Source organism: Pseudomonas sp. P9_31 (assembly GCF_034008235.1).
GTDB lineage: Bacteria > Pseudomonadota > Gammaproteobacteria > Pseudomonadales > Pseudomonadaceae > Aquipseudomonas.
The window spans coordinates 6132850-6247214 of sequence record NZ_CP125375.1; the positions used below are offsets into that span (position 1 = coordinate 6132850).

A 114365-nucleotide genomic window follows, 5' to 3' on the forward strand; every position below is an offset into this window, starting at 1 on the left:
CCGCTCACCCCGTTGATGGGCTTGCCGGCGCCGTCCAGCGGGATCAACTCGATGCCTTCAAGGTTGCGCAACAGGCTCAGGTAAAGCATCTGGCTGATGTAGCGCTCACCGGCGAAGTGCAGACGCAGGCGACTCAGCTCCAACTCGCCCAAGTGACCATCAGCGCTCATCTCCAGACGCAGGCTCAACAGCGAACCGTCACCCTTCACCGAGTAATTCAGCGCGGCCAGATCCAGCGGCAACACCTCGGTCGGGTAGCACGTGCGGAAACGGCAGCGCACGTCATCGACCGGCACACTCTCCACCGGCGTATCACGCTCGACCCTCAACGCAGGTCCGGAACGCTTCAACGGGTCGAACTGCAAAATGCTGAACGCCGGCAGCGGCCGCATGTAGTTCGGCCACAGCAGCTGCATCAGCGAATGGCTGAGCTCCGGCAACTCGTCGTCGAGCTTCTGGCGCAGGCGACCGGTCAGGAACGCAAAGCCTTCCAGCAACCGTTCCACATCCGGATCCCGCCCGGCCTGACCGAGGAAAGGCGCCAACGCCGGGCTACGCTCGGCGAAACGACGACCTAACTGGCGAAGTGCGGTGAGTTCGCTTTGGTAGTAGTGGTTAAAGGACACGGGTTACCTGCCTGGTAGTGGAACTCATGAAAAAATTGTCCTGTAGAGCGCGACCGTCAGGCCGGCACACACGTAACCGCCGATCAGGAGATAAGGCACAAGCATGATCAAGCCGAACGCCATGTAAGCGTCCTGAGACTGCCCGGCGATCAAACAACACACGCCATAAATCACCCATGGCACGATGTAAAAAGGGATGAACTTCACCGGCGCCCACCAGACCATTCGCAGCGCTTGTTGCTCGTTTCGGCTCTTCGCGGATCGGGACATCCACAGCGAAAACCCCAAAAGCCCAGGAATGCCCCACCACAACAGGTACTCCCAATGGGTGTGGGATGAATCAAACGTCGTGTACTCGCCAATCCACAGCTGATAGGAAGAGATCGTCAGTACAGCAAGCAATGGCCACCACAAGGCGACCATGAAGAAACTCAGTTGCGCGCGGCTAAGCATGCGCATCTCGTCCGCTACATCGTTCATTGGCGAGCCTCCACCGTCAAAGACTTGGCCCGACCGACCGGTAACACCGTTGTCAGGAAAGAGCGAAACTTCACTGGGTTCTCCGCAGGCGAAAATTTCTGGCGATCAGGCGCATTCAGGCACCCACCAGTCTTCGTAGCCTTGAGTGCCGGGATACAGCAGTGTCGGGCCAAGGAACTTGGGGGCAATACCAGCAATTTCGGTCACCCGAAAATTCCATTCGGACGATTCGAGCAGCGCGCCGTCTTTGGTGTACACACGAAAAAAGTACTCGCTACTGAAAAACCCGAACACTCGCCCGATCAGGCCCAGCTTGTGATAGCCGGGCGCGTATTGGACGACATAGCACTCGCCCGACTCACTCGATTGTTGGGTCAAGGGCTGCGCCGTTACACCACCGAAAATCTTCAACCCAAGCAAAACGATGCATACGGACACGCCAGTCAGAGCCGTGATCAGTAACAACCACGGTGTTGCTCGACGGTTGTGAATGACCAACGATTCCAATCCCGCGCCCTTGCGCCAGCGGGTGTAGCCAGTGTCGATGGCGCTAGTCAGCAAGATGGCGCAAACCGTCAAGCCACCCGTAAGTGCGCAATACCCCAAACCACGGATGGGATACTGCGGCAGCATGTAAAACAGGATCGCCAGCATCATGAAAATCACCAGTCCAAACTGGATCGCCTGGCGCTGGATGAAGACCAGAATCAAATTGAGGGACACGAAAAAGTAGAAAATCAGGTACATCGCCATGCCAATGGCGACACCGCGCGAGGTCAGCCCACCGACCAGTTGTTTATAGGCAGGAACGGCATAGCCATTCATGACGATATAAACCACGCAAGCCAGCGCGTGCACGGCCAGACCGATGACACGACGGCTATTCATACACAACCCCGGCCATGGCTTTATCGGCACTCAAAATCTGGCGTTGCTGAAGATAGATAACGCCCTCGCCGGCGAAGAACATCACACTGTCGGCAGTCAACGGCTGGCTGTTTTCATCTCCTGACTTCAGCCAACCCTGATCCCATAATGACCCGTCATCATTGCGGATCTGAACGAAATAATAGGGTGGTTCTGATTTGCTGATTTCTACGAACTGGCCACCATCGGCACCACCACGCCACTTCGCATTCGGGTACTCACTCAGCACGCGAGTCTGAGCTTTAGAGAAATCCATGTAGCAAACAATCACCACGAGCGACATGCAGGCGAGCGCACCCATCGCCATGAGGAAGCGCTGTAGCCAAATCATTTCGAGGCGACCCGAGCTGGTCATGCGACCACCTCCTGCGAAGGACTCGCAGGCAACGTCTGCCGCATCAGCACGTGTTTTTCCCAACGCAGCTCAATGACCTGCGTGACCAGAATCGCCAACAACGTGACGCCGCCTTGGGCCACGGTGTAGAAAAGCGCACGCAACGGGTTGTCGGGCACCATCATGAACAAAATCCAGGCAACCATCAGCGCGAGCAAACCGAGTTTGGCCCATAGGTTCGGGAAAACTGCGACCAGTGCGTTCACCCCGAAAAAAATATAAATGAACATGTAATGAGCAATGCCGATTCCCACGCCACGCGTGGTGAACCCGCCGTTGAACGCTTTATAGGCAACGACGACTGCATCGTTCAGGAACGCGTAAGCAACGCATCCAGCAGCGTGGAAAGCGAGGCACATGGCAAAGCGGACGTAGATGTTCATGCTGGACTCAAATTCGCATAGTAGGAACCGGTGAGCTCCATCACGACGACGGTCATTAACACTACGAACGTCAGTGCACGATGGAGCAGCGACTCTCGGAATCCACGACGAAGCCCGGTCAGAATCAGCACAAGACACAGCAATGCCAGAGCGCCAAACAAATTGCTGTCGGCTACAACGGCCAGGTAGCCTTCTATTTCACCGCTCACTAGCATGTCTGTCATTTTTCCATGTGCATGTAAGGTGTATTACTGATAAATGCATTCAGCCACTGCCATTCCCGCTAGGGTATGACCATATAAAAATCAGACACTGGAATGCGTCAAATAATAGACACCTATCGCAAACATGACTGGAACAGCCATAACACAAATAAAATTCAATACCTTGTGAAGCCTTTTTTCCCTAACACTTGGTATAAGCCCGGCAACACCAACAAAAAAACAAAAAAACGCCAGCACGCCGAAATAGTCATTATCTACCATACCGGCAAAGTAACCTTCCATAGTCATCCCTTATTAAACCCCATAAAATTCCAGCGGTATAATTCAAAGTACTTAAGATAATCTTCACTAACAGAGCCTTTCGTCAGATTACGGTAAGTCCAGCCCGCCCCTGACTTAATGAAGTATCCTTTTTGCACCGGAAGCCCTACATATCCTCCACTTTGGGGATCAGCCATATCTTTCCCCTTAAGCTTCTCAAACCATGTAAAAGGCCAGATAATTGCTGCGTCTGTATTTCCCTGGCGTATATCAATTCGTGAGTCAGCCACAGCCACAGCCATCTGTATGTGATGGGCAGTATTATTCGTTATCGGACGATCAAGTGCCTGCGCAAGGATGTCGCCCGGCATCAAATCCTCCAAGGAGGCTACTGCTACAGTATTGACCCCCGTTTTTTGCATCTCACGGGCGCCGTAAGTCAGCATCACCATTTCAGCGAAACCGTACTTATTCGACCCATATCGATCATGAGCGGACGGACTATAATTTTCCATGTTTCTATAAGCCCTTACGCCAGTCACCAGTTTAACTGGAAGCCCGCGCTTACTAGAAAACTCTACTAAAACCATGATTGCAAAATCTTCGCAGGTAAATCTATAGTTACTTACCGCGCCATTTTTATCCCAATACTGCTCATTGATCAATTTTTCCGCAATCAATGGTGCTTCGTCGTGATAAGCAGTAATATCTGCATCAGTCCAAAAAGCCGTCGTTTTCCAGAACACTTTATAGGTGACTTTTTTTCCGGCCGGATCTGCCTTTGGAGTTAGTGCAACTGACCGCGCCATCAAGGTAGACAGAATTTCGGCACTCATACCGGCGCTCCGTCAATTGCGGCGTGGAAGTCAAAAGTTTCACCTTCTTTTCCTCCTACCAACTGGGTTCTACCCATTGCATCACTTTGCCCAGAGATAACTTCGCCTTTGGCAGTGGTGATTTGATAAGGAATATCCTGAAGTGGATTTCCATCCTGATCTTCCATCACAACATGCTGACAATGGGAAAACAGCATCAACGGAACCGGCGGAATAAACGGCACCGGCGAATGCGAGTTCCCGATAATCACCGTCGAAGACCCAGCCGTAACCTTATTGCCATGAGTACCAACAGAACCCACCGTTGCCGCCGACTTACCATTGATCAAAACAGTGGTCGCAAGGTCGCCAACCAACGCGCCACCGCACGCCGAGGCATCGCCTTGGCTGGCAGCTGCGAGGCCATCGAAGAACACGTCGCCTGACCCGGCGACGATCGGGTTGGTGCCGTGGCCGGGGAGCGGGCAAGCGGTGGGGTCGGTGACGCGTGCTGCGGGTTTTCCTGACATGGGGCTCTCCTTAATCGACCTTGGCTTGACGACTGTTCATTGCTCAACCACACACTGGAATTTTCCAGCCCTCGTAACCCGTCGCTGTCGGATAGATCGCATGAGCGTTTACCCATTGCGCCCGTTCATCCGTCGTGAATTCGTTCTGCCAGATCAACCATTCAGACGACTTCAACAACGTGCCGTCTTTTGCGTACACCCTGAAAAAGGCTTCACTGGTGAAAAGACGGAAGATCTTTCCGGGGATGCCCAGATCCGAATACTGCGGAATGTAGGAATTGATGTAACAAGTCCCAGGCTCGTTCCAGACTGTGGAGTACACGTGAGCGAGCCTTGAAGCCGTCACTTTCATGTAGCAGGCAGCCAACATCAGGGCAGCGGCAGTCAGGGCGATCAGCAGCAAAGTGCGGCGCACGATCATTGCCAACGTACTTGGAACCCTCAATCGCATATCCCTAGTTCACCTTCACTTGACCGCTGCCATCCAGGCGCGCAGCGAAACTGACCTGACGCTTGAAACCATCAACTTCCAGCAAGCCTTCAATGCTGAAGGACAGGCGAAGCTGATCGTGCTCACGCGGCAGGGAGATGACACGCACGTTGCTCAGGCGCGGTTCGTAGGCTTCGATGAAGCTTTCGATGGCCAGGCGGGCCTGACTCAGGGAGTCGTGCAGGCTCAGGCGCATGTCATTGAGATCGGGTAGCCCGTAATCGGACAGCGTTTGCACGCTGCCCGCACGGGTGCTGAGCATCTTGGCCAGATGGGCAGCCACGGACGCCATGGCGGAAACCTCGCGGCTCCAGCCGACGCGTTTGTCCGCGTCGCCACCCAGGCGTTCGAAAAGGCTGCCGTATCCAGTCATGAGTCGCTCCGCTTACTCTTTGTCCAGCTTGCCAACCAGCGACAGGGTGAAATCGGCACCCATGTACTTGAAGTGCGGGCGCACGTTCAGGCTGACGCGGTACCAGCCCGGCTCGCCTTCAACATCGCTGACGATGATTTGGGCTGCGCGCAGTGGACGACGGCCACGGACTTCGGCGCTCGGGTTTTCCTGGTCGGCCACGTACTGGCGGATCCACTTGTTGAGTTCCAGCTCGAGGTCGGTACGTTCTTTCCACGAACCAAGTTGCTCGCGCTGCAGCACTTTCAAGTAGTGAGCCAGGCGGTTGACGATCATCATGTACGGCAGTTGGGTGCCGAGCTTGTAGTTCAGCTCTGCGGCCTTGCCTTCAGCGCTGATGCCGAAGAACTTCGGCTTCTGCACCGAGCTTGCGGAGAAGAACGCCGCGTTGTCGGAGCCTTTGCGCATGGTCAGGGAGATGAAACCTTCCTCGGCCAGCTCGTATTCACGACGGTCGCTGACCAGTACTTCGGTCGGGATCTTGGTTTCGATTTCGCCCATGCTTTCGAAGTGGTGCAACGGCAGGTCTTCAACCGCGCCACCGCTTTGCGGGCCGATGATGTTCGGGCACCAGCGGAATTTGGCGAAGCTGTCGGTCAGCTTGGTGCCGAACGCGTAGGCGGTGTTGCCCCACAGGTAGTGTTCGTGGCTGTTGGCGACGGTTTCTTTGTACACGAACGACTTGACCGGGTTTTCTTCCGGGTCGTACGGGTTACGCAGCAGGAAACGCGGCACGGTCAGGCCAACGTAACGGGAGTCTTCCGACTGACGGAAGCTCTGCCATTTGGCGAATTGCGGGCCTTCGAAGTGATCTTTCAGATCTTTCAGGTCCGGCAGACCGGTGAAGCTTTCCAGGCCGAAGAATTTCGGGCCAGCCGCAGCAATGAACGGCGCGTGAGACATGCAGGCTACGCTGGACACGTACTGCATCAGTTTCACGTCCGGCGAGCTTGGGGACATGTAGTAGTTGGCGATGATCGCGCCAACCGGCTGACCACCGAACTGACCGTATTCAGCGGTGTAGATGTGCTTGTACAGGCCCGACTGCATCACTTCCGGCGAATCTTCGAAGTCGTCCAGCAGGTCGTCCTTGGAGACGTTGAGGATTTCAATCTTGATGTTTTCGCGGAAGTTGGTGCGGTCGACCAGCAACTGCAGGCCACGCCACGACGATTCCAGGGACTGGAAGTCCGGGTGGTGCAGGATTTCGTCCATCTGACGGCTGAGCTTGGCATCGATCTCGGCGATCATGCGGTCGACCATGGCCTTTTTGACCGGCTCGCCGTTGTTCTGCGGCTTGAGCAGCTCTTCGATGAACGCCGACACACCGCGTTTGGCGATGTCGTAGGCTTCGTCGTCCGGGGTCAGGCGGGTTTCGGCGATGATGCTGTCGAGAATGCTGTATTCGCCGTTCTCGTTGCTCTTTTGCTGTGCTGCGCTAGTGCTCATTGTGGCTTCCTTGGCTGATAGGGGCTCAGGCGTCCTGGGCTGCGGCGTTCAAGCCCAGCTCACCCAGTACGCGACCGCGGGATTCGTCGTCGGCGAGCACGCCTTCGATGGCTTTGCGGAACGCAGGCGCGTTACCCAGCGGGCCTTTGAGGGCCACCAGCGCGTCGCGCAGTTCCATCAGTTTTTTCAGCTCAGGCACTTGCTCGACCAGCGAGGCCGGGTTGAAGTCCTTCATCGAGTTGACGCGCAGTTGCACGGCCAGCTCTTCAGTGTCGCCTTCTTCCTGAAGACGGTTCGGCACGCTCAGCGTCAGGCTCAGCTCTTGCTTGGCCAGCACTTCGTCGAAGGTCATTTTGTCAATGCTGATCGGCTTGCGATCTTCGACTTTGCGTTCGTCCTTGCGGTGGGTGTAGTCACCGATTGCCAGTAGCTTCAGCGGCAGTTCAATCTCTTCCTGAGCACCGCCGGTGGCGGGTTTGAAGGTGACGTTGATGCGTTCCTTGGGGGCTACCGAGCCTTCTTTGGCCATGGCTTTTCTCCTTGCGGTTGTGGCCCTGGGGCCTATTCGAGTACCACTTCGAGATCGAGGTGGCACAGCCTGCGATAAATCTCTTCCTTGCGTTCACGCACTGCATGGTTCTGCGGTAACAACTCGCAGCAGCTATGCAGCAAATGCAGCACTTCCAGCGCAAGATCGGGCTCCCAGGCGTGCAGGCCTGAGTCCTGTAATGTTTGGTCGAGGGTCTCGAGTTGGGTCTTGGCCAGTTCGTATTTCTTGGCCATGAAGCACAGCCGCGCGAGGGCGAACTGCCAGAAGAATCGAACCCGCCCGCCGTGGGCGCTTTGCAGGCCCTGCTTGAGGATTTGCACGGCAGCCTTGAGGCCGTCCTTGCGCAGAATCGGCATGACTTCTTCCAGGGCCACTTCCCAGGCCGGCTGGGTATCGGCGACTTCGACCTTGCGCGGCGCACTGGCGCTTTGCAGGTGCGGCATGACGTGGGCGCCGATCCAGGCGCGTGTGGCCGGATCGGCGAACGGCGCGCCGTCGTGGAAACGCAATTCGATGATGCCGGGCAGGCGCTGAACCAAAAGCGCGAAGTGGATTTCCACTTCGCGCATTGCCATCTCGGCGTTCAGCCCCTGGAGGCATTCCCAGACCATTCGCTGGCCATCGAACCAGAACGGCGCCTTCGCCAGGCTCGCCTCCAGCTCTACCAGCAGATCAGCGTATTTCCCCTGGTCGTAGCGGTCCTGATAGGCCTTGAGTTTGTCCGCCGGCACGCCACGCAGAGCGGTGATCTGTTCGGCGTTGCGCTCGGGCACCGCGTCGATGGGCAACCACAGCAACGTGCGATTGAGGCGCAGGGCGCGCAGGTCGGTGGCTTTCTGTTTGAGCCACCAGGCACACAACGGACGGGCGTTTTCCTGCTGGGCGCGCAGGGCCTTGTGGGCTTCTTTCTCGTTGTCGATCGGCGCGCCGGGGGTGAGCAGCTGGGTCGCGGCCTGCTTGACCTGGGCCACCGCGGCGCCCACCACACCGGGCTCCGGCTGGTTGTCGGCGGCGCGTTGAACCATGTTTTTCAAGCGACGGGAAATCGGCAGCAGCAACGGCGCGTCGTCGCCCAAATGCTCGGTGCACGCGGCGTCGAGGCCTTCCAGATGCTCGACCAGACGGCGGAACATCGGCAGTTGCTCTTTGATCGCGACGTTTTCGTTCAGCACCTGTTCAAGACGCGGCACCAACCAGCTGATGGCAGCGGAGCGAGTGCGGGCCTTGTTCGGGTGAACCTCGGCCCAGTGGTTTTCACAGAGGTGGTGCAACAAACCGAGGCCGGCCAGCAGCCCCTGGAAGGATTCGCGCTGGTACAGCGCCCAGGTCAGCCACGCTCCGACACGTAAATCCTTGGACTGGGTACGCAGCAGGTTTTCACTGTTTTCGCGGATTTTCAGCCAGTCGATCTGACCGCTTTCGTGCATGGATTGAGCTTTGGCCAGCTCGCTTTCCAACGCCTCGTATTCGCTCGAAAAGCGAACATCCTCGCCCGCGAAATTCTCTTTGGAAACAGAGGCTTTTGCGAGTTCAAGGTAATGGGCGGAAAGTTTGCTTGAGTAGGACATCCATGGCCTTTAATTAGGATTACGGTCATACGGCTCATTGGAGTTGAAATGGAGCCGGACAGTATCAAAGAGCTGCGATGAATCTCATCCAATTGAGTTCATGCTCTTTCAAGGCGCGCATCCTAATCACAATGATGGCCATTAGCAAGCAACCAATAAAACAATAGAACTACGTCTTCGTTATTGCTGTAGGAGATCACCCTATATGCCACAGGGGATCCCCTGACGCCGGCTTTGACCTCCCCAGCTTCGACGCATCGCCCCCGAAACCATTGAGCCAGAGCGGTTCATCAACCCCACCAATCATCACAGGACATTCACGCCCTGAAGCGGAACCCAGCATGACAAAAATAAAACATGAAAAATGTAGGAGCTTTCCGAAAAGTTACAGTCATCCATGGACAAGGCGATGACTGAAAATAAGCATAAAAAGTGCCATCAAAATGATGGCACTTTTATATTTCAGCAAACTCTACATACATGGAGTTACATAGACCAGCCCATTACCGAGGGCTATTAAGAATCGTCTGCCATCCGTTGAGTCACAAAATGCCGGCTCTAGATTAAGTAGTACGAATTAAATCAAAAACACGCAGGCCATCCAGTTTCCGCGCATCCGCTTGCTCCGATCAAAGTCAGCCAGTACAGATCGTTCCCATGCTCTGCGTTCCGACTACGCAGAGCGTGGGAATGATCAAGACCTACAGAAACTCAATCAAGCATTCGGGCAAGGCACCGGTGCCCAGTCGCCCAGGTCCGGGTTCTTGCACATGCTGTTGACCTGAGTGGTGCCTGCGCTGGCGACTTGCTTGCTTTCCGCCTGTTTGGCTTGTGCGGTCTGCAAGGTTTTCTCGGTGGTGACCGCTTCTTTCGGCACGGTTGGCAGCACCGGTTTCTTCGCCGGTTTCACCGCTTTTTTGCTCTTGGTCGGCGTCACGACCGGGGTGGTTTCTGCGGACGCCACGGTGACCACGTCGGTGCGCTGCACGCCTACTTGCTGCAGGTCTTTTTCGTAGGCCTGGGTGTAGTTGTTCAGGTCTTCGCTGGCTTTACCGTTAACCGCGACGATCAGGTCGTTGGACTCTTTGAGGCCCGCGACGATCTCTGCCAGACGCTTGCGGCCCTCGGTGTCGTTGACGGTCTTGGCCTTGCGGTCGGTGACCAGTTTGGTAAACGCGTTCTGGTAGCACTGCTGCGAAGCCTTGGCGTACGCGGTGCTGCGGTCGATGTCGGCGGAACTTTTGTTGACGTCGGAGGCGTAGGACGCGATGCGCTGGTTGTCATCGGCGATCTGCTTCTGACGCTCGTTGTAATAACCGACCGCGCCGCCTGCCAGGGCACCGCCCGCTGCACCGATGGCGGCGTTGCGGCCACGGTTCTCGGAATCGGTCAGGGCGCCCAGCAGTGCACCGCCGACAGCGCCGACGGCCGCGCCGGTGACGACCGACTTGGTCATGTTCGAATCGGTGGCACGCAGGTGCTGTACCGGCTCGTAGCAGTTGGGGTAGTACTCGACCTTGGTGCTCGAGGCGACCTTGGAGGTCGGCGACGTGGCGCAACCGGTCAGTACGGTGCTGAAGCCGACGGCCATCAGCAACAAGTGACGCTTGGAAAGCGAAGCAAAAGATTTACGGGAGGAAAGCATAGTTGTGTTCTCTTTTAAGTTTGACCAGCTCAGCACGGCCCACCGCCGCCTGAGTCCCTTCCAAGCTCGCTATACAACGAACGATCAAGACCGCTGGGCGTTCGATGCGAGCAATTCCTTCAATATCGCCGCCGGATCGGCTCGTCGTTGCTGACGATAGTCACCGACATGGCGAACGAACAACGTTGCGCGCGTGACCAGGCTCTTGCCCAGTACCGGCTTGCGCTCCAACTCTTCCTTGATGCGTTGAAACTGCGCCTGGATCACGGCATCGGTGTAGCGCGTGCCGGTCGCCAGGTTGTCGATGTAGATCGCCACCGCGCCGTCCAGCGCGCTGCGGCCATTGTCGATGGCGGTAGCGAACAGCTTGGCGCTGACCTCGTCCTTGGCGTCCACGGCCTGCTGGCGACTCTTCTGCAAATTGGTCAGGCGAATGTTGTAGTTATTGACGGTCTCGGCCACCAGGGCCGCCGACTGGATCAGGTTGCCGGCGGCTTCCTCGCGCTGCTGGGCGATGAGCGAGACGTTGCGCTTGAGCTCTTCGTTGACCAGCCCCAGCTCGGCTTGCAAGCGCGGATCGACGCTGGCAGCAATGATGCTGTCCAGGCGTTTGGTCGGGTCCTGGGCGTCGTCGATCGCATCGGTCAGCGAAGCCAGCCGACCTTCTTTCTGCCATTGGGCAAACAGTTCCTTGTAGCGCGAACGTGGCGCCGACAACGCGCCAATCGCGACCCGGAACCCGGTGGTTTCGTTGTTTTGCTCGGTGCCGTCGGCGGCGAACAGCGGGTACTCGCGGCGCATCCCGGTGAACAAGGTGCCCTCGCCTTCCAGGTAATTGCCGCCCTTGACCACAAAGCCCCCGTAGGTGCCCTGGCGGCGTCCGGCGTGCACGAGCTGGAAGGACTCCTGGACCATCTCGGCGGCATTGCCGATCACGTCGAACAGGCCGATGGGGTTTGCCAGCTTGGTACCGATCGGCATCAGCCGCGCGGCCTGGCCGGTGCCGCCGGCGACCTGATTGAAGACTGCCCAGTCCGCCAGTGGCCCATCGCTTTCGCTGCCCTCCAGACGCCGGGGAAACAGGCGCCCTTCCAGGTCCTGACGGCTGACGGCCTGCCCGCCACGGGCAGCAAATTCCCATTCGACCTCGGTCGGCAAACGCACAAAACCCAGCCCGCCCTCTTCCGCCGAGGTGCCGCGACCGCTCACCGGTAGCAGGTCCTTGTGGTATTTCATCAGCCAGGCGCTGTACACCGCCGAGAAGCGTTCGGCCTCGAATCGCGACAACTTCACCTTGGGCAAACGCCCGGCCATGCCTTGCGGCGCCTCGGCTTGCAAGGCCTCGCAGGCCGGCGCCGGCTCGCCGCTGGCCAACGATTGAGCCTGGGCCATGACCTGGGCGTATTGGCGGGCGGTAACTTCGTATTTGCCGATGAAATAGAGCATCGGTTTGAGTGGTGTCTTGGTGTCTGTCTTGGGCATCAACGGCGTGATGGTCTTGCCCCAATCCTTGGGCAGATCCTTGAGGGTGAACTGGCCATTGATGAAGTCCCGGCGATAACCTGAAATGAACGACTGTTGATAACCGGCCTCGCCTTCGCTGAACGGGTAACCGAGGCTGATCTCGCGGTCGTCCAGAGCGCCCTGGGCCAGGATGTAGACGTAACGGAACACCATCTGCCCTTCGCACGGCAGCGGCAGGCTGACGTCGTCGGGCAACGGCTTGGGGTTGTCCAGTTTGTCGGTGCTTTCATCAGCCCAGACCATGCCGGCCAGGCTCAGCGCCACGGCGGCGCCCAGTAACTTATACATCTCGGATTCCTTCAAACGCCTGGATACGCGCCACTCGCCAGCCACCACAGACCGCCGCCACGGCGCTGACGCCGAGCACGGCCACCAGGGCCAACGCGTAGTGACGCGCCAGCAGATGACTGGCGTACTCGCCCGGCATCTGCGCAAATAAATGGTTCAGACCTGATTGCGCCAGACCATACAGCCCGGCACTCAACAGGGCGGCAAGGCAGGCGCTGTACAGCGCCTGCACCACCACAAACAAAAGCAACGCCGCCGTGGAAAACCCCAGCAGGCGCAACACCGACAACGCTCGACGCTTGCGCTCGACCGCCGCCAGCGCGCCGGCAAAAATCGCCGCGAACGCTCCCGCCACGGCCAATCCGGCAATGATCCAGAACACGATGGACAGGTTGCGGCTCAGTGATTGCACCTGGGCGATGGTCTGGGCCTGGGTCGAGACCAGCAGATTCTGCGCAGCGAAGTACTGACGCAGTGGCTCGACATCCTTGAGGCTGCGGGCGTAAAGACGAAACGCCGGATACACCCGTTGCTCCGTCACGCCCACCGCATCACCTGGCCAACCGAATGCCGGCACGGCGCGGCCGTCCCGGTAATCTTCAGCCGCTTCCAATAACGTCAATGAGGCGAACAATCCGTCCCGGGCGAAGGCCTCCAGCGGCAGAACGTGCAGCACCTGGACGCGAGTGCGCTGCGCCTCGCCGCGACCGGCCACCTGCCGGCCGAAACTGGCCTGCAGCCAATCACCGGCCTTGGCCCCGAGTTTTTCGGCGGCGGTCTGGCTGAGCAGCACCTGATCCAGCCCTGGGGGCACCGGCAGATTGCCGAGCAAGGGGTCGTTGGCGGCGGTGGGGATCATTTCGACGGTCACCGTCGAAGCGCCAGCGGTCAGATCCGTCGTCGCGGCAATCTGCCGGGTGCGCGGCAAAGCGAAAGCCACGTCGCTGCGCCGGCTCAATTGTTCGATAAACGCGGCACTGAATCGGCCGCCGCCCAAGGGAATGATTTCCCGGGTGGCAGGGTCGTTTTCCAGGCGCTCGGTCAAACTGCTGACCAGGCCGAATTTCAAGCCGAACAGCACCAGCAGCGGTGCGACCACCGCCACCAGCGCCAGTACCGAACAGGCCGACAGCCATGCATCGTTGCGGTAATCCTGCCAGGCCAGGGAAACCACCAGCGCATTACGCATCAGCAGCCTCCCCGAGGGTGGCGGTGACACCGCCATCGACGTCGCGATGACAACTGATGCGCCGCACCTGCAAACCGCTGGCGCGGGCCAGTGACTCGTCGTGAGTGGCGACGACGCAGCACACGCCGTGTTCGCGGGCCTGGGTCACCAGTAACTGCATCACGCGCTCCGCGTTCAGCGGATCGAGGGCGGCGGTCGGTTCATCGGCCAACAGCAGACGCGGCCCATGGGCCAGGGCCCGGGCGCAACTCACCCGTTGTCGTTGGCCGACAGACAAGTCGCCCGGCCTTTTGCCCAGTTGATCAGCGATATCCAGTGCCCCGGCCAGGCGATCCACGCTACCGTCGTCTTTCAAGCCAAGCAGTTTTCGCGACAGGTCAATGTTGCCGCGCACGTCCAGAAAATCCAGCAGGCCACCGGTTTGCAGCACGTAGCCCAAGTGCCGGCTGCGCAAGTCCGCCAAGGCACTTTGCGCATCTGCGCGCCACAGCCCGGTAATGTCTGTCCTGGTTTGGCCGGGCGCAAAATCAAACTGTCCGGCCTGATCCGGAGCCAGCACCAGCGCCAGCAAATCCAGCAACGTGCTTTTGCCACAGCCACTGGGACCGACCACCGCCAATTGTTCACCGGCACGCAGTTGCAGCCGTGGAATCACCAGGCTGTAGCGCTGGCTGCCGGCGCCTCGGCTTTTGTGCACTGCGCTCATGTTCAGCATCACGGCAGCGTCGACAATGGAACGCGGTACAAGGCATCACCCGGTTCGGCGTCGCCGAAACGCACCCAGTTAGCCAGGTCGTTGTGGAAGGTTTCGTAGAGGCGGATCTTCGAGTCCAGCTCGTCGATAAAGTCTTCCTGCTCGGCCACGCTCAGGGAAAGCCACAAGTCCTGAGTCATGTTCAGCGACTTGCTGCGATAGGGCAGCCCTTCCAGGTACTCACCCAGAACCCCGCCATCGGCCAGATTGCCGCCCTTGCGCAAGGCCGAAGGGTCGCGGCTCATGTAGGCACTGGCGCTGGCGATTTCCTGGAAGAAATTCTTCGGCGAGGTCTGGGTCTTGCGGGCGGCATCGACGATCAGTTTCAGCGATTGCTGCAAGTCGTTGAGCTGCAACTTGGTCAACATCACGCACACCTGGAACGCCGGCAGTGTCGGGTTGGTCAGGTCGCGGTCGGCGGTCCAGGCGCTGACCAGTTGCGGCGCCTGGCTGGCGGCTTTACGCCCCAGGAAGTCCATGTGCATCGCGTAGCCGACAGCCGCCGACTTGTCGGTCAGGCTCGGCGCGGCGCTCAGCAGCGGCACGGTTTGCGGCTTGTCGCTGCGCACCTGATGCACCAGGTCGGCAAACACCGAACCGATCTCATCCACCCGCTCACCGAACTTGCGCACATCGGCGCCCGGCACCGGAATGTACAGGTCGCCGATCTGCGGGTTGGCGTCGGCGGTCAGGGTGCGGTACTGGCTTTGCGCACCGTCATGGGTTTTCTTGCCGGCATCGCTAAGCAAGTGCAAGGCGTAGATCTTGATCTGCTTGCCCAGCGCGGCCTGGCGCACTTCGGCCTCGTTCATTTGCGTGGCGGCATAGGGGTCGTTCTTGCGCAAGGCACCGGCATCGGTGACCAACAGAATCAGGCGCCCGCCATAGCCGGACCAGTCCATGCCCTCGACCGCTTCCATCACGCCGGCAAACGCATCTTCGTTGAACGAATGGCTCGAGACCGTGGACGCCTTGACCTGCCGCGCCAGGTCCATGAAGCGCTGCGGGTCGCGGCCCTGTTCCAGGGTGATCAAGGTTTTGGCGACGTATTCCAGGCCCGGGGTTTTCTGGATGCTGCTGCGAAACCCCACCAGGCCAAAGCTGACACTGTCCAGCTCGCCCCGCTCGGCGATGCGGGTTTGCAGTTGGTGTACGACGTCGCGGACCTGATCGATGTAGGGCTGCATGGACACGGTGGTGTCAACGACCAACACCACGGCGGTGCGGAACGCGTCGGCGTTAGCAGTAGTGATTGGTGTGTTGTTGGCAGCGGCCTTCGGAGCATTACCGGGGTCGATGGACGCCACATTCAGCAACTGCACCGGCTGGCCGTTTTCGTCGAAACTCTCGCGCGAATCGAAGATCGGCAACAGGTAAAACTGATTCTGCGGCACCGCACTGGCGGCCGGTTCCAGGGCCAGCACCCGCTGGTTGTCTTCGCGATTCTGCTGGGCCTTGAGCAACAGGTTTTTGGCGGCCGACGGATCGGCCAGCAGCTTCTCCACTTCGCCGGGCTGACGCAGGAACATCACCGGCGCACGGCCGGAGCGTTCGGTGAACTTGAGCACCAGGCTTTGCTTCCAGTCGCTGACTTGTGCGGCCGGCAACCAGCCGTCACTGCGCCCGTCGGTGGCGACGCCAACACGCAGCCACGGGTTGCCATCAACCTCTTTGCGCTCATAGACGTAAAGCACGGAAAACGCCGGCAAGGCCTTGCCAGGTGTGGCCCCCGGGTCGCTGGCGAATTTCGCCCCCGGCTTGCTGAGTACCCGCTGGAACAAGGTTTTTTTGCCGGCCATCAACAGCGGACGCTGACCGCCATCGACCTCCGTCGCCACCGGGGGATTGACGGGTGGCGCCACGGCCGGCGGCGGACTGACCGGCGGCGCTGAAACCACCGGCACCTTGGCGTCGGTTTCGACGTCACCGGACAGCCACCAATAACCCGCGCCGCCCAAGGCCAGAACCACGGCCACCGCGACGGCGGCGAGTGCGAACACCGGCCCCTTGCGCTGCTCCGATACCGTGGACGGCGGCGTCGGCTGCACAGTCGGCGGAACAAGCTTGGGTCGAGGTTGTGGCTGCGCGGGGCCGGTCGGTATATCGATGGACACCGGCGTCAGCCCCGCCAGGTCATTGCTCACCGCAATCGGCAATACCGGTATTGGCAATGGCCGAATCGTGGTCGCTTCAACCGATTCCCGAGGCAGATTATCCAGCGCCTGCAACAGCGCCGCTGCATTCGGGAAACGGTCGGCCGGATCCTTGGCCAGCAGCTTGCGCAGCACCTCTTGATAGCGGCCGTGGTGCACCGGCAGCTCCGGCAACGGTTCGGTCAAATGCGCCAGGGCCGTGGAGAGCGCGTCGTTGCCGGTATACGGCAGTTTGCCGACGAGGATTTCGTAGAGCACCACGCCCAAGGCATAAAGATCGGCCCGGCCGTCAATATCCTGGCCACGCGCCTGTTCCGGGCTCATGTAGCTGGGGGTACCGACGGCGAAACCGGCCTGGGTGAACTGGGTGCGGTCGTCCATGGACTTGGCGATACCGAAGTCCGAGAGCACCGCCGTGCCATCGGCACGGAACAGAATGTTCGCCGGTTTGACGTCGCGATGAACCAGCCCCAGCCCATGGGCATAGCCCAGGGCCGAAGCGATCTGGCGGATGTAGATCAGGCCCTGTTCTGGCGTCAGGCCGGCGGCGATGCGCTCCTTGAGCGTGCCGTTGGGCAGGTATTCCATGGCCATGTAATACAGCTCACCGACATGGCCGATGTCATGGATGGTGACCGTATGCGGGTGCGACAGGCGCGCCAGGGTTTTGCCTTCGCGCAGGAAGCGCTCGCAGAAACTCGGGTCGGCCGCCAGCGCGGCGGCCATGACCTTCAGCGCCACCTTGCGCTCCAGCGAGCGCTGGGTCGCCAGGTAAACGCTGGCCATGGCGCCTTCGCCGATCTCGCCGTCGATGTCGTAGCCGGGGATCAGAATGTTCAGGGTGGAATTCATGACGGCACCTTCACGACGATGACGGTGATGTTGTCCGGAGCGCCGCGCATCAGGCCCAGAGACACCAGGCTGCTGGCGATTTCCCCGGGCTCGTCGTGGCTCAGCACCTCGCGGATCTCATGATCTTCAACCGTTTTGTTCAGCCCGTCGCTGCACAACAGGTAACTGTCGCCGGGCCTCAATAGCAGCTCGACCATCGCCAGCTCCAGTTGTGCCTCGACCCCGATGGCGCGGGTGACAATATTGGCCCGTGGATGCACCCGGGCTTCAGCTTCGCTGAGCAGGCCGCTGTCCTGCAGATCCTGAACGTAACTGTGGTCCCGCGAGATGCGTTTGAGCCGGCCGTCACGCAGGCGATACAAGCGACTGTCACCCGCCCACAGGCATACCCCGCGCAAGTCACGCGCCGCCATCACCACCACAGTGCTGCCCATCATGGTCACGCCGCGGTTGGCGGTCTCTTCACGCACGGCGGCGTTGACCCGCAGCAGGTCGGTTTTCAGCGCGGCGGCGTATTCATCCAGCGAGCGGCCCACGGCAATGCTACGCAGACTGTCGACGATCAGACTGCTGACGTAATCGCCCGCCGCGTGCCCGCCCATGCCATCGGCGACCACCCACAGGCCGTTTTCCGGCCGGTCCAGGCAAGCATCTTCGTTAACCTGGCGGACCATACCGACATGGCTCTTGCTTGCAGATTTGAACGTCTTTCCAACGCTTGAACACATCTACACAACACCTTCTTGGCCGAGCAAAAATTGCGCAAAATCAGCGGCGGCCGGCAGGCCCTGGCACCGCAATAAAGCGGGAGCGATACGCTCCGAACCCTGGCCCCACCACAGGCTTGCGCCTTCGCAGGCCAGTTCGGCTAGCGCGGTCATTCGCGCCTTCGGGTTAGTGGCATCAAAGCAATGCAGGCCGGCAAAACGGCTGCTTGGCGCGCGACGCAGATACGCCGGGCTGCCCAGCGCTTCCAGTCCTGCACCGAAAGCTTCGAAGCTCGCCTCCACGCTCAACGTGCTCAACATCAATTGCTCAACCTGCTCAAACCAGGCATCCGAGCCGCCCACCACCGATGCCGGATCAGCGTCGTGATCCAGCAGCACCGCGACGGTCAGCGGAAAATACCGGCCAACCCGATCGATGCTCGGCATCACCACCCCAACGGCGGCCTGCGGCCCACATACACCGGGCCCGACCATAAAGCGCCACAGCGGACTGACCAGATAGGCATCCAGCCAACGGTCCCCGAGGCTCTGGCTGGCAAGCAGGCCCGCCGCCAGCCACGAATCCCAGGGGCCGATGAAACTCTGCGGCAAGCCACGGCTGACAAAGTCCCCGCGACTGGCCAGTTTTCCATAGAAGCCCGGCGTGCTCATAAACGCTCCGGCAGGCTGAAACCGCTGAGCACACGGCTCTTGAACGGGTTGAAGGCGCTGTTGGCCCGCAACTCATAAGAGACGCTGGCGCCGTCGACCCGCAGCCGCAGGTTGAAGCGATCCGGCGAGTTGCCGGCGGTCAGGTCCGATTGCTCCAGCAGGCGGAACCAGGCCCAGGGCCCGTCCAGGGTGATGCCCGAACGACCGCTGGCTGAAGGCGGCATGATCGAGATCCGCACCACGCCGATGCTGCCGGGGTTGGGCCATTGCATGGAGGTGGGGCGGCTCGGGCCGTGGTCGTAGCTCAATTGCTGGCCATCGAGGTCGAGCAAAAACTGGGTGATGGTGGCGTCCATCGCCACTGGCTTGAGTTCGAAGCGCACCATCGGCTGGGTGCCGCCGGAACGGAAAAACGCATCCCGGATGGTCGCTGCCCGCTGGAAGGTTTGCAGTACGCCAGGGGCAATGCCGAGCTTCTGTGCGGCGCCCGGTTGCCAGCGCCAGGCCTGAGTGGAGGTATCCACGTACGGCTGCAGGTATTTGCGGAAGTAGTTGTCCATCACCCCGCCCACGCCGAAGAACTGGCCGAAGTCGTCCAGGGTTGCGTCTCGCGCACTGCCCGGCGACATCGGATAACGCCCGGCCAGGGACTGGCGATAGATGTTCACCACTTCGCTGGTCCAGGCCGCGTTCAGTTGATTGCGTACCCCGCCCATCATGCTGTTAGTCGTGGAGTTGACCACCGACTTGACCAGCCCCTGCACCAGCGGCGGCTGACGTTCGGCGTTGAGGCTGACCCGTGTCGCGGCCGCTGCGGCCTGGTTCTTGGCTTCGCCGAGCAAGGCCTCGCCGCTGGCGCCGACCATGGCGCTGACCTGCACATACAGGGCATTCATGTCGGCCAGCAGGCCGTCGATGACCGCCGGCTCGCCTTCGTTTTTGCTGACGATGCTGTTGAGTTCGGCAAAATGCGCGGTGACTGGATCGTCACTGGCATCCGGTGTGTTTTGCGTCGCCTGCTCCTGGCCGAGCAAGGTGCCCAAGCGCTCCTTGAGCTTGTCGACCCCACCCTCGACCGGCGCGCCCTTGGCGGCCAGCAGGCGCTCTTCCTGTTGCAGATCGGTTTCCTTCGCCACGGCCACCAGCAGTTTTTTCAACGGCGAGGTCGGGCCGGAAATCACCCGCAGCACATCGGCGGCCTGGGCCACGCTGGTGATCGGCACGAAGTCGATATCAGCCAGCAAGGCGTCCCACTGGCGCTGGTAATCCTGGAAATACAGGCGGCGCACGTCGGCGGCCAGGCTGACGACGTTCTGTTGTTCTGCCTGGTCGCGACCGAGCACCCACTGCTCCTCGGCCAGGGTGCCGGTCTGGTTCAGGCTGGTCAGCAAAAACCCTTGGCGGTAACCCTTGGCCGTGAAGAAGCCGCTCAAGGGTTCGCCCAGGGGCTTGCCGCTCTTGCGGCTGAACACCAGCGCGGCATCACGCCCGGCCGCTTCGTTGATACGAAAGTCCGGGATGCCGTCCGGCAGTTTCTGCCGCTTGACCCGGTCATAGACACGCTGGGCCACCGGCAGTTGCTGCAACTGCCGACGCAGGTCGTCGATCAGGCGCGGGTCCAGACGTGCGGTGGGCGGATGGCGTTCGAACAGTGCCAGCAAGTGCTCCTCCAGGGCCAGACGCTGCTCGGCCGGCAAGTCGCGCGGCAGGCTGCGATCCCAGTCCAGGGCGATCCACGCCTTGATGAAGTCGGCATCGTAATGCTCGCTGTCGGCGAGCATCAGGTAGGCCTTCAAGCCTTCGTAAAGGAAGTCCGAATTGCCGCCGCCGTGCAGTTGCTCTTCGATGCGCGTGAGCAAGCGTGGCGCGAAGACCGCGATCAACAGCTTGCGATAGACGCTGCCAGACTCGGCTTCAAGCATGTTGCCCTGATACAGGCCCAGGCCTTCGGCCCAGCTCGGCGCGTCGTTGGCCAAGTGCTTGACCGCGTTGAGCAAGGGCAACACCGCGAGCACGTCCCGTTGTGCCGGGCTGAGGTTCTGCACGGCCTGGCCCAGGGGCGCGACTTTCTGATCGACTTGCGCGATATACGCCTGGTTGGCGCGGTAGCTGACCCACCACAAGGTCCCGACCACCAGCACCAGGGCCACGGTCGAGGCCAGCACGCCCCGGGCGATCCACTTGCGCCGACGTTCGACTTTCGGGTTGACCCCCACCAGCCCACGCTCGGCAAAGGCCACGGCGCTGAAGAGTTTTTCGATGAAGTAACTGCGCCCGGTGCCGTTCTGGCGCGCCAGGTGCTGGCGGTCCAGGTTCATGCTCTGGGCCATGGAGCCAATCAGCCGGTCAATCGGGCTGCCTTCCTGGGTGCCGCTGGTGAAATACACCCCGCGCAACAGCACCCGCTCTTCAAAGGCGTTGGGTTTGAATACGCCCTCAAGGAAGCTTTGCAGGCAATCTTTCAACGCGCCGAACTGTTGAGGGAAGCCGTAGATCAGATCGCGCCGCGCCGGGTCGCGTTCCTGTTGCAAACGCTCCACCAAACGATCGTTGAGGCGCTGTTCCAGGCCGGCGAATTCGCTTTGCAGATGGGCCAGCGGGCTGTCATTGTTTTTACCGTCGTCCAGGGCAAAGGTCATACCCCAGACCTGAGCCCGCTCTTCCTTGCTCAGGGTATCGAAATACTCCATGAACCCTGGCACCAGATCGAGTTTGGTCAACATCAGGTAGATCGGAAAGCGCACGCCGAGTTGCGTGTACAGCTCCTGGATACGCAGGCGGATCGCGGCGGCATGGGCAGCGCGCTCGGCGTCACTGCTCAGAAGCAGGTCGGAGAGGCTGATGGCGATGAACGCGCCGTCGATCGGACGCCGGGCCCGCTGTTTTTTCAACAGGCCGAGAAAACCCAGCCACGCGGCTTTATCGACTGTCGCATGGCTGTCCTGGGTGGTGTAGCGCCCGGCGGTGTCGAGCAGCACGGCCTGATCGGTAAACCACCAATCGCAATTGCGCGTGCCACCGACACCGCGTACCGCCCCGGCGCCCAATTGCGCCGCCAATGGAAAGTGCAGCCCGGAATTGACCAGCGCCGTGGTCTTGCCCGAACCCGGTGGGCCGATGATCACGTACCACGGGAGTTCGTAGAGATTGCGGCGCTCGTCCCCGCCCAGCTTGGCTTTCTTCAACAGTGCCAAGGCTTCGTCCATGCGCTGGCGCAGGGTTTCGAGTTCCTCAAAGGTGGCGACGCTGGTCGGGTCCGGCGGGGTTTGCGCCGCCAGGCTGCGCATCACTTCGGCGGCCTGACGGCGCGCCTGGATGATGCGAAACAGCCGATAGGCGATCCACACCGCGAACACCAGAATGATCAGCGTCCAGCGCCGGCCTTCGGGCACCAGGAATTCGAGCAGCGGCCCGACAAACCAGATGATCAGGCTCAGGGCGATCAGCCCCAGCAACGGAATGACCCAGCGGATGATAAAACTGAAAAACGCCTTCACTCGACCCCCTCCGCCAACACTGTGATTTCGACCCGACGATTACGCGCGCGGCCCTCTGTTGTAGCGTTCGAGGCCAACGGTTCGGTGTCGCTGCGGCCTTCGGCGCTGAAGCGCTCGGGCTGGCCGGTTTTGGCCGAGAGGATTTGCAGCACCGAAGTGGCACGCGCCTCGGACAAGGCCCAGTTCGATGGAAACCGCAGGGTGGCAATCGGGCGATTGTCGCTGTGGCCGGTCACCCGGACCTGACCCTTGACCTTGCGAATGGCATCGGCGATGCGCAGCATCAACGGCTGGAAATTGTCGACGATGCTGGCGCTGCCCGAAGCGAACAGCTCATCGCCACGGATGGTCACCACTGAACGGTCAACGGCATCTTCCACGGCCACCCGGCCGGCCTTGATTTCATCGGCGAGGAAGCCCGCCAGGCGGGGACGTTCGATCAGTTTCGGTTGCACCACCGGACGGTCGATGGCCTGCACCGGGATCTCACCCAGCGCATGGATATTTTTAAACACCGGCTCGGCATCGGCGGCCAGTTTCAAGCGCAGGCCGAACAGCAGTGCCAACAGCAACGCCACGCCGATGGCCACGGCGATCCATGGCGGCATGAATTGCGCCAGCCGGTCGCGGGCCACGGTGACGCCGCGCCAATGGGGCGACAGTTCACGCTCATATTCGCCACGGGCGCTGCGGATGACCGCACTGGTGCGTTCACGCAAGGCTTCCAGTTGGCTGCGACCGTCGTTGATGACCCGATAACGCCCTTCGAAACCCAGGCACATGCATAGGTACAACAGCTCCAGCAGATACAAACGTTCGCGGGGGCTTTGCAGGCAATGTTCCAAGAGCAGGAACACCTTCTCGCCGCCCCAGGATTCGTTGTGCACGGTGATCAGCAGGCTCTGTTTGCCCCAGTCGCTGGCGCCACCCCACGGCGTACTCAACACCGCTTCATCCAGGGCGGTGCACAAGGCGTAACGGGCCAGCAACACATCGTTGCGCACCACACCGGCAGCCTCGGCGCGCTCCTCGAACTGGCGCAGGTAGGCCAGTAATTGCGCCCGCAGGCTCGCCGGCGCCGGGTGGGCAATGGTGTTGCGCAAGCGGGTCAGCAAAGCCAGCAACGGGCCAGCGGCGCTCTCCAGAGGGTTGAGACCTTCGGCTTTGCCGATCAAAAGCGGCGCGGCCGGCATCGAAAGCGGCGCGGCCTGGGCGCGACCGGCATCCGGGCGGGCCGGGTCGGCGCCACGACCACCGGGTGTCGGCATGAATTGGGTACGATCGTCGTTGCTCATTGCGGTTTATCCTCGGATCGCCCAGAAAGCCAGGTTCAGCCCCGGGAATTGCCCCGCGATGTAGAACGCAAAACCGCCGGAGTTGGCCAGTTGCTGCCAATGCTCGCTGCCCCGGTCCAGTTCGTAATAGGTGGAGCCGGCGTGATACGGGATTTGCCGTGGCGCCACCGGCAGCGGCAGCAGGCCGATGCCCGGTAATTGCAGGTTGACCAGGTTGCGGATGTGCTCCACCGAGCCGACCTTGCTCTGTTGGCCAAAGTGGCTGCGCAGGGTTTCGGCGGGCACGTCGGCGCGCACCACCAGGATGAAGCTGGCGCTGTCGAGCAGGGCCTTGTCGGCCAGCATCGCCACATGGACGCCGTAGGCTTTTTCGACGATCGGAATCGGCGTGGCCTTGCTGTCGATCAGCATCGACAGCGCCTCTCGCAGGGCTTGCATCACCGGCGCGAAACTCAGCGCCAAGTCATCGTGCTGGTACTGCGGGTATTCCTGGGGGCGCCGACCGGACGCGGTAAAGGTCGAGAACTCCCCGGCCAGGCTCACCAGCTCGCTGTAGAACCGCTCGGGGTGCAACGGGCTCAACTGGCTCAAGTGCTGGATCAGCGGCTGGGCACGGTTGACCAGTTGCAACAGCATGAAATCGGCAATTTCCGAGGCACCGCCAGCACCGGACGCCACCACCCGCCCGGCGAGGGCTTCGCCGCGTTGATGAAGCAGGCCCAGCAATTCGCTGCGAAACGCGGCCAGGGGGTTGGAGGCGACCACATCCAGCAACGGCGGGATATAGGTGTCGTCGAGTACCAAGGCGCGGTCGGCGCGTTTCTCCTTGATTCGTACCAGGCCGATGGCGGCGTAGTCGCTGATGCCATCCTGGGCTACCAACAATCGCAGCGCCCTCGACCCCACGGCCACCGGGGCCTGGTTTTCGAACGGTGCGTTGTCGTCCCGTACTTCGCGCACCTGGCTCACGTAGCGCGCAGCGCCCAGGGCTTCGCCTTCGTCGACCGTATCACGCGCACCGGCGCGTTTGAGCGGCAAGGCCAGGTACACCAAGCCATCGCGCAGGTTGTCATCGACATTCAGCGGGCTCGGTGCCAGGTCATCCTGGGGAATGTTGAATGGCGTGCCGTCCGGCAACAGGCCCCGCGCCGAGATGATCGCCAGTTTGCCCTGGGCCAGCAGGCCCTGGTCGATCAGCAATTCGGAGAAACCCCAGGCGCCGGCCGACAACGGGCGGCTCCGGGCGTCGATGAGGTTCTCCAGGTAACGGTCATGCTGCTGGAAGTGCTGCGTTCCAATGAACATGCCTTCCGACCAGACCACACGATTGTTCCAGGACATGGGGAGCTCCGATTGCTTATTGGGCAGGGCTGGATGGGGAAACCACGACGGCGCTGCGCACGGCGCGCACGTCGAGGCTGATCTGGTATTCGGTGTATTGGCGCGGCGGGACATTCATTACCGTGCGCCACAACGACTGATCCAGCTCGCGATACCCCACTAGCACGCCGATATGGCGGGTGGCCGGGTCGAGGTCGCGCTGCAGGCTCAACTGCTGGCCGGGCTGGATCAGCACTTCGTCCTGGTCGATCAGATCTGCGCCGAGCGTCGCCTGGGCCCGTTCGGCCAATGCGAAATAATCGGAACGGCCGAAGGTGGCAGCATTTTTCAATTCGAAAATGCGCACTCGAACCGGAGCTGGCTGGCCAGTGGCGCCGGGGTTGAGCCCGGCAATGGCGTGAAAGTGCAACTCGACCGCGGCAGTGTCGGCCTCGGCCTCGGCCTCAACGGCCTCGGGTTTGGCCGTGTCCTTGGCACATGCGCTCAGCAGAAGCGCGGTGGCTACTGCGAGTAAAAACCTGGGAATCATCCTGCGTCCTCAATGACGTTTCAGCTATCCGTTGTTCCGTTCTTTGCTATGCATGACGTTATGCGACGGCGACGCTCAGTGGCGGCGCTGCCTTGTGCTGTGCTCTTCGTAGGCGCGGCTGAATTCCCGACCGAACAGGTCCTGGAAATCCTCTTGGGCCTCGCGGGAAATATTGCTGTAGAGCTCGGTGAACTGGTGCCAGTACTGGGCCTGTCGCGAGCCAGTGAAAATGCCCGACAGACCACCGGGCTTGCCCATGCGCTCTTCCAGTTGCGCCGGCTCGAAGCGCGTCAGCAGGTGTTTGATCGCAGCTTCTACACCGGCCATCACCGCCAATTGGTGGGCACGCAAGTCGTCGAAGCTGTCGCGCACAGCCTGGTCCGGCGCCATGAACGCCTGATTGCTGTGGCGCAACAACAACAGCAATGCTTCATCGACGTTGGGAGCGAATTTCAGCGGGTTGTTTTCCACCGGTTGAATCATTGTCTGTTGTATGCGGAACTCGCCCTTGAGGCTGCTGCGGGCGCGCAAGACATCGATCAAGCCTTCGACCATCAGCCGATAACTGCGCCCGATGCTTTCCATTTGCGCCTCGGCCTGAGCCTTGTCCAGGCGCACTTGATCCAGCCCCGCGCCGCGCAGGAAGGCTTGCAACAGGTCGGGTTGAGCATTGTCGGCCGGGCCGACCGGGCGTTCGACGATGGCCACGGGTGGTTCGCGCAGTGGCACTGGCTCGATCGGTACGCTGATTTGCGGTACGGGCGGCGGCGTAACCTCTGCAACAGGCAAGGGGACGATAGCCACCGGCGCAGGCTTGTCGCTGAACAGGTCCCAATCTTCCGGAATCACCGGGGCCGACACCAGCGGTGCAGGTCCGGCCACGGGTGTTGGGTGGGGGATAGGGGTCGGCGGGCGGAAGTCGTGCTGCTCGGCCGGGACATGGTCGGGCTGGGTAGCCGGCGGGACGCTGGTCGGTGTCAGAAAGTCGAACAGGTCCGGCATCGTGTCCATGGCCGATACGCCCTGAAAATGTGCAGGTGGTGTCACGGGCAACGATGGCGGCGTATTCACGACGGCGCCCTGACGCCCCATCAGGGCCTCGAAGCTGCTGGACGAATCGGCGAAAGGGTTGTTGTCGGTCGCCGGCAGACTGAAACTGATTCGTGCCTGGATTTCATAATCACCAATACGGATTACTTCGCCATCTTGCAACGGCTCGCTGTTTCCTTTGCGCAGACGAATGCCGGCCTTGACCAATTCCACACCGTTAGTGCTGTTATCGGTTAAGTAATACCGGCCATCTTTATATTGAATAACGCAATGTTTGCCGGAAACCAGACGCTCAGGGTCGGGCAATACCCAGTCATTATCAGAGTTGCGGCCTATCGCCATCACACCCTGATCCATGGATTTTTCAGGGCATTGGCCAGGGGTAATTTTGTGATAACTAGTGATAGTCAAACACAGCGACATCTTGCCTCCTTGCTGAACACTTTGCGCGCGGGCGAATCGGGATTCACTCCCGCCAGACTCGGTCCGACAACCTTGCAAACAACCTCGAAAACCGCTTTTTGCCAGCATGATTGCTGATCTTAACCGGCTAGCGTGACAAAGAACCTGCATCAGTGCCCGCCTCGACCAAGCGGTCGCGCGGGTTGTTAAGCACCTCACATCTGTCACACAAGGGAAATAGCTTACCTTGACAAGCCATAAGTACTACACCAAAAATGCATAACTTCTTGAATATAAATGATGGCACTTTAAGATCATCGCGCATCAAAAGAGCCATTACGCGCAAGGAAACATGTGAAGTTCCACCTGGAACTAACGTGTGAAATGCCCGACTTTGTCAGCGGGCGATAGGGAGATCAAATTCAGTGGAAGTGCCTTTGCTGCTCGCCGCCGTTTCCGCGACTTCGCCTTGCGGTGAAGATCTGGAATATGACGCGGATTTTTTGCGCCTGGAACGCGATTCCCTGGGCCAGCCCGAGCGCAGCATGGGCGATTCGATATTGCCTGCCTCCCCCCCTGAATGGCGCAGCATCCAGCAGCAAAGCCTGGATTTGTTGCAACGCAGCAAAGACCTGCGCATCACCCATTTCCTTTTGCAAAGTTCCCTTGCCCTCGAAGGCGTCACCGGCCTGGCCCGTGTCCTGACGCTGATCAGCGAACTGCTCAAGCAATACTGGGCCGACCTGCATCCGCGCCTGGATGCCGAAGACGACAACGACCCCACCGTGCGCATCAATGCCCTCGCCGGCCTGACGTCCGATGCCACCATTCGCCTGCTGCGTGAAAGCATCCTGGCCCGTTCGCGAACCTTTGGCTCTGTCAGCCTGCGCGCCGCCGCCAATGCCAGCGGCCTGCAAAGCTTCCCTGACGAAAGCCTCGGCGCCGAGCAGCTCGCCGGGGCGTTCCTCGACAGCGATCCCGAACAATTGGAAGTCACCCGCGCAGCTTTGCACGAGGCCCGCAGCGTCGCCGAGGCCATCGAGCAACAGATCAGCGAGCAAGTCGGTTCCGCCCAGGGCGTTGACCTTGGCCCGTTGAAGCAACCGCTAAAAATGGCCTTGCAGATTCTCGGCCAGTTCGCCCCGCAGAGCGGCGACAACCCCCTTCCCGACTCCGTCAGCGACGACAGTGCCGCGCCAGTTGAATACCAGCCCACCGCACCGAGCGCACCGCGCAGCACTGGCGAAATCAACAACCGTGACGACGTACTGCGCAGCCTGGACCGGATTCTTGCGTATTACACCCGACATGAGCCCTCCAGCCCACTGCCGGTGCTGTTGAACCGGGCGAAGAATCTGGTGCATGCCGACTTTGCGGCCATCGTGCGCAACCTGATTCCCGACGGCATGAGCCAATTTGAAAACCTGCGCGGACCAGACAGCGAATAAAAGCGAACGGATCACGCAGTCACGTCATCGGCACCGCCGATGACGCCAACACCGTCGCTTGAGCGACCAGGAGCAGCAACGTGGCGAAGCAAAGTTCTCAGAAATTCATCGCGCGCAACCGCGCGCCTCGAGTGCAGATCGAGTACGACGTCGAGCTCTACGGCGCCGAGAAGAAGGTCCAGTTGCCCTTCGTCATGGGCGTCATGGCGGACCTCGCCGGCAAGCCCGCCGAGCCTCTGGCGCCTGTGGCCGATCGCAAGTTCCTCGAAGTGGATGTCGACAACTTCGACTCGCGCCTCAAGGCCATGCAGCCACGCGTGGCGTTCCATGTGCCCAACGAGTTGACCGGCGAAGGCAACCTGAGCCTGGACATCACCTTTGAAAGCATGGACGACTTCAGCCCGGCCGCCGTGGCGCGCAAGGTCGATTCGCTGAACAAGCTGCTCGAAGCGCGGACCCAACTGGCCAACCTGCTGACCTACATGGACGGCAAGACCGGTGCCGAAGAAATCATCATGAAGGCCATCAAGGATCCGGCGCTGCTCCAGGCACTTGCCAGTGCGCCGAAGCCAGCCGAGCCTCAGGCTTAATCAGGACGAATGATCATGACCGATTCAGTACGTGCAGACGCTCAAACACTGGGCACCACCGAAGAAGCCAGCGAGTTCGCCTCCCTGCTGCTGCAAGAATTCAAACCCAAGACCGACCGCGCCCGCGAAGCCGTCGAGACCGCCGTGCGCACCCTGGCCGAACAGGCCCTGGCGCAGACCGACCTGGTGTCCAACGACGCCATCAAGTCGATTGAGTCAATCATCGCCGCCATCGACGCCAAGCTCACTGCCCAGGTCAATCAGGTCATCCACCACCCCGATTTCCAGCAACTGGAAAGCGCCTGGCGTGGCCTGCATTACCTGGTCAACAACACCGAGAGCGATGAGCAGCTGAAGATTCGCGTGCTCAACATCTCCAAGACCGACCTGCACAAGACCCTGAAGAAATTCAAGGGCACCGCGTGGGACCAAAGCCCGATCTTCAAGAAGATGTACGAAGAAGAATACGGCCAGTTCGGCGGCGAACCTTACGGTTGCCTGGTGGGCGATTACTACTTCGACCAGTCGCCGCCGGATGTCGAGTTGCTGGGCGAGTTGTCGAAAGTCTGCGCCGCCATGCACTCGCCGTTCATCGCAGCCGCATCGCCGACCGTGATGGGCATGGGCTCTTGGCAGGAACTGTCGAACCCGCGCGATCTGACCAAGATCTTCACCACCCCGGAATACGCCGGCTGGCGCTCGCTGCGCGAATCGGAAGACTCGCGCTACATCGGCTTGACCATGCCGCGCTTCCTCGCGCGTCTGCCGTATGGCGCCAAGACCGATCCGGTGGAAGCCTTCGCCTTCGAAGAAAACACCGATGGCGCCGACAGTTCCAAGTACACGTGGGCCAACGCCGCTTACGCGATGGCGGTGAACATCAACCGCTCGTTCAAGCACTTCGGCTGGTGCTCGCGCATTCGTGGCGTGGAGTCTGGCGGTGAAGTGGAAAACCTGCCGGCGCACACCTTCCCGACTGACGATGGCGGCGTGGACATGAAGTGCCCGACCGAAATCGCCATTTCGGATCGCCGTGAAGCGGAACTGGCGAAGAACGGTTTCATGCCGTTGCTGCACAAGAAAAACACCGACTTCGCCGCGTTCATCGGCGCCCAGTCGTTGCAGAAACCGGCCGAATACGACGACCCGGACGCCACCGCCAACGCCAACCTGGCCGCGCGCCTGCCGTACCTGTTCGCCACCTGCCGTTTCGCCCATTACTTGAAGTGCATCGTGCGCGACAAGATCGGCTCCTTCAAAGAGAAGGACGAAATGCAGCGTTGGTTGCAGGACTGGATCCTCAACTACGTCGACGGTGACCCGGCGCACTCCACCGAAACCACCAAGGCCCAGCACCCATTGGCGGCGGCCGAGGTGATCGTCGAGGACGTGGAAGGCAACCCGGGGTACTACAACTCCAGGTTCTACCTGCGCCCGCACTATCAGCTCGAAGGTCTGACCGTGTCGTTGCGCCTGGTATCCAAGCTGCCTTCGGCCAAAGGCGCGTAAAAACCTGCTGAAACGGTACGCGGTAAAAATGTGGGAGCGAGCCTGCTCGCGATAGCGGTGGATCAGTCACTACCAGTGTTGCCTGACACTCCGCCATCGCGAGCAGGCTCGCTCCCACAGGGGTCTTCATTAGGTTGGAGATCACCTTGAACCCGTTCAGCAGAACAGATTTCGCAAGGTCGGCGTTAACCAAACAATGTGGTAGAGACCACACAGGGAGAAAACATGGCTGTTGATATTTTCATCAAGATCGGCGACATCAAGGGCGAGTCCATGGACAAGGCCCACAAGGACGAAATCGACGTCTTGAACTGGAGCTGGGGCATGTCTCAGTCCGGCAACATGCACGTGGGCAGCGGTGGTGGTGCAGGCAAGGTGAACATCCAGGACCTGTCGCTGACCAAGTACGTCGACAAGGCCACACCGAACCTGATGATGCACTGCGCCAGCGGCAAGCACATCGATAAGGTCAAGCTGACCGTGCGCAAGGCCGGCGGCGAAAGCCAGGTCGAGTACATGATCATCAACCTGGAAGAAGTGCTGGTCACTTCCCTGAGCACCGGCGGCTCGGGTAGCGATGATCGCCTGACCGAAAGCCTCACCCTGAACTTCGCCAAGGCGCTGGTGGACTACCAGCCGCAAAAAGCCGATGGCACCAAGGAAGGCGGGCCGGTCAAGTTCGGCTGGAACATCCGCCAGAACGTCAAGGTGTAATCGAAGATGCCCCCGGCGTTATACGCCGGGGGTGTTTTGGTGCTTGCTCGAATCCAATCCTTTCCCACCCGGTGTCTGAGTCATGGCCAAGCCTTCGTTTATCAATTTGTGGAAAGCCTATTCCGATCTCCTGATTAAGTACCCTGACGCAAAGCCCTGTGAGGGCCCTTGGGCAAACCAGTGTGCTATTCGCATGAGCATGACGCTCAATGCAGAGCTGACCATCAAGGTCAACAAATCCACCTATACCGAACCCAAATGTGCACATGAGCATGCCAGGGGTGCCGAGTCGCTGGCGAACTGGTTGTGGAAGCATCATCTGGGGCGGCCACTGATTCTCGGTGGAAGTGCCGAAGAACGCCGCAAGTTGCAAGACAAGACCGGGCTCATCTTTTTCAAGGATTGTTTCCAGCAGTCAGGGGAGTCTGCTGACAATCGCACCGGCGATCATATCGACCTATGGAATCGTGGCTTGACCATTGGCCGCTACAACGACCCTGCCTACCGATCAAAAGCCATCTGGTTCTGGGAGCTGACATGATCAGATCCAGCCGAAACCTGGCGGCCCTGTGCTGCGTGCTGTCGAGCCTGTGGGCGTGCGCCGGCCAACAGGCTGCCCCTGCTTCCGAGGATCAGGTTGTCACCCTGGGCGAGCAACGACTGACGCTGGGGAACGATCAGCAGCAATGCGTGTTGCGTAAACCGGATCAGAGCGTGCTGCCACTCGAGATGCCATGGCCGTGCCAGTTTGCGGTCGACCGGCAGGGCAAACCTCACGTCGAATCCTTCAACAACGTACCGATCGTGATCGTGCTGCATATGAGCGTTGATCCTGCGAACAGTCGCGAATGCCGGTCCGAGTACCGCGCCGTACGCCAGGTCAAAGGCCAGCTCGAACCTTCGGTGGTCGCGCGCAGTGCCAGTTGCCTGCGAGGCGCAGGCGATCAGAAAGATTACACAGCTCTTTTCCTTTGGTAACCGACCTCACATGCGATCGTCCACGACTCTGCGCATCGCTCAAGACAGATTGGGCTTTGAAGGTTGAAATGATTAAACGAATCCTGTTGATACTGCTGTCGGGCGGCCTGCCGAACCTCAATGCCTGGGCCGAACAGCAACCATCTGCTGCACCCGGCAAGCAGGTAGTTGTCGCCGGACAAACACTGACCCTGGAAAGCCACGATCAGCAATGCGCCTTGCGCAAACAGGACCAAAGCCTCTTGAAACTGGACATGCCGTGGCCTTGTTTTCTGAGTGTCGACCGAAAAGGTCAACCACGGGTCGAAACCTTCAACAACGCCCAAATCATTATCGTGGAGTACTCCACGCCCGAGCCCCCTCCGAGCCGTGATTGTGACGCTCGGTATCAGGCTATCCGCCAAATCAAAGGCCAGCCCATGGAAGTGTCGAAGGTTGCCCATAGTGCTGGCTGCATGACCGGCGTCATGGACCAGAAAAATTTCGTGGCGCATTTCTCGTGGTAACCGAAATCGCCACCCGCGATCGCCTGCAACCGTCCCTGCTGGACCGGTTGACCGACGACGACCCGAGCAACGTCAAGGAAAGCGCCGACAAGCGCGTGCTATCCCTGAGCCAGCTCAAAGCCTCCGTACTGCGTGACCTGGCGTGGTTGCTCAACACCACTTCATTGCTCAGCGCCGATGCGACGTTGCACACCCCGGCCGGCACGTCGGTGGTTAACTTCGGGCTGCCAGCCCTGGCCGGCAACAGTGCGTCGAACGTCGATATCGCAGCGCTTGAAGCGCTGATCCACCAGGCCATCGCCACGTTCGAACCGCGGATTCTGCGTAACACCCTGCGCGTGCGGGCCCGGGCGTCCGCCGAGATGAACCACAACGCCCTGAGCTTCGAGATCGAAGGCGATCTCTGGGCCCAGCCGGTGCCACTGCGCCTGATGCTGCAAACCGACCTGGACCTGGAATCCGGCCATGTGCGAGTGGTCAACGCCGACCAGCGGAGGCGCTCATGAACCCGCGCCTGCTGGAACTGTACAACCAGGAATTGCACCACGTGCGCGAAAGCGCGGCGGAGTTCGCCCAGGAATATCCGAAAATCGCCAGTCGGCTGACGTTGTCCGGCATGGACTGCGCCGACCCGTACGTCGAGCGCTTGCTGGAAGGGTTCGCCTACCTGACGGCGCGGGTACAGCTCAAGCTCGACGCCGAATACCCGACTTTCACCCACAACCTGCTGGAAATCGCTTACCCCCATTACCTGGCGCCGACACCGTCAATGACCGTGGTGCAATTGCAGGCCGACCCCGATGAAGGCTCGCTGAGCAGCGGCTTCCCGCTGCCGCGGGACACGGTCCTGCGCGCCGCCCTGGGCCGCGAAACCCAAACCTGCTGCGAGTACCGCACCGCCCACGCGGTGATGTTATGGCCATTGCAAGTCAGCCAGGCCGAGTACTTCGGCAACCCGTCCGCCATGCTCGGGCGCTTGGCCGCCAGTGAACCCAAGGCCAAGGCCGGCCTGCGCCTGACCCTGCGCACGGGCGCCGAACTGCCATTCAGCAGTCTGGCTCTGGACAACCTGCCGTTGTACCTCAGTGGCGCAGACGAGCAGCCCTTCCGCCTCTATGAACAGCTGCTGGGCAATGTCTGCGCCGTGTTCGCCCGTCAGCCCGGCGGCGCTTGGGTGGAACGCCTGCCGCAGGACGCACTGCGTTCCCAGGGATTCGACGATACCGACGCCGCGCTGCCCGTGGTCCCGCGGGCCTTCCAGGGCTATCGCCTGTTGCAGGAATACTTCGCCCTGCCCCACCGTTTTCTGTTTGTCGACTTCACCCAGTTGAGCCGGGCGGTCAAACGCTGCGACGGCCAGGAACTGGAATTGATCGTGCTGTTCGACCGTCACGATCCGAGCCTGGAAGGCATCGGAGCCGCGCAGTTCCTGCCGTTCTGCACCCCGGCCATCAACTTGTTTCCCAAGCGCCTGGACCGCATCCACTTGTCGGAACGGGTCAATGAACACCATGTGATCGCCGACCGCACCCGGCCGATGGATTTCGAGATTCATTCCCTGACCGCCCTCACCGGCCACGGCACCGGGTCGGAGCAGCCTTTTTTGCCGTTCTATGCGGTACGCGATCCGTCTCGTTACGGCCGCGATCAGGCCTGGTACACGGTGCGGCGCGAACCCCGCATGCTGTCCAGCGGCCAGCGGCGTAACGGCCCGCGCTCGACTTACATCGGCAGCGAAACCTTCGTCAGCCTGGTGGACAGCCAGCAGGCGCCTTATCGCCACGACCTGCGCCAACTGGGCGTAACGGCGTTGTGCACCAACCGCGACCTGCCGCTGTTCATGAGCGTGGGCAATAGCAAGACCGACTTCACCCTGGCCGACAGCGCACCTGTAGCGGCGGTGCGCTGCGTGGCAGGCCCGAGCCGCCCACGCGCCAGCCATGCCCACGACGCCAAAGCCTGGCGGTTGATCAGCCAGCTTTCGCTGAATTACTTGTCCCTCAGCGAGCAAGGCCAGGGCGCCGCCGCCCTGCGCGAATTGCTGCGTCTGTACGGCGACAGCAACGATGCGGCGTTGCAATTGCAGATCGAAGGCCTGCGCGAAGTCAGCAGCAAGGCCTGCACCCGACGCTTGCCGATGCCGGGCCCGATCGTGTTTGGTCGTGGCCTGGAGATCACCCTGGAATTCGATGAAAACGCGTTTCGCGGCACTGGAGTCTTCTTGCTCGGTGCAGTGTTCGAGCGCTTCCTGGCACGCTACGTGTCGATCAACAGTTTTACCGAGACGGTGATCCGTACCACCGAACGCGGCGAGATCATGCGATGGAAAGCCAAGCCCGGACGCCGTCCGACCCTGTGAGTACCCTGGACGCGATGCACCAGGAGCCCTGGGAATATGACTTCTTCCAGGCGTTGCGCCGCATCGAGTGCGAATCGCCTGAACTGCCGCGCCTGGGCCATTCGTTGCGCCTGGCCGATGATCCGTTGCGCCTTGGGCAACAGGCCGATTGCACCTTCGCCCCGGCGACCCTGGCTTCGGTACAGCCGGGCGTCGACGGTTCGCCGGCGCGCCTGGAGCAGTTCTTTTTCGGCCTCGGCGGCCCCAACGGTCCATTGCCGCTGCACATCACCGAATATGTGCGCGAACGCCAGCGCAACAACGCCGACAGCACCAGTAAACGCTTCCTGGATGTGTTCCATCACCGCCTGCTGAGCCTGTTTTACCGGGCCTGGGCCGAAGCGCGGCCGACGGTCAGCCATGATCGCCCGGACGATGACTACTGGTCGGCACGCCTGGCTGCACTGAGCGGTCGGGGCATGCCGAGCCTGCTCAAACAAGGGCTGATCCCCGACACGGCGAAGCTGCATTACAGCGGTCATCTGTCGGCACAAACCCGCTACCCGGACGGCTTGAAGGCCATTCTCAGCGAGTACTTCGGCCTGCCGGTGGAGATCGAAGAGTACGTCGGCCAATGGCTGGAGCTGCCGGAGCGCAGCCGCGTGGGCGCCAGCGCCCATCAATTGGGCGTGGATTTTTGCCTGGGCCGTTACGTCTGGGATCGCCAGCACAAATTCCGCATTCGCCTGGGGCCACTCAAGCTGGATGACTACATGGGCATGCTGCCCGGTAGCCAACCCTTCAATGAACTGGTGGCCTGGGTGGCCGAATACCTGGGCCATGAACTGGACTGGGATCTGAACCTGGTTCTGAAACAGCCCGAAGTACCGGCACTGCAACTCAATCGCCGCTTCCGTCTGGGGTTCAATACCTGGCTGGGCCGGCCCGAAAAAGATGCCAAGGATTTAATCCTGGCCCGGCACTACGCCGAGCAGGCCAACACCTCACAGATCTCAAGGAGCCATGAGCATGGGTGAAATCAGTCGCGCCGCGTTGTTCGGCAAACTCAACAGCGTCGCCTACAAAGCCATCGAAGCCGCCACCGTGTTCTGCAAGTTGCGCGGTAACCCTTACGTGGAACTGGTCCACTGGTTTCATCAGTTGCTGCAACTGCAGGACTCGGACCTGCACCGCATCATCCGTCAGTTCAATATCGAGCCGGCGCGCCTGGCCCGGGACCTGACCGAAGCCCTGGACCGTTTGCCACGGGGCTCGACTTCAATCACTGACTTGTCTTCCCATGTGGAAGAAGCCGTGGAACGTGGCTGGGTCTATGGCAGCCTGATGTTCGGCGAAAGCCAGGTGCGTACCGGTTACCTGGTGTTGGGCATCCTCAAGACACCGAGCCTGCGCCATGGGCTACTGGGGCTATCGGCAGAGTTTGACAAGATCAAGGTCGAGGCCCTGAGCGAGCGTTTTGACGAATACGTCGGTGACTCGCCGGAAAATGCGCTCAGCGCCAGCGATGGTTTCAATGCAGGCAGCGTGCCCGGTGAAGCCAGCGGTGCCATGGCCCCAAGCGCCATGGGCAAGCAGGAAGCGCTCAAGCGTTTTACCGTCGACCTCACCGAGCAGGCCCGCAGCGGCAAGCTAGATCCGATTGTCGGGCGTGACGAAGAAATCCGCCAACTGGTGGACATCCTCATGCGCCGTCGGCAGAACAACCCGATTCTGACCGGTGAAGCCGGCGTCGGTAAAACCGCCGTGGTCGAAGGTTTTGCCCTGCGCATCGTCGCCGGTGACGTGCCGCCGGCGCTCAAGGACGTGGAACTGCGCAGCCTCGACGTCGGCCTGTTGCAGGCCGGCGCGAGCATGAAAGGTGAATTCGAACAGCGCCTGCGCCAGGTCATCGAAGACGTCCAGGCCTCGCCAAAACCGATCATCCTGTTTATCGACGAAGCCCACACGCTGGTAGGTGCCGGTGGCGCCGCCGGCACCGGGGACGCGGCCAACCTGCTCAAACCGGCCCTGGCCCGGGGCACCCTGCGCACCGTGGCCGCCACGACCTGGGCCGAGTACAAGAAGCATATCGAGAAAGACCCGGCCCTGACCCGCCGCTTCCAGGTGGTGCAAGTCGCCGAACCGTCCGAAGACAAGGCGCTGCTGATGATGCGCGGCGTGGCCTCGACCATGGAGAAACACCACCAGGTGCAGATCCTCGACGAAGCCCTGGAAGCCTCGGTCAAGCTGTCCCATCGCTACATCCCGGCGCGCCAGTTGCCGGACAAATCCGTGAGCCTGCTGGATACCGCCTGCGCCCGCGTCGCCATCAGCCTGCACGCCGTGCCGGCGGAAGTGGACGACAGCCGTCGTCGCATCGAGGCGCTGGAAACCGAACTGCAAATCATCGCCCGCGAGCATGCCATCGGCATCGTCATCGGCGCCCGCCAGAGCAACAGCGAAAACCTGCTGGCCGCCGAGCGCGAACGCCTGGCCGAACTCGAAAGCCGCTGGGCTGAAGAGAAAACCCTGGTGGACGAACTGCTCGCCACCCGCGCCACCCTGCGCGAAAGCGTCGGTGTGGTAGACAGCGACGTTGGCAGTGAAGACAGCCACGCCCTGCGCGAGAAACTGGTGGACCTGCAACAGCGTCTCAGTGCGCTACAAGGGGAAACCCCGCTGATTCTGCCGACGGTCGATTACCAGGCCGTGGCCTCGGTGGTCGCCGACTGGACCGGCATTCCGGTAGGCCGCATGGCCCGTAACGAACTGGAAACCGTGCTCAACCTCGACCAGCACCTGAAGAAACGCATCATCGGCCAGGACCATGCCTTGCAGATGATCGCCAAACGCATCCAGACCTCCCGCGCGGGCCTCGACAACCCGAGCAAGCCGATTGGCGTGTTCATGCTCGCGGGCACCTCCGGCGTGGGCAAGACCGAAACGGCCCTGGCCCTGGCCGAAGCCATGTACGGCGGTGAGCAGAACGTCATCACCATCAACATGAGCGAATTCCAGGAAGCTCACACCGTGTCCACCCTCAAGGGCGCGCCACCGGGCTACATCGGCTATGGCGAAGGCGGCGTGCTGACCGAAGCCGTGCGGCGCAAACCCTACAGCGTCGTACTGCTGGACGAGGTGGAAAAAGCCCACCCGGACGTGCACGAGATCTTCTTCCAGGTCTTCGACAAAGGCGTGATGGAGGACGGCGAAGGCCGGGTGATCGACTTCAAGAACACCTTGATCCTGCTGACCACCAACGCTGGCACCGAGTTGATTGCCCGTGTCTGCAAAGACCCGCAAAACGTGCCCGAGCCCGAAGAGATCGCCAAGGCCCTGCGCCAGCCGCTGCTGGAGATTTTCCCGCCGGCATTGCTGGGCCGCTTGGTGACCATTCCGTACTACCCGCTCAGCGACGAGATGCTCAAGGCCATTACCCGTCTGCAACTCAACCGCATCAAGAAGCGCGTGCAGAACACCCATAAAGTGGCGTTCGATTACGACGACGCGGTGATCGACCTGATCGTCTCCCGCTGCACCGAAACCGAAAGCGGTGGGCGGATGATCGACACCATCCTGACCAACAGCCTGCTACCGGACATGAGCCGCGAGTTCCTCACCCGCATGCTCGAAGGCAAAGCGCTGGCAGGCGTGCGGATCAGCGCCCGGGATAACGAATTGCACTACGACTTCAGCGACGCAGCATGACCTGACCAGAACACGGTCAATGTGGGGCTTGCTCGCGAAGGCGTTGTGTCAGCCAACATCAATGTCGCTGACAGATTGCATTCGCGAGCAAGCCCGCTCCCACACTTGATCCGGTTCCGGCAGGTGAAAAATGGCGCGTGCCCATCATCAGATGGCGGTGCCGCGGTTGGTACCCGGCTGGACAATCAACAGTTCGTCCAGTTCACGCTTCCTGCAACGCATAACAAACGGCAGTGCAGCATCCGGGTCACGCTTAAAAAGATCAAAGGTCGCGCGATCAACTCCATAGTATTCCTCGTAGTCGACCATGCCGTTGCTGACCGGTATAGATACGTAAAATCGGCCCGAGTCTTGCTCGAAGCCCACGGAGAACATGTGTTCACGACTTACCAAAACATCTTGAAATTTCACGGTCATCTCTAAAACGCTAATACCGTTCAACTGAGGTCGTTTAGTGAACTGCTTCCGACATCGATTACATCCAGCGATCCATAACTCATCAGATATTGGCAGGCACGTAGTCCGGCCCTCCAAGCTTGTCCCTGATGTCCAGGGCGGTACGCATCAACGGCTCCCATAAACCGTTCTCGCTGTTCCAACTGCCACCAGCCCAACGTGTATCCAGGATAAGCGCTGCCTTATTGATCTCAAGCTGCCTTCGAAGGGCTAAGGCCACGGACTCCATTTCGATTTCGAACAGCTCGGCATAGAGCCCCTCGGGCTCCTCGCGCTTTTGGTTCAGGCAATATCGGTAATACCAAACCCAGCTCGCTGCGGCATAGATCGCCCGATTACGATCGGGGTAGGTCGCGAGAAGCTTGAGAAAAGCCGCCACGAAGCGTGCAGGGAAGTTGGCGTCGCGGGTCTGCAGCCAGTAACGCAACACCAGCAAATCGAAGGCCGCGACGATATTCTGCGGTTCATCGTAGTCGTTTTTGGCTTCTTGAAAGTAGAACGGCTCGCCTACGAGGAATTTATCCAATTCGTCATAGGCCAGGGCAAGCAGCAATACATTGTCTAGATTGGTACTCATTGAAAACTCTCCCCTTGTTGCCATGGCTCAAGCGTCCGCAAGAAGGTATTGGCCGGGCTGCGTCCACGAGACTCTCAAATACTTACCGCTCAGCAAACCCATGTCCCGAAAGTATTCAAAGACTTCAGACGGACACCATTCCTTACCCGCCGAAAAGGCCACTCCCAGTAAACGTAGAGCATCCAATACCTTGGCCTTCTGCGTGCCGTCCGGGACATCCAAAAAATAAACATCATTCTCTGCTGTCTTCGAAAACCCGATTGCACGCAAAGCGGAGTCCAGCGTGCGATCAATAATTCGAACGCGAATTGAGTCAGCGTCTGCTTTTTCCACGTACGCCCTTAGCGCTTCACCAGGCTCAAAAATATTGATGCTCTGGTCCTGCCAGGTATCGGGGATTTCAAGATCAGCTTCTTGAATGCGGTAAGAGGTCACAGTAATCGCCTTCCATGGACGTGAGGTGACGCGCGGAGGAGCAGATATTCAGGTAATGCCTGGCAACAATCAAGAACCTGGTTCCTCTCCCCCAAGTAACGAACTACATTATGCCTTCAGCGTAACCGCCCCAGGCGATCACGCTCCTCTGTACGAGCTGCCGAAGGTTGCGATCTCTTGATCTTTAAAGTCAAAAGGCTGCAATCTTGCGCAGCGTCAAAAGGATTGCGGCAGCGATAAGGACAACCATGTTATTCAACCAAGCCTCACGCCTGGCAAAGATCACCAGCCCTCTGGGACCTGAGGTGCTGTTGCTCAAGGATATGGGCGGCGGCGAAGAGTTGGGGCGGCTGTTCAACTATGAGCTGCAGCTGCACTCGCTGGACAATGCCATCGACCTCAACCAGTTGCTCGGCAAACCCATGTGCCTGAGCCTGCAACTGGACGACGGTGGCGAGCGCCATTTCCATGGCATCGTTGCCCGTTGCAGCCAGAACGTCGACCAGGGCCAGTTCGCCAGCTACCAGGCTACGCTGCGGCCGTGGCTATGGCTGCTGAGCCGCACCTCCGATTGCCGGATTTTCCAGAACCTGACCATCCCGCAGATCATCAAGCAGGTGTTCCGCGACCTGGGCTTTTCCGATTTCGAAGATGCCCTGAGCCGGCCCTATCGCGAGTGGGAATACTGCGTGCAGTATCGCGAAACCAGTTTCGATTTCGTCAGCCGCCTGATGGAGCAGGAAGGGATCTACTACTTCTTCCGCCATGAACAGGGTCGTCATGTGCTGGTGCTGGCCGATGCCTACGGCGCCCACACCAGCGCGCCCGGCTACGCTTCGGTGCCGTATTACCCCAAGAATGAACAGCAGCGCGAACGCGATCACATCCACGATTGGCACCTGGCCCAGGAAGTCCAGCCGGGCTCGCTGGAACTCAACGACTATGACTTCCAGCGCCCCAGCGCGCGAATTGACGTGCGCTCGGCCATGCCCCGTCCGCACACCGCCGGCGATTATCCGCTGTACGACTATCCCGGCACTTATGTGCAAAGCGCAGACGGCGAACATTACGCCCGCACCCGTATCGAAGCCTTGCAGACCCTGCACGAACAGGTCGAGCTCTCAGGCAACGCCCGGGGCTTGGGCTCGGGTCATTTGTTCAGCCTCACCGGCTTCAGCCGCCAGGACCAGAACCGCGAGTATCTGATCGTCGGCACCCGCTACTCCATTTCCCAGGAAAGCGGGGAAACCGGCATTGGCGCCGCCTCGGCGCAGTTCGAAAGCAGCCTGACCTGCATCGACGCACAACAAAGCTATCGCCCACTGCCCAATACCCTCCGCCCCATCGTCAAAGGCCCGCAGACGGCATTGGTGGTTGGCCCCAAGGGCGAGGAAATCTGGACCGACCAGTTCGGCCGGGTGAAGGTGCATTTCTATTGGGACCGCCACGACCAGTCCAACGAAAACAGTTCGTGCTGGATTCGCGTGTCGCAATCCTGGGCCGGTAAAAACTGGGGCTCGATGCAGATCCCACGCATTGGCCAGGAAGTGATTGTCAGCTTCCTCGAAGGCGACCCGGACCGACCGATCATCACCGGTCGCGTCTACAACGCCGAACAGACCGTGCCCTACGACTTGCCGGAAAACGCCACCCAGAGTGGCATGAAAAGCCGTTCGAGCAAGGGCGGCTCACCGGCGAACTTCAACGAAATCCGTATGGAAGACAAAAAAGGCGCCGAGCAGCTGTACATCCATGCCGAGCGCAATCAGGACATCGTGGTGGAAGTGGATGAAAGCCACTCCGTGGGCCACGACCGTAACAAGAGCATCGGGCATAACGAGACGGTGACCATCGGCAACAACCGCCTGCGTATCGTCAAACAGGAAGACATTCTGTCGGTGGGCCAGCGCAAGACCGACAGCATCAGCCAGAGCTACGTCATTGAAGTGGGTGAGAACCTGCGGCTGGTCTGTGGTGAAAGCATCCTGGAGCTCAATGCCAGCGGCCAGATCAACCTGACCGGCGTGCAAATCAGCTTCTATGCCAGCGGCGATGCCGAGATCAACACCGGCGGCGTGCTGCACCTGAACAACGGCGGCGGCCCTGGCGCCACGCCTGACGGCCAGGGCGTCAAGGCCAGCATCGACGCCAATATCAATGCCGCATTCCCCAAGCCCAAGGGCTAACCACGAGATTCAAGTGCCATGACTTACCGCATCAATGAGTTCCAGTTCCAGCTGCCGGCAGGCGAGCTGCAAGACGCGACGATCAACATCCTCAAGTTCCCTGAACTGGGCACTTCGCTGATTGTCAGCCGCAGCTTGCTGGCCGAGGGCGAAACTCTGCAAAGCAACTTCGACGACCAGCTCAAGCGCCTGGAAAAACAAGTGCAAGACTTGCGTTTTCAACCGGGCGTCGCCGTGCGCCTGGGCGCCAGCCAGGAAGTCGAAGGCATCGAATTGCGCAGCCAGTTCAACAAGGGCAACGACAAAGTCTTCCAGTATCAGTTGGCGCTGGTATTGCCCGGCACCCGCAAAATGCTCGCCCTGAGCTACGTGAAGGCCGAAAAACTCGGCGATGCCGAAGCCGCGCATTGGGCGACCATCAAGAATTCACTGTTGTTCGACGTTCCGGCCTGATGAGCACCTTGCATGTCTGACGCGCTCTGGGCCGCCCGGCTGGGCGATGCACTCAACCACACCTCGATGATGGCCGACATTCTTGGCGGCGTGCTGGAGGTGGCAGCGAATATCGCGATTACTGCGCTGGCGACGGCTGCCGTGGTGGCGGCCACGGGCATCACCGTCGCCACCGGCGGGCTCGGGTGTTTCCTGCTTGGCGCGGTGGTGGGCACGATCGTCGGCCTTGCCATGAGCAAGACCGGCGCCGACAAGGGTTTAAGCAACCTGTGCGAGAGTTTCAGCAACGCGCTGTTTCCACCCACGGTGCAGGCGAACATTCTCACCGGTTCCACCAACACCCTGATCAACAGCATTCCCGCCGCCCGCGCCGCCGGGGCGATTCCGTCCCATGTCGCGCCGGCCGGCACTGAGCTGGAGGCACCCGAGCCCGAAGCCGAGCCCAGCTATCTGGACATGGCCGAGAGCTTCTTCTCCCAGATGTGGCGCCCCACCGTCGCCACCCCGGCACCCGGCGCCGTACCCAAGCCGCTGGACCTGCTCGTCTGCATGAAGCATCCGCCGATGCCGCCGCAGTTCATGGCCGAGGGCTCGGACAAAGTCACCATCAACGGCCAGCCCGCCGTGCGCAGCGGCGACCGCAGCACCTGCGATGCCAAGGTAGTGGGTTCCGGGCTGATCTCATCAAACGTGACCATCGGTGGCGGTTCGGTGGTGGTGCGCGAGATCCGCAGCGGCAAAACCCCGGGCGTGGGGCTGGCGGTCACCGCGCTGCTGATGCTCAAGGGCGGCAAGGGCAAATTCTTCAGCAAATTGCCGTGCATGCTGATCGGTGGCGCGACGTCGATGGCCGTCAGCAGCGCGATGGGCGCCATGGCCAACGCCGCCATGGGCTCCTCGAACCCGGTGCATGCCGCCACCGGGGCCAAGGTGCTGGGGGGCGATGAAGAGCTGGATTTCGTGTTGCCCGGGGTCTTGCCGATCGATTGGCAACGCGTCTACAACAGCCGCGACGAGCGTCGTGATGGGTTGTTCGGGGCGGGTTGGAGTGTGTCCTACGAGGTGCAGGTTGAAATCCTGCCTCACCCGGAGGGCGGCGAAACGTTGGTCTACACCGATGAACAGGGCCGGCGCATCGACATGGGTTCGATCCCCCTGGGCGGCGCGGTGTTCAGCGCGGGTGAAGGGCTGAGCGTTCGACGGCACGTTAATGGGCAGTTACTGATTGAAAGCGATGACGGCATCTACCGTTTGTTCAATCCAACGCCGGGCAATGCAGCGTTGCTGCGTCTTGATCAATTGGGTGATCGCAACGACAACCGCATTTATCTCGACTATGACGACGCCGGACGCCTTGTAAAACTGCGCGACACCTTTGACTTGGTTCAGGTGGAATTGACCTACCTTCAGACACGGGTCAGTCAGGTGGAACGGGTCTACCCGGACCAGCATCGCGAAGTGCTCGTCAGCTATGGCTATGACACGGTGGGCAATCTAACCGAAGTGCGCGACGCCACCGGCCAGGTGCAACGGCGCTTCACCTACGATGCCGGGCGGCGAATGGTCGAGCATCAGCTGCCCACGGGGCTGCGGTGTTTCTATGAATGGGCGTTGATCGAAGACCGTGAATGGCGCGTGGTCCGACACTGGACCGACGAAGGCGACGCCTACCAGTTCGACTATGACCTCGTCGCCGGTGTCACGCGCATCACCGATGGCTTGCAGCGCGTCAGTACGCGGCGCTGGAACAGCCAGCACCAGATCACCGGGTACACCGACAACCTCGGCCAGACCTGGCAGTTCGAGTGGAACGACGAGCGCCAATTGCTCAGCGCCACCGATCCGCAGGGCGGGCGCTACGAATACAGCTACGACGACGCCGGTAACCTGATTGGCGAAACCGACCCGCTGGGCCGCAGTGACTCGACCTTGTGGCTGCAGCTCTGGGCCCTGCCGCTGGTGGACACCGACGCAGCGGGCAACAGTTGGCAATATCGCTACGATCAGCGCGGCAACTGCATCGCCGAAACCGATCCGCTGGGCCACGTCACCCGCTACCGCTACGACACCCACGGCCAGGTCGTCGAGATCATCGACGCCACCGACAAAAGCAAAAGACTGCGCTGGAACCCGTTCGGCCAACTGGCTGAGCACATCGATTGCTCGGGTTATCCGACGCGGTTCAGCTACGACAACCGCGGCTATCTGCAAACCATCACCGATGCCCTCGGTGAGCGTACCCAGTTCAGCTACGACGCCCAAGGGCGGTTGCTCAGCAGCCAATTGCCGGACGGGCGCACTGAGCAATATCAGCGCGACGTCAGCGGCCAGTTGACCGGTTATACCGACCCGGCCGGGCACACCACGCTCTATCAACACAACCGGCGCGGCCAGGTGCGTCAGCGCACCGACGCCCAGGGCCGGCAGGTGCAGTTCGGGTATGACAGCTACGGGCGGCTGCAAGCGCTGACCAACGAGAACGGCGAAAGCTACCGGTTTGCCTGGGATGCTGGCGATCGGTTGACCGAGCAACAAGACCTGGATGGCAGCGCCAAGCGCTACGACTACGACCGCCTCGACAACGTCGCGGCGGTGACGGCGATGCCTGCGCCGTACGGCACGGGCCTGGCGCTCATTCCCGAAACACCGCCGGCACCCATCGTCCATCGCCTGGAACGCGACGCCGTGGGCCGGCTGATCGCCAAAGTCACCGACGATGGCCGCACCGAATACAGCTACGACCCGCTGGACCAACTCACCGCCGTCACCTTCACCGACCTGCAAGGCAACGCCCAGACCCTGAGCTTCGCCTACGATGCCACCGGCCAGTTGCTCGCCGAAAACAGCGCCGCCGGCAACCTGCAACACCACTACGACGAACTCGGCAACCTGATCCAGACCCAACTGCCCGATGGCCGCTGGGTCAACCGCCTGTACTACGGCAGCGGCCACCTGCACCAGATCAACCTCGACGGCCAGGTCATCAGCGACTTCGAACGCGACCGCCTGCACCGCGAAGTGCTGCGCACCCAAGGCCAGATCAGCACCCGCAGCGAATACGACCGCAGCGGGCGCCTGCGCTCACGCCAACGCCGACACACCAGCCAGCCCTCGCTGATGCCGGCCGCCGTGCAGAAACACTTCGAGTACGACCCCGCCGACAACCTGATCGGCAAACTCGACCAGCAACCCGCCGCGCAACACCGCCAACTGCTGCACTACGACGCCACCGGCCGCATCATCGCCAGCCAGGACAGCCTGCACGGCCAGCGCGAAACCTTCGCCTACGACGCCGCCGCCAACCTGTTGGACGGCCCGGCCCCCGGCGCCGGATTGGTGGTGCACAACAAGCTGCTGACCTACCAGGACAAGCGCTACCGCTACGACGCCTTCGGCCGGATGATCGAAAAACGCAGCGCCAAGCGCGGCGTGCAACACTTCGCCTACGACGCCGAAAGCCGCTTGATCGAGGTGCGCAACGACAACGGCAGCGTGGTCAACATGGCCTACGACCCACTGGGCCGACGCATCGAAAAAACCGAGCACGACGGCAATGGTTACCCGCTGGGGGAAACCCGCTTCACTTGGGATGGCCTGCGCCTGTTGCAGGAACACCGCCACCAGCAAACCAGCCTGTACCTCTATGAAGACGACGGCTACGAACCCCTGGCCCGCGTCGACGGCAGCGGCCCACTGCAAAAGATCCGCTACTACCACAACGACCTCAACGGCCTGCCGGAACAGCTCACCGAAGCGGACGGCCACAACGTCTGGCAAGCAACGTATCGGGTGTGGGGCAACACGCTAGAGGAGGTGCGCGAGCCGTACTACATTGAAGAGCAGAACCTGAGGTTTCAGGGGCAGTACCTGGACCGGGAGACGGGGCTGCACTTCAATACGTTCAGGTTTTATGATCCGGATGTGGGGCGGTTTACTACGCCGGATCCGATTGGTCTTGCTGGCGGCTTCAATACCTATCAATACGCTCCGAATCCCATCTCCTGGATTGACCCATGGGGGCTCGCGCCTGAACTGTATTATCTGCTGGCGACACAGGACGGTTTCTATGACGAAATGGAGTGGGGCAAGCGTAATCCTGTTGGGAAGGTCTTTCTGAAAGAAGGGGAAGTCTGGAAAGTAGGTGAGACGATTCATCCTAAAAGGCGTTATACCTTCAAATGGCTGAAATCGAAAAACCTTGAGTACAAGAAGGTCATGGCCGCGCCTACCAAGGTCAATATGCAGCTTTGGGAAAAGCTGAAGATAGGCAAATACCTTAAACGTCGAGGTAAGTTACCCCCGGGTAACAAATGTAGACACTAGGAGAAAAAAACATGTTGATCGGTATCACAACAGATTCGCCAGGCTGGAGCAAGGTCAGTGAAATCAGCAAAGAGCTACGGGACCTTGGCACCTTGTTAAAAGAAAAATATCCTTCTCTTGATTGGGAGTTGGTGGTCTGCCTGCGATGCCTGCCGAAGGACTTGCAGAGAAAAACATTTTGCCGTTATTACGCCAAAGACAAAATGTTCGGTCTGGACATTGCCATGGACGAGGAAGATTTCGTTCCATTAAAAAAAGACAAGGCCGCTCAACGCAAATTAATCGGTGCCGCCTTTATCACTTTTTTTGTAGAGAGCATTAAAAAATACGAAAAAAAACTTCCCAATCTTGAACCCGTTTCCGCAGAGCTTATTGCGGATGTGCAGCAATGGTGCGCCGAAAAAGAATGGACCGCCTGAAACTCCACGTTGCTATTACGACCACCTGGGATTTTATAACTCATGAAAACAGGCAATCGACCGAGTCGGCGCGCCTGTTTTTTCCGTCTATTTATATCGCTTGAACCGGCAGTTTATTCAGCATCTTCCGTATCGGCTTCTACGTTCTTTATCAGTCTCTTGAGCATTCAGTTCATATGCAAGTAGCGCTGCTCAATGACCTCCATGCGAGACTTGTCAGTCGGCGCTTCGGAGGACGCCGGCTTGATATACGCGTCGTGTTCAAGACCGTAAGGTTTAGCGTTAACCTTCATCTGGGCTTCTACAGCGTCCAGGGCCAGAACGAGACCTTCGCCTACGACGGCGCCAACCTGCTCTACAGCCCGCCACCCGGCGCCGGGCTGGTGGTGCGCAACAAACTGCTGACCTATCAGGACAAGCGTTACCGCTATGACACGTTTGGTCGGATGATCGAAAAGCGCAGCGCTAAACGGGGCCTGCAACGCTTCGGTTACGACGCCGAAAGTCGGTTAGTTGAAGTGCGCAGTGAAAACGGCAGCGTGCTCAAGATGACCTACGACCCATTGGGCCGACGCATCGCCAAGACCGAACACGACAGCAAGGGTTATCCACTGGGAGAAACCCGTTTCACCTGGGACGGCCTGCGCCTGGCAGGCGACTTATCGGGTGTGGGGCAACACGCTGGAAGAGGTGCGCGAACCGTATTACATTGAAGAGCAGAACCTGAGGTTTCAGGGGCAGTACCTGGACCGGGAAACCGGGCTGCATTTCAATACGTTCAGGTTTTATGATCCGGACGTGGGGCGGTTTACTACACCGGATCCGATTGGGTTGGTGGGGGGATTTAATCTCTATGTTTACGCACCTAACCCCTTTACTTGGATAGACCCGTTGGGGCTAGCCTGTGGTCCAGCTACCAGGCAGAACTCAAAAGGGAGATGGATCGATGCCAAGGGCAAATTTGCGAATAAACCTAATGTCTCCAAACTTCCGTCGCTGAAAGGAAAATCCGTGCCGCAGGTGGAGAAAATCCTCCGACAAAACGGCTACACCAGAACAAATCCTGCAAACACAAGGAACCAGCGCTGGGTACACTCTGATGGTTCAGAAGTCCAGATTCATGCCTATGGGAATACGAACCCCACACCATTCAAAGGATCGAACAATGCTCACAGTCACAAATCATTGGGTAAACATGGGAACCCAGGCACCGCTGAATTAGCTAATGACGGAAAAACAGCCGTCAGTACTCATTCCGCGGAAGCGCACATCGGAATGAAAAACCCGCCAGATTACCCAACGGTATCGGGCAGACCTCACGGAAGCTAGGAGCTAACAATAATGTCAGCGGAATTCATATTGTCTTTTAAGGATTCGAACTGGTACCCGATTAATCTCAAAGAGATAGTGCGAAAAATCACAAGCCTTAGAACTTTTTCTAAGGGCTTTCAGGAAAAGGAATTCCGATTGATAGGCACCGAGCCCAGGAGCCCAGGAGATTGGGACTATGACGTACGTCTTTTTCTAGAAAATGAACGTATTTTTTTGGAGATTAGTGCTCACCCATCCAGCATAGAAAATGATCTGTCTGCTTTTTTCGAGTGGATCAGATCCCATACTGAAATTACTATTGATGATGAGGATGGAGTGCCATCAAACTGGTAGTAGATCAGGAGAAATAGTAGGTAAAAACCAACATGGACATATTCAAACTCTTTTCATACAAGCTGGAAAATCTCCTGAACATCCGTCCATGCCCGAAAGAGCTGGGCGCTGTTTTTTACCAAGAAGACGAGCCTTCACTGCTGTCTGTCGCTGCCAGAAAACACAACGGTTCGACCTTCTACATAAGCCGCTGGCATGATTTGTTTTCCATAAGCGCCTTCGAAAAAGCCATGTCAAAAAACGGTTTCACGGAGTCGGACTGCTATGCCCTTCTCTTGGTCCTGTCCCGCTTTGGCTATCTGCTTGAAATCGACAACCGTCAACGAACAAACAAAGATTATTTTATTTTCTTCTACCTGATTCAACTAATCAGCTTGAAGAACAGTCCTCTCGACGCGGATGCACAGCTCAGGAACTACATGCTCAGGTTCCTGCTTTTCGAATTGAGTATCGACGACGAAGCGTATCGACGGTTCAGCATCAAGGATAATCAGCTGATAATGGCTACCGACTCTCTGGGGCCTATAGTTTTTTTGGATGTTATCGACTTTGTTTACAAAGCGATCAAGTTTGATAGTAGAAAAGAACATGAATTGTTAAGCACGTTGAAAAACTATCAAACAAGCATCGTCACATTATTGACCGAACCCGACGACACAAATTACCGTTTCAGGCTTAATGACCGTCACAGCGAACTCATGTATCCCGATGTATTTTTGCACGCATACGCTAAAAACAAGAAACCGATATTTAATGCTTTGATCGATACGGTCAACCCCCTTCAATCAACGGAAAACCTGTTTGTCTCCAATATTATTTTAATGAATTACTCCTTTCACATTCTGAAAAGCAAGCCTCGCGAAATTCTAAAACTGAAAAAATACGTCAATGATGAGATGCTGTTCAGAAAACTGCTGGAGGCAATAATCACTCGTCGAATGGCAATCAGTAAATCAATATTCGAAAAGATATCCATCGACCAGGATCTATCCTTGATAAAAGACAATCCAACCTCGTTCTACAATATTTTGTATAGTCTATAGGCGTCCTCACAGACAGCCCCCCAAACCGTGCAGTGAAGCTCATTTGCAGCGAATGAATGCGAGCGATAAGAACTGAAGATGGAACAACTGGAAGACGAATACCCCGGCGATGCCGATTGGCAGGTCGTGGATCTGTATAACCAAGTCTATTTCGATGACGACGCCCGCACGCTGGCGAAAGCCTTGGATGGCAACCTCGATATGGCGGTCGCCCTCAACGGTAAAAGAGGTCTTGAGGAAGGGTTGTGGTGGATCGAACAGCAAGTGCCCGCCCTGGATAACATACGGCCAGCCGATTGCCTCAAGGATCCGAAGCTGATCAAACGCCTGAGGACTGCGCTAATGCGCATGCCGTAACGACAAGGATAGAAGTGCAATGGAAGGCATCGAATTGCGCCACAAGCGCAACGATTACGCAGCCGTCAGACGCTTACGTCGGATGAGCATCCCGCATGTCTGACGCGCTCTGGGCCGCCCGACTGGGCGACGCACTCAACCATACCTCGATGATGGCCGACATTCTTGGCGGCGTGCTGGAGGTGGCGGCCAACAAGATTCCCAACACCAAAGTCAAACCTGGGCGCCGCTCATGATTGGAGATTTCGATGCTTGAAAACAAATTCTCAGATTACGAAAAGGCCATTACCCCAGCGAATCTGGACCAGCTGGAGTCCGTCATCGGCAAGAAGCTACCGGCTCCCTTTCGAAACCATTACCTCAAGTACAACGGCGGCATGCCGGAACGAGCTTATTGGGTCAGCGAAGACTTTTTCGACCCCATCGAAGTCGCCTCTTTCAGGCCGATTACCTATGGTGAACCCACGCTGCTGTCCACCTATCAGTTGATGCTGAAGAAACAAGTTCTTCCTGCACATCTCCTTCCTTTCGCAGACGACCTGGGCGGCAATTTCTTTTGCTTGAACCTTGATTCGGGAGCCATCAGTTATTTCACGACTGACACGTTTGATAGTGACCTTAGCCCGGAAGAGAACCAGGCTGAATCCGAGAAGCCTATTTGCTCGAACTTCCTCCGTTTCGTTCAAGGACTGATCGATGAGGATGATGTGGACGAGGAATAAATGAGCGAACGCCACAGGGCTTGCTTCGAAACGCAAATCCTGTGGCGAGGGAGCTTGCTCCCGCTGGGCGGCGAAGCCGCCCCAAAACAGGCTGACGCATTCTCCAGATAAACCGCATCAGCCGGCTTACGACGGCTGCGCCCCCGAGTGGGAGCAAGCTCCCTCCCACGAATCGCCTACACCTCAAAAGCAGGCATGTAACCCGCCTTCACCGACCTGCAAGGCAACGCCCAGACCCTGAGCTTCGCCTACGACGCCCTCGGCCAGTTGCTCGAAGAACACAGCACGGCCGGCAACCTGCATCACCACTACGACGAACTCGGCAACCTGATCCAGACCCAACTGCCCGACGGGCGCTGGCTCAATCGCCTGTACTACGGCAGCGGCCACCTGCACCAGATCAACCTCGACGGCCAGGTCATCAGCGATTTCGAACGTGACCGCCTGCACCGCGAAGTGCTGCGCACCCAGGGCCAGATCAGCACTCGCAGCGAATACGACCGCAGCGGGCGTTTACGCTCACGCCAACGCCGACACACCAGCCAGCCCTCGCTAATGCCGGCCGCCGTGCAGAAACATTTCGAGTACGACCCCGCCGACAACCTGATCGGCAAACTCGACCAGCAACCGGCCGCACAACACCGCCAACTGCTGCACTACGACGCCACCGGCCGCATCATCGCCAGCCAGGACAGCCTGCACGGCCAGCGCGAAACCTTCGCCTATGACGCCGCTGCCAACCTGCTGGACAGCCCCCAACCCGGCGCCGGGCTGGTGGTGCACAACAAACTGCTGACCTACCAGGACAAGCGTTACCGCTACGACGCCTTTGGCCGGCTGATCGAAAAACGCAGCGCTAAACGGGGCTTGCAACGCTTTGCCTACGACGCCGAAAGCCGGTTGATTGAAGTGCGCAACGAAAACGGCAGCGTGGTCAGGATGACCTACGACCCGCTGGGCCGACGCATTGAAAAAACCGAGCACGACACCCGCGGCTACCCGCTGGGCGAAACCCGCTTCACCTGGGACGGCCTGCGCCTGTTGCAGGAACATCGCCATCAGCAGACCAGCCTCTACCTCTACGAAGACGAAGGCTACGAACCCCTGGCCCGCGTCGACGGCACCGGCCCGCTGCAAAAAATCCGTTACTACCACAACGACCTCAACGGTCTGCCGGAACAGCTCACCGAAGCGGACGGCCACAACGTCTGGCAGGCGACTTATCGGGTGTGGGGCAACACGCTAGAAGAGGTGCGCGAGCCGTACTACATTGAAGAGCAGAACCTGCGGTTTCAGGGGCAGTACCTGGATCGGGAAACGGGGCTGCATTTCAATACGTTCAGGTTTTATGATCCGGATGTGGGGCGGTTTACGACGCCGGATCCGATTGGGTTGGCGGGAGGTTTTAACCTTTATCAATATGCACCAAACCCGGTTGGTTGGGTTGATCCATGGGGATGGGCTGGGGACCCCGCAAAAGCGACTCACATCACCTATGTTGGGGTTAAGGAGGGCAAACCCTATGTGGGTTATGCCAGCAAACCTGGGCTAGGGCATTCCGCGAGGGATGTTCTGGATTACCGTTACCCCAATAAAGGTATTTTCGACGTAGCCCCGACAGCTGTATTTAAAGGGGATGGCCAAGCGGGGAAAGATATCGCTCGTGGCCTGGAGCAGCGGATCTATGAAGACAAATTCAAAGAGGGGCCGGTCGCGAACAAACAAAGGCCCGTCGGCCCAAAAAACAAACGACGGGATGTTTACCTGGCGGCCGCCGACAAACACAGGGGTGCACAACCTCAAAAACCAAATAGAAAAGTAAAAGGTCCTGGAAAATGTTAAAAAAAATCACCTGGCAAGATGGAACAATTCTTAGCTTAAAATTAAGAGACGATCTTTATACACTCGTCCAGATGCGTGAGGACTACTATCTTGAGTTTTTTGATATTAAAAACTCCCGTGACGAGTGGAGTGATATCGATCTCGGAAAAACTGACATCTTATTTTTTAATTTTACAGCGACAAAAGCTTTAAAAACCTTAGCCATCAGCGCCCCCCCTTTGGAAAAGGTTGCCGCAGACAACCGCCGCCCACAAAGGATCTTGCTGAGAGCCATTATCGGTGGCAACTACGGTGCAGACCTGATCGAATTAACAGACTCACTTGAGGATTTTGATGCGACTGTTCTAAAAAGTAATCTCACCCTAGAAAACGATTTAGAAACGATATACAGATATGAACTCTCCGGAATTATTGGCGACCCGGAAAAACTGCGAAACAGGTTAATTAATTATTTTGACAATGGCGTCAACTGGGATGAGGCTAAAGCATTCCTTTTCAAGGGTATCTCTCCCCCGCCCGCGAAAAAGAGCAAGCCATGAAGAAACCAGCACTGATGAAATATAAACAAAATAACCTGACACTTGAAGGCGACGAACTCACCCTTGCCCAAATAAAGCCAGCGCTGAATAACCTCATCCAAAATTTGATAGCCCTGCCTGATACGTCAGATCAAAACAGCATCCTTGAAGTATTTAAAAACTCCATTCTTTCAATCAACGATTCCGAGCTAGAGATTGAAACTGTTGAGCGTGAGTCCTTACTAGATGCTATCTATTCCATAGGCGAAATCGTAGGTCTTGACCCTCAGACAGAATTCGCTGAAGAGTGGAGAGGTGATTGGTAGCTCGTTGCTGCCAAATCGGGCGCTTGACAACGTCGAGCCACGAAACCACTAAACTGTGGCGGTTTACGATAAAGGGGGACACCCCATTAGACGCTGTTCAGCAAACTGCTGGAAGCAATAGTCACCTGTCGAAAACGATAATTCAGTTGCCGGAAAAGGCAAAAAAATGGGCACCCGATTCAATCGGCGTGCCCATTCTTTTCAATACCGCTTTCCCCTCAGTGTTCAAGGTACTTGCAGCAATTATGGATTAACGCTGTCCTTCAACGACTTGCCCAGCTTGAAGGCCACGGTGTTGCTGGCCTTGATTTTGAGTGGCTCACCAGTTTGCGGTTTTTTGCCGGTACGGGCACCGCGATGGCGTTGCAGGAAGGTACCGAAGCCCACCAGCGTGACGCTGTCTTTGCGGTGCAGAGCGCCGGTGATTTCTTCGAGAACGGCGTTGAGAACGCGGTTGGCCTGCTGATCGAAAAACGCACGACACCAACGGCTACCCTCTCGGTGAAACCCGCTTCACCTGGGACGGCCTGCGCCTGTTGCAGGAACATCGCCATCAGCAGACCAGCCTCTACCTCTACGAAGACGAAGGTTACGAACCCCTGGGCCGCTGCAAAAAATCCGCTATTACCACAACGACCTCAACGGCCTGCCCGAGCAACTCACCGAGGCCGACGGCCACAACGTCTGGCAGGCGACTTATCGGGTGTGGGGCAACACGTTAGAAGAGGTGCGCGAGCCGTACTACATTGAAGAGCAGAACCTGAGGTTTCAGGGGCAGTACCTGGACCGGGAGACGGGGCTGCACTGTTTTATGATCCGGATGTGGGGCGGTTTACGACGCCGGATCCGATTGGGTTAGTGGGGGGATTCAACCTCTATCAATACGCACCGAATCCTGTCGGCTGGCTCGATCCGCTCGGCTGGGCAACTCGCCCGAACAACGGGCGATACAAGATCTTTTCCGACCACAGCATCAGCCCCAACAATCGCTATGCCAGTGACGCGGTGCAATTCAGGCAGGCCAATAAGCAGTTCATCAAGCAACTCAAATCCGATCCGTCCTACAGCAAAACCATGCACGCGCGATATCCAGGGTTGGCCGACTGGATTAAAAACGGCGAGATGGGGAGCAGTCCATCAAAAATGCTGACCTGGCACCACCATGAAAAAGTCAATCGGCTGGTGTTGGTGGACTACAAGGATCACCGAAAAAACCACAGCCTTTATCATCCGACCGGCAAGGGTGGCCGAGATATATGGGGCGGTGGCCCTGCGGGCAGAAACGGGCAACTCAACGGCAAGACAGGAGCAAAACGATGCTGATCAACGAACTGAACACCGAACAGAGCATGACAGTCGAACAACTGGTCGAAAGTCTGCTCAACAAGATCAAGGCCGAGCACGGCAGCGATCAATGCGACGAGCGTTTTTGCGTGTATGCGCGCAAGTTTGTGTCGCAGCTTCGCCCCGAGCTGGAAGTCTTCATCGACCGTTATCCTTCTGAAGGCAGCAATGGTGAAGATCTCTACCCCGATTTCGTGCTGAAAAATAAATTACAGCTGATCTACTACGGCGAACACTTTGTGAGCGTTCTGGAACTGGCTGCGGAACAGCGCCCGCAGATAGATGTGAAGGATGCGATCAAGGGCTTGAACTACTACAACGAGAACGATGACTTCCTCGACTTCTAAGAGCCTGGCAGAGGGCGAAGCACTGTCTGGCGCTCAAGCATTGAGGCTCAGCAAGCCTCAATGCCGGATACGTAGGCCCTTGCAAACTTGCCGTCGGACTCCGGCGCCTATGGCTCCTTGGGGTCGATGATGCCGCCGTCAAATTGCTTGATGGCCTACCGCAATCTGCCGGACTGGTGGTACACAACAAACTGCTGACCTATCAGGACAAGCGCTACCGCTATGACGCGTTTGGCCGGATGATCGAAAAACGCAGCGCCAAGCGCGGCGTGCAACACTTCGCCTACGACGCCGAAAGCCGCTTGATTGAAGTGCGCAATGACAACGGCAGCGTGGTCAAAATGGCCTACGACCCGCTGGGCCGGCGCATCGAAAAAACCGTACACGACACCAACGGCTACCCCCTCGGCGAAACCCGCTTCACGTGGGACGGCCTGCGCCTGTTGCAGGAGCATCGCCATCAACAGACCAGCCTCTACCTCTACGAAGACGAAGGTTACGAACCCCTTGCCCGCGTCGACGGCACCGGCCCGCTGCAAAAAATCCGCTACTACCACAACGACCTCAACGGCCTGCCGGAACAACTCACCGAAGTGGACGGCCACAACGTCTGGCAGGCGAGTTATCGGGTGTGGGGCAACACGTTAGAAGAGGTGCGCGAGCCGTACTACATCGAAGAGCAGAACCTGAGGTTTCAGGGGCAGTACTTGGACCGGGAGACGGGGCTGCATTTCAATACGTTCAGGTTTTATGATCCGGATGTGGGGCGGTTTACTACGCCGGATCCGATTGGGTTGGTGGGGGGATTCAACCTCTATCAATACGCACCGAATCCGACTGTATGGGTTGATCCATGGGGATTGTTTAACTGGAACTATAAGAATATGCCCGGAATCGCCGGATTCCAGAAACATCATATTATCCCGCAATCGTTAGTTGAGCACCCAGCCCTGAAAAAGGCGGGATTTGACATACACAAAACTTCAAATATTATTTATCTGCCTAGTGAAGAAGGTAAACATAAATACCGTACAATTCATAAAGGATCACATCCCGGTTACAATAGATCAGTGCGCGCACAGCTGAATGAAATATCGATTGCGGGCAAGGCTGGAAAATGGTCGAAAACCCAATATGCTAAGGCGGTAAAAGAAGTAATCCGCTCTCAGAGAGCGGGGTTACGTAATGGACGAACCAAGCTAAACAAAAACTCAACTCAAGCAGGCCGTTGCGGGAGATAGTATGTACCTACTCGACATCACTGAAAATTACTCAGAGGCATATTGGTTCAAATATGAGCAGACTATTTCGCCAGATCACTTACTATTTATCAGCGGAGAAAAACAACCCACCCCCACCACCACCCCTACTTTCAAGAACAATAAAAAAATAAGCAAGACGCGCCTGCTATCATTTGATCTTTTTCAAAGCGATACTCTGGAATTCGTCAGTAGTAAAATGGCGCATGTTCTGCGGAGTTATGAGAACGATGTTCAGATATTTCCGGCTGACGTTTATCTTAAAGAAGAAAAGCTTAACGACTTCTTCGTATTCAACGTCGTACAGACGCTATCATGCATCGACATGAACTACTCCGAATACAAGCCTATGTTCAGCTTCATGCCAGATGGCCCTATTGCATTTTCTACTATAAAAAGTCTTCCTTCCACCGCACTCTCCGGCCATGACATAGTTAGAGCTAAAGAAAGCCCCCAAAGACTGTTTGTCTCGGAACGTTTCAAACAGCATTGTGAGGCTGCACAACTTAAAGGCCTGCGATTCACAGACTGTTCCAAGCCCATTCAGGTCTGAGGGCAGTGACCGAAAAAAATGAGAGCCCAACTCGAACTATCGTGCACACCATATAGTAATCTCTCACCTCGAAATATGTAGATGTGCGCTGGTTGAGAAGATGTATGGACAGACTTGGCATTGACATAAATCAGAAAAAAAATGGTATATGACTGCCTCTAAACCAGTCCCGCTTACCAAATACAACAGCAACAGCTCATGCCGGGGAGGCGTACATGGCAATGCGTATAAACAACACGTATGGGAAACCCTGAAAGGGGCGAACACAAAATCTGGAATCGAGTCGGATTTAAATAAACTCAACTTTGAGCTCAACGGTGGAAAGGTTTTCCCATTAGCAAACAACGACCTCAACGGCCTGCCGAAACAGCACACCAAAGCCGACGGCCACAACGTCTGGCAGGCGACTTATCGGGTGTGGGGCAACACGTTAGAAGAGGTGCGCGAGCCGTACTACATTGAGCAGCAGAATCTGAGGTTTCAGGGGCAGTACTTGGACCGGGAGACGGGGCTGCATTTCAATACGTTCAGGTTTTATGATCCGGATGTGGGGCGGTTTACTACGCCGGATCCGATTGGGTTGGCCGGGGGAATAAATTTTTATCAGTAATCGCCAAACCCCATCGGATGGACCGATCCGTTGGGCTGGGAAACATGCAGACTGTCTAAAGCAGATAAAAAAGCAATGGGGACAAACCCACTGCTGACGTCATGACGAGCCCGCATCGCCATCATACTGTGCGCAAAAAAGGAACCCAAGAATTGGACAGACAGCAATCGTCGATATGTGGCCCATGTACAGGGTGTCCTGAAGAGATTTGGTATCGGCTTGAATGACAGCCCTCATAACTTCGTATGGGCACCCAATGGCAGTGGGAATCACACAATCGCTAGCGCCCGCAAAGTGTCACGAACACTTGCAGAGGCCCGAAAAGGCGGAAAAAGCAAAGTGATTGAGGCACTGAATGCGATGGGCGAGAAAATGAGAAATGGTGAGTTTTTAGATGACTAGCCTGGAAAAAACATACAGAACAAATGCCCCTCTTGTCCGAGAACTTTATGCTCATATAGAGACGGGGAATGTTGAGTTTTTACGTGCCCAGCTAGACGCTCATCCAGAGCTGCTGGTCCCCCCTCGTTATGATCTTTTGAGCTATCCAGGACTTCTGCATCATGCCGCAGAGAGAAACCAGGTTGCAGTGTGTACATTGCTAGTTGATTTGGGCATTGACCTCGACCAACCCACTGCTGGCTCAGGCAATACTACGGCGCTTGCACTGGCAGCAAAAAATGGACATTTAGAAACAGTGCGCTGGCTTCTGGAGGCAGGAGCTGATGTTAATGGCTCTCCTCTCTCGGTTGCATCTCCGCTGATAACCGCCGTCACTTTCGGGCAAAAAGAAACAGTCGAGTTTCTGCTCAAGTACCATCCGGACGTCAATAGGTTACATGCCAAGCTCAATCGAACGGCCCTCGATTTAGCTCAGAGCTGGAGCTTCCCTGAAATTTTCAACTGCTTGAAAGCACAAGGCGCTATCTCGGCCGTTGAAAAGGCGCCTGATGAAGCAACTCTGCCTGGAGCAGGGATTATCGATTTTGTGTGTAGGACCGCTGGCTGGGTATTACCTAAAGAACTAATCCCTCAATCCGGATCATTGGAAGTAAATCTCAGAGTCAGCTGCATCGCGAACAAAAACGACTTTAAACTCTTGTTTACAGTCGGTCTTTTTGTTGAAAAACCACGCACAGAACTTTTTATCTGTCTTCCCGGAAGCTGGCGCCTACCCAAAAAAGGCTTTGCCATCGATAGCCCCTGGATGTTCCCTCAGGCGGTACTGACTGTGTTGTCTGAAAACACCCTCAAAGACTCGCCGTTAACCGAGGGTCAGGTGATTTTACGAACGGATAAAGCCTTTAGTCAGTTGGGCTGGCCAGCAGATATTGAGGCGCTCATTGTCGTAGATAAAATTTGGAACACTACCGGCGATGCAGAAATTGAAGATCATGAGGATTCGGTAAAACTCTACGTTCTGACTCCTCTAAAACTGACAAAAAAGGGCCCCCCTGAAGGCGATGCCTTAGCCTCGCTCTTGGAGAAAAAATGTAAGGCAAGCTGGAAGAGCGTCGCTCTGACTTCACCTCTGCAAAATTGACGACACTCTCAACAGGATCTGAAGACAGCGCCAAGCGCTACGCCTATGACCTGTTGGATAACGTCTCGGCGGTCACGGCTGTTCCGGCGCCTTATGGCAGCGGCCTGGCCGTCGTCCCCGAGACGCCCCTGGCACCGGGAAGTTGCCCCCCAACCAAACCGACTCCAAAGTCTTCGACATGACTAAGCCGGCCAACACCTCACAACATCTGGGAGGGGGTACGATAAAACCTTCAGCCGGCACGCAGGGTACATTCAAGGTTGATACCAAAGGAAAGCCGGGGGTGCCGCTGGGTGGGAAAGGCGCACAGCACAATGCAACCTTCAATCTTTTAATCTACAAGTGAATATAATGAGCATAGAAATTCGTAAAAGTTTGGAAGCGGAATTACTGGCGGCGCTAAAGAAGACAACGTCATCCCACTTGGACCTGAAAGCAAGCAAAAACAAACTTGGCCTACTTATCTCCAAGGAAAAGCTTGGGGAAATTTATATACAACACTTGACCAAGGCCGATGGCTACTATGCGGGCCTGGAGGTTTATACATGCGAGGCATTTAGCTTCTGCATAAACCAATCACCGCCCTATCAGAGCCGACTGTTGAACTCATCTTTTTTGTCGAAAAGTTCATTATCGGAAGAAACAAAACAGTTTAGTGACGAGCTGGGCGGTATTATTAGAACCCCATCACCTGATGAAATAAGCGCAACAGGCAAAAAAATAAACGAACGACTGATAAAATTTTACTTGTCTAAGGCAGAGGACTGCATCCTTGGCACGCCCTCATTAATTGAAGACGTATTGACCGAACCTGACAACTATGCGTACCCCTTTCTAACCGCATTATTTGCAGCACAAAAAAATGACCTGAGCCTGGACTCAGACGTCTTCAAAAAAGTCCTCGCAACCAAATCAATATTCGGAAACAAACAATTTGATTTGGCTTTGGCAAATAAAATTCTGGGGGTAAGGTAATAAGTAGGCCCCCAAAGGACTGTTCACCGAGATCGACGGTACCTGTCGGACGGTCCTTGGCAGGGTGAAAAAGCTGCTGGGCTGCGCCGCCGAGCGGGAGCAAACTCCCTCGCCACGAACTGCAGGGCAGCCCGAAGCATGGCGCCGGGCTGGTGGTGCACAACAAACTGCTGACCTACCAGAACAAGCGTTACCGCTACGGCGCGTTTGGCCGGATGATCGAAAAACGCAGCGCTAAACGGGGCTTGCAACGCTTTGCCTACGACGCCGAAAGCCGACTGATTGAAGTGCGCAACGAAAACGGTGCACGGGAAACGGCTGTGCGCATAACCTACGATCCGTTGGGGCGGCGTATCGGCAAGACCTGGCACGACACCAACGGCTACCCGCTGTGCGAAACCCGCTTCACCTGGGATGGCCTGCGCCTGTTGCAGGAACATCGCCATCAGCAAACCAGCCCCTACCTCTACGAAGACCAAGGTTATGACCCCCTCGCCCGCGTCGACGGCACCGGCCCGCTACAAAAAACCCGCTATTACCACAACGACCTCAACGGCCTGCCGGAACAGCTCACAGAGGACGACGGACATAGCGTCTGGCAGGCGACTTATCGGGTGTGGGGCAACACGTTAGAAGAGGTGCGCGAGCCGTATTACATCGAAGAGCAGAACCTGCGGTTTCAGGGGCAGTATCTGGATCGGGAGACGGGGCTGCACTTCAATACGTTCAGGTTTTATGATCCGGATGTGGGGCGGTTTACGACGCCGGATCCGATTGGGTTGGCGGGTGGATTAAACCTTTACGCCTACGCTAAAAACCCGCTCACATGGATAGATCCACTAGGGCTTGCGGGTTGCCCGACCTCTAAAATCATCAGCAATGCAAAAAATGGAAAAGTCCGAAGAGGAAAGGACTATCACGGGCGGTTGGGCAACGACATGGAACAGTGGATACTCAGTAGCCCTCAGGGGGGTTATCAGGCAAAAAATGGCAACTTAATATTCCATAAAGAGGGCAATATAGTGGTCACTCATGGCAAAGGTGGAGCACAAGGCAATGTCATCACAAGTTACGGACATAGCGGCCCTCGGGGTGAAAGCGGCGCTGCTATTTATGGTGGAAAGCTGAGCAACCCTGGATTACCCATTACGCCCGACATGATCTCTAACGGAAGCATCCCTAGACCCAATGGAGGCTTTATACCTCCCGCAACAAGACTAGAGGGATTCTAAGATGTTTATTCTTCACAATGTCGAATTGATAGAAACAGCAGAAATGCAGTATCAGGACGCTTCTATCACTTGGTCTTTTGGTGGTAACTCATCGCTTATTTCATTGACCATCAACAACAAAAGAAACACAAACTCTGAACCTTGGATCACAGAGCCCTCGGACTTTTTTTCGTTCAACGATGAAGGGAAGCTCACTTATTTAGGTCTGTCAGTTCCAGGCAGAAACAACGAGCTAGCCATTGAAGCCCCAGTTACAATGTTTGGCAAACTCAAGCTTCACAACAAATTGCACTCAGTAGAACCTACAATCACTAGAGCATTCGACCCCCGCAATAGAACACTTACCTGTATCAATAAGCAATTCACGAACGAGCATAAATATTCATTCATAAAACTCAAGGATGATATCAACATAATTCTGGCAGACAGCCATTATGTTGGTTATGTATTGAGCAACCCTCTAAACTACCTGACTGACAATACAAATGATTCGATCGACTCATCCTGCCCAGCTGATGACGACGAGTACAGTTTGATGAGGCTTTTTTTTGAAATAATGTCGGACAATAGGGTTGAAAAGCTGAATGACGACATGGCGCTGGTCACCATTGAACTAAGTAATGCGATACTGCCAAACATTCATTTTATTAGAAGCTCCCTCAGGAAAAAAATCATAAAATCTTCTGTCGAAGAGTTACTGGATTTTTACTCGTGATGCCCCGGGCCTTGTCCAAGTCGCCAGACAGATAGCGTAACGACTTGTGGTACTTCGCCACTCGCACCAGGTCTTTTTCCTGAAGCGTGCCAGCCGGGTTAGATCAAGGTTGCCCTTGATGTTCTCTATCTTGACCTTTCTCGCCAACTCATCCGGATGGATTCGGGCGATGAAATCCTCATATGCCTCGCCGGGACATTTCGAGAGGCAGTCGATCGCCTTTATCGCACGCTCGGAGATGCCCAACGCCCTCAGATCGTCGAGGGTGACGTCACTGTCTTCGACCACATCGTGAAGCACGCTGACGACCTGCTCGTCCAGATCATCGAACTTCAGACGACGCCGCCAATCTCCTTAACGGTCCGCAACAAGGCGCCGGACTGGTGGTGCACAACATGCTGCTGACCTACCAGGACAAGCGTTACCGCTACGGCTCACCGAGGCGGACGGCCACAACGTCTGGCAGGCAACTTACCGGGTGTGGGGTAACACGTTAGAAGAGGTGCGCGAGCCGTACTACATTGAGCAGCAGAATCTGAGGTTTCAGGGCCAGTACCTGGACCGGGAGACGGGGCTGCATCTCAATACGTTCAGGTTTTATGATCTGGATGTGGGGCGGTTTATGACGCCGAATCCGATTGGGTTGGCGGGGGGAATCAATCTATATCTGTATGCGGCCAACCCACTCGAGTGGGTGGACCCGTTGGGATGGAGTTGCTCGTCATCCATTAACAAACGAATCATCAAGCTGAAGAAGCAGGGCTATCAGGACCATCACATACTGAGCGACAAACACATCAGCACGAAAAATCACCCGCTGCTCAAATTGGCAGGGTTCGACCTGCAAAACCGGCAGAACAAAATATTCCCGCTCAATAAAACCAAAGCTTTGACTGATGGGCGTCGATCGATCCACCAAGGACGCCATGCGGCTAGAGTCAACCGAAACCTCGGAAGAAAAATGGACCAGGTGGAAATAATCGGCAAACGAGACAACTGGAATCAGGCCCAATACCGCAAAGCGTTGGATAAAATAGTGTCCAACGAGCGCAAATTACTCCGTTCAGGCGAAAGGCAATTGAATAAAAATGCACACCCTGGCGCTCATTACAATTAGGAGATCCAGAAATGATCTTAAGCTGGCAGGCCCCTATCTATTACAACGATAAATTGACCGGTTCATACGATGCGGAGGGCGGCTCCTATGAAACGGCAGGATCGAACTTTGACTATCTGTCACTCCTGACAGGTGAGCCTTACCCTGCCGACATGGATAAACCCAAAATATTTTTCCCATGCAAAAAGAAAAAACTGCTGACTTACGACTGCTTATGGTTATTAGGCGACATTCCTTTGGTGAGCCAGCGGTTAGCGGATTTCCTCGTACAGAACGCCGGTCACTCTATTGAGCTCTTGCCACCCACGAGTATTGCTGCGGACGGGGAGCAAGTGAGCGAAGTCTATTACATTGTCAATGCTGCCCAGGCGATAAGCGCGGTTGATCACAGCAGGTCGGTAGCAGAGCTCTCTGACAATGGCTCAATAATCTACTTCAATGAAATTTGGTTTCATGATAACGCCGCGGAAATGGGCGCAATTGCACGCGAGCGTGATTCGGGAGACCTTTTGATTTCCCAAGAGTTGGCTGACGCCATGATCGAACAGAAATTCAAAGGCGACAAAGGGCTAGGCTTCTACACCGCTGAGCGCTCATTCACCCCCTATAAAAACCAAGCGTGATCTACTAGTGGAAGGCATTCGTTAAAAGCGTCAATCAACGCCCACAAAAAATGGGCACCCGACCCAGTCGGTGTGCCCATTTCTCACGTTCAACATGTGCGCAGCACGTACGACGTAACTTAGAAGACGTTTCTTCAAAGTACACCGCCTCCGCCGGTCTACGAAGGCTGTACCGCCGAGCGAGAGCAAGCTCCCTCACCATGGATTGCAGTGCAACAATTGCCGTCTGGGCACTCCCGTTACACCATCCGATAACCTCACCACTAGGACGAAACGCCACCCAGAGCATTGCGTAACGGGGTCGCGTCGATGCTGCGCCCGGCACCGGACCAGAGGCCAGCGCCGTTCGCAGCGCTGGTCAGCAACGTCTGGGCAGATTGCGCAGCGCGACCCCCATCATTTACCGGAGCGCGATGCCGTTGGCCGGCTGATCGCCAAAGTCACCGACGATGGCCGCACCGACTACACCTACGACCCGCGGGGCCGACGCATCGCCAAGACCGAACACGACAGCAAAGGTTATCCACTGGGAGAAACCCGCTTTACCTGGGACGGCCTGCGCCTGTTGCAGGAACATCGCCATCAACAGACCAGCCTCTACCTCTACGAAGACGAAGGTTACGAACCCCTGGTCCGCGTCGACGGCACCGGCCCGCTGCAGAAAATCCGCTACTACCACAACGACCTCAACGGCCTGCCCGAGCAACTCACCGAAGCCGACGGCCACAACGTCTGGCAGGCGACTTATCAGGTGTGGGGCAACACGTTAGAAGAGGTCCGCGAGCCGTACTACATCGAAGAGCAGAACCTGAGGTTTCAGGGCCAATACCTGGACCGGGAGACGGGGCTGCAGTTCAATACATTCAGGTTTTATGATCCGGATGTGGGGCGGTTTACTACTCCTGATCCCATTGGTCTGGCCGGGGGGCTCAACTTCTATCAGTATGGGCCGAACCCGGTTTCTTGGATCGACCCCTTGGGATGGGCGAGCTCCAATCCAGGCGTTTATGACGTATCGTTCGAAGCACATATCAACAAAGAAATTTGGCGCTCAAAAGATTCTGTCCATTTCGCCGAATCCAACAGTCAACTTCATTATGCGATGAAGAATGACCCCGCGTTGAAGGCAGCTGTTGAAGCAAAACACCCGGGTATCTCAAATTGGGTAGCTCCGAAGAAAAATGGCAAATTCAGAATAACAGCAATGAAAGGCTCGACGTGGCATCACCATCCTGTGGTGGCCGGCAATCTCCAGCTGGTGAGCCACGAAGATCACAAAAACCGTCATGGTGACTGCCACCCGAAAGGCCGCAATGAAAAACGAGTCGGCAGCAGGAAGACATGGGGCGGCGGGTCATCTTGTAGAAAATAAGGAATCAATGATGAAAAAGATGAAAGGCATCACCGACCTATTCAGCACGATCAATTCCGTTACCGATAATGACTGGATCTATACAAATTTGGACGAATGGGAGCAGCAACCAGAAAATGCGGTTTTCTATCTCATTACCGAAGATGAAATTGATGATCTAGAAGAGGATGACAAGACCGTAGAAAACAGCGCCGGAGAAACCATTCCTAAGTCGCTGGAAAAAGAAAATGTAGAGACCTGGGTTGACGTGCAAACCCTTCAAGCCATATCGCAGATAATTCATAAAAAAATAAAGACCCCTGATATCGCCATTTTGATCCAGGCAATCAATCACTATCGAGAATACGACGACTTCATGGAGGCTTGATTTTTCCAACAAAAGCGGGCATTTGAACCAGTTGGAGCGTCTGCTTTTAAGGAAATACAGGGGCTGACCTCGTTTTAACCCCGGAAGCAAACCCGGCTGCGGTAAATCTGCGTTAAATAATTTCCCGTGGGAGAAGAACATGAGCGCCCTCGACAAAGCATTTAAAGAACTACGCCGCGGCTACAAAAACTTGATATCGAAGGCAGCTTCGAAAAGAACAGCCAAGCCAATGCAAAGTGCCCGCAGACGTTGGCGCGGTCAGGTCGGCTATAAATGGACTGGGGAATCGAACAAGACCCAGCTGAACGGAAATTGGCCGGCCCATTTTCTAGTGTCCATGGATGATATCTGTGGTGGTAAACCTGTTATCGCAGTCACCGATACCCTTGGCACGCGCAGCACCTGGCATGGGGCCAGAGCCTCAAGGAGTTATGCGAGTCCTACTTCATCGAAAAACAAAACTTAAGGTTTCAGGGCCAGTATCTGGATCGGGAAACCGGTCTGCATTACAACACCTTTCGCTTCTACGGCCCGGATATCGGGCGCTATACCCCCCTGACCCAATCGGTCTGGCGGGAGGGCTGAACCTTTACAGCTATGAGCCAAATCCTGTCGGGTGGCTCGATCCGTCCAACTATCCTGCCTTTAACAAGGAGTGCAACCATGCCTTTTTTATATAAACCCGGCCTGTCAGATGCGGACATACAGGGATTTGAGCAGCGTTTGCAAAAAAAACTGCCTTCGGATTACAAGGATTTCCTGAAAAAAAGAAACGGCTTTTATGCAACAGCTCCCGATTATGTAAGTCTGGCACTCGATAAGGTCGATGAAGGCAGCATCGCCTTCGACCGCCTTTTCGGCCTTATACCCGACGAAGAAAGCAATGATCTGCTGGCGTTCAACGAAGAGTTTATCGACGAGCTTTCCTTCCTGGACAACAGCATCGCTATCGGTGAAGACGGTGGCGGAAATCCATTTGTATGGGTCGTAGAAGCTGGCAAGGAAGGCCTATACTACTGGGACAGGACTCACTTGCACGAAAGTGACGACAAAAATGATTTTGATATCGCTGAGCGCGACGGCTGTGGAAATCTGTTTTTCCTGGCGCCTGATTTCACGTCGTTCCTTGACCTGATCCTCTCTACGCTTATCAGCCCGCCCGACTTCGTCGAGGAGTGATTCAGGCTCGCGCTACCAGAAAAGAGAAAAATGGATTTTTTAAATGAACAACCCAGAAGAAATTTATGAAAAGAACATCAAAACTTTATTAGCCATTCACGCAGACATCGCGTCGGGAAATGCAGCCTCACTAAAAAAGCGCCTAGAGAAAAATTCCGTTCTATTGCACCTGCCCATGTATGGCCTTATTGGTCATGAGACCCTGCTGCACATGGCTGCCGAACGGGGTCAAACCGAAATTTGCCGCTTATTGGTGTCTTTAGGTATTGCGCTGGACCAGCCTGCCGTCAGCTCCGGCAATAGCACGCCACTTGCCGCAGCCGCTGGAAATGGACATCTACAAACATGCCAATGGTTTCTTGAGGCCGGTGCTTTGGTGGATGGATGGCCTAACAGCATAACCACCCCGCTGATTGACGCGATTACCTTTGGGCATCAGGACGTCGTCAATCTTCTTATAGAACACCATGCCAACATCAATCGACTGCACACCAGGCTGAATACCGCGCCATTGGACATCGCCAATACCTGGGGATTTACAGGGATTGCGTCCACCTTAAGAAAATCGGGGGCGGTCAGTATCATGGACATCGTTGAAAGCCCGCTCGAGGAATTTGGTAGTTCTATAGTCACTTTCGTGCACAACACCGCTGGCTGGGTTTTACCCGCACAACTGAGTCCCTTCACTAATGAAGAGGGTCTGGAGCTGCGTATCAGCTGTATTGATGGCAAAAACAAGTTCAAGTTACTCTTCACCATCGGACTTTTTGCCAAAAGTCCTCATACCGAATTATTCGTATGCTTGCCTGGCGACTGGCCTCTCACGCAGCAAGGTTTTACCCCCCACAGTCCTTGGTTTTTTCCGGTTGAGTTGCTGTCTCTGCTCGCTCGCCACACGGTCGATGATGGCCCCTTGTCGGAAGGCTTCTTGATTCGTCGTTCCGAGGCCATGTATGCCAACCTGGCTTGGCCAGACGAAGTGGATGCTTTCGTGGCCGTGGATAAAGCCTGGGATACGAGAACTGAAAAAGAGATGATCCCCGACGATGAAAAGGTAACGCTTTATGTTTTGGTACCTGTCAAATTCACGAAAAAGGGCGAGCCTGACGCAGCAGCATTGCGTGCTCTGACACAACGCAAACGTACAGCCAGTTGGGCGAGTGTGGTCATTCCCGCTCCGGATCCAGGGATAACACAGTAGAAAAGTGGAGCGGGTTCTGTGCCGCCTTCCTCGCCCTAGGCAACATCGAGGAACAGGACCAAGGGTCATAACATCCAGCATCCCAATAAAATAGTTGAGGCCGTCATGAAATACAAAGCATGCGAGAATTGCTATGCACATTACGACGCTAAACTTAATAGATGCCCTGATTGCAACACCTCACAAGGACGGCTCGACGACGGAATAATTGTTTTTACCGAAGCCACCCGAGAAGAAATATCAAACCTCGGCGGGATAATCTGGAACATAATATCTATCGACTCTAAACAGCATATCTTGCCCTGCGAGTGGGGGGTAATTTATTTTCACAGTGAAACTGGCAGACACTGGAGCTACCTATGCGGCATTGTTGATAAAGTTACTGTCAACCAATATATAGAAGTAGCTCATGGGGGCATTAAAGATTTTCTGGAAATCACTAGCGGAAAACTTATAAAAAGAGAGTCAGGTTCATAAACATGACGCCCCCACGAATCCGATGATGCTAATGGCCGAATCATCACTAGCCAGGACAACCTGCACGGCCAGAGCGAAACCCTCACCTACGACGCCGCCGCCAACCTGCTGGACGGCCCACCACCCGCTGGCGCCGGCCGACTGATCGAACGCAGCGCTAAACGGGACTTGCAGCGCTTCGGTTACGACGCTGAGAGCCGGTTGATTGAGGTGCGCAGTGGAAACGGCAGCGTGCTCAGGATGACCTACGACCCACTGGGCCGGCGCATTGAAAAACCGAGCACGCCCCCCACGGCTACCCACTCGGCGAAACCCGTTTGATCTAGGACGGCCTACCCGAGCAACTCACCGAAGCCGACGGCCACAACGTCTGGCAAGCAACGTATCGGGTGTGGGGCAACACGTTAGAAGAGGTGCGCGAGCCGTACTACATTGAAGAGCAGAACCTGAGGTTTCAGGGGCAGTACCTGGACCGGGAGACGGGACGGCACTTCAATACGTTCAGGTTTTATGATCCGGATGTGGGGCGGTTTAAGACGCCGGATCCGATTGGGTTGGCGGGGGACTAAATGCTTACGGTTATGCCTCCGATCCGCACAGTTATATCGACCCCCTGGGTTCAAAATGCTCTCATTTTGCTAAAAGCCCTAAGCAAGCCCATGCTGCGGTCAAAAGCAAATGAGGGCACAGCATGTCAAAACAGGAAATGAGAGAGCTGCAAAGCACCATTAACCGAACTAAATTAAGGTAGCCTCGCTACTCCAACGAGGGCACGCCTTTCAGTAACACCCACACAATCGGCATCCCCAACAGCCAAAGACTGAACACAGGAAGCGGGCCCTATCACGAATGGACGGTTAAAACGCCTAATGTAGGAACCAATGGCGCTCGGCGCATCGTCGTCGACAAAAAAACAGGCCAAGCTTATTACTCTCACGATCACTATGATTCATTCATAGAAATAAACCTTGGAGGATGGAAATAATGAACATAAAAGCAACGATTGAGCTGGATTTTTCTGAAATAAAAGATACCGAGCAACTGTATGAAGCCCTCGCAGAAAAATTCGGCTTCCCTGATAGTTATGGCAAGAATGTCGATGCCGTAATTGACTGTTTATTTGGCTTGCGGTATCCAGAAGAAGGAATGACCAAAGTAAGAATAGATCCTTCTGAAAAAATAATTATCCTAACGAAAAATATTACCTCCGCCCAACAAAACTTACGAGAGACGCTTATCTTCATTGTTGAATTCGTTAACTACAAGTGCAAATTTAAAGAAACACCCTCCTCAATCCTTTTGCTCCTTGAGCGCTAGCCCTGAAAATAAACAGAATCATTACACCAGAAAATATCCATATTCGTCGGTCTCATGACGCAACGGTGCGACTTCAAATTCAATCGCTCCCTTGGGATTAGTGATGCTTGAAACACATTCTCAGATGACGGGCACCAGGTTATTAGGCAAACTGAATAGCACCATCACATCGTTTCGTGTCGAGAAAAAATGTGCGAAAGGCAAGTGGAAAACCTTAAAAAATGGACATATTCAATCTACTTTCATACAAGCTTGAAAATTTCCTGAACATCCGGCCGTACCCAACGAAGCTGGGCGCTGTTTTTTACGAAGAAGACGAGCTCGCCTTCTCGTCCTAAAAATTAGGTACCCCTATGCCACTCGATTTTATGGCTTCAGAAAGTCAAAAAAACATCAATGAAAAAACCTCCGTATTTTCTCTGAGTGAAAACGCACACGATATTCTGCTGAGCATCGCAAAACCCAAAAAAGACTTCCCGAAAATACATAAATTTTCCGATTACTACTCCGACACCAGCATTCTTTTTGGCGAAATAAAACCTCTAATAGTTGAAATTGAAAAAATAATGAAAACCGGCAAACCAAATTCAATCGAGCTGAATGACTTTATAAAATTCCTAAATAATACCTACGATGAAAATTTGAATTTGTACATTTATTGCGATTAAACCCATTTTTCTATACGAGGACGAAGGCTACGAACCCCGGCCCCGTGTCGACGGCACCCGCATCAGCGGCCTCCCGGAACAACTCACCGAAGCGGAGGGCCACAACGTCTGGCAGGCGAGTTATCGGGTGTGGGGCAACATGCTAGAAGAGGTGCGCGAGCCGTATTACATTGAAGAGCAAAACCTGAGGTTTCAGGGGCAGTACCTGGACCGGGAGATGGGGCTGCATTTCAATATGTTCAGGTTTTATGATCCGGATGTGGGGCGGTTTATCACGCCGGATCCGATTGGGTTGGCGGGAGGGCTGAATTTTTACAGTTATGCCCCACTCACCCTGACCTGGATAGATCCGCTTGGGCTATACAATGGTGAAGGATCTCGCGACCTAGGGAAATATCATGTGTTCCATGAGCACTCACTGAACGCGTCCGAATACAAAATGACTGACGCAGAGCACTTTAGCCGCGCAAATGAATCTGTTTACAAACGAATGCAAACAGATCCGGACTTTAAACGTCAAATGCAGACTAAATACCCTGGCGCTGTAGAGCTTGTGCAGCCACGGCCGAATGGGAGGTTCAGAGGAACATCCCCAGCCAATATGACTTGGCATCATGGAAACAAACCAGGCTCATTACAGCTAGCCGACTTCAATGATCATAAAACGTATCATAAAATCTACCACCCTGATGGTAAAGGCGGTCGAAATAAATGGGGCGGCGGTACGAAATGTCGAAAACAAGGAGTACTTATGATAACCATTAATGGCTTTGACGAACTTCTGCAAAAACGTAATGACCTACCCAATGTCGGCTGGTTATATGTGGATACTGATTTTGATTTGGAGTCAGAAAACGACATCCTAAATAGAAAATATTACCTTGCAGAAAATGACGAAGAAGAAATGGAGTTCGATGACGAACACGGAACATTCCTTGAGTCTCCGATACTCAAAGCGATCATTGAAAATAAAATAGAACATCATCCGAACTCCAGCAAAGAAGAACTACTGAAAGCAGTTACTTATTATTTGGAAAACGATGACTTTCTAGACTAGATTAGAAAAAGAGCCGGAAGAGCTAAACAACGTCCGGCTCTACTTTTTAGCGAAAACCATAACATGCATGTTTGGATAAAAAACGGGAATAAGTTTTTCTACCGAGAGACCGGGCTGCACTACAACACGTTCCGGCTTTATGATCCGGGGGCGAACACAAAATCTGGATTCGAGTCGGGTTTAAATAAATTCAACTTGGAGCTCAACGGCGGAAAGGTTTTCCCATTAGCAAAGTAGGAGATGCCCCATGAAGGACTTTTTACACGCACGACTCAACGAATATAAGGATAAATATTCAGAGCTTATATCGTCTGTGGAGAAAAACTACAAAACGACAATCTGGGGCATGGGGATCATGCCTTCCTATTCGCCGGCCCCCTATATGTCGGAACTCCAGGGATGTAAGCCTGGGCATTTTTTTAAAAAAAAATCTGAGCCAGCCAAAAACAGACAACGTTATTTCTTAAATGAGGATAACAAAATAATAGGCGAGTTAAAATTTGCGAAATACGTAACAATTAAAAAACAATGGATTGTTTATAGACGGTTTTTTTTGCATGAGGCCGATCAAACCCTTGAACTTACATTCGGCAGTGAGCTAAACGGCAACCTAGAGGCCAACCTTGACTCGGTTTCCCTTATTAAGTTTCTGAATGACAAACCTATAGGGCATTACTGTTTGAACAATACAGGAGAATACTTCGAAACTCTTTATAAATACAATGCCAATAAAATCACTTCGATTACTGAAAAAATATGGCGAAGCACCTTCACGGAAAGATCTTATGAGATCAATCACGCAGATGATTCCCTAACCATTTTTGAAATACTTACGGACAATAGCAAACTGAAAATTTATCCTGAGGAATGTTTGACGAAATCAAACTCTTGACGAGCAAGCACTTACCCACACTTGAATACTCAGAGCATTCGAGAGGCGGTGGTACTCTACGAGTATTTATTACCGTCCAAGATTACGGTTCCATCCAGCCCAACATTCACGAAAACGATTATTGGACAGTGTACAAAGCCAATAAATCTGGAGAAAATATTGTATTTGGCAGAATTGGACATGGCGACTTCAAAAATTACGACCTAATAAAAGACTCTCCAGTCTATGTTAATGGCACGTCAATGAATGGTGGAACTTAAATATGATTGACTTTGCAGCAGACATCAAATCCAAGCACTCAGCAGCAAACGTACTATTAGGGGAAAACATTTCCAGCCATATCGATGAGTTATATAGAAAACATAACGTAAAAATAAAAAATTATAATCTACCAGACGGGAAAACAAGGATGGCCTATGTGGTAAACGACACCATCACCATAGCAACCCTTTCTGACGGAGAAATATACTCAATCGGCTGTAATGTACATTACCAAGGACTTTACAGAGGTGTGCTTTCTACAGGGATGTCTTTTGGCCAAGTAAAAAAACTTACAAAGCGTCAACGCATTTTTAATGGCTCAATAATTATCGATGATGACTTCGGATTTTCCTATGTATTACCCACCCCTTATGACGAGATAGCCGATAGCATTGAGGATATACCTCTAGAACTGATTTTAAATGAAATCTATATTTCTGACTTCTCCTCCTGGCTTAGTAGCTCGTGTTAATCGAACCAGCATGAAAAACAACTATCGACTGGAAAAGCTCAAAGTGCTTGAATTGGCTCCGAATGAAAGCAGAGAAGCTATCTATTCAATGATGTTACAGCCAACGCTTTCAGGGGATTACATTCAAGCACTCGACTCACTTAGAGATCTAAGGCCTCACATGACTTCAGATTACTATTATGTGGCACACAAGCTGATTGCTTACAAAGGTAAAAAAATAATTTTCAAGGGAGAATTATATAAGGCAGAAAAAAACGATCTCTTGAATTTTCTTGATGATGCCGTGACTTCAGGCGATCTGCGCGAGTTATTAATCTCTCCAGTTCAGGCACATCCAAACAGAAAAATAATATACATTTCAGAAGATGCAGTTTATTTGTATGCGGCAGGATAACACTAAGTACCAGATAATTTTTTAAAGCGAACACAGCAATGAATCTGAATATGTTCACCCTACAAGAAAGCGACTCGGCCATTTTGCCAGAGAATGTCCGTATTCGTTGGTTAAGCCACCCCATTACGCAGATATTTATGGCGTTGCTGCCAAAGATAGACATCAACGGAAGCAGTAAAATAGTCGTGAAATTGGGTCCGAGGGGCGAGGAGGATTTATTTGATAATGTGCTAGACGTGACTAATGTTTTTATTGAAGATTTCGATTTCAAAGGTTTTTTGTCACCAGACCGTTTCACTCAGAATACCAAGCTGTTAGACGAGTTAGGCAACGCGCTTATTACCATCGCCACAAAAAAAGTCGAAAATAAAGAAGTCATCAGTGTAATAAATTCCACTCGCAACGCGGTGAAAAAGACTCAATTTCAATTAACAACTCAAATTAAAAACTCTCGAAAATCAGTAAAGACAAAAAACAAAAAATCAATGTTTTTAGACTTTTAAGCCCTGAAGTTGGCGAGAGCTGGTATTGCGAAACAACTAACTCACAGAATTCGACGGAGAAGAAAATCTGGATGAACGACATCCCAAGCTTTATTGACGGGAGTGATTATTTTAAAAGCGCAGAAATAAAAGACAATATTTATTTTGTTAAGAGCCGTTTAGGCAAGATTGTTTTCGAAATGCCGTTGTCGTGATCAAATGGACAGAAGGGTAAACTCTTCTGAAAATACGAATAAACCATTCAGGCAGGGTCAATTCGCGCACGAAAGCTGCGTATTCAGTGAATAATGCGCAGCGCGAACGTCGTTACTGAAGTTGAAGATTCGATCTCCGACTGGAGGGTTCGCAACGTCATTCGACCTAGGCAGAGATCCTGATGAGCAAATATTTATCGACACTCGAAGTCGACTCCCCTACGGAGCGCCTCCAGGCTCACAGCGTTCGGGAGGCAGCCGTACTCTACGTTTATCTCCTTGCTACTAAGTGCAAGCTACCTGCTGGCGGCATTTCCAAAGTAGTTCTTCAGCCAGCTCCAGTCGAAGCAGAGAAAACGCTTCTGGATGTTTGCACCTACTCTCATCCGTTCAAGCACCTCGATAAGCTACCTGCGGACGCTACGGACAGCGCCATTCGCCAGTCGCTAATCGAGGACATTAACGAAGCGCTTTTGTCGCTGGCGGCGCTCAAAGGGTGGGATAACGACCCGATACATAGGCTCCAAGCTGAGATCATCAAACGTGACTATCGGTTCTCAGGCACCTCGGGACGCTCACTAAAAAACCCGTCCAAAACGCTTACTGCAACGGTTGCTTGGCGCACGGATCAATACATCAAAATCGGCGTCCTGGTGCAGGGTTCAAAAAACACGCCTGAAGCATTTTTCACAGCCACGCGAATCAGCGTCGCGCTGGGTCTTTTTGAGTCGTTGCTAGGTCCTGTTGAATGGGTGAACGATCAAGCCGTTCGGCTATTCCAGGTAAACAAACGCGATTATTGGGAGATTGATACCACATCCAAAACGGTGGAATTTCACTTTGCCCGAGCCGAATCCGGTGATGCCCACGGTCAATATGACATGGCGAAAATGTACCTTGATGGATGGATAGTCGAGCAGGACTTTGAACGAGCCAGACAGTGGCTGGAACGTTCAGCCGCTCAAGGTTTTTCCCGCGCAGTAAAGCTTTTGCAGCGAATGAATGATGGCGATGAAAACCTTGCCGATCCGGTGATGAGCAGCAAGAAATAAACCAGCGGGCGCTGCTTCACTTCAAGCCCCCGCTGCTGCTGATCGGATTGAAGCGCGCAACGAAAACGGCAGCGTGCTCAGCATGACCTACGACCGCTAGGCCGGCGCATCGAAAAAACTGAGCACGACGGCAAGGGTTATCCACTGGGGGAAACTCACTTCACCAGGGACGGCCTGCACCTGTTGCAGGAGCATCGTCATCAACAGACCAGCCTCTACCTCTACGAAGACGAAGGTTACGAACCCCTGGCCCGCGTCGATGGCACCGGTCCGCTGCAAAAAATTCGCTATTATCACAACGATCTCAATGGCCTGCCGGCAGCTCACCGAAGCGGACGGCCACAACGTCTGGCAGGCGACTTATCGGGTGTGGGGCAACACGTTGGAAGAGGTGTGCGAGCCGTACTACATTGAACAGCAGAACCTGAGGTTTCAGGGGCAGTACCTGGATCGGGAGACGGGGCTGCATTTCAATACGTTCAGGCTTTATGATCCGTATGGGGCGGTTTACGACGCCGGATCCGATTGGGTTGATAGGCAGCATCAACTTTTATGCCTATGCGAAAAACCCAATCGGGTGGGTAGATCCACTCTAAAGCCTTCAACAAAAGACATAATATTTCGAAGAAATGGGTGAATCAGCTTTCGGGAAAAACGCCTCAACAGGTAGAAGCCATGCTATTGAAAAAAGGCTATACCAAAAGCATTACAAACTTGAACACCAACAAAACCCAGCACACCCAGTTCACAAGGGCTACAAAGTCGAGAAACAAAGACGTGCTGGACTACCACCCAGGCGGTGGCGGCCACCAATCCGATTACTGGAAGGTATACAGGAATGGCAAGATTCAGGGTCGTATAGGAGCCAAGCGTTTTGAAAAGTACGAGAAAATTGTGAACAGCCCTGTTTTCGTAGACAGCGTCTTAATGAATGCACCAAAGTAGAGTTAGCAATGGATATCACCAAGATAATAGTGCCAAAAAAGTCCATCGGCGGAATATGCATAGGAGAAAATATAGAGAAGATTGAAGCACGTATCTCAGGTCGATATAAGAGTCACAAGGAAGTTAACTCACTCACAATAGACGATGGGCTTATCGGAGCCTATCACGGTACTGACGGAATTATTTCTTCCATTTCCTGCAATCGATCTTTTACCGGAAACTACCAGAATAAGCTTTGGGCTGGAATGACGGTAGCCGACGTTCTTAGGCACTCCAAAGAGCAAGTAGCATGGTCCGGCTTCGTGCAAATAGATAAAATCAGCGGCATTGGCCTTTCATTGCCCGAAGCGCATGATGATTTCGAGTCCTTAGCTGATTATCTTGGACTTGACTTCGTATTCGATGAACTCTGGGTATATAATTTCTAGTGTTTACTCAGAGCAACTCAACTTAGTTAGAAATTTTAGACTGTTGATAAACGCCACCTAATATCAGGCTCACACTAACTACACTATTCTTGAGTAGTTTGGAAATTATTTATAATGAATATAAAATCCAAAATGTGACCATTCAACGTAAGACCGCCAAGGGACTGGGAGGCCTATGGCGTGAACTCGCGCAAGACCGCACTAGGAGAGGTCAATCACTGGGGGGGGTGATCTGTCCAAACGGGTACTGGTCAGCAAAAAATTGCAGCTCAACAACGTCCTGGATTTGACCCGAGCCGATGTGCGCAAACAATTAGGCGCCTCCCTTAAAAGCATTACCGGCGATAAATGCACCCAAACCCATCAGATTGGCGTCTGGTCGAAAGCCAATGGTTATGATGGAATTCGGGCGCCGTCGACGCGAAACCCGACCGGTAGTAACTTAATATCATTTGCAGGTTTTTAGAATGGGACTGGAAGACGAATACACCGGCGATGCCGATTGGCAGGATTTCGTGGATTTGTATAACAAAGTCTATCTCGACGACGACGCCTGCATGCTGGCGAAAGCCTTGGATGGCAACCTCGATATGGCGGTCGTCCTTAACGGTAAAAGAGGGCTTGAGGAAGGGTTGTGGTGGATCGAACAGAAAGTGCCCGCCCTCGGTAACAAACGACCGGCCGATTGCCTCAAGAATCCGAAGCTGATCAAACGCCTGAGAATGGCGCTGATGAGTATGCCGTAACCGACAAGGAGAAAGGTGCAATGGAAGGCATACAATTGCGCAACGATTGCGCGGCGGTCAGACGCTTGCGTCGGATAAACATCCCGCATGTCTGACGCGCTCTGGGCCGCCCGACTGGGTGATGCACTCAACCATACCTCGATGATGGCCGACATTCTTGGCGGCGTGCTGGAGGTGGCGGCCAACATCGCGATCACCGTCGTCACCGGGGGGTTGGGTTGCTTCGTGCTCGGCTTGGTGGTGGGCACGATCGTGGGCCTCGCCATGAGCAAGAGCGGGGTCGACAAGGGCTTGAGTAACCTGTGCGAGAGTTTCAGCAACGCGCTGTTTCCGCCCACGGTGCAGGCGAACATTCTCACCGGCTCCACCAACACCCTCACCAACAACATCCCTGCTGCCCGCGCCGCCGGGGCGATCCCGTCCCATGTCGCGCCGGCCGGTACCGAACTGGAAATACCCGAGCCGGAAGCCGAGCCCACTTACCTGGACATGGCCGAAAGCTTCTTCTCCCAGATGTGGCGCCCTACTGTCGCCACCCCGGCGCCCGGCGCCGTGCCCAAGCCGCTGGACCTGCTCGTCTGCATGAAGCATCCGCCGATGCCGCCGCAGTTCATGGCCGAGGGCTCGGACAAGGTCACCATCAACGGTCAGCCCGCCGTGCGCAGCGGCGAGCGCAGCACCTGCGACGCCAAGGTGGTGGGCTCCGGGCTGATCTCCTCCAACGTGACCATTGGCGGCGGTTCGGTGGTGGTGCGCGAGATCCGCACCGGCAAGACCCCGGGCGTGGAGCTGGCGGTCCCGGCGTTGCTGGCACAGCAACAGGTTTCATCACTACAAAGCAGCCCTCGCAAGAAGACTGTTTCAGGAAGAATACGAACCAAATCCAGTACCGGTCGACTTTGCTGACAAGAGGCTTTCATGTTCTATACCCTTGCATTCAAGAAAGACAAAGACTGCCCCACCTTCATTGATGGCGTTATTCATGAGTCGTACAGCCCTGGCGCCTATGACGATGCGATGGATGCCGACTGGCACGACGCGGGCCCCGACGAAGCTCTCGCTCCCCTCCCGAAAAAGCTGGTGCTGATTACCAAGGACAAGCGCTATGACTTTGACTTTTGCACAGCCTTTGAGGGGCATATTGTCAGTGAGCGCTTCCTGGAAGCCTTCCAGCCCCTCAAGACTTCCCGATGGGAGATCGCAGAACTGGAGATCGTCAACCCGAAGGGCGTTTCGGTCGCACAGCGCCAATATTTTTTCATGCGCCAGCTACGAATAGACAAGGAGCCTGTGGACGTGATCGATCAGACACTGTCGAAGATTAATTTTCGAGCGAGCGGCGAAATCAAAAATATCATCAGCCTGACAATCAAAGAAAATATCAGTACAGATTTTTTTAGTATCGATGAAATTACTTTACTTGGATTCGTATTTCTTTCGCCTCACGCCGCCACTGCACTTAAAGAACTAAATCTGGTAGGTGCAGAAGTGGTCGATACGGAGAAGGTCGGCTCAATCGATAGAGCCTAGGTCCCACTCAGCATGCAGGTGATTACCCTTTTCAAGATCCAGCTAACCGAAACCGAACCAATCGATTTACTCACGGGCAACTGAATTGATCCCCTATGAAAAAGTGGATCAGAACGGTGACGGCTCTATTAAAGCTGAGATTAATGATGATCGAGAACACATTTTCGAATAACGAGGCGGCCACAATGGTCCGTATCGACATCACAGGTTAGAACATGAATAAACTCATAGATGCACTCAACACCGGTAAACGGCGAGGCTACGAGGAAAGTCGCTTGATCGAGAGGGGGGCTTTTCTATTCCAGTACGCCATAAAAAAACAAGACAATATTTATTACACATATTATTTTTCAATCGACGAATCTCGCATGGACTTACTTGAAGATGATGAAAATGAAGAAATCGAAGAATTTTCAACTTTAGACGCCGCCTTGGACTATTTGAGAGATAAAGGTGCTGCGTTAGAAAAATTCGCAGCAATAAAAAACTCCTTGCCCTTCTAAAAAACAAGCAAAGGCTAGCCTGACCAAAGCGAGGGCTCTAGAGCCGATGCATCGTAGAAACCGAGCAGGATGCCGATCGAGGTTTATAGATGAAAAAGATAGCTCAAACTGTGGACCTATTAATCTCCCACAGCCAGATTCAATTCCGCTCACGGGACTTCGACGAAATCTCATGCCAGTGGGGCAGGGTTAACCTGGAGCAGGGTGCGATCATTCATAGCGACTATGTTGTGTTTGACCCTCTACCCGAAGACGCTTTCGGGGCAAACGTGCACCTGAAACTGGAAGACCGCTTCAACCTCGACCCCACCGCCCAGCGCTGCATCGTCGTGCCGTTTCATGTCTCGGACCCCGGTCATGTGGAAATTGCATCCGCTGCTGAAAAACTCAAGGTCGAGCTTGATCTAGAGAAACGCGACTATGCGTTGTACTTCGAGGTTTGTGAGGGTGAAGAAATATTTTATAAAATCACTCTGGTCCCATCAGACAGCAAAGTTCCAGCCAAGTACCTGCTGGACGATCCTTGGGGCGGCGAGAAAGACAAGGTACTGGTAGGGGGACTTCGTTAGAAGTTCATCTCTGCGTCCAACAAAAATGGGCACCTGATCCAGTCGGTGTGCCCATTTTTCCAGCTCGCGCTCATGCTCCCTCGCCATCCGATCAGTCGAATCCATCGCGTCTTTACCTATGACACCCGCGGTCAGTTGCTCGCCGAACAAAGCGCGACCGGCACCCTGCCCTCCCACTACGACGAACTCGTCAACCTGATCCAGACCCAACTGCCCGACGACTGCTGGCTCAATCGCCTGTACTACGAAAGCTATGATCAGGCTGGCGCGGACAGAATGAAGAAAGGCCTGGTTACTAATGGCTTTGATATACATCATAAAAAGCCGATTTTCAGAGGAGGCAACAATCGTCAAAGTCATCTTGTTCCCATGGACAAGGCCTACCATAAAACCAATAGCAAGACCCTACATTGGTATCCTGAAGGGGAAAATCCATATGGACTCAATTAAAAGTACACAGTGCCAAGTCTGCAAGGAAATCTTTGAACTGAATGCGCAGCAGCAAAGTTTCGTCTTGCCCCTGGTCGAAAAAGGTCAACGTTTCATAATGATAGAGTGCCCCTGCTGCGGCTCCTCTACGCAATGCGTCAAGACTGCGGATAGTGCTCAGAATCAGAATCAAGACATACATTATCGATGCCCTATTACTCAATGCGCAGGATGGGCAGATTTGATTGACACCCATTCGCCGCCATTCTGGGGATGCGGTGAATGCGGCAGCGTTTGGTATGAAGAGAGTAATTTCCAAAAAGAAATTACCGAAATTATCGCCCGTCATCCTTACAGAGGAGGTAGCTATGAGAAAATCAATGGCAAATGGCTGCCTGCCACCTTAAGCTCAGAGCCTGTAAATTACGAAGAACTCGTCAAGAAAGAACCGCCTGATGAAAACGATGAGTTGGTACGAGACTGATTGACTAGTCGATGGTCGTAAAAGAGTAGAACCTGAAGTTTCAGAGGCAGTACCTGGACCGGGAGACTGGGCTGCCTTTCAATACGTGATTCGGATGTGGGATGGTTTACAAAGTCGGATCCTATTGGGTTGATGGGAGGATTAAACCTCTATCAATATGGACATAACCGATGGGTGGCCCCATGGGGTTGGGGTTGGGGTTGGGGTTGTGTCCAGTTCAAAACGCTGGAAAAAGGCGACGCTAACGGTGCAAAGCTCCTGCATGAGACGTAGTGAGATCAAGGTATTGGAAGAGTCGACACGAAGCCTCGAAAACTTCAGGCGGCGTGAACGACCCCCGAAACTTACGGGAAGTCACACGAGAACAACATGCCGAACTTGATAATTTCAGACATCTAGGAGCTAAGTAATGACTGCTATAGAAATTGTGAAGCAATTTGTCGAAGCATCCATTTCGCCAAAAGAATTCGAAGCGGAAATTTATGCCAACTCATCAATTGAAGAGTTACTAAGAATCGAGAAAAATTTACCAGCTTACGTGGCAGAGTCAGACCTATACACATACGCCATCAGTCAAAACTATGAAAACCTTGAATCCATATATAACACCCAAACTCTTCTATCTGACTTTCTAAACAAGAAAAACATACCCCACAAGATCAAAAAGAAATATAAAGAGCTATTTAACCTAACGCTGAAAGTTCAGCCAAAATGGTTGTCCCTACCATCAGATTATCTATCCAGCCTCATTGAAGACAAAAAATCACTTAGCACCAAAGAGCTGCAGCTATGGTTAAAGGGAAAAATAAAAAGTGATTTTCGTTCTCTGAAGACACCACCTAAATGGCTCCAAAACCCCGAATGGCCTATACAAGATGGAAAACCAATGATTTTTTTGGGGCAACTCGATATTAGTGGTTTAAGCCATGATAACTCGCAAGCTTATTTGTTTTTTGATGAAAACAAGAAAACTTTTCATACGGTCACGCAATCTTGCTGATCAGCATTGACATTGAAAAATGTCGAGCTAGACCATCCTTGGCGCCGTGCTGGCGGCGTAATTTCACATTAAGTTCCCTTGGGATTAGTGATGATTGAAAACACATTCTCAGATGACGAAGCGGCCATTACCTCAGTGGATCTGGACCATCTGGAGTCCGCTATCGGAAAGAAGCCTACTTTTCGCGAACGACTGGGGCGGCAACTTCTTTTGCCCGAATCTTGATTCGGGGTCCATCAGTGATTTCACGACTGATAGCTTTGATAGCGATCTTAGCCCTGAAGAGAATCAGGCCCAATCTGAAAAACATGTCTGCTCTAATTTCATCCGGCTTGTTCAAGGACTGACTAATGAACAATATATATATGAAGAGTAAGCGTCTGAATGGCATTTGGATCGATCTCGTGCTGGACGACAGCAAAGTTCTGCTCGGGGGTTTTGCGGGGGGCGAAAAATGAACATGAGCACGTTACAAAAGGCATTGATAGAGCTGCACCGTATCCATAAGAAATTCCTGTTGGACGGCAAATTCGAAAAGAATGGCCAAGTCAACGCCACATGGCCGCAAACGCTTGAGCGCTCTGTCGAAACTGATTTTTTCTATGACAACTACGAGCCTGTGGGTGTAGAGATGGAGACAGGTTTGACTCCGATACGTTTTTTTGACCTGAACACCATTGAAGATGACCAAGCGGGCTACAAATGGGATGGCAATTCAAACAAGTCGCAGCTCAACCCACGCTGGCCAGCCAGTTTTGTAGTATTTATGGATGATATCGGAGGCGGTAAACCTGTCATCGCCGTTACCGACACTGAGGGTACGCCTGTATTTGCCAGCTATGACGTGGCTTTGCCTTTCAAAATTGCCGACTCATTGGCTGATTTCTTTTTTGCTTTTGCCAAATTGATTGAGGTTGTCCACGGCGAATTCGAATTTTTTGAGATCTATAACGATGATGACGAACTTTCCAGCAAGTTCGTAGAATTACTCACAAGGGAAGTCAGCCCCCTACTTGGGGAAGAAAACTTCGAACGGTTTTTTGATTATTTTTATGGTTAATCTTCAGGTCATGGATCTGACCCGGCCAGTGAGCGCAGAAGATGGAACAACTGGAAGACGAATACCTCGGCGATGCCGACTGGCAAGTGCTTGTGCGGTTATTCGAAGAGGACTATCTCGACGACAACGCCCGCACCCTGGCGAAACAACTGGATGGCAACCTCGACATGGCGGTCATCCTCTACGGTAAAAGAGGGCTCAAGGAAGGATTGTGGTGGATCGAACAACAAGTGCCCGCCCTGGATAGCATACGGCCGGCCGATTGCCTCAAGGATCCGAAGCTGATCAAACGCCTTAGAGCCGCGCTGATGCGCATGCCGTAACCAACAAGGAGAACAGTGCAATGGAAGGCATCGAATTGCGCAACAAACGCAACGATTGCGCGGTGGCCAGACGCTTGCGGCGGATGAACACCCTGCATGTCTGACACGCTCTGGGCCGCCCGGCTGGGCGACGCACTCAACCACACCTCGATGATGGCCGACATTCTTGGCGGCGTGCTGGAGGCGGCGGCCAATATTGCGATCACCGTGGTGGCGACAACTGCAGCGGTCGCGGCCATGGGCATCACCGGCGGGCTCGGTTGCTTCCTGCTCGGCGTGGTGGTCGGTACCATCGTCGGCCTCGCCATGAGCAAGACCGGGGCCGGCAAGGGCTTGAGTAACCGGTGCGAGAATTTCAGCAACGCCCTCTTCCCGCCCACGGTGCAGGGCGCACATTCTCACCTCACCAATAACATTCCCGCCGCACGAGCCGCCGGAGCGATCCCGTCCCATGTCGCGCATTCAAAATTAAAGGTTGTTCATGATGCACAGAGATAATTTTGTCGATGGGATGGTTTTCCAAGATGATGATGACCTGGTTGAAACGGTTATTTTCAACATGCGTAGTTGGGTCGAAGTCATCCGAGGAATTATTGTTCACTATGCCAACAGGACCGAAGCGGAAGCCGATTCGCTTATGGCTGCTGCGCCTGTAATAAACAAGCCTGTCAGTAACTACATGGCTGTCATTTCAAGGAGCCACGAACTGGAGTACCACTGGGCAATGTTGATAGCCTATGGAAAACAATATTGGTCCACCCAGGGAATCAGCCAAGAGCCTCCCGAAGACTACCTTGAATGGGAAACCAATTACCGGACCGAACATAATCTGGCACAAGAAAGCTTTGTATTCAGTGAGTAGTGAGCGCACGGGGCCCTTACCGCAGTGGTCGCTTACCTACGCGACAATGCCAAACACACTAGCCGGCCCTCGATAACGCCGGCCGCCTTGCAAAGGCATTTCGAGTACGACCCCACCGCCAACCTGCTGGACGGCCGGTGCCTATTACGACTAGGAAATTCAAACATGATCTTAGGTTGGAAAGCCCCTACTTACTACAGCGAACAGCTGATCGGCTCGGCCGATCTGAAAAACATGTTTGCTCAAATTTTATCCGATTTGTTCAAGGACTGATTAATGAGGAGGATATAGACGAGGAGTAAGCGAACCAGTGTGGATAACATACGTCCAGTCGATGCCTCAAGTATCCGAAGCAGATCAAACGCCTGAAGGTTGCGCTGATGCGCGTACCGTAATCAACAGGGAGAAAGGGGGCAATGGAAGGCGTCGAAATACGCAACCGGCGCAACGATTGCGTCGCATCCAGCCCCTTGCGGCGGATGAACCCCGCGCACGTCTGACGCGCTCTGGGCCGCCCGGCTGGACGATGCACTCAACCACTCCTCAATGATGGTCGACATCCTCGGCGGCGTGCTGGAGGTGGCAGCCAATATCGCGAAGGGCGGCAACTTCTATATCTGAGTCTTGATTCGGGTCCATCAATCGCCATACGGGCGGGACTTAGTGAAAGTTATAAAAACTACCGGGCAATGGTAAAGCAGGCTTCACAGGAGAAAACATGAGCGGGTTGACGGATTTTCACGTTTTCTGGGGTGCTGCGATGGAGATTGCAGAAAAGCAATCCGCGTCGATGGAGGCCGAAGGTGCAGAAGATTTTGCACGGGGCCTTTACGACGAATACGTTAAGCAAGGCGCCCCCAAAAATAAAAAGAAATGGCTATCAGAACGTCTGGAAAATGAGTTCCTGTATTTGAAGGAAAAACCTGTATGGGTGGGAGAACCAACCTGGTTGTATCATCAGGGCCGACCCATGGTTTTCTTACATCAATTTTTAATTTCACCTTCGGCACAGCACATAAAAGAAAAAATTTCACTTGGCGACACCATCTACGTGTTTGGTTCAAAACATATTCTTAAAAGGTCGCCAGAGGATAGTTGGACGGTCATTTATCGAACGGCCGTTCAAGCCTTAGAAGGGGAAACTGCAGTAGAATTCCTAGAGTAGGCTGTTAGTAATCTGACGCCACTTATAGCGATCAAGTGTCAAGAGGACGCCCACCATAAATGCAGAGTTATCATATGAAAGACTTAGCCGATGAAAATCCCGAACTGGCAGACGAGATAATGGCCATAATGGTGTCGGGCAATGAATGCGATGAGCAAAACAAAAAAGATGAAGCCCAAGCCTTGTACCAAAAAGCATGGGACTTGCTTCCTGAGCCAAAACTTGAATGGACACCTCTGTCGTCATGGGTCACAGGTTCTTTTTTCAACCTGCACTTCGACAACGGTGGCTTCGAGGCCGCTAAAGACTGGGCACAAAAGACCCTGGATGGCCGAGAGTCAGATATCGATACAGGTCCGTTGATCAACTTGGGAATGGTCTACTTTGAACTGGAAGATTATTCACAGGCTTATAAATACTTTGACGATGCTTATAGCTTCGGTAAGGCGCGAGCCTTTCAAGAAAGACCAAAAAAATATCTGAAGTTCTATTTAGAGAAAAAAGCCTGAGCAAGGCCGGGGACTCTAGGACCAACGTGCCGGAGAAACCAAGCAGGATACCGATCGAGGTTTATGGATGAAAAAGACAGCTCAAGTTATGGACCTATTAATCTCCCACAGCCAGATTCAATTCCGCTCACGGCCCTTCGACGAAGCCTCAAGCCAATGGGGCGAGGTTAATTTGGAGCAGGGTGCGATCATTCATAGCGATTACGTTGTGTTTGACCCCCTACCCGAAGACGCTTTCGGTGCAAACATGCACCTGAAACTGGAAGACAGCTTCCACCTCGACCCCTGCACCCAGCACCCAGCACCCAGCACCCAGCACCCAGCGCTGCATCGTCGTGCCGTTTCATGTCACAGATCCCAGTCATGTGGAAATTGCATCCGTTGCTGAAAACTTCAAGGTCGAGCTTGATCTAGAGAAACGCGACTATGCGTTGTACTTCGAGGTTTGCGAGGGTGAAGAAATCTCTTACAAAACCACTCTGGTCCCATCAGACAGCAGAGTTCTAGCCAAGTACCTGCTGGACGATCCTTGGGGTGGCGAGAAAGACAAGGTACTGGTAGAGGGACTTTGTTAGACGTTCATCTCTGCGTCCAACAAAAATGGGCACCTGATCCAGTCGGTGTGCTCATTTTTCCAGCTCGCGCTCATCATGTTCCCTCGCCATCCGGTCAGTCGAATCCATCGTTTCTTTATCTACGACGCCCTCGGTCAGTTGCTGCCGAACACAGTGCGGCCAGCAGCCTGCACCACCATTACGACGAACTCGGCAACCTGATTCAGCCCCCCCAATCCTGATCAGAAATGGTTTTCCTGTCGGTCCCACACCAATGCCTGACAGCGCTTGTTTAAAAGCCTTGTAGGTAACATCGTGAAAGCTACAACACCTTGCGTCGTTGCCTACGGCTACGCCAGAATCCGCCGGCTTGTGCGCTTTGGGGTCGGTCGGTAACTTGACTCGTGTCACTGATCGTCAGTGGTCGGGTTTAGTCGCCCGCTGGTAATTGAAGTTGTACAAGCGTCCGTCAGACAGGTACTTGCTACCTGCATTTTGATGGTGGCTGTGCGTAGGGCACCTTTGGGTGCGCCGGCTTCTTCAATTCCCCGGTCCGACTAACCTGCGTACAGCTGCCACCCCTTCGTTTAGTCGGCGAAGTGGTGTCAGCATCACTCAAGGAATTGAAGATCATGTTCAAGGTCACACCTAACCCACCGGACACCGATCCGGTCTCCCCATACGAAAGCCCCGATTCAAAAAAACTCAACGACGCCGCCGAACGCGCCCTCGACCATCACTTCCCGCCAGCCGAACCAAAGCCACCGAAACGCAAAGGCCAACTCTTCAGCGTCTGCCCGGGCATCAACACTGAAGCCCTCCTCGCCAATGCCTCGGAAGATATCTTGTCCATCAGCGCCATCGCCGACGACCTCGCCGACGACGTGGACGGTTCACGCCGCTCCGTAGCCCTGTCGCTCAGCCGCCTGGCCGACGGGGTGCATTTGTTGGTGGAGCGAGCGCTGGATCACCTGAATGAGCCGGAAATAGCAGCGATTCTCGCCAGGAAACAAAGCCGAGTCAGTTGATCCACCAGGAAAGAAAGTACTCCGCCCCCCATAAAAAATGGTTCTTCTCGGAAAACCGTGAAGAACCTTTTTATTGGTGCGCCAGGCATGGCGAATAGCGCCGTAACTGGCGCTGTTTGGCTCACTGTGGTGGTGAGTTGGATGACTTGGAGGTAGAAGCCCTTTACACATCCGGCAAGAGGAGGTGTTAGCCAGAGGCAAGGGTGTCGCGGGTGACTGCGAATCTGAAGGAAACGCGAGACAGAATGCTGGCCTGACGAACAGGAGGCGGTAGCGGAGGGAAGATACCCGTTACTGGCTGCATCCTTGCAGCCAGTAACGAAGGGCTGTTACTACACATTATTCAATGGGGCTTGCGATCAACGTCGCAGTGAATCAGGCGGGATATCTCGATCATATCCACAACGGTTTTTTCATCGACCTCAAACCCGCTGCCTGAAAGCCCTGTATCGATATTATTTGAGCGTGACGTCTAACATCGGCGGGATATAGCCGTAGTCGTACTCGGCCACCACGAACGTCTGCTGCCCTTTTATCTTCATGCCCACCGTCGGTGCCTCAGTGCCGCCGATACGAATCTGCGTGCCGGTTGCGTCGGTCGGTACGCTGTCGATAAAGGAGGTCACCAGGCCGTTGGGCATCACATAGTGCGAGTAGGTCTGGAACGGCTGAGAGGACGGGTTGCCCAGCACCAGGCCGGAACCGTTCAACGGCACGTAAGGGCCGAACAGCGAATCCGCGACAAAACCGTACACCCCATCCGGCCCGGTCACACCGTCGGCATAGGTGAACGTATGGCTGATGGTGAACAGGTAGTACTTGCCGTCCTGGAACACGAAGTGCGGGCGTTCCGTCTGGTCGTTGACCCCCACGGCGGTCAGCAGCGGCGGTAGCATTTCCCAGTCGTCGCCGTCCGCGTCACGGGCCACGGCGATGCCGACACAGGCAGTCTGAAAACGCGAGTTGCCGACGTTCTCATAACCCGGCGGCACATCGCCAATTTCCGCTTCGCCCACCTTGTGCGAGCCGCGCTCGCCGGCCACGTTGCCCTCGAACAGCATATACAGCTTGCCGTCCTTCGGGTCGCGGAATGGCCATGGATCACGGAAGCCCCAAAAGGAGTTCTGTGCTTCGGTCTGGTACATCTTGCCGTCGGCCTCGAACAGCGGCTTGACCTTCTCGAAGCCGACCATGCTGACGCCATGTTCGGTGGTCACCACCCGGCCCCGCACCTTGACGATGCTCGCGCCCGGGGTGACAGCGGTGTAATACAGGTCCACCTCACCCTGGTCGTTCAACAGGATCGGCGTACCGGCCCATTCGCGAGCGGTCGGCGAAACCCCTTCAGCCATCACACGGCCACCGAGTTTCCAGTCCTTGCCGGTACGAGAAAACCAGTAGTACATCTTTGCCCGACCGTGGCGGTCGTTCCAGTCGCGGATGACGTTGTAGTTGCCGTTCTCGTCGATGTACTCCGGGTCGTTTGGATGACGATCGGCAGTCAGGGTGAAGATCACCGACCAGCCATCGACGGACGTCACGTTACCGTCCAAGTCGCGCAGCGGCATGGTGTCCCAGATGAACACTTCGTTGCTCAATACCGGGAAATCCGCGCTGACCAGCGGCTGAGTGGTGGTGGGATCGTCCGCACGGACTTTCAACGCATCAGCGCGGGTCCAGAGGCTGGATTGATGGGGTGTTTTGCCGAATTTTTCAGTGTTGCTTTTCATAGGGTGATACCTCGTCCATGAATGAATTCGAATAAATATTCGATCAAAAAAATACTGTATATACATACAGCGAATTAACCTTAAGGGACTCGATCTTGCGGGTCAAGAAAAAAATGCATTTGTGCATAATTTGATATTTTTCTGAAGCTGATACGTTTCAGCTTGCGAGGTTTCTAGAAGTTTATTCTCGACCAGTTCGGCGACGTTACTTGCAAAAGAAGTGCTTTGAACCGCTGGTCGGTCGAGGGTGCGCGTCATTGATGCAACGGGCGGAAGCAGGCCTGGGTGGATCAGTCAACTGAGTCGGCGCATCCTGCGCAAAGCCCAGCACAAGGCCGTGAAGAACCAAAAAAAATGGGCACCCAACCTCGTTGGCGTGCCCATTTTTTATCTCGCTCACCCGCCAGGCGGGTAGTCGGTGCGTGTTACGGATTAACGCTGTCTTTCAACGACTTGCCTGGCTTGAAGGCGACGGTGTTGCTGGCCTTGATTTTGACTGGCTCACCGGTTTGCGGGTTCTTGCCGGTACGGGCACCGCGATGGCGTTGCAGGAAGGTGCCGAAGCCCACCAGCGTGACGCTATCCTTGCGATGCAGAGCGCCGGTGATTTCTTCGAGAACGGCGTTGAGAACGCGGTTGGCCTGTTCTTTGGTGAGATCTGCTTTTTCCGCGATTGCAGCGGCGAGTTCTGGTTTACGCATTAGTGAAGCCCCTTTGACGGTTTTTTGTTGTTATGTCCGTGCCGTTCTCGTTGGAACAGCGCCCAAGGCGCCGCAGGTGCTCTACTCTGCGGCAGACGGGAGTGAGAATGGCACGCGCTTTAGAGCGGCGCCAGTCTCCCCACGACCTTTGTAGGGGCAAAAACGGGGTGATTCCGACAGAACGACCGCTATTTACGCCAACAGAGCCGGAAGCTCTTTGTTCAGGGCGAGTTTTTCCATCACCGCCGCGCCTGTCAGGGCGTAGCCCAGCAATTTGCCGGCACTGTCACGGCACAGCACCTTGATGTCCGTGCCCTGCCCTTCGACCGTCCACACGCCTTCCGCACCCCGTGGTGGTGGCGAAACCACCAATGGGCAAACCGGGGTTTTCACGGTGATCGGCATCGGGCCATAGCTCACCGTCGTAGGGTTTCCGACGAGGGTCTGAGCCAGCGCTCTCGCACAACTCATGAGGGGCATGACGTACAACAGATTCAGCCCATCGACCTCGGCGCAGTCGCCCAGGGCGTAGATGTTGGCGTGAGAGGTTTTCAGCTGACGGTCGACCACCACGCCGCGATTGACCTGCACACCGGCAGCAGCGGCCAGGTCGATGCGCGGACGCAGACCGATGGCCGACACCACTACGTCGCACGGGATGACTTGGCCGTCGGACAGATGCGCTTCCAGGCCGTCAGCCACTCGCTGCAAGCGATTGAGCACCGGCCCGAGGTGGAAGCGCGCTCCCAGGCTTTCCAGGCCGGCCTGGACCGCAGCGGCCGCCGCCGGGTGCAGCAAGGTCGGCATGACCTGTTCGCAGGGGGCAACCAGTTGCACTTCGTAGCCACCGAGAATCAGGTCGTTGGCGAATTCGCAGCCGATCAAACCGGCGCCCAGCAGCAACACCCGACGCTTGCCGGCCGCGGCCGCGCGAAAGCGTGCGTAGTCTTCAAGGTCGTTGATCGGGAAAACGGCGTCCGCCGCATCACCTTCGATCGGCACTCGCACGGTTTCCGCGCCCCAAGCCAGGATCAGGTCACGGTAGATCACCGATTCTTCGCCGATCCACAGGCGCTTGTGGCCCGGATCGATACCGCTGATGCGCGTGTGGGTGCGCACTTCAGCCTTCAATTGCTCGGCCATGGCACCCGGTTCGGCCATGCTCAGGCCATCGGCGTCTTTATTCTTGCCGAAGCCGGCGGAGAGCATCGGCTTGGAGTAGGAGCGTCCGTCATCTGCGGTAATCAACAGCAGCGGGGTTTCGCCATCGAGTTTGCGAAACTCCCGGGCCAGGTTGTAGCCAGCCAGCCCAGTGCCGACGATCACGACAGGTGCGTTCATTCCTTGTTGCTCCTTTGATTCTTAGTTGATTTCAATCATTTCGAAATCCATTTTGCCCACGCCGCAGTCCGGGCACAGCCAGTCTTCCGGCACGTCCTGCCACAGCGTACCCGGCGCAATGCCTTCATCGGGCCAGCCGTCGGCTTCGTTATAGATCAGGCCGCAGACCACACATTGCCACTTTTTCATTCAGGTACTTCCTCAGATTCAGGCTTTTGCTGGCGCGAACGGTCGATGAGTGAAGCGCTGCCGTCCGGCTCAGGGCGTTTTGTACTGATCGGGGCCGGCAGATGCAAGCCTGTTCGGCGCAACGGCGGGCCGGATCAATCAAAATCGCCGTCTGACATGGTAAGCTCGCCGCCTCATTTGCTGCCAATAATGACTCACTGTGCCGCACTCAAAAGCCCCCTCCCCGACGCCGCTCTGGCTTCCACAAAGCCAACTGACGCCCCTCCCCGACACGTCTACGCTCGATTGGCTGTTCGATGAAGGGTCGCTGACCCGGCGCTTGATCCGCCTGTCGAATGACGGTTTCAGCGTCACGCCGCTGTTCGAAGGCTGGCAACCGCTGCGCGCCGACGAATGTGCCGCACTGGAGCTGGCCGAGGGCAGCGAAGGCTGGGTGCGCGAGGTGTATTTGCGCGGTAACGGCGACGCCTGGGTATTCGCCCGCAGCGTGGCGGCGCGTAGCGCGTTGCAAGGCGACGGCTTGCATATGGACGAGCTGGGCAGCCGCTCCCTGGGCGAATTGCTGTTTTGCGATCAGGCGTTTCAGCGCCGGGCCATCGAGGTTTGTCACTACCCTCAAGCATGGTTGCCGGTGGAGGCTCAGGCGCCTGAACTGTGGGGCCGGCGCTCGCGTTTCGACCGTGGCGCGTTAAGCGTGCTGGTGGCCGAGATCTTCCTGCCGACCTTGTGGCACGCCACCCGCGCCCATCCGGAGAACTGCTGATGTACCAGAGCCTGCTCAAGTCCCTGAACCGCTTGAATCCACGGGCCTGGGATTTCATTCAACTGACCCGCATGGACAAGCCGATCGGCATTTATCTGCTGCTATGGCCGACGTTGTGGGCATTGTGGATTGCCGGTGAAGGTTCGCCGTCATTGGCCAATATTGCGATTTTCGTGCTCGGCGTGGCGCTGACCCGTGCTGGCGGTTGCGTGATCAACGATTGGGCGGACCGCAAGGTCGATGGCCATGTAAAACGCACCGAGCAACGGCCACTGGTGAGCGGCAAGATCAGTTCAAAAGAAGCCCTGGTGTTCTTCGCGGTGCTGATGGGCGTGAGTTTCCTGTTGGTGTTGTGCACCAACGCGACGACTGTCTGGCTGTCGCTGGGTGGTTTGGCCTTGGCTTTCACTTACCCGTTCATGAAGCGCTACACCTATTACCCGCAAGTGGTGTTGGGCGCGGCGTTCTCCTGGGGTATGCCAATGGCGTTCACTGCCCAGACCGGTGAGCTTCCAGCCTCAGCGTGGTTGCTGTGGATCGCCAATTTGTTGTGGACGGTTGGCTACGACACCTATTACGCGATGACTGATCGCGACGACGACTTGAAAATCGGGGTGAAATCCACCGCGATTCTGTTTGGCGACGCCGACAGGGCGATCATCGTGACCCTGCAAGGCCTGGCGTTGGGTTGCCTGCTGCTGGCGGGTTCGAAATTCCATCTCGGCGGCTGGTTCCACCTTGGGTTGCTGGTGGCGGCGGGCTGTTTTGCGTGGGAGTTCTGGTACACCCGCAGCAAGGACCGGATGCGCTGCTTCCAGGCGTTTTTGCATAACCATTGGGCGGGGTTGGCGATTTTCGTGGGGATTGTGCTGGACTACGCGTTGCGCTGACTGCGATTGAACTATAGCAGCTGCCGCAGGCTGCGTTCGGCTGCGCAGCCGAACGCAGGCTTCGCCAGCTGCTACAGGCTCCCCGTGACCAAGTCCGAGGAGCGGATTACACGGGTCAGTGCTTCGGCATGTGCCACATATCTTTGTAACCTTCGCCGTTCTTATCGCCAGGCTTCATGTCCATTTTGTAGGTGTACATCGGCTTGCCGTCATAAGCCCACTGCATCATGCCGTCATCACGCTTGATGATCGTCCATCCACCTTCGGCCTTGGCACCCGCTGGAGCCATCATCGGTGGCCACATCTTGGCGCAATCGGCATTACACATCGACTTACCGCCAGTGTCCTTGTCGAACGTGTAAACGGTCATACCCTTGTGGTCGACCATCACGCCGTCTTTCATCATGGCCGGTTCGGCGGCAAAGGCCACGGACGGCAACGTTAGCGCAGCCGTGACCAGCAGGGCCTTCCAGGATTGAGCAATGTGATTCATGGAAACCTTCCTCTTGTGGTTGTCAGGATTTGGACTTAGAGCTTAGTTCAGGATCGCGACAATCGCAGGGCGGCTAAAATACTGTCACACGACTGCAATAATTCCGTTATCTAATGCGGCGCAAGACAGTTAAATGACAAGAGGATTAAGGCATGGTTGGCAGGAGCATTCTGATCGTCGACGACGAAGCGCCCATTCGCGAAATGATCGCTGTTGCGTTGGAGATGGCCGGCTACGACTGCCTGGAGGCGGAGAACTCGCAGCAGGCCCATGCCATTATCGTCGACCGTAAACCGGACCTGATTTTGCTCGACTGGATGCTGCCCGGCACCTCCGGCATCGAGCTGGCCCGCCGCCTCAAGCGCGATGAACTGACCGGTGATATCCCGATCATCATGCTTACCGCCAAGGGCGAAGAGGACAACAAGATCCAGGGCCTGGAAGTCGGCGCTGACGACTACATCACCAAACCGTTTTCCCCCCGTGAGCTGGTTGCGCGCCTCAAAGCCGTGCTGCGACGCGCTGGCCCGACCGATGGCGAAGCGCCGATCGAAGTCGGCGGCCTGTTGCTGGACCCGATCAGCCACCGCGTGACCATTGACGGCAAACCCGCCGAGATGGGCCCGACCGAGTACCGTCTGTTGCAGTTTTTCATGACCCACCAGGAACGCGCGTACACCCGTGGCCAATTGCTGGATCAGGTCTGGGGCGGCAATGTCTACGTTGAAGAGCGCACCGTCGACGTGCACATCCGTCGCCTGCGCAAAGCCCTCGGCGATGCTTACGAAAACCTGGTACAAACCGTGCGCGGCACCGGCTACCGGTTCTCCACCAAGGCCTGAGCCGACCGCCAGACTTGCTGACAAGGATGCATATTTTTCGTGAACCAAAACTGGCATGGCACCCTGATTCGCCACATGCTGTTGCTGGTCACCGCCTGCCTGGTGATCGGCCTGATTTCCGGCTACTACGGCTGGAGCCTCGCCGTGGGCCTGGGCCTTTACCTGGCCTGGACCCTCAAGCAACTGCTGCGTCTGCACGAATGGCTGCGCCTGCACCAACCCGATGAAGCACCGCCAGACGGCTACGGCCTGTGGGGTGAAGTATTCGACAGCATTTACCACCTGCAACGCCGTGACCAACGGGTACGCGGGCGCTTGCAAGCGGTGATCGACCGGGTCCAGGAATCCACCGCCGCGCTGAAAGACGCGGTGATCATGCTCGACAGCGACGGCAACCTGGAATGGTGGAATCGCGCTGCCGAAACCCTGCTGGGCCTCAAGACCCCTCAAGACAGCGGCCAGCCCGTGACCAACCTGGTGCGTCATCCGCGCTTCAAGGAATACTTCGAGCAGAACAGCTACGCCGAGCCGTTGGAAATTCCTTCGCCGATCAATGATCGCCTGCGCATTCAGCTGTACATCACCCGCTATGGCAACAACGAACATTTGATGCTGGTGCGCGACGTGACGCGTATTCATCAGCTGGAACAGATGCGCAAAGACTTCATCGCCAACGTGTCCCACGAGCTGCGCACGCCGCTGACGGTGATCTGCGGCTACCTGGAAACCCTGCTCGACAATGTCGAGGAAGTGAACCCGCGCTGGAGCCGTGCCCTGCAGCAGATGCAGCAGCAAGGCGGGCGCATGCAGACCTTGCTTAACGATTTGCTGCTGCTGGCCAAACTGGAAGCCACCGATTACCCGTCGGACAACCAACCGGTGTCCATCGACAGCCTGCTGCAATCGATCAAGAGCGACGCTCAGCAGCTGTCCGGTCAACGCAATCAGCGCATCACCCTGGAAGCCGACCCGACAATTCTGCTCAAGGGCAGTGAAGCCGAACTACGCAGCGCGTTTTCCAACCTGGTGTTCAACGCAGTGAAATACACCCCCGCCGAAGGCAATATCCGCATTCGCTGGTGGGGCGACGATCAAGGCGCACACCTGAGCGTGCAGGATTCGGGGATCGGCATCGACAGCAAACACTTGCCGCGCCTGACGGAACGCTTCTACCGCGTCGACTCCAGCCGCAACTCCAACACCGGCGGCACCGGGCTGGGGCTGGCCATCGTCAAACATGTGTTGCTGCGCCACCGGGCACGCATGGAAATCAGCAGTGTGCCGGGGCACGGCAGCACGTTTACCTGTCATTTTGCGCCGGCCCAGGTCACCAAATCCCGCGTCATCAGCGCCGCCGACTGATACCGGCCAGCACTCGCCACTAGTCAATCACCCGGTCAGCCGCTACATTGGCTGACTTGTGCCTGCCCTTCAGGCGCACTTTTTTCTTTCCTTTCGAATACACGGAACCTGCAAAACTCCATCATGGACCCTTCCCCTGGCTTGACCCTCGCAACAATATTCGCCGACTTCGGCATGATTCTTTTTGCTCTGATCCTGGTTTTGCTCAACGGCTTTTTCGTTGCGGCAGAGTTTGCCATGGTCAAACTGCGCTCGACCCGGGTCGAAGCCATCGCTGAACAGCACGGCTGGCGCGGACACATCCTGCGCACCGTGCACAGTCAGCTCGATGCTTACCTCTCGGCCTGCCAATTGGGTATCACCCTCGCCTCCCTCGGCCTGGGCTGGGTCGGCGAACCGGCGTTCGCACACCTCCTGGAACCCGTGCTGAGTGCCGTGGGCGTAGATTCCGCTGAAGTGGTCAAGGCGGTTTCGTTCTTCACGGCGTTCTTCATCATTTCGTACCTGCACATCGTGGTCGGCGAACTGGCCCCGAAATCCTGGGCCATCCGCAAACCCGAGCTGCTGTCGCTCTGGACCGCCGTGCCGCTGTACCTGTTCTACTGGGCCATGTACCCGGCCATTTACCTGCTCAACGCCAGCGCCAACCAGATCCTGCGCATCGCAGGGCAAGGTGAACCCGGCCCGCACCACGAGCACCATTACAGCCGTGAAGAACTGAAACTGATCCTGCACTCCAGCCGCGGCCAGGACCCAAGCGATCAAGGCATGCGCGTACTGGCCTCGGCGGTGGAAATGGGCGAGCTGGAAGTGGTCGACTGGGCCAACTCCCGGGAAGATCTGGTCACCCTTGAGTTCAACGCACCGCTCAAGGAAATCCTGGCGTTGTTCCGTCGCCACAAGTTCAGCCGTTATCCGGTGTACGACAGCGAGCGTCAGGAGTTCGTCGGCCTGCTGCACATCAAGGATCTGCTGCTGGAACTGGCCGCCCTGGACCACATTCCCGAGTCGTTCAACCTCGCCGAACTGACCCGGCCGCTGGAGCGCGTGTCGCGGCACATGCCGCTGTCGCAACTGCTGGAACAATTTCGCAAGGGCGGCTCGCATTTCGCCGTGGTCGAGGAAGCCGACGGCAACATCATTGGCTACCTGACCATGGAAGACGTGCTGGAAGTGCTGGTGGGCGACATTCAGGACGAACACCGCAAGGCCGAACGCGGGATCCTCGCGTATCAGCCAGGCAAGCTGCTGGTGCGGGGCGATACGCCGCTGTTCAAGGTGGAGCGTCTGCTGGGTATCGACCTGGACCACATCGAAGCCGAAACCCTCGCCGGGCTGGTCTACGAAACCCTGAAACGGGTGCCGGAAGAGGAAGAAGTGCTGGAAGTCGAAGGTTTGCGGATCATCATCAAGAAGATGAAAGGGCCGAAGATTGTTTTGGCCAAGGTGTTGATGCTCGATTAAGTCGTCACTGGCTTAAACCGCGTCGATCCCTTCGCGAGCAGGCTCGCTCCCACATTGGAATGCAGTTCAACTGTGGGAGCGAGCCTGCTCGCGAATGCGTCAGACCAGACAACCCATCACTGCTTGCCCAACGCAAAGTTGGGCAACGCGCCTACCGGTTGATTGAACTGGTACGGAATCGACACCAGCCCCAACCCGGTATTGCGCTGCACCACGAAGTGCAGGTGGGGGCCGCTGCTGTTGCCAGTGTTGCCTGACAGCGCCAGCGCACTGCCTACCGTCACCCGCTGACCTTCCCGCACGCTGACCGAACCCTTCTTGAGGTGCAGGTACACGCCCATGGTCCCGTCATCGTGCAGCACCCGCACGAAATTGCCCGACGGGTCGTTGCCGCGTCCGGTCTGGCCATTCTCGGTTTTCACCACCACCCCGCCGCGCGCCGCGATGATCGGCGTGCCTTCGGGCATGGCGATGTCCATCGCATAACGGTTCTTCGGCCCGTAGTGGCTGTATTGGCCATTAGGGCCCTGGCTCAGCCGAAACGGCCCGCCACGCCAAGGCAGTGGATATCGATAGGCCATGGTGGCCCCTGAGGGGTCGCCCAGGGAATACTCGAACCTTGGGGTGTAGACCAGCGGCCTTCCGGCGTTCGTCGCCTTGAGCAGTGCCAGACGTAGGTTACTGCGCGCCGGCATAACCCGACGGATTGGCCGGCTCGGCGCACCGCTGACGTTCTTCAGCCCGTCGAAACTCAGTTCGATCTCGACCGGCGCATACAGGTCGTTACGCACGAACACACTCTCCATGCCCCCCTGCTTCTTGATGTCGAGGTACACCTGCCGCTCAAGGCGCTCGACCATCCGGTCCCGAAAAACGAACACCTTCGCGCCTTTGGTGGGGCGGTCGCTGTAAGAGACCACGCCACTGGCGTCGGTGGACCTGTAGATCGTCATGGCCACAGCCGAGGTGGAGGCCATGAAAAGACCACAGAAAAACAGCAGGCGCGCGAGCATGGGCAAGATTCTGTCGAGTAAGGCCTGGGAAGGAGCCTAGCAGCAGAAGTGGACCTGCGTAGTCGACAGATGTTTCAAAATGGGCGGAAAGCAAAAACAAAAGATCGCAGCCTTCGGCAGCTCCTACACAGGCATTGTGTTTCACCTGTAGGAGCTGCCGAAGGCTGCGATCTTTTAGGAGCGAAGATTACGCGCCAGGAACGAAATGCTTCTGCGCAGTACCACGGGCGATCAGGCGGGAGATGTAGTCAAGCTTCTGCGCATCCTGGTCGACAAAACGGAAGGTCAGTTGCAGCCACTCACTGTCCGGCCTCGGCTCGTGGGCGACGATGGCGTGCAGGTAGCCGTTAAGACGGGCAGTTTCGGCGTTGTCGCCCTGCTCCAGGTCGAGTACGGCGTTGTCGAGGACTTGCGGCAAGGTGTCGGTACGTTTCACCACCAACAGCGCTTCCTTGATGCTCAAGGCCTTGATCACGCATTGCTGAGTACCGCTCGACAGGCGCAGTTGGCCTTGGCCACGACCGCCAGCTGATGCGGAGGCAGCGGCAGGCGCCTTGACCGGCGGGTTGTTGAGCAGGCCGCGAGACGGCGCGGCAGCCTGGGCTGGCGCGGCGGCGGCAGGTTTAGCGAACGGGTTGACCACTGCTGCCGAGGGTGCAACCACCGCCGCTTTGCCGCCGGTCAATGCGCTCAGGGAATCGTTACCGAACGCCGAGTTCATTTTGGTTGGCGCGCTGTTCATCAAGGTGTCGAGCTTGCCAACCTTGTTCAGCGCCTGCTTGACCTTGGTCAGTAGCTGCTCGTTGGTGAACGGCTTGCTGACATAGCCGGAAACCCCGGCCTGGATCGCCTGGACCACGTTCTCTTTGTCGCCACGGCTGGTCACCATCACGAACGGCATGGTCTTGAGGTTGTCCTGCTCGCGGCACCAGGTCAGCAGCTCCAGACCGGACATTTCCGGCATTTCCCAGTCGCACAGAACCAGGTCGAACGCTTCCTTGGCCAGCATGGCCTGGGCCTTTTTGCCGTTGACTGCATCTTCGGTCCGGATCCCCGGGAAGTAGTTACGCAGGCACTTCTTTACCAGGTCACGAATGAACGACGCATCGTCCACGACCAACACACTGATCTTGCTCATCCAACACCCCTTTAAAAATCCCGGCAAGCATAACGCTGGCTGATGGCACTTTGCCAAAACTCTTCAGTCACGCCGGGACTTTTCGTTCGCGGGTGCTGCTTTTCTATTCGGTTTTTCAATTCGGCTTTTCAATTCGAGAGCCTCACGCAAACAAAAACGCCCGGCCAAAGGGCCGGGCGCTTTTCTTGGGCAATCTTACTTATCGTCAGCTTTGCCCGGAACATTAGCGGTTTCGGCACTTGTGCCTTCAACTTCTTCTTTCATGCGCTTGAGGCCCAGATGACGCACGTCGGTGCCGCGCACCAGGTAAATCACCAGCTCCGAGATATTGCGCGCGTGGTCGCCGATCCTTTCCAGGGAACGCAGCACCCAGATAATGCTCAAGACCCGCGAGATAGAGCGCGGGTCTTCCATCATGTAGGTGGCCAGCTCGCGCAGCGCGGTTTTGTATTCGCGGTCGATGATCTTGTCGTATTGCGCCACCGACAACGCCAGGTCGGCGTCGAAGCGGGCAAACGCGTCCAGGGCATCGCGAACCATGTTGCGCACCTGGTCGCCGATGTGGCGAACCTCGACGTAACCGCGCGGCGCTTCACCTTCTTCGCACAACTGGATGGCACGACGGGCGATCTTGGTGGCTTCGTCGCCGATGCGCTCCAGATCGATCACCGACTTGGAGATGCTGATGATCAGACGCAAGTCCGACGCCGCCGGCTGACGACGGGCCAGAATGCGCAGGCATTCTTCGTCGATGTTGCGTTCCATCTGGTTGATCTGGTCGTCGATCTCACGCACTTGCTGGGCCAGGCCGGAGTCGGCCTCGATCAGCGCGGTGACGGCGTCGTTGACCTGCTTCTCGACCAGCCCGCCCATGGCCAGGAGGTGGCTGCGCACTTCCTCGAGCTCAGCGTTGAACTGCTGGGAGATGTGATGGGTAAGGCCTTCTTTACTAATCATGTTGGCGTCCTTGGAGCGTCCGGTAAGGTGCGGTGGACCGCAGCGTCAGTTCAGTGAGCAACAACGGCTTCCTAGCCGTAACGACCGGTGATGTAGTCTTCGGTCTGCTTCTTCGCCGGATTGGTGAACAGGGTATCGGTATCGCCGAATTCCACCAGTTTGCCCATGTACATGAACGCCGTGTAGTCGGAAACCCGCGCGGCCTGTTGCATGTTGTGGGTCACGATAACAATGGTGAACTTGGATTTCAGTTCGTAGATCAGCTCTTCGACTTTCAGCGTGGAGATCGGGTCGAGTGCCGAGCACGGTTCGTCGAGCAGCAGCACTTCCGGCTCCACGGCGATGGTGCGGGCAATCACCAGACGTTGCTGCTGACCACCGGACAGGCCGAGTGCCGACTCGTGCAGACGATCCTTGACCTCATCCCACAGCGCCGCGCCTTTCAACGCCCACTCGACAGCTTCGTCGAGGATGCGTTTCTTGTTGATGCCCTGGATGCGCAAACCGTAAACCACGTTTTCGTAGATGGTTTTCGGGAAAGGGTTCGGCTTCTGGAACACCATGCCGACCCGACGACGCAACTCGGCCACGTCCTCGCCCTTGCGGTAGATGTTGTTGCCGTAGAGGTTGATCGCGCCTTCGACGCGACAGCCGTCCACCAGGTCGTTCATGCGGTTGAAGGTGCGCAGCAGCGTGGACTTGCCGCAGCCAGACGGGCCGATGAAGGCGGTCACGCGCTGTTTCGGGATGTTCATGCTGACGTCGTACAGCGCTTGTTTCTCGCCGTAGAACAGGCTCAGGCCCGGCACTTCGATGGCCACGGTTTCCTGCTCAAGGCTCAGGCTCTGTTTGTCGCGGCCCAGGGCCGACATGTTGATGCCGTGAGTGTGTGCTTCGTGCTGCATGGGAGGCTCCCTGTGCTAACAAATTCGGTTCATTTTTTGTGGGAGCGAGCCTGCTCGCGATTCAGGCAATGCGGTTTAACTCTGAAACCGCGGTGATGCCATCGCGAGCAGGCTCGCTCCCACATAGAAATCAGTGCTGCTTCAAATCAGCTATCCAGCGCTTTGTATTTTTCGCGCAGGTGGTTTCGAATGTATACGGCCGACAGGTTCAACGTGGCGATCACCAGCACCAGCAACAGCGCCGTGGCGTACACCAGCGGCCGCGCGGCTTCGACGTTCGGGCTCTGGAAGCCGACGTCATAAATGTGGAAGCCCAGGTGCATAATCTTCTGGTCCAGGTGCAAGTACGGGTAGTTGCCATCCACCGGCAGCGACGGCGCCAGTTTCACCACACCCACCAGCATCAGCGGCGCCACCTCACCGGCGGCACGGGCCACGGCGAGGATCATGCCGGTCATCATCGCCGGGCTGGCCATTGGCAGCACGATCTTCCACAAGGTCTCGGCCTTGGTCGCGCCGAGGGCCAACGAGCCTTCGCGCACGGTGCGAGGAATCCGCGCCAGACCTTCTTCAGTAGCCACGATCACCACCGGCACCGCCAGCAGCGCCAGGGTCAGCGAGGCCCAGAGCAGGCCCGGTGTACCGAAGGTCGGTGCCGGCAATGCTTCAGGGAAGAACAACCGGTCAACCGAACCGCCGAGTACATAGACGAAGAAGCCCAGACCGAACACGCCGTAAACGATCGCCGGAACGCCCGCGAGGTTGTTCACGGCGATGCGGATCAGGCGAGTCATCGGCCCCTGACGTGCGTATTCGCGCAGGTAGACCGCCGCCAACACGCCGAACGGGGTGACGATCATCGCCATGATCAGGGTCATCATCACGGTGCCGAAAATCGCCGGGAAAATCCCGCCTTCGGTGTTGGCTTCACGCGGGTCATCACTGAGGAATTCCCAGACCTTGCTGAAGTAGAAACCGATCTTGGTGAAGGTGCCCATCGCGTTCGGCTGGTAGGCGTGAACCACTTTGCCGATGCCGATTTCGATCTCTTTACCGTTCGCGTCGCGAGCGGTCAGGCTGTCACGGTTGAACTGCGTGTGCAGATCGTTCAGACGCGCTTCGATTTCCTGATAACGGGCATTCAACTCGGCGCGCTCGGACTCCAGGTCCGCTTGTGCGGCAGCGTCGAGATGGCCGGCCAGTTCCAGTTTGCGACCGTGCAGACGCACACGTTCGAGACCGGCGTTGATCGCGCCGATGTCGGTTTTTTCCAGGCTCTTGAGCTGCACAGCGAGCTGGTTGACGCGCTCGACACGGGCCTGCAACTCAGGCCATGCGGCCTCGCCTTCAGCGATGACCTTGCCATCCTGTTTGACGTTGACCAGGTAGCCGTAGAAGTTGCCCCACTCGCGACGCTCGATGGCCATCAGCTCTGGCGGAGTCTTCTGGTTGGTCAGCCACTCGCCGACAATCCAGGTGAAGTCAGTGCCGTTCAGATCACGGTTGCCGACCTTGATCAACTCGCGGGTCATGAACTCCGGACCCTGATCGGGCACCGGCAGGCCAGCGGTTTTCAGGCGCGCGCGTGGCACTTCTTCCTTCTGCACCACTTCACCGATGACCAGGTGGTTGGCCTGGCCCGGCACGTCGTAACTGGCGTGGATCAGGTCCGCCGGCCAGAAGTGACCCAGACCGCGCACGGCAATCACCGCCAGCAGGCCAATGGTCATGATGACCGCAATGGACACCGCGCCACCGCTGATCCAGACGCCGGGGGCGCCGCTCTTGAACCATCCATTCAGGGAGTTCTGTTTCACAGACTTCTACCTTTCTTAAAGCGACGAGTATTTCTTGCGCAGACGCTGACGAATCAGTTCCGCGAGGGTGTTCATGACGAAGGTGAACAACAGCAACACCAGCGCCGAGAGGAACAGCACGCGGTAGTGGCTGCCGCCGACTTCCGATTCGGGCATTTCCACCGCGACGTTGGCTGCCAATGTGCGCAGGCCTTCGAACAGGTTCATTTCCATGACCGGGGTGTTACCGGTGGCCATCAGCACGATCATGGTTTCACCGACCGCACGGCCCATGCCGATCATCAGTGCCGAGAAGATGCCCGGGCTGGCGGTGAGGATCACCACGCGGGTCATGGTCTGCCACGGTGTGGCACCGAGGGCCAGGGAGCCCAGGGTCAGGCCGCGAGGCACGCTGAACACGGCGTCTTCGGCGATGGAGTAGATGTTCGGAATGACCGCGAAGCCCATGGCCAGACCGACGACCAAGGCGTTGCGCTGGTCGTAGGTAATCCCCAGGTCGTGGGAGATCCACATGCGCATGTCGCCGCCGAAGAACCAGGTTTCCATGTACGGGCTCATGTACAGCGACAACCAGCCCACAAACAGAATCACCGGAATCAGGATCGCGCTTTCCCAGCCGTCCGGCACTTTCAGGCGGATGGACTCAGGCAGGCGACTGAAGACGAAACCCGCCACCAGAATGCCGATCGGCAGAAGCATCAGCAGGCTGAAGATGCCGGGCAAATGCCCTTCCACATACGGCGCCAGGAACAGGCCGGCGAAGAAGCCGAGGATCACCGTCGGCATCGCTTCCATCAACTCGATCACCGGTTTGACCTTGCGACGCATGCCCGGAGCCATGAAGTACGCGGTGTAGATCGCCGCAGCGACGGCCAGTGGCGCGGCCAGCAGCATCGCGTAGAACGCGGCTTTCAGAGTACCGAAGGTCAGCGGCGAGAGGCTCAGCTTGGGTTCGAAGTCGGTGTTGGCGGCGGTCGATTGCCAGACGTATTTAGGCTCGTCGTAGTTCTCGTACCAGACCTTGCTCCACAACGCGCTCCACGAGACTTCCGGGTGCGGGTTGTCGAGCAGCAACGGCTGCAGCTTGCCGCCCTGCTCCACGATTACGCGGTTGGCCCGTGGCGACAGGCCAAACAGGCCTTGGCCGTCGACCACCTGGTCCACCAGCAAGGTGCGGTGAGCGGTGCTGTGGAACACGCCGAGCTTGCCGGACGCGTCGAGGGCAACGAAACCTTTACGACGTTCTTCGGCGGTGATTTCAACGATCGGCGCAGTGCCCATCTGGAAGGTACGAATCTGCTTCAGGCGCAGCTCGCCATCCGGGTCGCGGGCCATGAACCACTGGGCGAGGCCACCCTTGGAGTTGCCGATGATCAGCGAAATGCCGCCCAGCAATTGGGTGCTGGCGGTCACTTCGGCATTACCGTCTTCAAGCAACTTGTAGCGCCCGTTGAGGCTCTTGTCGCGCAGGCTGAAAACATCGGCCTGAGCGCGACCGTTGACCACGTATAGCCACTGCTGACGCGGGTCGACGAAAATGTTCTTCACCGGCTCGGTCATTTGCGGCAGTTCGATGCGCTTCTGCTCGTTGGTGACTTCGCCGGTCATCATGTTTTCTTCGCTGGTCAGCGACATGACATGCAGCTGCGCACCGGTGGAGCCGGCCAGCATCAGTGTCGAATCGGTAGCGTTGAGGCTGACGTGCTCCAGAGCACCGCCCGCCTCGTTCAGCGCGATGGGTGTTTCGCCGTACGGGTATTCAACAGCCGGCGAGATGGTTTTCTTGCCATCCGGGTAGCTGACCTTATACGTGTGACGGAACACCAGGACCTGGCCGTTGGACAAACCCACCGCCACCAATGGATGACCGGGTTGATCTTCAGCGATAGAGGTCACGCTGGTGCCGGCCGGAATCGGCAGGTCGACGCGGCGCAGCTCGGCGCCACTGTCGATATCAAAGAACAACGCCTGGCCCTTGTCGGAAACCCGCATGGCGACCTGGTTCTGTTCTTCGAGGGAAATCATCAGCGGCTTGCCGGCGTCTTGCATCCAGGCGGGCGTGATGACGTCTTTGGCGGTCAGGTCGGCACCCTGGAACAGGGGCGCGACGACGTAAGCGAGGAAGAAGAAGATCAGGGTGATCGCGCCCAGCACGGCGAGGCCGCCGACGAGGACGTACCAGCGGGTCAGGCGATCTTTTAGCGCACGAATGCGGCGCTTGCGGTGCAGCTCAGGCGTATTGAAGTCAATTCGCTTGGGGGGATTTGTAGTCATGGTGGAGTTGGCCAGATCATTCATGCGCACACCCTAGCGATCCTGTATGACAGAAAGATGACAATGCAGTGACGCAACAAATCCGCCGCCCGTGGGAACTGGCAGTGGATCGGAAATTTGGGGGTTGCAGGAGCTGTCGAGGGAACCGAGGCTGCGATCTTTTGATCTTGCAGCTGGAAGCCAGATCAAAAGATCGCAGCCTCGTTTCACTCGACAGCTCCTGCACAGGTCCGGGTTACCCCGGACCTAGGGTTTTACTTTTTTACGACTTCAGCGCCGCCTTCCGCCAGACCCAGGTCAGCCAGTGCTTTTGCAGCAACCTTGGCTGGCAGTGGGATGTAACCGTCTTTCACTACAACTTCCTGGCCCTGTTTGGACAGAACCAGTTTCACGAACTCGGCTTCCAGCGGGGCCAGAGGCTTGTTCGGGGCTTTGTTGACGTAAACGTAGAGGAAGCGCGACAGCGGGTATTTGCCATTCAGGGCGTTTTCTTCGCTGTCTTCGATGAAGTCAGTGCTGCCTTTCTTGGCCAGGGCCACGGTCTTCACGCTGGCGGTCTTGTAGCCGATGCCCGAGTAACCGATGCCGTTCAGCGAGGAGCTGATCGACTGCACGACCGAAGCCGAGCCTGGTTGTTCGTTGACGTTTGGCTTGTAGTCGCCTTTGCACAGGGCTTCTTCTTTGAAGTAGCCATAAGTGCCGGATACCGAGTTACGACCGAACAGCTGCACCGGCTTGTTGGCCAGGTCGCCGGTCACGCCCAGGTCACCCCAGGTTTTCACGTCAGCTTTGGCGCCGCACAGACGAGTCGAGGAGAAGATCGCGTCGACTTGTTCCATGGTCAGGTGCTGGATCGGGTTGTCTTTGTGTACGAACACGGCCAAGGCATCCACGGCAACCGGGATAGCGGTTGGCTTGTAGCCGTACTTCTGCTCGAAGGCCGCCAGCTCGGTGTCCTTCATCTTGCGGCTCATCGGGCCCAGGTTGGAGGTGCCTTCAGTCAGCGCAGGTGGCGCAGTGGCGGAGCCAGCGGCCTGAATCTGGATGTTTACGTTCGGGTATTCTTTTTTGTAGTTCTCAGCCCACAGGGTCATGAGGTTGGCCAGGGTATCGGAGCCGACGCTGGACAGGTTGCCCGACACACCAGTGGTCTTGGTGTAGCTCGGGATAGCAGGGTCAACAGCGGCAACCGCGTTGGCAGTCGCAACGCCAGCAGCGACAAAAGTCATTGCCGCCATCAAACGCTTCAGTTTCATGCCTTACTCCTAGCAGATAGGTGTGTTAAGTCGGGGCCAAGTATCAGCAGGCCGTGTGAACACTCTATGGCTGAAATATGACAATTGGATGAAAGGCCAGTATTTGGATTTACAAGATGATTCGCGTCACCTTCATCGCGAGCAGGCTCGCTCCCACAGGGGATCTGCGGTGAACACAGAATAAATGTGGGAGCGAGCCTGCTCGCGATGGGGCCAGTGCAGTCGATGAAAGCGTCGGCTTAACGCCCTTTCTTCCAGAGATACCCGCCCACCAGAACCCCGACCCCACAGATAATCGCCACGTAATAGGCCGGCCCCATCGGGCTTTCCTTGAGCAGCAGGGTGACGACCATCGGGGTCAGGCCACCGAAGATGGCGTAGGCCAGATTGTAAGAGAACGACAGGCCGCTGAAGCGCACCACCGCCGGGAAGGCTTTGACCATCACGTACGGCACCGCACCGATGGTGCCGACCAGCAAACCGGTCAGGGCATACATCGGGAACAACCAGTCGGGGTGGTTGAACAGGCTGTGATAGAAAGTCCACGACGTCAGCAGCAGCAAACCGCTGCCGAACACGAACACCCGACCGGCACCGAATCGGTCAGCCAGTGCACCGGAGGCGACACAACCCAGGCTCAGGAACACGATGGCCAGGCTGTTGGCCTGCAACGCGGTGGTTGGCGAGAAGTGGTAAACGGTTTGCAGCACGGTCGGGGTCATGAGGATGATCACGATGATGCCGGCGGACAGCAGCCAGGTCAGCAGCATGGAAATCAGAATCGCACCGCGATGGTCGCGCAACACAGCACGCAGCGGCACTTCCTCGGCCAGGGCCTTGCGCAATTGCAGTTCGGCGAACACCGGGGTTTCGTGGAGCCAGCGGCGCAGGTAGACCGAGAACAGGCCAAACACGCCACCCAGCAGGAACGGGATCCGCCAGGCGTAATCCGAGACTTCCACCGGCGTGTAAATACTGTTGATCGCGGTGGCGACCAACGAGCCCAAAAGGATGCCGGAGGTCAGACCGCTGGTCAGCGTGCCGCAGGCATAGCCGATGTGCCGCTGTGGCACGTGTTCGGAAACGAATACCCACGCCCCCGGCACTTCACCGCCAATCGCCGCGCCCTGAATCACCCGCATCAGCAGCAACAGGATCGGCGCCCACATACCAATCTGCGCATAAGTCGGCAGCAAGCCCATGATCAGGGTCGGCACTGCCATCATGAAAATGCTCAAGGTGAACATCTTCTTGCGCCCCAGCAGGTCACCGAAGTGCGCCATGACGATGCCGCCCAGCGGCCGCGCCAGGTAGCCGGCGGCGAAGATGCCGAACGTCTGCATCAGGCGCAGCCACTCGGGCATGTCGGCGGGGAAGAACAGTTTGCCGACCACCGTGGCGAAGAACACAAAAATGATGAAGTCGTAAAACTCCAGCGCGCCGCCCAAGGCAGACAGCGACAATGTCTTGTAGTCGTTACGGGTCAGCGGACGTGCGGGTTGGGCTGGCTGCGCGAGGCTCGAGGGCGCTGTGGTCATGGCAAGGGCTTCTCTTATAGTCGGATCTGCAACCTCAACAACGCTGGCGGAGGCTTGGGCAGGTTCGGCACGATAGCAAATTGTTCGAAAAAGCACATAGAGGTGCGTATTTGACGGTCAAAATGAGAACCGGACGGTCGTCTAGGAGTCTACCGATCGATATACTCGCAACATTGCAACGGCTTGTAAGGGGTTGCTGTGCGAAACCGTCGTTGGCGCCCGTCAGCCGATTTCGCAGAGTTTCCCTTTAGGCGCCTTACGAAAAACGTGACGAACGTAGTATGTTCGGGGCTGAATCGTTTTTCTTAGAGACGGCTATTCAACCTGAAGTACCAATGAAGAGTCACGGGTCAGAGGCACCCCCGGCATGATAGAGCTCGAACAAGAAGATCCAATCCCGCAAGGCGATCTGGCCCTGCAAATCACCGCACTTCCGCGCGAAACCAATGGCTTTGGCGATATTTTCGGCGGCTGGCTGGTGGCGCAGATGGACTTGGCCGGCACAGCAATGGCCAGCAAAGTGGCTGGCGGGCGCGTGGCCACCGTTGCGATCGACCGCATGGCGTTCCTGGTACCGGTGGCAGTGGGCGCTCAGCTCTCCTTCTATACCCAGGCCCTGGAAATCGGCCGCAGCTCGATTCAGATGATGGTCGAAGTCTGGAGCGACGACCCACTGTCCAGCGAATGGCGCAAAGTGACCGAAGCGGTATTCGTGTTTGTCGCCATCGACGGCAGTGGCCGTACGCGTTCGGTTCCGCCTAGAGCTCGTTAAACCCGGCGACCATTTTGCGGTCCATTGCAGCCCTGTTCCTGATTGAGAGTCACCCCATGAGCACGCCCGACGTTGAAGCCGTGAAACTGGATGAACTGAACTGCTGGCGCATCCGCCACGGTCAGGCCGAATTGCTGGTGGCTCAGCAAGGCGCGCACATCCTCAGTTATCAACTGGCCGGCCAGCCGCCGCTGATCTGGCTCAACGACGAAGCGGTGTTCAAGACCGGCAAAGCTATTCGTGCCGGCGTACCGGTGTGCTGGCCGTGGTTCGGCAATCTGTCGCGTAACCCGCAAAGCGTTCAGGCCATGCGCGTCAGCCAGGAACCGCCGACCGCTCATGGGCTGGTGCGGGCGATGGATTGGGAACTGGGCGGCATCGAGGCCGAGGGCGAAAGCCTGAAGGTGGAATTCGTCCTGCCCTACCCCGAAGGCGGCTTGCCGGGATGGCCGCATCAGGTGGACTTGAAGCTGAGCATTCGTCTGGATGAACAGCTGCACATCAGCCTGACGAGCGAAAACAAGGGTGCCGAACCCGTCACGATCAGCCAGGCACTGCACAGCTATTTCGCCGTCAGCGACGTACGCAACGTGCATGTCGAAGGGCTGGGTGGCTTGAGTTACATCGAGACGCTGGACGACTGGAAAACTGTCGCTCAGACCGGTGATCTGCGCTTTACCGGTGAGACCGACCGCATCTATCTGAATACCCCGCCGAAGCTGAGCATCGTTGACCCGCACTGGGAACGACGCATTGAACTGACCAGCAGCGGCTCGCGCTCGGCGGTGATCTGGAACCCCTGGATCGACCGCGCCGCAGCGTTCAGCGACATGGCCGACGATGGCTGGCAGCGCATGCTGTGCATTGAAACGGCGAATGTGATGGGTGATGTGGTGACGCTGGCACCAGGAGCGAGTCATACCCTGGGCGTGAGCATCGCCAGCAAACCTTTATAGCAACACCGTAAACCAATGTGGGAGCGAGCCTGCTCGCGATGAGGCCATAACATCCAACATCAATGTTGACTGTTAAACCGCCATCGCGAGCAGGCTCGCTCCCACAGTTGGTTTGTGCCGACCTGACTGACGCGATTACAAATCCGACTCTTTAACCACCCGCACCTGCGCTGCATCCAGCGCATACGCCGCATCAGCCAGATCGTTGTTGACCGTCTCGATCTTCAGCGTGCCGGTCACCCACAGCGGCGTGTAGATGTCATTCAGCTTCAGGCCCTTGGGATAACGCACCAACACCAATTGGTTAGGCGGTGGTGGGGGCACGTGGATGCAAGCGCCCGGATACGGCACGAGGAAGAACAACGTGCTGCGGCCCTTGGCATCGGATTCCAGCGGTACCGGATAACCGCCGATGCGGATGTGCTTGTCGTTCATCGACGGCACGGTTTTGGTCGAATACATCACCGCCGGCAAGCCTTTGCTCTGCTTCATGCCACCCTTTTGGGTAAAGGTGCCATTGGCTTCCGGGGAGTTGTGATCGATTTCGGGCATGGCCTCGAGGGCTTTCTGGTCCGACTTGGGCATCAGTTCGAGCCAGTCGGTTTCCGGCAGTTCGCCGGCATGGGCCAAACCACTGCCCAGGAAGAGAAGAGTCAACAGAAGACGGCGCATGAAAGTGCTCGGCAAAGGAAAGGACAGTGTGACGCCGAGCATTCTAGCCCTCTCCGACGATGGCGCAGAGAGGGCTTTGTCGCTTGAATCAGTTCTTTTTGATCAGGCCGTAGATCACCAGCAACACCACCGCCCCCACCAGCGCACCGATGAAGCCCGCGCCTTGACCGGCATGGTAAATGCCCAGGGCCTGGCCGCCGTAAGTGGCCGCCAACGAACCGCCGATACCGAGCAGGATGGTCATGATCCAGCCCATGCCGTCATCGCCCGGTTTCAGGAACCGGGCCAGCAGGCCAACGATCAAGCCGATAAAGATGGTTCCGATAATTCCCATGGCATTTCCCTCTGAATGATTTGGTGAGACAGGACACCCGGCCCAAGCCTAGACAGACTTTGGCATCCTGCCATCAGAGAGCGGCGGCCACTGAAGGTTCCGCCGCAGCCACATGAAACTATTCGGCGATGAGCGCTTCGACCTTGAGGATCTGCGCAGCCAACGTCTCACGGTCCGCACAGCGCAGATTGGCGTGACCGACCTTGCGGCCGACCTTGAAGGCCTTACCGTAGTGGTGCAGGTGGCAGTCAGCAATCGCGATCACTTTCTCTACTGGCGGCACGACACCGATGAAGTTGAGCATCGCGCTCTCACCGACCTTGGCGATCGAACCCAGCGGCAGACCGGCAACGGCTCGCAGATGGTTTTCGAACTGGCTGCACTCGGCGCCTTCAGTGGTCCAGTGCCCGGAGTTGTGCACGCGCGGGGCAATTTCGTTGGCCTTGAGGCCACCGTCGACTTCGAAGAACTCGAACGCCATCACGCCGACGTAGTCCAGCTGCTTGAGTACCCGGCTGGAGTAGTCCTCAGCCAAGGCTTGCAGCGGATGGTCGGTGCTGGCCACGGACAGTTTGAGAATGCCGCTGTCGTGGGTGTTGTGAACCAGCGGATAGAACCTGGTTTCGCCATCGCGGGCACGCACGGCGATCAACGAAACTTCGCCGGTGAACGGCACGAAGCCTTCCAGCAGGCAGGCGACGCTGCCCAGCTCGGCGAAAGTGCCGACCACGTCTTCAGGCTTGCGCAGGACTTTCTGGCCCTTGCCGTCGTAACCCAGGGTGCGGGTTTTCAGCACGGCAGGCAGACCGATGGACGCCACGGCGGCGTCCAGATCGGCCTGGGACTGGATGTCCGCGAACGCGGGAGTCGGGATGCCCAGATCCTTGAACATGCTCTTCTCGAACCAGCGATCGCGGGCGATGCGCAGCGCTTCGGCGCTCGGGTACACCGGAACGAATTGCGACAGGAAGGCCACGGTTTCAGCCGGGACGCTTTCGAACTCGAAGGTCACCAGATCGACTTCATCAGCCAGTTGACGCAGGTGATCCTGATCGCCGTAATCGGCCCGCAGGTGTTCGCCCAACGCGGCTGCGCAAGCATCCGGCGCCGGGTCCAGGAAAGCGAAGTTCATGCCCAGCGGAGTGCCCGCCAGCGCCAACATGCGACCCAACTGGCCGCCACCGATTACACCGATCTTCATCGTCAACAACCTCAGGCGATGCGTGGGTCTGGATTGTCCAGGACGCTGTCTGTCTGCTCTGCGCGGAATTTTTTCAACACGGTATGAAACTGCGGGTGCTTGGCGCCCAGGATGCTCGCCGAGAGCAACGCTGCGTTGATCGCGCCAGCCTTGCCGATGGCCAGGGTGGCGACCGGAATGCCCGCGGGCATCTGCACAATAGAGAGCAGCGAATCGACACCCGAGAGCATCGACGACTGCACCGGCACGCCCAGCACCGGCAGGTGGGTCTTGGCCGCACACATACCCGGCAGGTGGGCCGCGCCACCAGCACCGGCGATGATCACCTCGATGCCACGCGCCTCAGCCTCTTCGGCGTACTGGAACAGCAGGTCCGGGGTACGGTGGGCAGAAACCACTTTCACCTCGTAAGGGATGCCGAGCTTTTCCAGCATATCGGCGGTGTGGCTAAGGGTGGACCAATCGGACTTGGAGCCCATGATCACGCCAACCAGTGCGCTCATCGTCGTGCCTCTTCTCTCTGGGCGCCCGCAGGCGCGTCAAAAAACAACAAGCCACGCAAAATGCGTGGCTTGATTGTACGAATTATGGCCAGTCAAACCGGCCGAAGGCCGCGCAGTATACCTCAATGAAGCAGATAAACAGCCCCCTATACGACCATCTGTCATGCGGTGCAAAGCAGCGGCTTTATTGACCTCAAGGTCAATCAAATACACCACAAGTCCCTGTGGGAGCTGGCTTGCCTGCGAAGAGGTCGGCATAGCAAACATTGATGTTGCCTGCCCCTCCGCAATCGCGGGCAAGCCCGCTCCCACAGGGCTCTTCTTTGTATTCAAGAGCCGGTGGTGGTTTGGGCTACGCCGCCCTCAAGTTTGCGCCAGAGCAACCGCACGTTCGCCTTGCGCACCAGCGCGCAGCGATACAGGCGAATCTCCAGCGGCACATGCCATTGCGGGCCACCGCAAACGACCAGCTCGCCGCGAGCCAGTTCGGCGCGCACGCTCAGATGCGGCACCCAGGCAATTCCCAAACCTTCCAGCGCCATGCTTTTCAGACTGTCGGCCATGGCGGTTTCATAAATTGTGGTGAATCGCAGGGCTCGCTGGCGCAACAACATGTTGACCGAACGCCCGAGAAACGCACCAGCGCTGTAGGCCAACAGCGGCACACTGGTTTCGCCCTCCAGATCGAACAATGGCTTGCCCTCAGCGTCCGCGGCGCAGACCGGGAGCATTTCGGTGTCCCCCAGATGCAGTGACGGGAAAATTTCCGGGTCCATTTGCATCGCCGCGTCCGGATCGTAAAAAGCCAGCATCAGATCACAGCCGCCTTCACGCAGAGCATGCACTGCATCGCCTACGTTGGTGGCCACCAGTCGCGTGGCTATGTTCAACCCTTCGTTGCGCAATTGCGCAATCCAGCGCGGAAAAAAACCCAGCGCCAGGGAGTGCGCGGCGGCGACTTGCATCACCTCGCCCTGCCCGCCTTCCAGATGATGAAGGTGACGCAGCACTTCACCCAACTGCTCGACCACGGTTCGCGCGGTGACGAGAAACAGCTGCCCCGCCGCCGTCAACTCGACCGGGGTGCGGGAACGATTGACCAGGGTCAGCCCCAGCGCGGCTTCAAGGCTGCGGATCCGCCGGCTGAATGCCGGCTGAGTTACGAAGCGTCTTTCAGCCGCCTGGGAGAAGCTGCGGGTAGCGGCCAGAGCACTGAAGTCCTCGAGCCATTTGCTTTCCAGATTCATCACGCCCCTCCCGAAAATGCACCGATTT

Annotated in this window: 110 protein-coding genes and 18 pseudogenes (1 of these 128 running past the window's edge); 81 read left to right on the plus strand and 47 right to left on the minus strand. The window is 56.5% G+C overall.

The annotated features are described in order from the left end of the window. The 25 genes from tssF (QMK51_RS27695) to tagH all read right to left on the minus strand — a co-directional run. A protein-coding gene (gene tssF, locus QMK51_RS27695) for a type VI secretion system baseplate subunit TssF (protein WP_320392662.1) crosses the window boundary here: on the minus strand, positions 1-626 show its 5' end (the start). 1162 nt of this gene lie to the left of the window's left edge; only the first 626 of its 1788 coding nucleotides appear in the window; the start codon lies at positions 624-626; the stop codon falls past the left edge of the window. A gap of 24 nt (positions 627-650) precedes the next feature. Further along, positions 651-1106 carry a hypothetical protein gene (locus QMK51_RS27700; protein WP_320392663.1) on the minus strand — a complete coding sequence of 152 codons (456 nt, stop codon included), beginning with the start codon at positions 1104-1106 and terminating at the stop codon, positions 651-653. 105 nt (positions 1107-1211) lie between these two features. After that, a complete protein-coding gene (locus QMK51_RS27705) occupies positions 1212-1994 on the minus strand; it encodes a hypothetical protein (protein WP_320392664.1) in 783 nt (260 codons plus the stop codon). Further along, complete coding sequence (locus tag QMK51_RS27710) at positions 1987-2388, minus strand: hypothetical protein (RefSeq protein ID WP_320392665.1); 402 nt, start codon at positions 2386-2388, stop codon at positions 1987-1989. Before QMK51_RS27710 ends, QMK51_RS27705 begins: the two co-directional genes overlap by 8 nt. Further along, the gene (locus QMK51_RS27715) at positions 2385-2810 is read right to left on the minus strand and encodes a hypothetical protein (protein ID WP_320392666.1); all 426 of its coding nucleotides are present in this window, start codon (positions 2808-2810) and stop codon (positions 2385-2387) included. The genes QMK51_RS27710 and QMK51_RS27715 overlap by 4 nt, the downstream gene beginning before the upstream one ends. 305 nt (positions 2811-3115) lie before the next feature. After that, positions 3116-3316 (minus strand): hypothetical protein, encoded by a 201-nt coding sequence (locus QMK51_RS27720; RefSeq protein WP_320392667.1) that lies wholly within the window; start codon positions 3314-3316, stop codon positions 3116-3118. A gap of 2 nt (positions 3317-3318) precedes the next feature. After that, positions 3319-4131: a hypothetical protein gene (locus tag QMK51_RS27725; protein WP_320392668.1), complete on the minus strand. Its 813-nt coding sequence runs from the start codon at positions 4129-4131 to the stop codon at positions 3319-3321. Next, positions 4128-4640, minus strand: coding sequence for a PAAR domain-containing protein (locus QMK51_RS27730; RefSeq protein ID WP_320392669.1), 513 nt, complete (start codon positions 4638-4640; stop codon positions 4128-4130). The genes QMK51_RS27725 and QMK51_RS27730 overlap by 4 nt, the downstream gene beginning before the upstream one ends. Positions 4641-4683: 43 nt before the next feature. Further along, a complete protein-coding gene (locus QMK51_RS27735) occupies positions 4684-5061 on the minus strand; it encodes a hypothetical protein (protein ID WP_320392670.1) in 378 nt (125 codons plus the stop codon). Between the two features lie 34 nt (positions 5062-5095). Further along, entirely contained in the window at positions 5096-5503 is a 408-nt protein-coding gene (gene tssE / locus QMK51_RS27740; RefSeq protein ID WP_320392671.1) for a type VI secretion system baseplate subunit TssE, read from the minus strand. 12 nt (positions 5504-5515) lie between these two features. Further along, positions 5516-6991 (minus strand): type VI secretion system contractile sheath large subunit, encoded by a 1476-nt coding sequence (tssC, locus tag QMK51_RS27745; protein WP_019580436.1) that lies wholly within the window; start codon positions 6989-6991, stop codon positions 5516-5518. Positions 6992-7016: 25 nt separating this feature from the next. Then, positions 7017-7520: a type VI secretion system contractile sheath small subunit gene (tssB, locus tag QMK51_RS27750; RefSeq protein ID WP_253546010.1), complete on the minus strand. Its 504-nt coding sequence runs from the start codon at positions 7518-7520 to the stop codon at positions 7017-7019. Positions 7521-7552: 32 nt separating this feature from the next. Further along, positions 7553-9109 carry a type VI secretion system protein TssA gene (gene tssA, locus QMK51_RS27755; protein ID WP_320392672.1) on the minus strand — a complete coding sequence of 519 codons (1557 nt, stop codon included), beginning with the start codon at positions 9107-9109 and terminating at the stop codon, positions 7553-7555. 715 nt (positions 9110-9824) lie between these two features. Next, positions 9825-10754 (minus strand): type VI secretion system-associated lipoprotein TagQ, encoded by a 930-nt coding sequence (gene tagQ / locus QMK51_RS27760; protein ID WP_320392673.1) that lies wholly within the window; start codon positions 10752-10754, stop codon positions 9825-9827. Positions 10755-10838: 84 nt separating this feature from the next. Further along, positions 10839-12566, minus strand: a complete 1728-nt coding sequence (locus tag QMK51_RS27765) for a formylglycine-generating enzyme family protein (RefSeq protein ID WP_413817507.1) — start codon at positions 12564-12566, stop codon at positions 10839-10841. Next, positions 12559-13755: an ABC transporter permease gene (locus tag QMK51_RS27770; RefSeq protein ID WP_320392674.1), complete on the minus strand. Its 1197-nt coding sequence runs from the start codon at positions 13753-13755 to the stop codon at positions 12559-12561. Before QMK51_RS27770 ends, QMK51_RS27765 begins: the two co-directional genes overlap by 8 nt. Beyond that, positions 13748-14470, minus strand: a complete 723-nt coding sequence (locus QMK51_RS27775) for an ABC transporter ATP-binding protein (RefSeq protein WP_258700813.1) — start codon at positions 14468-14470, stop codon at positions 13748-13750. Before QMK51_RS27775 ends, QMK51_RS27770 begins: the two co-directional genes overlap by 8 nt. Next, on the minus strand, positions 14470-17514 hold the full coding sequence (locus QMK51_RS27780; RefSeq protein WP_320392675.1) for a serine/threonine-protein kinase: 3045 nt from the start codon (positions 17512-17514) through the stop codon (positions 14470-14472). The genes QMK51_RS27775 and QMK51_RS27780 overlap by 1 nt, the downstream gene beginning before the upstream one ends. Further along, entirely contained in the window at positions 17511-18242 is a 732-nt protein-coding gene (locus QMK51_RS27785) for a PP2C family protein-serine/threonine phosphatase (RefSeq protein WP_258698161.1), read from the minus strand. The genes QMK51_RS27780 and QMK51_RS27785 overlap by 4 nt, the downstream gene beginning before the upstream one ends. After that, a complete protein-coding gene (gene tagF, locus QMK51_RS27790) occupies positions 18243-18893 on the minus strand; it encodes a type VI secretion system-associated protein TagF (RefSeq protein ID WP_258698162.1) in 651 nt (216 codons plus the stop codon). Beyond that, positions 18890-22390, minus strand: a complete 3501-nt coding sequence (tssM, locus tag QMK51_RS27795; protein WP_320392676.1) for a type VI secretion system membrane subunit TssM — start codon at positions 22388-22390, stop codon at positions 18890-18892. The genes tagF and tssM overlap by 4 nt, the downstream gene beginning before the upstream one ends. After that, the gene (locus QMK51_RS27800) at positions 22387-23685 is read right to left on the minus strand and encodes a DotU family type VI secretion system protein (RefSeq protein WP_320392677.1); all 1299 of its coding nucleotides are present in this window, start codon (positions 23683-23685) and stop codon (positions 22387-22389) included. The genes tssM and QMK51_RS27800 overlap by 4 nt, the downstream gene beginning before the upstream one ends. A 6-nt stretch (positions 23686-23691) precedes the next feature. Then, positions 23692-25026, minus strand: a complete 1335-nt coding sequence (gene tssK / locus QMK51_RS27805) for a type VI secretion system baseplate subunit TssK (protein WP_258698165.1) — start codon at positions 25024-25026, stop codon at positions 23692-23694. A gap of 16 nt (positions 25027-25042) precedes the next feature. Further along, positions 25043-25555 carry a type VI secretion system lipoprotein TssJ gene (gene tssJ / locus QMK51_RS27810; RefSeq protein ID WP_258698166.1) on the minus strand — a complete coding sequence of 171 codons (513 nt, stop codon included), beginning with the start codon at positions 25553-25555 and terminating at the stop codon, positions 25043-25045. A 75-nt stretch (positions 25556-25630) separates the two neighbouring features. Continuing rightward, the gene (tagH, locus tag QMK51_RS27815; RefSeq protein ID WP_320392678.1) at positions 25631-27028 is read right to left on the minus strand and encodes a type VI secretion system-associated FHA domain protein TagH; all 1398 of its coding nucleotides are present in this window, start codon (positions 27026-27028) and stop codon (positions 25631-25633) included. A 404-nt stretch (positions 27029-27432) separates the two neighbouring features. Between tagH and tssA (QMK51_RS27820) the strand changes: the two genes are divergently transcribed. From tssA (QMK51_RS27820) to tssH, 11 genes are all read left to right on the plus strand, one after another. Next, positions 27433-28455 (plus strand): type VI secretion system protein TssA, encoded by a 1023-nt coding sequence (tssA, locus tag QMK51_RS27820; protein WP_320392679.1) that lies wholly within the window; start codon positions 27433-27435, stop codon positions 28453-28455. Between the two features lie 80 nt (positions 28456-28535). Continuing rightward, positions 28536-29045: a type VI secretion system contractile sheath small subunit gene (gene tssB / locus QMK51_RS27825; RefSeq protein WP_007894500.1), complete on the plus strand. Its 510-nt coding sequence runs from the start codon at positions 28536-28538 to the stop codon at positions 29043-29045. 15 nt (positions 29046-29060) lie between these two features. After that, the gene (gene tssC / locus QMK51_RS27830) at positions 29061-30554 is read left to right on the plus strand and encodes a type VI secretion system contractile sheath large subunit (protein ID WP_008007702.1); all 1494 of its coding nucleotides are present in this window, start codon (positions 29061-29063) and stop codon (positions 30552-30554) included. Positions 30555-30779: 225 nt separating this feature from the next. After that, on the plus strand, positions 30780-31268 hold the full coding sequence (locus QMK51_RS27835; RefSeq protein WP_320392680.1) for a type VI secretion system tube protein Hcp: 489 nt from the start codon (positions 30780-30782) through the stop codon (positions 31266-31268). Between the two features lie 82 nt (positions 31269-31350). After that, positions 31351-31809, plus strand: coding sequence for a type VI secretion system amidase effector protein Tae4 (locus QMK51_RS27840; protein ID WP_320392681.1), 459 nt, complete (start codon positions 31351-31353; stop codon positions 31807-31809). Beyond that, on the plus strand, positions 31806-32246 hold the full coding sequence (locus tag QMK51_RS27845; RefSeq protein WP_320392682.1) for a hypothetical protein: 441 nt from the start codon (positions 31806-31808) through the stop codon (positions 32244-32246). Before QMK51_RS27840 ends, QMK51_RS27845 begins: the two co-directional genes overlap by 4 nt. 56 nt (positions 32247-32302) lie before the next feature. After that, positions 32303-32752, plus strand: coding sequence for a hypothetical protein (locus tag QMK51_RS27850; RefSeq protein ID WP_320392683.1), 450 nt, complete (start codon positions 32303-32305; stop codon positions 32750-32752). After that, complete coding sequence (tssE, locus tag QMK51_RS27855; RefSeq protein ID WP_320392684.1) at positions 32746-33258, plus strand: type VI secretion system baseplate subunit TssE; 513 nt, start codon at positions 32746-32748, stop codon at positions 33256-33258. The genes QMK51_RS27850 and tssE (QMK51_RS27855) overlap by 7 nt, the downstream gene beginning before the upstream one ends. Further along, a complete protein-coding gene (gene tssF, locus QMK51_RS27860; RefSeq protein ID WP_258698174.1) occupies positions 33255-35111 on the plus strand; it encodes a type VI secretion system baseplate subunit TssF in 1857 nt (618 codons plus the stop codon). Before tssE (QMK51_RS27855) ends, tssF (QMK51_RS27860) begins: the two co-directional genes overlap by 4 nt. Continuing rightward, complete coding sequence (tssG, locus tag QMK51_RS27865; protein ID WP_320392685.1) at positions 35075-36127, plus strand: type VI secretion system baseplate subunit TssG; 1053 nt, start codon at positions 35075-35077, stop codon at positions 36125-36127. Before tssF (QMK51_RS27860) ends, tssG begins: the two co-directional genes overlap by 37 nt. Further along, positions 36120-38798, plus strand: coding sequence for a type VI secretion system ATPase TssH (gene tssH / locus QMK51_RS27870; protein WP_258698176.1), 2679 nt, complete (start codon positions 36120-36122; stop codon positions 38796-38798). Before tssG ends, tssH begins: the two co-directional genes overlap by 8 nt. A gap of 147 nt (positions 38799-38945) precedes the next feature. Here tssH and QMK51_RS27875 read toward each other — a convergent pair whose 3' ends face one another. The 3 genes and pseudogenes from QMK51_RS27875 to QMK51_RS27885 all read right to left on the minus strand — a co-directional run. After that, entirely contained in the window at positions 38946-39209 is a 264-nt protein-coding gene (locus QMK51_RS27875; RefSeq protein ID WP_320392686.1) for a hypothetical protein, read from the minus strand. An 88-nt stretch (positions 39210-39297) separates the two neighbouring features. Then, a complete protein-coding gene (locus QMK51_RS27880) occupies positions 39298-39831 on the minus strand; it encodes a hypothetical protein (RefSeq protein ID WP_320392687.1) in 534 nt (177 codons plus the stop codon). A 357-nt stretch (positions 39832-40188) separates the two neighbouring features. Continuing rightward, positions 40189-40266: pseudogene (locus QMK51_RS27885) on the minus strand (hypothetical protein); the annotation flags it as partial. A 248-nt stretch (positions 40267-40514) separates the two neighbouring features. On the opposite strand from QMK51_RS27885, the gene QMK51_RS27890 reads away from it, so the two are divergent. The 12 genes and pseudogenes from QMK51_RS27890 (at position 40515) to QMK51_RS27945 (ending at position 54120) form a co-directional block, all read left to right on the plus strand. Further along, positions 40515-42452 carry a type VI secretion system Vgr family protein gene (locus tag QMK51_RS27890; protein WP_320392688.1) on the plus strand — a complete coding sequence of 646 codons (1938 nt, stop codon included), beginning with the start codon at positions 40515-40517 and terminating at the stop codon, positions 42450-42452. 18 nt (positions 42453-42470) lie between these two features. Continuing rightward, on the plus strand, positions 42471-42905 hold the full coding sequence (locus tag QMK51_RS27895; protein WP_320392689.1) for a DcrB-related protein: 435 nt from the start codon (positions 42471-42473) through the stop codon (positions 42903-42905). A gap of 12 nt (positions 42906-42917) precedes the next feature. Continuing rightward, positions 42918-47228: an RHS repeat-associated core domain-containing protein gene (locus QMK51_RS27900; RefSeq protein ID WP_320392690.1), complete on the plus strand. Its 4311-nt coding sequence runs from the start codon at positions 42918-42920 to the stop codon at positions 47226-47228. 11 nt (positions 47229-47239) lie between these two features. Then, entirely contained in the window at positions 47240-47647 is a 408-nt protein-coding gene (locus QMK51_RS27905; RefSeq protein WP_258698190.1) for a hypothetical protein, read from the plus strand. A gap of 305 nt (positions 47648-47952) precedes the next feature. Next, positions 47953-48976 (plus strand): annotated as a pseudogene (locus QMK51_RS29115) (RHS repeat domain-containing protein); the annotation flags it as partial. A 368-nt stretch (positions 48977-49344) separates the two neighbouring features. Then, the gene (locus QMK51_RS27915; protein WP_320392691.1) at positions 49345-50355 is read left to right on the plus strand and encodes a hypothetical protein; all 1011 of its coding nucleotides are present in this window, start codon (positions 49345-49347) and stop codon (positions 50353-50355) included. Between the two features lie 78 nt (positions 50356-50433). After that, positions 50434-50712, plus strand: a complete 279-nt coding sequence (locus QMK51_RS27920) for a hypothetical protein (RefSeq protein ID WP_320392692.1) — start codon at positions 50434-50436, stop codon at positions 50710-50712. A 95-nt stretch (positions 50713-50807) separates the two neighbouring features. After that, positions 50808-50948 (plus strand): hypothetical protein, encoded by a 141-nt coding sequence (locus QMK51_RS27925; protein ID WP_320392693.1) that lies wholly within the window; start codon positions 50808-50810, stop codon positions 50946-50948. A gap of 12 nt (positions 50949-50960) precedes the next feature. Beyond that, entirely contained in the window at positions 50961-51434 is a 474-nt protein-coding gene (locus tag QMK51_RS27930; RefSeq protein WP_054594730.1) for an SMI1/KNR4 family protein, read from the plus strand. A 207-nt stretch (positions 51435-51641) separates the two neighbouring features. Continuing rightward, positions 51642-53276, plus strand: a pseudogene (locus QMK51_RS27935) (RHS repeat-associated core domain-containing protein); the annotation flags it as partial. Further along, positions 53270-53815 carry a hypothetical protein gene (locus QMK51_RS27940; protein ID WP_320392694.1) on the plus strand — a complete coding sequence of 182 codons (546 nt, stop codon included), beginning with the start codon at positions 53270-53272 and terminating at the stop codon, positions 53813-53815. The pseudogene QMK51_RS27935 and the gene QMK51_RS27940, both read left to right, overlap by 7 nt. Then, positions 53812-54120 (plus strand): hypothetical protein, encoded by a 309-nt coding sequence (locus tag QMK51_RS27945; protein ID WP_320392695.1) that lies wholly within the window; start codon positions 53812-53814, stop codon positions 54118-54120. Before QMK51_RS27940 ends, QMK51_RS27945 begins: the two co-directional genes overlap by 4 nt. Before the next feature lie 243 nt (positions 54121-54363). Here QMK51_RS27945 and QMK51_RS27950 read toward each other — a convergent pair. Further along, positions 54364-54585: pseudogene (locus QMK51_RS27950) on the minus strand (HU family DNA-binding protein); the annotation flags it as partial. A gap of 11 nt (positions 54586-54596) precedes the next feature. Here QMK51_RS27950 and QMK51_RS29120 point away from each other — a divergent pair. The 51 genes and pseudogenes from QMK51_RS29120 to QMK51_RS28205 all read left to right on the plus strand — a co-directional run. Further along, a pseudogene (locus QMK51_RS29120) lies at positions 54597-55443 on the plus strand (RHS repeat-associated core domain-containing protein); the annotation flags it as partial. Further along, complete coding sequence (locus QMK51_RS27965; RefSeq protein ID WP_320392696.1) at positions 55437-55811, plus strand: hypothetical protein; 375 nt, start codon at positions 55437-55439, stop codon at positions 55809-55811. The pseudogene QMK51_RS29120 and the gene QMK51_RS27965, both read left to right, overlap by 7 nt. Before the next feature lie 128 nt (positions 55812-55939). Beyond that, positions 55940-57052, plus strand: a pseudogene (locus tag QMK51_RS27970) (RHS repeat-associated core domain-containing protein); the annotation flags it as partial. 1 nt (position 57053) lies between these two features. Next, positions 57054-57623, plus strand: coding sequence for an imm11 family protein (locus QMK51_RS27975; protein ID WP_320392697.1), 570 nt, complete (start codon positions 57054-57056; stop codon positions 57621-57623). A gap of 340 nt (positions 57624-57963) precedes the next feature. Next, a pseudogene (locus QMK51_RS29125) lies at positions 57964-58230 on the plus strand (RHS repeat-associated core domain-containing protein); the annotation flags it as partial. 397 nt (positions 58231-58627) lie between these two features. Further along, the gene (locus tag QMK51_RS27985; protein ID WP_320392698.1) at positions 58628-59776 is read left to right on the plus strand and encodes an ankyrin repeat domain-containing protein; all 1149 of its coding nucleotides are present in this window, start codon (positions 58628-58630) and stop codon (positions 59774-59776) included. 178 nt (positions 59777-59954) lie between these two features. Further along, on the plus strand, positions 59955-60122 hold the full coding sequence (locus QMK51_RS27990; RefSeq protein WP_258698197.1) for a hypothetical protein: 168 nt from the start codon (positions 59955-59957) through the stop codon (positions 60120-60122). Between the two features lie 5 nt (positions 60123-60127). Continuing rightward, on the plus strand, positions 60128-60751 hold the full coding sequence (locus QMK51_RS27995; protein ID WP_320392699.1) for a hypothetical protein: 624 nt from the start codon (positions 60128-60130) through the stop codon (positions 60749-60751). A gap of 131 nt (positions 60752-60882) precedes the next feature. After that, positions 60883-61612 (plus strand): annotated as a pseudogene (locus QMK51_RS28000) (RHS repeat-associated core domain-containing protein); the annotation flags it as partial. A 372-nt stretch (positions 61613-61984) separates the two neighbouring features. Beyond that, positions 61985-62698: a hypothetical protein gene (locus QMK51_RS28005; RefSeq protein WP_320392700.1), complete on the plus strand. Its 714-nt coding sequence runs from the start codon at positions 61985-61987 to the stop codon at positions 62696-62698. 403 nt (positions 62699-63101) lie between these two features. After that, positions 63102-63815: pseudogene (locus tag QMK51_RS29130) on the plus strand (RHS repeat-associated core domain-containing protein); the annotation flags it as partial. An 11-nt stretch (positions 63816-63826) separates the two neighbouring features. Continuing rightward, positions 63827-64438 (plus strand): imm11 family protein, encoded by a 612-nt coding sequence (locus QMK51_RS28020; protein WP_258698200.1) that lies wholly within the window; start codon positions 63827-63829, stop codon positions 64436-64438. Positions 64439-64850: 412 nt separating this feature from the next. Beyond that, positions 64851-65423 (plus strand): annotated as a pseudogene (locus tag QMK51_RS28025) (RHS repeat-associated core domain-containing protein); the annotation flags it as partial. A gap of 397 nt (positions 65424-65820) precedes the next feature. Beyond that, on the plus strand, positions 65821-66177 hold the full coding sequence (locus QMK51_RS28030; protein WP_320392701.1) for a hypothetical protein: 357 nt from the start codon (positions 65821-65823) through the stop codon (positions 66175-66177). A 139-nt stretch (positions 66178-66316) separates the two neighbouring features. Next, positions 66317-66643 carry a hypothetical protein gene (locus QMK51_RS28035; RefSeq protein WP_258698204.1) on the plus strand — a complete coding sequence of 109 codons (327 nt, stop codon included), beginning with the start codon at positions 66317-66319 and terminating at the stop codon, positions 66641-66643. Further along, positions 66610-66806: pseudogene (locus QMK51_RS28040) on the plus strand (RHS repeat-associated core domain-containing protein); the annotation flags it as partial. The gene QMK51_RS28035 and the pseudogene QMK51_RS28040, both read left to right, overlap by 34 nt. Before the next feature lie 34 nt (positions 66807-66840). Next, positions 66841-67356, plus strand: coding sequence for an SMI1/KNR4 family protein (locus QMK51_RS28045; RefSeq protein WP_320392702.1), 516 nt, complete (start codon positions 66841-66843; stop codon positions 67354-67356). A gap of 43 nt (positions 67357-67399) precedes the next feature. After that, complete coding sequence (locus tag QMK51_RS28050; RefSeq protein WP_320392703.1) at positions 67400-68557, plus strand: ankyrin repeat domain-containing protein; 1158 nt, start codon at positions 67400-67402, stop codon at positions 68555-68557. 105 nt (positions 68558-68662) lie between these two features. Beyond that, a complete protein-coding gene (locus tag QMK51_RS28055) occupies positions 68663-69034 on the plus strand; it encodes a hypothetical protein (RefSeq protein ID WP_320392704.1) in 372 nt (123 codons plus the stop codon). A 24-nt stretch (positions 69035-69058) separates the two neighbouring features. Further along, positions 69059-69686: pseudogene (locus QMK51_RS28060) on the plus strand (RHS repeat domain-containing protein); the annotation flags it as partial. A gap of 168 nt (positions 69687-69854) precedes the next feature. Further along, positions 69855-70019: a ribonuclease domain-containing protein gene (locus tag QMK51_RS29135; RefSeq protein WP_413817549.1), complete on the plus strand. Its 165-nt coding sequence runs from the start codon at positions 69855-69857 to the stop codon at positions 70017-70019. After that, positions 70019-70351: a barstar family protein gene (locus QMK51_RS28065; RefSeq protein ID WP_320392705.1), complete on the plus strand. Its 333-nt coding sequence runs from the start codon at positions 70019-70021 to the stop codon at positions 70349-70351. Before QMK51_RS29135 ends, QMK51_RS28065 begins: the two co-directional genes overlap by 1 nt. A 353-nt stretch (positions 70352-70704) precedes the next feature. Then, positions 70705-71019 (plus strand): hypothetical protein, encoded by a 315-nt coding sequence (locus tag QMK51_RS28070; RefSeq protein WP_320392706.1) that lies wholly within the window; start codon positions 70705-70707, stop codon positions 71017-71019. A gap of 4 nt (positions 71020-71023) precedes the next feature. After that, positions 71024-71377, plus strand: a pseudogene (locus tag QMK51_RS29140) (RHS repeat-associated core domain-containing protein); the annotation flags it as partial. Between the two features lie 234 nt (positions 71378-71611). Continuing rightward, positions 71612-72076 (plus strand): annotated as a pseudogene (locus tag QMK51_RS29145) (HNH endonuclease); the annotation flags it as partial. A 247-nt stretch (positions 72077-72323) separates the two neighbouring features. Next, positions 72324-72968: a hypothetical protein gene (locus QMK51_RS28085; protein ID WP_320392708.1), complete on the plus strand. Its 645-nt coding sequence runs from the start codon at positions 72324-72326 to the stop codon at positions 72966-72968. A gap of 262 nt (positions 72969-73230) precedes the next feature. Beyond that, complete coding sequence (locus QMK51_RS28090) at positions 73231-73701, plus strand: hypothetical protein (protein WP_258698210.1); 471 nt, start codon at positions 73231-73233, stop codon at positions 73699-73701. Positions 73702-73711: 10 nt separating this feature from the next. Continuing rightward, on the plus strand, positions 73712-74095 hold the full coding sequence (locus tag QMK51_RS28095) for a hypothetical protein (protein ID WP_320392709.1): 384 nt from the start codon (positions 73712-73714) through the stop codon (positions 74093-74095). Between the two features lie 50 nt (positions 74096-74145). After that, positions 74146-74598, plus strand: coding sequence for a hypothetical protein (locus QMK51_RS28100; protein WP_320392710.1), 453 nt, complete (start codon positions 74146-74148; stop codon positions 74596-74598). Between the two features lie 376 nt (positions 74599-74974). After that, on the plus strand, positions 74975-75844 hold the full coding sequence (locus QMK51_RS28105; RefSeq protein WP_320392711.1) for an SEL1-like repeat protein: 870 nt from the start codon (positions 74975-74977) through the stop codon (positions 75842-75844). 46 nt (positions 75845-75890) lie between these two features. Continuing rightward, positions 75891-76437 (plus strand): annotated as a pseudogene (locus tag QMK51_RS28110) (RHS repeat-associated core domain-containing protein); the annotation flags it as partial. A gap of 40 nt (positions 76438-76477) precedes the next feature. After that, positions 76478-76789, plus strand: coding sequence for a hypothetical protein (locus QMK51_RS28115; protein WP_320392712.1), 312 nt, complete (start codon positions 76478-76480; stop codon positions 76787-76789). 8 nt (positions 76790-76797) lie between these two features. Continuing rightward, the gene (locus QMK51_RS28120) at positions 76798-77217 is read left to right on the plus strand and encodes a hypothetical protein (protein ID WP_320392713.1); all 420 of its coding nucleotides are present in this window, start codon (positions 76798-76800) and stop codon (positions 77215-77217) included. A 467-nt stretch (positions 77218-77684) separates the two neighbouring features. After that, positions 77685-77963 (plus strand): hypothetical protein, encoded by a 279-nt coding sequence (locus QMK51_RS28125; RefSeq protein ID WP_258698216.1) that lies wholly within the window; start codon positions 77685-77687, stop codon positions 77961-77963. A gap of 87 nt (positions 77964-78050) precedes the next feature. Beyond that, positions 78051-78773, plus strand: a pseudogene (locus QMK51_RS28130) (PAAR domain-containing protein); the annotation flags it as partial. Positions 78774-78881: 108 nt separating this feature from the next. Further along, entirely contained in the window at positions 78882-79493 is a 612-nt protein-coding gene (locus tag QMK51_RS28135) for an Imm43 family immunity protein (protein ID WP_320392714.1), read from the plus strand. Between the two features lie 215 nt (positions 79494-79708). Next, complete coding sequence (locus QMK51_RS28140) at positions 79709-79996, plus strand: hypothetical protein (protein ID WP_258698219.1); 288 nt, start codon at positions 79709-79711, stop codon at positions 79994-79996. Between the two features lie 89 nt (positions 79997-80085). Continuing rightward, positions 80086-80565, plus strand: a complete 480-nt coding sequence (gene comJ / locus QMK51_RS28145; protein WP_320392715.1) for a competence protein ComJ — start codon at positions 80086-80088, stop codon at positions 80563-80565. A gap of 72 nt (positions 80566-80637) precedes the next feature. Further along, the gene (locus QMK51_RS28150; protein ID WP_320392716.1) at positions 80638-81015 is read left to right on the plus strand and encodes a hypothetical protein; all 378 of its coding nucleotides are present in this window, start codon (positions 80638-80640) and stop codon (positions 81013-81015) included. After that, positions 81002-81478, plus strand: a complete 477-nt coding sequence (locus QMK51_RS28155; protein ID WP_320392717.1) for a hypothetical protein — start codon at positions 81002-81004, stop codon at positions 81476-81478. Before QMK51_RS28150 ends, QMK51_RS28155 begins: the two co-directional genes overlap by 14 nt. Before the next feature lie 29 nt (positions 81479-81507). After that, a pseudogene (locus tag QMK51_RS29150) lies at positions 81508-81670 on the plus strand (RHS repeat-associated core domain-containing protein); the annotation flags it as partial. A 217-nt stretch (positions 81671-81887) separates the two neighbouring features. Beyond that, on the plus strand, positions 81888-82478 hold the full coding sequence (locus QMK51_RS28160) for a hypothetical protein (RefSeq protein ID WP_320392718.1): 591 nt from the start codon (positions 81888-81890) through the stop codon (positions 82476-82478). Positions 82479-82938: 460 nt separating this feature from the next. Continuing rightward, positions 82939-83538, plus strand: a complete 600-nt coding sequence (locus tag QMK51_RS28165; RefSeq protein ID WP_320392719.1) for a hypothetical protein — start codon at positions 82939-82941, stop codon at positions 83536-83538. A gap of 41 nt (positions 83539-83579) precedes the next feature. Continuing rightward, positions 83580-83861, plus strand: a complete 282-nt coding sequence (locus tag QMK51_RS28170; protein ID WP_258698226.1) for a hypothetical protein — start codon at positions 83580-83582, stop codon at positions 83859-83861. A gap of 96 nt (positions 83862-83957) precedes the next feature. Then, positions 83958-84320 (plus strand): annotated as a pseudogene (locus QMK51_RS28175) (hypothetical protein); the annotation flags it as partial. Positions 84321-84342: 22 nt separating this feature from the next. After that, positions 84343-84723: a hypothetical protein gene (locus QMK51_RS28180; protein ID WP_258698228.1), complete on the plus strand. Its 381-nt coding sequence runs from the start codon at positions 84343-84345 to the stop codon at positions 84721-84723. 718 nt (positions 84724-85441) lie between these two features. Continuing rightward, positions 85442-85888 carry a hypothetical protein gene (locus QMK51_RS28185; RefSeq protein ID WP_320392721.1) on the plus strand — a complete coding sequence of 149 codons (447 nt, stop codon included), beginning with the start codon at positions 85442-85444 and terminating at the stop codon, positions 85886-85888. Positions 85889-85962: 74 nt separating this feature from the next. After that, a complete protein-coding gene (locus tag QMK51_RS28190) occupies positions 85963-86397 on the plus strand; it encodes a hypothetical protein (protein WP_320392722.1) in 435 nt (144 codons plus the stop codon). Between the two features lie 88 nt (positions 86398-86485). Continuing rightward, complete coding sequence (comJ, locus tag QMK51_RS28195; protein WP_320394577.1) at positions 86486-86785, plus strand: competence protein ComJ; 300 nt, start codon at positions 86486-86488, stop codon at positions 86783-86785. Continuing rightward, entirely contained in the window at positions 86733-86972 is a 240-nt protein-coding gene (locus tag QMK51_RS28200) for a hypothetical protein (protein ID WP_258698233.1), read from the plus strand. The genes comJ (QMK51_RS28195) and QMK51_RS28200 overlap by 53 nt, the downstream gene beginning before the upstream one ends. A gap of 611 nt (positions 86973-87583) precedes the next feature. Beyond that, positions 87584-87979, plus strand: coding sequence for a DUF6124 family protein (locus tag QMK51_RS28205; protein WP_320392723.1), 396 nt, complete (start codon positions 87584-87586; stop codon positions 87977-87979). A 455-nt stretch (positions 87980-88434) separates the two neighbouring features. On the opposite strand, the gene QMK51_RS28210 is transcribed toward QMK51_RS28205, so the two are convergent. The 4 genes from QMK51_RS28210 to QMK51_RS28225 all read right to left on the minus strand — a co-directional run bounded on the left by QMK51_RS28210 (position 88435) and on the right by QMK51_RS28225 (position 91940). After that, positions 88435-89709, minus strand: coding sequence for a glycoside hydrolase family 68 protein (locus tag QMK51_RS28210; protein WP_258698235.1), 1275 nt, complete (start codon positions 89707-89709; stop codon positions 88435-88437). A 425-nt stretch (positions 89710-90134) separates the two neighbouring features. Then, positions 90135-90410, minus strand: coding sequence for an HU family DNA-binding protein (locus QMK51_RS28215; RefSeq protein WP_003213368.1), 276 nt, complete (start codon positions 90408-90410; stop codon positions 90135-90137). A 192-nt stretch (positions 90411-90602) separates the two neighbouring features. Beyond that, positions 90603-91751, minus strand: a complete 1149-nt coding sequence (locus tag QMK51_RS28220; RefSeq protein ID WP_320392724.1) for an NAD(P)/FAD-dependent oxidoreductase — start codon at positions 91749-91751, stop codon at positions 90603-90605. Positions 91752-91772: 21 nt separating this feature from the next. Then, on the minus strand, positions 91773-91940 hold the full coding sequence (locus QMK51_RS28225) for a rubredoxin (RefSeq protein WP_237885215.1): 168 nt from the start codon (positions 91938-91940) through the stop codon (positions 91773-91775). A 199-nt stretch (positions 91941-92139) separates the two neighbouring features. Between QMK51_RS28225 and QMK51_RS28230 the strand changes: the two genes are divergently transcribed. After that, positions 92140-92703: a chorismate--pyruvate lyase family protein gene (locus QMK51_RS28230; RefSeq protein ID WP_258698237.1), complete on the plus strand. Its 564-nt coding sequence runs from the start codon at positions 92140-92142 to the stop codon at positions 92701-92703. Further along, a complete protein-coding gene (ubiA, locus tag QMK51_RS28235; protein WP_320392725.1) occupies positions 92703-93593 on the plus strand; it encodes a 4-hydroxybenzoate octaprenyltransferase in 891 nt (296 codons plus the stop codon). The genes QMK51_RS28230 and ubiA overlap by 1 nt, the downstream gene beginning before the upstream one ends. A 115-nt stretch (positions 93594-93708) precedes the next feature. On the opposite strand, the gene QMK51_RS28240 is transcribed toward ubiA, so the two are convergent. Beyond that, positions 93709-94086 (minus strand): hypothetical protein, encoded by a 378-nt coding sequence (locus QMK51_RS28240; protein ID WP_320392726.1) that lies wholly within the window; start codon positions 94084-94086, stop codon positions 93709-93711. A gap of 152 nt (positions 94087-94238) precedes the next feature. Here QMK51_RS28240 and phoB point away from each other — a divergent pair, with 152 nt between their 5' ends. The 3 genes from phoB (at position 94239) to QMK51_RS28255 (ending at position 97754) form a co-directional block, all read left to right on the plus strand. Continuing rightward, positions 94239-94928: a phosphate regulon transcriptional regulator PhoB gene (phoB, locus tag QMK51_RS28245; RefSeq protein ID WP_007896474.1), complete on the plus strand. Its 690-nt coding sequence runs from the start codon at positions 94239-94241 to the stop codon at positions 94926-94928. A gap of 75 nt (positions 94929-95003) precedes the next feature. Further along, positions 95004-96290: a phosphate regulon sensor histidine kinase PhoR gene (gene phoR / locus QMK51_RS28250; protein ID WP_258700819.1), complete on the plus strand. Its 1287-nt coding sequence runs from the start codon at positions 95004-95006 to the stop codon at positions 96288-96290. Between the two features lie 123 nt (positions 96291-96413). Beyond that, complete coding sequence (locus tag QMK51_RS28255) at positions 96414-97754, plus strand: hemolysin family protein (RefSeq protein WP_258698240.1); 1341 nt, start codon at positions 96414-96416, stop codon at positions 97752-97754. 116 nt (positions 97755-97870) lie between these two features. Here QMK51_RS28255 and QMK51_RS28260 read toward each other — a convergent pair whose 3' ends face one another. The 8 genes from QMK51_RS28260 to QMK51_RS28295 form a co-directional block, all read right to left on the minus strand. Continuing rightward, positions 97871-98767: a peptidoglycan DD-metalloendopeptidase family protein gene (locus tag QMK51_RS28260; RefSeq protein ID WP_320392727.1), complete on the minus strand. Its 897-nt coding sequence runs from the start codon at positions 98765-98767 to the stop codon at positions 97871-97873. 187 nt (positions 98768-98954) lie between these two features. Then, entirely contained in the window at positions 98955-99905 is a 951-nt protein-coding gene (locus QMK51_RS28265; RefSeq protein WP_320392728.1) for a response regulator, read from the minus strand. Between the two features lie 195 nt (positions 99906-100100). Then, on the minus strand, positions 100101-100862 hold the full coding sequence (gene phoU, locus QMK51_RS28270) for a phosphate signaling complex protein PhoU (protein ID WP_008073516.1): 762 nt from the start codon (positions 100860-100862) through the stop codon (positions 100101-100103). A 71-nt stretch (positions 100863-100933) separates the two neighbouring features. Further along, a complete protein-coding gene (gene pstB, locus QMK51_RS28275; RefSeq protein ID WP_007934504.1) occupies positions 100934-101767 on the minus strand; it encodes a phosphate ABC transporter ATP-binding protein PstB in 834 nt (277 codons plus the stop codon). A 146-nt stretch (positions 101768-101913) separates the two neighbouring features. Further along, the gene (gene pstA, locus QMK51_RS28280) at positions 101914-103584 is read right to left on the minus strand and encodes a phosphate ABC transporter permease PstA (protein ID WP_320392729.1); all 1671 of its coding nucleotides are present in this window, start codon (positions 103582-103584) and stop codon (positions 101914-101916) included. 15 nt (positions 103585-103599) lie between these two features. After that, positions 103600-105633 (minus strand): ABC transporter permease subunit, encoded by a 2034-nt coding sequence (locus tag QMK51_RS28285; protein WP_320394578.1) that lies wholly within the window; start codon positions 105631-105633, stop codon positions 103600-103602. A 479-nt stretch (positions 105634-106112) separates the two neighbouring features. Continuing rightward, positions 106113-107114, minus strand: a complete 1002-nt coding sequence (locus tag QMK51_RS28290; RefSeq protein WP_320392730.1) for a phosphate ABC transporter substrate-binding protein PstS — start codon at positions 107112-107114, stop codon at positions 106113-106115. A 239-nt stretch (positions 107115-107353) separates the two neighbouring features. Further along, a complete protein-coding gene (locus QMK51_RS28295; RefSeq protein ID WP_320392731.1) occupies positions 107354-108652 on the minus strand; it encodes an MFS transporter in 1299 nt (432 codons plus the stop codon). A gap of 367 nt (positions 108653-109019) precedes the next feature. Here QMK51_RS28295 and QMK51_RS28300 point away from each other — a divergent pair, with 367 nt between their 5' ends. Next, a complete protein-coding gene (locus tag QMK51_RS28300; protein WP_007896491.1) occupies positions 109020-109424 on the plus strand; it encodes an acyl-CoA thioesterase in 405 nt (134 codons plus the stop codon). A 56-nt stretch (positions 109425-109480) separates the two neighbouring features. Next, positions 109481-110380 (plus strand): D-hexose-6-phosphate mutarotase, encoded by a 900-nt coding sequence (locus QMK51_RS28305; RefSeq protein ID WP_320392732.1) that lies wholly within the window; start codon positions 109481-109483, stop codon positions 110378-110380. A gap of 135 nt (positions 110381-110515) precedes the next feature. Here QMK51_RS28305 and QMK51_RS28310 read toward each other — a convergent pair whose 3' ends face one another. The 5 genes from QMK51_RS28310 to QMK51_RS28330 form a co-directional block, all read right to left on the minus strand. Continuing rightward, positions 110516-111052: a DUF3299 domain-containing protein gene (locus QMK51_RS28310; protein WP_030132475.1), complete on the minus strand. Its 537-nt coding sequence runs from the start codon at positions 111050-111052 to the stop codon at positions 110516-110518. An 88-nt stretch (positions 111053-111140) separates the two neighbouring features. Continuing rightward, positions 111141-111386 carry a GlsB/YeaQ/YmgE family stress response membrane protein gene (locus QMK51_RS28315; protein WP_258698248.1) on the minus strand — a complete coding sequence of 82 codons (246 nt, stop codon included), beginning with the start codon at positions 111384-111386 and terminating at the stop codon, positions 111141-111143. 118 nt (positions 111387-111504) lie between these two features. Then, positions 111505-112587 carry a 5-(carboxyamino)imidazole ribonucleotide synthase gene (locus QMK51_RS28320; RefSeq protein WP_320392733.1) on the minus strand — a complete coding sequence of 361 codons (1083 nt, stop codon included), beginning with the start codon at positions 112585-112587 and terminating at the stop codon, positions 111505-111507. Positions 112588-112598: 11 nt separating this feature from the next. Further along, complete coding sequence (purE, locus tag QMK51_RS28325) at positions 112599-113090, minus strand: 5-(carboxyamino)imidazole ribonucleotide mutase (protein ID WP_003196369.1); 492 nt, start codon at positions 113088-113090, stop codon at positions 112599-112601. Positions 113091-113419: 329 nt separating this feature from the next. Further along, positions 113420-114337 (minus strand): LysR substrate-binding domain-containing protein, encoded by a 918-nt coding sequence (locus QMK51_RS28330; protein WP_320392734.1) that lies wholly within the window; start codon positions 114335-114337, stop codon positions 113420-113422. Positions 114338-114365: the final 28 nt, after the last annotated feature.

Excerpts from the sequence above, each read along its gene's own strand:
- QMK51_RS27965 (WP_320392696.1), top strand. The coding sequence starts at position 55,437 with ATGCTGATCAACGAACTGAACACCGAACAGAGCATGACAGTCGAACAA.
- QMK51_RS28240 (WP_320392726.1), bottom strand. The coding sequence starts at position 94,086 with ATGAATCACATTGCTCAATCCTGGAAGGCCCTGCTGGTCACGGCTGCG.
- QMK51_RS28295 (WP_320392731.1), bottom strand. The coding sequence starts at position 108,652 with ATGACCACAGCGCCCTCGAGCCTCGCGCAGCCAGCCCAACCCGCACGT.
- tssF (WP_258698174.1), top strand. The coding sequence starts at position 33,255 with ATGAACCCGCGCCTGCTGGAACTGTACAACCAGGAATTGCACCACGTG.
- ubiA (WP_320392725.1), top strand. The coding sequence starts at position 92,703 with ATGTACCAGAGCCTGCTCAAGTCCCTGAACCGCTTGAATCCACGGGCC.
- QMK51_RS28065 (WP_320392705.1), top strand. The coding sequence starts at position 70,019 with ATGAACATAAAAGCAACGATTGAGCTGGATTTTTCTGAAATAAAAGAT.
- QMK51_RS27905 (WP_258698190.1), top strand. The coding sequence starts at position 47,240 with ATGTTGATCGGTATCACAACAGATTCGCCAGGCTGGAGCAAGGTCAGT.
- tssE (WP_320392671.1), bottom strand. The coding sequence starts at position 5,503 with ATGACTGGATACGGCAGCCTTTTCGAACGCCTGGGTGGCGACGCGGAC.
- QMK51_RS28085 (WP_320392708.1), top strand. The coding sequence starts at position 72,324 with ATGAAGGACTTTTTACACGCACGACTCAACGAATATAAGGATAAATAT.
- tagH (WP_320392678.1), bottom strand. The coding sequence starts at position 27,028 with ATGTCGCTGTGTTTGACTATCACTAGTTATCACAAAATTACCCCTGGC.
- QMK51_RS28070 (WP_320392706.1), top strand. The coding sequence starts at position 70,705 with ATGCCACTCGATTTTATGGCTTCAGAAAGTCAAAAAAACATCAATGAA.
- QMK51_RS28180 (WP_258698228.1), top strand. The coding sequence starts at position 84,343 with ATGATGCACAGAGATAATTTTGTCGATGGGATGGTTTTCCAAGATGAT.
- tagF (WP_258698162.1), bottom strand. The coding sequence starts at position 18,893 with ATGAGCACGCCGGGCTTCTATGGAAAACTGGCCAGTCGCGGGGACTTT.
- QMK51_RS28310 (WP_030132475.1), bottom strand. The coding sequence starts at position 111,052 with ATGCGCCGTCTTCTGTTGACTCTTCTCTTCCTGGGCAGTGGTTTGGCC.
- QMK51_RS27770 (WP_320392674.1), bottom strand. The coding sequence starts at position 13,755 with ATGCGTAATGCGCTGGTGGTTTCCCTGGCCTGGCAGGATTACCGCAAC.
- QMK51_RS28160 (WP_320392718.1), top strand. The coding sequence starts at position 81,888 with ATGACTGCTATAGAAATTGTGAAGCAATTTGTCGAAGCATCCATTTCG.
- QMK51_RS27925 (WP_320392693.1), top strand. The coding sequence starts at position 50,808 with ATGTCTGACGCGCTCTGGGCCGCCCGACTGGGCGACGCACTCAACCAT.
- QMK51_RS28030 (WP_320392701.1), top strand. The coding sequence starts at position 65,821 with ATGAAAAAGATGAAAGGCATCACCGACCTATTCAGCACGATCAATTCC.
- purE (WP_003196369.1), bottom strand. The coding sequence starts at position 113,090 with ATGAGCGCACTGGTTGGCGTGATCATGGGCTCCAAGTCCGATTGGTCC.
- tssC (WP_019580436.1), bottom strand. The coding sequence starts at position 6,991 with ATGAGCACTAGCGCAGCACAGCAAAAGAGCAACGAGAACGGCGAATAC.
- QMK51_RS27705 (WP_320392664.1), bottom strand. The coding sequence starts at position 1,994 with ATGAATAGCCGTCGTGTCATCGGTCTGGCCGTGCACGCGCTGGCTTGC.
- QMK51_RS27975 (WP_320392697.1), top strand. The coding sequence starts at position 57,054 with ATGTACCTACTCGACATCACTGAAAATTACTCAGAGGCATATTGGTTC.
- QMK51_RS28215 (WP_003213368.1), bottom strand. The coding sequence starts at position 90,410 with ATGCGTAAACCAGAACTCGCCGCTGCAATCGCGGAAAAAGCAGATCTC.
- QMK51_RS28320 (WP_320392733.1), bottom strand. The coding sequence starts at position 112,587 with ATGAAGATCGGTGTAATCGGTGGCGGCCAGTTGGGTCGCATGTTGGCG.
- comJ (WP_320392715.1), top strand. The coding sequence starts at position 80,086 with ATGAAAAAGATAGCTCAAACTGTGGACCTATTAATCTCCCACAGCCAG.
- QMK51_RS28285 (WP_320394578.1), bottom strand. The coding sequence starts at position 105,633 with ATGCAAGACGCCGGCAAGCCGCTGATGATTTCCCTCGAAGAACAGAAC.
- QMK51_RS27765 (WP_413817507.1), bottom strand. The coding sequence starts at position 12,566 with ATGTATAAGTTACTGGGCGCCGCCGTGGCGCTGAGCCTGGCCGGCATG.
- QMK51_RS27840 (WP_320392681.1), top strand. The coding sequence starts at position 31,351 with ATGGCCAAGCCTTCGTTTATCAATTTGTGGAAAGCCTATTCCGATCTC.
- tssB (WP_253546010.1), bottom strand. The coding sequence starts at position 7,520 with ATGGCCAAAGAAGGCTCGGTAGCCCCCAAGGAACGCATCAACGTCACC.
- QMK51_RS27985 (WP_320392698.1), top strand. The coding sequence starts at position 58,628 with ATGACTAGCCTGGAAAAAACATACAGAACAAATGCCCCTCTTGTCCGA.
- tagQ (WP_320392673.1), bottom strand. The coding sequence starts at position 10,754 with ATGCTTTCCTCCCGTAAATCTTTTGCTTCGCTTTCCAAGCGTCACTTG.
- QMK51_RS27990 (WP_258698197.1), top strand. The coding sequence starts at position 59,955 with ATGACTAAGCCGGCCAACACCTCACAACATCTGGGAGGGGGTACGATA.
- QMK51_RS27995 (WP_320392699.1), top strand. The coding sequence starts at position 60,128 with ATGAGCATAGAAATTCGTAAAAGTTTGGAAGCGGAATTACTGGCGGCG.
- QMK51_RS27940 (WP_320392694.1), top strand. The coding sequence starts at position 53,270 with ATGTTAAAAAAAATCACCTGGCAAGATGGAACAATTCTTAGCTTAAAA.
- pstB (WP_007934504.1), bottom strand. The coding sequence starts at position 101,767 with ATGCAGCACGAAGCACACACTCACGGCATCAACATGTCGGCCCTGGGC.
- QMK51_RS28165 (WP_320392719.1), top strand. The coding sequence starts at position 82,939 with ATGAGCACGTTACAAAAGGCATTGATAGAGCTGCACCGTATCCATAAG.
- QMK51_RS27730 (WP_320392669.1), bottom strand. The coding sequence starts at position 4,640 with ATGTCAGGAAAACCCGCAGCACGCGTCACCGACCCCACCGCTTGCCCG.
- tssA (WP_320392672.1), bottom strand. The coding sequence starts at position 9,109 with ATGTCCTACTCAAGCAAACTTTCCGCCCATTACCTTGAACTCGCAAAA.
- QMK51_RS28095 (WP_320392709.1), top strand. The coding sequence starts at position 73,712 with ATGAAAAACAACTATCGACTGGAAAAGCTCAAAGTGCTTGAATTGGCT.
- QMK51_RS28045 (WP_320392702.1), top strand. The coding sequence starts at position 66,841 with ATGCCTTTTTTATATAAACCCGGCCTGTCAGATGCGGACATACAGGGA.
- QMK51_RS28315 (WP_258698248.1), bottom strand. The coding sequence starts at position 111,386 with ATGGGAATTATCGGAACCATCTTTATCGGCTTGATCGTTGGCCTGCTG.
- QMK51_RS28005 (WP_320392700.1), top strand. The coding sequence starts at position 61,985 with ATGTTTATTCTTCACAATGTCGAATTGATAGAAACAGCAGAAATGCAG.
- phoU (WP_008073516.1), bottom strand. The coding sequence starts at position 100,862 with ATGATTAGTAAAGAAGGCCTTACCCATCACATCTCCCAGCAGTTCAAC.
- QMK51_RS28050 (WP_320392703.1), top strand. The coding sequence starts at position 67,400 with ATGAACAACCCAGAAGAAATTTATGAAAAGAACATCAAAACTTTATTA.
- QMK51_RS27915 (WP_320392691.1), top strand. The coding sequence starts at position 49,345 with ATGGACATATTCAAACTCTTTTCATACAAGCTGGAAAATCTCCTGAAC.
- QMK51_RS27835 (WP_320392680.1), top strand. The coding sequence starts at position 30,780 with ATGGCTGTTGATATTTTCATCAAGATCGGCGACATCAAGGGCGAGTCC.
- QMK51_RS27725 (WP_320392668.1), bottom strand. The coding sequence starts at position 4,131 with ATGAGTGCCGAAATTCTGTCTACCTTGATGGCGCGGTCAGTTGCACTA.
- QMK51_RS28205 (WP_320392723.1), top strand. The coding sequence starts at position 87,584 with ATGTTCAAGGTCACACCTAACCCACCGGACACCGATCCGGTCTCCCCA.
- QMK51_RS28255 (WP_258698240.1), top strand. The coding sequence starts at position 96,414 with ATGGACCCTTCCCCTGGCTTGACCCTCGCAACAATATTCGCCGACTTC.
- QMK51_RS28055 (WP_320392704.1), top strand. The coding sequence starts at position 68,663 with ATGAAATACAAAGCATGCGAGAATTGCTATGCACATTACGACGCTAAA.
- QMK51_RS28185 (WP_320392721.1), top strand. The coding sequence starts at position 85,442 with ATGAGCGGGTTGACGGATTTTCACGTTTTCTGGGGTGCTGCGATGGAG.
- QMK51_RS28190 (WP_320392722.1), top strand. The coding sequence starts at position 85,963 with ATGAAAGACTTAGCCGATGAAAATCCCGAACTGGCAGACGAGATAATG.
- QMK51_RS28210 (WP_258698235.1), bottom strand. The coding sequence starts at position 89,709 with ATGAAAAGCAACACTGAAAAATTCGGCAAAACACCCCATCAATCCAGC.
- QMK51_RS27800 (WP_320392677.1), bottom strand. The coding sequence starts at position 23,685 with ATGAGCAACGACGATCGTACCCAATTCATGCCGACACCCGGTGGTCGT.
- comJ (WP_320394577.1), top strand. The coding sequence starts at position 86,486 with ATGGACCTATTAATCTCCCACAGCCAGATTCAATTCCGCTCACGGCCC.
- QMK51_RS28120 (WP_320392713.1), top strand. The coding sequence starts at position 76,798 with ATGGATATCACCAAGATAATAGTGCCAAAAAAGTCCATCGGCGGAATA.
- tssC (WP_008007702.1), top strand. The coding sequence starts at position 29,061 with ATGACCGATTCAGTACGTGCAGACGCTCAAACACTGGGCACCACCGAA.
- QMK51_RS27710 (WP_320392665.1), bottom strand. The coding sequence starts at position 2,388 with ATGACCAGCTCGGGTCGCCTCGAAATGATTTGGCTACAGCGCTTCCTC.
- QMK51_RS27930 (WP_054594730.1), top strand. The coding sequence starts at position 50,961 with ATGCTTGAAAACAAATTCTCAGATTACGAAAAGGCCATTACCCCAGCG.
- QMK51_RS28155 (WP_320392717.1), top strand. The coding sequence starts at position 81,002 with ATGGACTCAATTAAAAGTACACAGTGCCAAGTCTGCAAGGAAATCTTT.
- QMK51_RS28260 (WP_320392727.1), bottom strand. The coding sequence starts at position 98,767 with ATGCTCGCGCGCCTGCTGTTTTTCTGTGGTCTTTTCATGGCCTCCACC.
- tssG (WP_320392685.1), top strand. The coding sequence starts at position 35,075 with ATGGAAAGCCAAGCCCGGACGCCGTCCGACCCTGTGAGTACCCTGGAC.
- QMK51_RS27785 (WP_258698161.1), bottom strand. The coding sequence starts at position 18,242 with ATGTGTTCAAGCGTTGGAAAGACGTTCAAATCTGCAAGCAAGAGCCAT.
- QMK51_RS28100 (WP_320392710.1), top strand. The coding sequence starts at position 74,146 with ATGTTCACCCTACAAGAAAGCGACTCGGCCATTTTGCCAGAGAATGTC.
- QMK51_RS28170 (WP_258698226.1), top strand. The coding sequence starts at position 83,580 with ATGGAACAACTGGAAGACGAATACCTCGGCGATGCCGACTGGCAAGTG.
- QMK51_RS28290 (WP_320392730.1), bottom strand. The coding sequence starts at position 107,114 with ATGAAACTGAAGCGTTTGATGGCGGCAATGACTTTTGTCGCTGCTGGC.
- QMK51_RS27920 (WP_320392692.1), top strand. The coding sequence starts at position 50,434 with ATGGAACAACTGGAAGACGAATACCCCGGCGATGCCGATTGGCAGGTC.
- QMK51_RS28225 (WP_237885215.1), bottom strand. The coding sequence starts at position 91,940 with ATGAAAAAGTGGCAATGTGTGGTCTGCGGCCTGATCTATAACGAAGCC.
- QMK51_RS27735 (WP_320392670.1), bottom strand. The coding sequence starts at position 5,061 with ATGATCGTGCGCCGCACTTTGCTGCTGATCGCCCTGACTGCCGCTGCC.
- QMK51_RS27945 (WP_320392695.1), top strand. The coding sequence starts at position 53,812 with ATGAAGAAACCAGCACTGATGAAATATAAACAAAATAACCTGACACTT.
- phoB (WP_007896474.1), top strand. The coding sequence starts at position 94,239 with ATGGTTGGCAGGAGCATTCTGATCGTCGACGACGAAGCGCCCATTCGC.
- QMK51_RS28305 (WP_320392732.1), top strand. The coding sequence starts at position 109,481 with ATGAGCACGCCCGACGTTGAAGCCGTGAAACTGGATGAACTGAACTGC.
- tssJ (WP_258698166.1), bottom strand. The coding sequence starts at position 25,555 with ATGATTCCCAGGTTTTTACTCGCAGTAGCCACCGCGCTTCTGCTGAGC.
- QMK51_RS28140 (WP_258698219.1), top strand. The coding sequence starts at position 79,709 with ATGAATAAACTCATAGATGCACTCAACACCGGTAAACGGCGAGGCTAC.
- QMK51_RS27900 (WP_320392690.1), top strand. The coding sequence starts at position 42,918 with ATGTCTGACGCGCTCTGGGCCGCCCGGCTGGGCGATGCACTCAACCAC.
- QMK51_RS28035 (WP_258698204.1), top strand. The coding sequence starts at position 66,317 with ATGAGCGCCCTCGACAAAGCATTTAAAGAACTACGCCGCGGCTACAAA.
- QMK51_RS28300 (WP_007896491.1), top strand. The coding sequence starts at position 109,020 with ATGATAGAGCTCGAACAAGAAGATCCAATCCCGCAAGGCGATCTGGCC.
- QMK51_RS28125 (WP_258698216.1), top strand. The coding sequence starts at position 77,685 with ATGGGACTGGAAGACGAATACACCGGCGATGCCGATTGGCAGGATTTC.
- tssH (WP_258698176.1), top strand. The coding sequence starts at position 36,120 with ATGGGTGAAATCAGTCGCGCCGCGTTGTTCGGCAAACTCAACAGCGTC.
- QMK51_RS28150 (WP_320392716.1), top strand. The coding sequence starts at position 80,638 with ATGCTCCCTCGCCATCCGATCAGTCGAATCCATCGCGTCTTTACCTAT.
- QMK51_RS28105 (WP_320392711.1), top strand. The coding sequence starts at position 74,975 with ATGAGCAAATATTTATCGACACTCGAAGTCGACTCCCCTACGGAGCGC.
- QMK51_RS27780 (WP_320392675.1), bottom strand. The coding sequence starts at position 17,514 with ATGAATTCCACCCTGAACATTCTGATCCCCGGCTACGACATCGACGGC.
- QMK51_RS27715 (WP_320392666.1), bottom strand. The coding sequence starts at position 2,810 with ATGAACATCTACGTCCGCTTTGCCATGTGCCTCGCTTTCCACGCTGCT.
- QMK51_RS28265 (WP_320392728.1), bottom strand. The coding sequence starts at position 99,905 with ATGAGCAAGATCAGTGTGTTGGTCGTGGACGATGCGTCGTTCATTCGT.
- QMK51_RS28330 (WP_320392734.1), bottom strand. The coding sequence starts at position 114,337 with ATGAATCTGGAAAGCAAATGGCTCGAGGACTTCAGTGCTCTGGCCGCT.
- QMK51_RS27890 (WP_320392688.1), top strand. The coding sequence starts at position 40,515 with ATGTTATTCAACCAAGCCTCACGCCTGGCAAAGATCACCAGCCCTCTG.
- QMK51_RS27880 (WP_320392687.1), bottom strand. The coding sequence starts at position 39,831 with ATGAGTACCAATCTAGACAATGTATTGCTGCTTGCCCTGGCCTATGAC.
- QMK51_RS27845 (WP_320392682.1), top strand. The coding sequence starts at position 31,806 with ATGATCAGATCCAGCCGAAACCTGGCGGCCCTGTGCTGCGTGCTGTCG.
- QMK51_RS27700 (WP_320392663.1), bottom strand. The coding sequence starts at position 1,106 with ATGAACGATGTAGCGGACGAGATGCGCATGCTTAGCCGCGCGCAACTG.
- tssK (WP_258698165.1), bottom strand. The coding sequence starts at position 25,026 with ATGTCCTGGAACAATCGTGTGGTCTGGTCGGAAGGCATGTTCATTGGA.
- QMK51_RS28220 (WP_320392724.1), bottom strand. The coding sequence starts at position 91,751 with ATGAACGCACCTGTCGTGATCGTCGGCACTGGGCTGGCTGGCTACAAC.
- QMK51_RS28135 (WP_320392714.1), top strand. The coding sequence starts at position 78,882 with ATGTTCTATACCCTTGCATTCAAGAAAGACAAAGACTGCCCCACCTTC.
- QMK51_RS27895 (WP_320392689.1), top strand. The coding sequence starts at position 42,471 with ATGACTTACCGCATCAATGAGTTCCAGTTCCAGCTGCCGGCAGGCGAG.
- QMK51_RS27775 (WP_258700813.1), bottom strand. The coding sequence starts at position 14,470 with ATGCTGAACATGAGCGCAGTGCACAAAAGCCGAGGCGCCGGCAGCCAG.
- QMK51_RS27720 (WP_320392667.1), bottom strand. The coding sequence starts at position 3,316 with ATGGAAGGTTACTTTGCCGGTATGGTAGATAATGACTATTTCGGCGTG.
- phoR (WP_258700819.1), top strand. The coding sequence starts at position 95,004 with ATGCTGTTGCTGGTCACCGCCTGCCTGGTGATCGGCCTGATTTCCGGC.
- QMK51_RS28090 (WP_258698210.1), top strand. The coding sequence starts at position 73,231 with ATGATTGACTTTGCAGCAGACATCAAATCCAAGCACTCAGCAGCAAAC.
- QMK51_RS28020 (WP_258698200.1), top strand. The coding sequence starts at position 63,827 with ATGATCTTAAGCTGGCAGGCCCCTATCTATTACAACGATAAATTGACC.